Genomic DNA, 113,533 nt, shown 5'->3' with positions numbered 1-113,533 from the left:
TCGGCGCCCTGACCCTCACCCTCGCCACCGGCCTCGCCGGCTGCTCGGGCTCCGACGACGCCGCGAAGGGCACTCCGGGCGGCGCGGGCGCCAAGAAGGGCCAGGCCGCGGCCCCCCAGGCCGCCCCCCGGCTGATCGGCGACGGCTCGACCGCCTTCACCGGCGCCCAGCCCCGCCAGCCCGTCTGGCAGAAGCTCAAGCCCGGCGAGACCCCGCCGCAGTTCGTGGTCTTCTCGTGGGACGGCGCCGGCGAGGACAGCCAGAAGCTGTTCTCCCACTTCCGCGCGGTCGGCAAGAAGTACGACGCCACCATGACGTACTTCCTCAGCGGCGTGTACCTGCTGCCGGAGGAGAAGCGGGAGCTCTACGACCCGCCGCAGCACAGCCCCGGCCGCTCCGACATCGGCTTCAACGACGTCGAGGGCATCCGCGCCACCGTCCGCGAACTGCGCGCCGCGTGGCAGGAGGGCAACGAGATCGGCACCCACTTCAACGGCCACTTCTGCGGGAAGGAGGGCGGCGTCGGCAACTGGTCGGTCGAGGAGTGGAAGAGCGAGATCAACCAGGCCAAGTCCTTCGTCAAGAACTGGAAGACCAACGCCGGCCTGCGCTCCGAGCAGCCGCTGCCCTTCGACTACGAGAAGGAGCTCGTCGGCGCCCGCACCCCCTGCCTGGAGGGCCGGGACAACTTCGTCCGGGCGGCGGCGCAGATGGGCTTCCGCTACGACACCAGCGGTGTCAACGACCAGATCTGGCCCAAGAAGGACCTGGGCCTGTGGGACCTGTCGATGCAGCTCGTGCCCGTCCCCGGCCGCGCCTTCCAGACGCTCTCCATGGACTACAACTTCCTGGTGAACCAGTCGGGCACGACCCAGGGCGACCCCTCCCGCCACCGCTACTGGGGCGACCAGATGCGCGACGGTCTGGTGCAGGCCTTCGAGCGCTCCTACCGGGGCAACCGCGCGCCGCTGATCATCGGCAACCACTTCGAGTCCTGGAACGGCGGCACGTACATGCGGGCCGTCGAGGAGACCATCGCCACCGTCTGCGTGCAGAAGGACGTCAAGTGCGTCTCCTTCCGCCAGCTCGCCGACTGGCTCGACGCCCAGGACCCCGACGTCATCGCCAAGATGCGCACCCTGAAGGTCGGCGAGGCTCCGGCGGGCGGCTGGGAGACCTTCCTCGCCCCCCAGCCGGCCGCCCCGGCGGGCGCCCCGGCGAAGGGCGCCGGGCAGACCGAACGGCGCTGAGACCGGCCGCCGGCGCCAGGCGGGCCGCACGGCATTCGGCCCGGCCATCGGCGTCAGGCGGTCTGAACGGCACTGAGCCCGGCCATCGGCGTCAGGCGGGCTGAACGGCACCCAGCTCTTCGGCCAGCACGAAACCGGGGTCGACCTGCGCCGCCAGGTCGGCCCCGGTCTTGGCGTTGCCCCAGCTCTCCGCGTTGCGCAGGTGGAAGTGGACCATCTGGCGCGTGTAGCGCTCCCAGTCGCGGTGGGCGTACGAGTCGTCCGCCGCGTCCTGGAGGGCCTGGAGCGCCATGCGGTTCTCCGCCTCCAGGAGCTCGAAGCGGGGCGGGCGGCCCTTCTCCATCGCACGGACCCAGTCCGAGTGCCCCACCGTCACCAGTAGGTCCTCGCCGACCTCCTCGCGCAGGAAGTCGAGGTCGTCCCGGCCCTGCACCTTGTTGCCGACGACCTTGAGCGCCACCCCGAAGTCCCGCGCGTACTCCTTGTACTGGCGGTAGACCGAGACGCCCTTGCGGGTCGGCTCGGCGACCAGGAAGGTCATGTCGAAGCGGGTGAAGAGGCCCGACGCGAAGGAGTCCGAACCCGCCGTCATGTCGACGACCACGTACTCGTCGGCCCCGTCGACCAGGTGGTTGAGGCAGAGCTCCACCGCGCCGACCTTGGAGTGGTAGCAGGAGACCCCGAGGTCCGACTCGGTGAAGGGCCCGGTCGCCATCAGCCGGATCTCGCCGTCGTCCAGCGGGACCGGACGCGCGCACGCCTCGTACACCGGGTTGTCCTCGCGGACCCGCAGCAGCCGAGAACCCTCCCCGGGCGGCGTCGTCTTGATCATCGTGTCGGCGGAGACGATCCGCGGATTGCTGCCCCGCAGGTACTCCTTGATGAGCGGCAGATGCGCGCCCATCGCGGGCAGCGCGGCGGCCTCCGCCTCGGACAGGCCGAGCGCGGCGCCCAGGTGCTGGTTGATGTCGGCGTCGACGGCGACGACCGGCGCTTCGTTGGCGGCGAGGTGGCGGATGAAGAGCGAGGACAGCGTGGTCTTGCCGCTGCCGCCCTTCCCCACGAAAGCGATCTTCATGTTCACCTAGGGTAGCGGCACGATCGCGGGACGTGGTCAAGCTGCGTGAAGAAGACCACTCCATCGTGGGGCGGAGCCCCGAGGCGCGTAGCCTCCCTACTTATGAGTACGCACGCCTCTGACCCCTTGGCCGCCCTCGGCTCCCTGCCGGGCGTCGCCGAAGCGGTGGACTCCGTACGCAAGGCCGTCGACCGGGTCTACGGCCACCGCGTGATGCGTCGCCGCAGCAACGAGATCTCCTCCGAGGCGGCCCTGCGCGGCGCCCGCGGCTCGGCCGCCCTGTCCGGGGCCGACTGGGCCCTGGAAGAGGTCCGCCGGCGCACCGACTTCAGCGCCGACGCCGAGGCCCGCACCGTCGGCGCCGCCCTGCGCCTCGGCGCCGAGGCGGGGCAGCTGCTCTCCATCTGGCGCCAGTCGCCCCTGCGCGTGCTCGCCCGGCTGCACCTGGTCGCCGCCGGCGACGCGGGCCTGCCGGCCGGTGCCGGCTCCGGCGACTCCGTGGGCCGGCCCCGGCTGGACGGCGAAACGGTCGACGAACCGCTGATCGACGCCCCGCTGCCGACACCCGCCGATGTCGCGGGGCGGCTCGACGGCCTCGCCGAACTGATCGTCGCGGGCAGCGAGGCCCCGGCCCTCGTCACGGCCTCCGTGGTGCACGGCGAACTGCTCGCACTGCGCCCCTTCACCTCGTACAACGGCCTCGTCGCACGGGCGGCCGAGCGGATCGCGCTGGTCGGCAGCGGCCTCGACCCCAAGGCCATCTGCCCGGCCGAGGTCGGCCACGCGGAGCAGGGCCGGGCCGCGTACCTCGCCGCCTTCGAGGGCTACCTGTCGGGCACCCCGGAGGGCGTGGGTGCCTGGATCGCACACTGCGGGCGCTCGGTCGAACTGGGCGTCCGGGAGTCGACGGCCGTCTGCGAGGCCCTCCAGCGCGGCGCCGCCTGAGCCCGACCTCCGGGGACGACCCTCGCGCGGGGCACGAGGACGACCCTCGCGCGGGGCACGGCGGGCCCTCGTCGGGGGCCGTCCAGGGGGGCTTGGCCCTCGCGGACCGGCCGGGACCCCACTGCCCGGCCCGCGGTCCTCAGGGATGGATGGGGGCGGGGTCCTCAGGGGCCGACAGGGGCCTCATGGGTATGCGCCGACAGGGTCCGGAAACGGGTTGCGGCGGCACCAGTGCTGGTACCGCCGCTGGCACGTCCACCCAGTTACCAAGCGTCCTCGATATGTGCCCATCAGGCCGGGAACTTTGCCCGTGGCCTGGTGCGGCTGGCCCGTAATCGACGGGTCGACGTCGCGTGGGTGCCCGGTTTCAGTGCTAGGTCCGTGGGGCCTTCATGCTCAACAGGTGATCCTCTCGGATGTCCTCGGTCTCGCGGGCCTGATTCCTTTCTACTCCTGTCCGGGTGGAAGCGAAAGTGGTGGCTCCACTTCTCTGCCGATTGCTCAAATTCGGGCAAAGTCCTCGGCGAGGCTATGGGCGAGGGCTGCCTGGCGACGTCGCGCCGCGTACCAGACGAGTCCGGCTCCGACGGCAGCCGCTCCGACCGCCGCCGCGGCGACGAGCGTGGGGCGGGGCGGCATCCGGAATTCGGGCAGCCGCTGCTTGAGGCGCACCGGCTTGTCGAAGGCCAGAACCGGCCAGTCCCGGGCCACGGCCTCGCGGCGCAGCGTCCGGTCGGGATTGACCACGTACGGGTGGCCGACGGCCTCCAGCATGGGGATGTCGGTCGCCGAATCGCTGTACGCGTAGCACCGCGAGAGGTCGTAGCCCTCCGACTCCGCGAGCTCCCGCACCGCCTCCGCCTTCGTCGGCCCGTAGGCGTAGTACTCGACCTCCCCGGTGAAGCATCCGTCCTCGCCGACCACCATCCGGGTGGCGACGACCCGGTCGGCGCCGAGCATCTCGCCGATCGGCTCGACCACCTCGGCCCCGGAGGTCGAGACGATCACGACGTCGCGGCCGGCGGCGTGGTGATCCTCGATGAGGGAGGCGGCCTCGTCGTAGATGATCGGGTCGATCAGATCGTGGAGGGTCTCGGCGACGAGCTCCTTCACCTGGGCGACGTTCCAGCCTTTGCAGAGCGCGGAAAGATATTCACGCATCCGCTCCATCTGGTCGTGATCGGCTCCGCCCGCCAGGAAGACGAACTGGATGTAGGCCGTCCGCAGGGCGGCGCGGCGGCTGATCAGCCCGCCCCTGTAGAAGGACTTGCTGAAGGTCAGCGTCGAAGACTTCGCAATGACCGTCTTGTCCAGGTCAAAGAAGGCGGCTGTGCGCGGCAAGGAGTGGTTTTCCACGAGCCAGAGCATAGGTGCCCGCCATTCGGCGTACGCTGGGGCGCGTGGGTTTGCCTGAGAAGGCTCTCGGGTACACCATGGAAGTCACGGATCGTTCGCGACCGTGCTAACCCGGTCCGGCTCCTCCCCCCCCGAGTCGGCCGGAGAGACGACCCCCGCTCTCCCCCCCGGCGGGGGTCGTCGCATGTCCGGAGCCGTTTCGGCCCTGCGTGCCATCGCTTGCTCCCTTCCTTCCGTTCATCGGTCACGAGTCGACCGAGGCCCCGCCCGGCTCTCGATTCATCACTCACCGTAATCGGCGGACTGCGTTCCGGACAGACCTCGAAGGAGTGGCGAAGTTATTCACAGCCCCTCGCTTATCCACAGTTTTTCGGCAAGATCGGCACGATTTCCAGGACGGCCCCACGGTGATTCCTGTCGCGGAGTTCGCGGCCGACAAGAATCACGAGAGGGGTGTGCGCCGTGGAGACATCCAGGACATCCGGGGCCAGGGGTACGGCACGCGGAGCGGAGCCGGACGGGGCGGGAGCGGACGGTCCGCGTCGGACCGGACCGCTGATCGTCACCGAGGACATCGGGCTGCTCGACGACCTCCTGCGGCTGTGCGCCGCCGCCGGAGTCGAGCCCGAGGTGTACCACCGGGTGCCGGAGCGGCGCGCGAGCTGGACCGACCCGCCGCTCGTCCTGATCGGCGACGACGTCGCCGCCCACTGCCGGGGAGCGGTGCGCCGGCCCGGGACCCTCCTCGTCGGCCGTGACCGGGACGATCCGGGACTGTGGCGACTGGCGGTCGAGATCGGCGCGGAGAGCGTCCTGGGCCTCCCGGGTGCCGAGAGCCTCCTCGTCGACCGCCTCGCCGACGCGGCCGAGGGAGCGGACGGAGCGGCGCTGACGGTCGGCGTCGTCGGCGGCCGAGGGGGCGCGGGGGCCTCCACCCTGGCCTGCGGTCTCGCGCTGGCCGCCGCGCGGGCCGGGCGCCGCACGCTGCTCGTCGACGGCGACCCGCTCGGCGGAGGGCTCGACGTGCTGCTCGGCGGCGAGCGCGAGGAAGGTAGGCGATGGCCGGACTTCGCCGCCTCCAAGGGCCGTCTGGCCGGCGGCGCCCTGGAGGAGTCCCTGCCGTCGGTGCGCGGCGTCCGGGTGCTCAGCTGGGGCAGGGACGCGGCGGCGCCGGTGCCGCCCGAGGCCGTGCGGTCCGTGCTCGCCGCCGCGCGCCGCCGGGGCGGGGCCGTCGTGGTCGACCTGCCGCGCGGGATCGACCCGTCGGCCACCGAGGCCCTGGCCCAGCTCGATCTCGGACTGCTGGTCGTGCCGGGAGAGTTGAGGGCCGTCGCGGCCGCCCACCGGATGGTCTCGGCGATCGGCCCGGTCGTGCGCGATCTGCGCGCCGTGGTCCGCGGTCCGTACGCGGCGGGGCTCGACGAGCGGTGGGTCGCCGACGCGTTGAGGCTTCCGCTCGTCGGTGAACTCCCCTACGACCCGGGGATCGTGGCCGACCAGGACGCGGGGGTGCCGCCGGGCGCCGAGCCCCGAGGACCCCTCGGACGGTTCTGCGCCGCCTTCTGGGAGCGCGCCGGCGGTGCGGTGTGACCGGGCAGGGGCTCGTGGCCCGGGCCGAGGGTGGTGCCGCGGGCGGCGGGACGGGGCTCCTCGACGCCGTGCGGCAGCGGCTCGCGGCGAGCGGGGCCGAGCCCACCCCGGCACGGGTGGCGGCGGCGCTGCGAGCCCAGGGGAGGCTCCTCGGCGACGCGGAAGTACTCGGCGCAGCCGAGGAGTTGAGGTGCGAGCTGATCGGCACCGGCCCGCTGGAGCCGCTGCTCGCGGACCCGGCGGTCACCGACGTCCTCGTCTCCGCGCCCGACCAGGTGTGGGTGGACCGGGGCACCGGTCTCGAGCGGGCTCCGGTGGCCTTCCCCGACGCCGCCGCGGTCCGACGTCTCGCTCAGCGGCTCGCGGCGGTGGCCGGGCGCCGTCTCGACGACGCCCGACCGTGGGTCGACGCCCGGCTCCCCGACGGCACCCGGATGCACGCGGTCCTGCCACCGGTCGCGGTCGGCTCGACCTGCCTGTCGCTGCGGGTGGTCCGCCCGCGCGCCTTCTCCCTGGAGGAGCTGGTCGCGGCGGGCACCGTGCCGCCGGACGGCGTCCCGATCCTGCGGGCCCTGATCGACGCCCGCGTGTCGTACCTCGTCAGCGGCGGCACCGGGACGGGCAAGACCACGCTCCTCGCCTCGCTCCTGGGGCTCGTGGGGGAGCGGGAGCGGATCGTGCTCGCCGAGGACTCGGCGGAGCTGCGGCCGGACCATCCGCACGTGGTGCGCCTGGAGGCGAGGCCGGCCAACCAGGAGGGTGCCGGGCTCGTGACCCTGCGGGACCTGGTCCGCCAGGCGCTGCGGATGCGCCCCGACCGGCTGGTGGTCGGCGAGGTCAGAGGCGGCGAGGCGGTGGACCTGCTCGCCGCTCTCAACACGGGCCATGAAGGCGGCTGTGGAACGGTCCATGCCAATACGGCCGCGGACGTCCCGGCGCGGCTCGAAGCCCTGGGGACGGCGGCCGGGCTCGACCGGGCCGCCCTGCACAGCCAGCTGGGGGCGGGCCTGTCGGTCGTGCTGCACGTCGTGCGGGACCGGGACGGGCGGCGGCGGATCGCCGAGGCGCACGTCCTGGAGCGGGACCGGGACGGCCTGGTGCGGACGGTGCCGGCGCTGCGGTGGGGCGCGACCGGGTTCGAGCGGGAGCGGGGCTGGGAGCGGCTGAGGTCGCTGATCGGAGGGGGATCGCGGTGACGGGCGAAATGGTGCCGGTACGGAGCGCGGCCCACGGAGCGGCGGCCCTCTGCGCGGTGCTCGCCCTGTGGTGGGCGGCCGAGCGGCGGCGCGGTGCGGGCCGGGTGCGGACGGTGCTCACGGGCGGGGTGCCGGGGGAGCGCGGCGACCGGGCGTGGCCTGCGGCGGCCGCGCGGTGGCGGGCCGCGCTGCGGGGACGGCGCGCGTGGTTGTGCCTGCCGGCGGCGGGAGCTCTCGCCCTCCTCGGCGAGTCACCGCTGCCGCTGGTGGCGGGGGCGCTGGCGGTGCCTCTGGTGGGGCGGCGGCTGCGGGCCGCGGAGCGCAGGAAGGAACGCGAGGCGCGGGCCGAGCGGGTGGTGGCCCTGTGCGGGGCGGTCGTCGGCGAGTTGAGGGCCGGATGGCAGCCCGCGCAGGCGCTGTCCTTCGCGGCCCGGGAGACGGGCGCGCTCGGCGCCGCGGAGGCGCCGGTGCTGGCTGCGGCCCGGTTCGGCGGGGACGTGCCGGAGGCGCTGCGGCGGGCGGCCCGGCAGGACGGCGCCGACGGGCTCGCGGGCATGGCGGCCTGCTGGCAGGTGGCCGTGGACGGAGGTGCGGGCCTGGCAGCCGGGCTCGACCGGCTGGAGGCCGCCCTCCGGGACCACCGCGAGCAGCGCGAGCGACTGCGGGCCGAACTGGCCGGTGCCTGGGCAACGGTGACGGTCCTCGCCCTGCTCCCGGCGGCCGGCCTCGCCCTCGGTGCCGCCCTGGGCGCCGACCCGCTGCGGGTGCTGCTGCGCACACCGGCCGGCCTGGGCTGCCTGGCCGTGGGCGGTGCGTTGGAGGCGGCCGGACTGTGGTGGGCCGCGCGGATCGTACGGGGAGGGGAACGGTCGTGATCGGAGAAGCGGTCGACCACGTGCCGGACGGCGTTCGAGCGGTGGGCCTCCCGCTCCTGGCCGCGGTCCTGTGCGCACAGGGCGCCATGGAAGTGCTGCGCGGGCTGCGGGCGCGCCGGACGCGGCGACGGGCGGGGACCCTCCTCGCGCGCCCGGAACCGCGCCCCCGGAAGGCCCGGAGCGGGTTGCCGCCGTGGGCGTGGCCCTGGCTGGTGCCCCTGGTGGGCGTCGGTATCGGCTGGGTGCTGTTCGGCGGGGCCGGCGGCCTGGGTGCCGGGGCCCTGGTGGCCGTCGGAGTGAGGTGGAGGGCGGCGCGACGCCCCCTGCCCCCGTCGGCCGACGAGGGGGAGATGGTGCGCCACCTTCCGCTGGCCGCCGATCTGCTGGCGGCCTGCGCCGCCTCCGGAGCGGGACCCGGCGAGGCGGCGGAGGCGGTGGGCCGGTCGTTGGGCGGTCCGCTCGGCGAGCGTCTGGCCCGCACGGCCGCCGAGCTGCGGCTCGGCGGCGAACCGGCCGAGGTGTGGGGGAGGTTCGGCGCGATACCGGGCGCCGAAGGGCTGGCCCGCTGCATGGAGCGGGCCGGTTCCTCGGGAGCGCCGGCGGCGGAGGCCGTCGCCCGGCACGCGACCGCCCTGCGCGCCACCCGCGCCCGCGCGGCGGCGGCCGGAGCCCGCCGGGCGCAGGTGCTGATCAGCGCCCCCGTGGGGCTCTGCTTCCTGCCCGCCTTCCTGGCGGTGGGCGTGGCTCCGGTGGTGATCGGCCTCGCGGCGGGACTGCTGGACGGATGAACGCGACAACACGACGAGACACGGCACGACGAGAGATGACGGGGTACGGCGACATGACGCATCACGGCGAGGCACGGCAGGACGAGGCGGGGCGCAGCGGGGAGGTCGGTGTGGCGCTCAAGGAGCGGCTGTGTGGCTGGTGGCGGGTGCGGCGGACGGCAGCGCGCCGCGACGAGGGGATGACCACCTCCGAGTACGCGGTGGGAACGATCGCCGCGGCGGCGTTCGCCGCCGTGCTCTACAAGATCGTGACCAGTGGGGCGGTCTCGGGGGCGCTGGAGTCGGTGATCGGGAAGGCCCTCGATGCGCCGTTCTGACCGGGGGTTCGTGACCGTGGAGGCGGCGATGGTCCTGCCCGTCCTCGCGCTGTTCACGGTGACGCTGCTCTGGGCGCTGGCCGCGGCCGCCGCACAGATCCGGTGCGTGGACGCGGCACGGGCGGGGGCGAGGGCGGCGGCCCGTTCGGAGCCGGTGGCCTCCGCCGAGGCGGTCGCCCGTGCCGCCGCGCCCGAGGGCGCCCGGGTGTCGGTGGCGAGGGAGGGCGAGCTGTGGCGGGTGACGGTGGAGGCGGCGGCCCCGGGTCCGCGGGGCATGGGAGTCACCCTGAGAGCCGGGGCGGCGGCCCTCGCGGAGGACACGGCGGGCGGGGGAGTCCCATGACGGCCGCCGAGCACCGCGGCGCCCCCGCTCGCGCCCGGCCGGGGCACGGGAACGCCGACCGGAGAGCGGCCCAGCGGCCGGACGGCCGGCCGCCTCAGCCGGCTGACAGGCGGCCGCCTCAGCCGCCGGACAAGCGGTCGGCCCAGCTGTTGGCGGAACGCCGGCCAGGCCGGGGCACGGCACTGCCGGGACGGCTCTTGGCTCGGGGCCCGGGTCTGCCGGGGCGGCTCTCACGCCAGGGCGCTGGTTCGTCCGGGTGGTGGTCGGCCCGGGATGCGGGAGCTCCGGGGGATCGTGGGGCGGCGACGGTGTGGGCCGCGTTCGCGGCGTGTGCCTTGTGCGTGGTGTTCGGGGTGGCGCTCGCGCTCGGGCAGGCGGTGGCGGCCAGGCACCGGGCCGGCGGGGCCGCCGACCTGGCCGCCCTCGCCGCCGCCGACCGGGCCCTGTGGGGCGAGGCCGAGGCGTGCGCCGCCGCCTCGCGGGTGGCCGTCGCGCAGGGCGCCGAGCTGGCGCGGTGCGCGGTGCGGGGCGGGGTCGCGGACGTGACCGCCCGGGTCGTGCGCGGCCCGTACCGGCCGGAGGTCAGGTCGCGGGCGGGTCCTCCGGGGCCTCCCTCAGGAGTTCCGTGAGGAGGCGGACCGCGCCGCGCTTGTGGAGCGGATCGTTGCCGTTGCCGCACTTCGGGGACTGGATGCAGGAGGGGCAGCCCGCCTCGCACTCGCAGGAGGCGATGGCCTCCCGGGTGGCCGCGAGCCAGGCGCGGGCGGTGTGGAAGGCGCGCTCGGCGAAGCCCGCGCCGCCCGGATGCCCGTCGTACACGAAGACGGTGGGCAGCAGGGTGTCGGGATGGAGCGGTACGGAGACGCCGCCGATGTCCCAGCGGTCGCAGGTGGCGAAGAGCGGCAGCATGCCGATGGAGGCGTGCTCGGCGGCGTGCAGGGCGCCGCCGAGGATCTCCGGACCGATCCGGGCGGCGTCGAGTTGGTCCTCGGTGACCGTCCACCACACGGCCCGGGTGCGCAGGGTGCGGGGCGGCAGGTCGAGCTTGGTCTCGCCGAGCACCTCGCCGGTGATCAGACGGCGCCGGAGGAAGGAGACCACCTGGTTGGTGACCTCGACGGAGCCGTAGCAGAGGCGGCCGGCTCCCCAGGGGACCTCGGTGTCGGTTTCGAGGACGGTGATGGAGGTGGTGTCGCGGGCGGTGGTGGAGTACGGGGGGACGGCCTCCTCGACGAGGGCCACGGAGTCCTTGAGGTCGAGCTCCCGCACCAGGTAGGTGCGGCCCTGGTGGAGGTGGACGGCGCCCTCGTGGACGGCGGTGTGGGAGGCGGCCTCGTCGACGGTGCCGAGGAGGCGGCCGGTGCCGGCCTCCACGATCCTGACGGGGCTGCCGCCGCCGCCCCGGATGTCGGTGAGGTCGGCGGCCCGCTCGCGGCGGGTCCAGTACCAGCCGGTGGGGCGGCGGCGCAGCAGGCCTGCCCCTTCCAGCTGGGGCAGCAGGCCGGGCACGGCCGGGCCGAAGAGGGCCAGGTCCGGTTCGGTCAGCGGGAGCTCCGCGGCGGCGGCGCACAGGTGGGGGGCGAGGACGTAGGGGTTGTCGGGGTCCAGGACGGTCGTCTCGACCGGCTGCTCGAAGATCGCCTCGGGGTGGTGGACGAGGAAGGTGTCCAGCGGATCGTCCCGGGCGACCATGATCGCGAGGGCGCCCTCGCCGGAGCGGCCGGCGCGGCCCGCCTGCTGCCACAGGGAGGCCCGGGTGCCCGGGTAGCCGGCGATCAGGACGGCGTCCAGGCCGGAGACGTCCACGCCCAGCTCCAGGGCGGTCGTGGCGGCCAGGCCGAGGAGCTCGCCGGAGTGCAGGGCCCCCTCCAGGGCGCGGCGCTCCTCGGGAAGGTAGCCGCCCCGGTAGGCGGCGACGCGGCGGGCGAGCGCGCGATCGGTCTCGGCCAGCCGCTCCTGGGCGATCACCGAGATCAGCTCGGCGCCGCGCCGGGAGCGGACGAAGGCGACCGAGCGGACGCCCTGCCGGGTCAGGTCGGTCAGCAGGTCCGCGGTCTCGGCGGTGGCGGTGCGGCGCACGGGCGCGCCGCGCTCGCCGTGCAGCTCGGTCAGCGGCGGCTCCCAGAGGGCGAAGACCAGCTCGCCGCGCGGGGAGGCGTCGTCGGAGACCTCGGTGACCGGCAGGCCGGTGAGGCGGCCGGCGGCCCGGGCGGGTTCGGCGGCGGTGGCCGAGGCGAGCAGGAAGACCGGTTCGGAGCCGTACCGGGCGCAGACGCGGCGCAGTCGGCGCAGCACCTGGGCGACGTGGGAGCCGAAGACGCCCCGGTAGGTGTGGCACTCGTCGATCACGACGTAGCGCAGGGAGCGCAGGAAGGAGGACCACCTGGGGTGGGAGGGGAGGACGCCCCGGTGCAGCATGTCGGGGTTGGTCAGCACGTAGTTCGCGTACTGCCGGACCCACTCGCGCTCCTCGACCGGCGTGTCGCCGTCGTAGACGGCGGGGCGGATCCGGTTGCCGAGCGGGGCGGCCAGCTCCCGCACGGCGCGCCGCTGGTCGGCCGCGAGGGCCTTGGTGGGCGCGAGGTAGAGGGCGGTGGTGCCGCGGCCGTTCGGGGCCTCCGAGCCGTCCAGGAGGGTGCTGAGGACCGGGGCGAGGTAGGCGAGCGACTTGCCCGAGGCGGTGCCCGTGGCGATCACCACGGACTCGCCGTCCAGGGCGTGCTCGGCGGCCTCCGCCTGGTGGGCCCAGGGGTGCTCGATCCCGGCCTCCTGAATCGCCGCGATCACCTCCGGACGGATGCGGTGCGGCCAGACGGCATGGCGGCCCTCCCGGGCGGGCATGTGCTCCGTATGAGTGATGCGCGCGGCCCGGCTCTCGCCCGAGGAGAGCCGGTCGAGGACCATGCCGGGAGAGGGGCGGTTGCCCGTTTCCCCGGCCGGACGACGGGGGCGGTGATTCTTGGCCATCGGCACCGAGTGTGTCACTGCCATGACGGACAATGCTTCCAAGGCGTCGTGCATGGCTGCTGGTAAGTGATTGAATGCCATCGCGGCTGGCGATCCGTTCCTCGGCTCCGCCCCGGAGACCCGGGGGGACGATCGCCCGATAGCAAGGTGCTGGAGGATCCGTGGACCTGTCCCTGTCGACTCGCAATGTGTCCGGCGCTGGTGGTGACCGTACGGTCGTCGAGGTCGGTGGCGAGATTGATGTGTATACCGCGCCCAAGCTGCGCGAGCAGTTGGTCGAGTTGGTGAACGACGGCAGCTACCACCTGGTCGTCGACATGGAGGGCGTGGACTTCCTCGACTCCACCGGCCTCGGTGTGCTCGTCGGCGGCCTGAAGCGCGTTCGCGCGCACGAGGGCTCGCTGCGCCTGGTCTGCAACCAGGAGCGCATTCTGAAGATTTTCCGGATCACGGGTCTCACCAAGGTGTTCCCGATCCACACCTCGGTCGACGAGGCCGTCAACGCCGTCGACTGAGCCCAGGGGGTTCGCATGGCCACCGTTGAACTCCGCTTCAGCGCTCAGCCGGAGCACGTCCGCACGGCCCGCCTGGTGGCGGCCGCGGTCGCGCGCCGGGCGGGTGTGGACGAGGCGGTCCTCGACGAGGTGCGTCTCGCTGTGGGTGAGGCCTGTTCCCGTGCGGTCGGGCTGCATCGCAGCAACGACGTCACGACCCCCATTCGGGTCGTCCTGACCGAGGAGGAGAAGACGTTCTCCATCGAGGTCGGCGACGAGGTGCCGGGTGCGGGGGTGGCGGCGGCCGATGCCGTCGGTGTCCCCGGCGCGCGGGCCGCGGCTCCGGCCGAGGACTTCGACGACGCCGACGGCGAGGACGAGATGGGGCTCGCGGTGATCCGCGGGCTCGTCGACGACGTGGAGGTGAGCGCCGGCGAGGACGGCGGCACCATCCGGATGACGTGGCCGGTGAACTCGGCGGACGTCCTGTCCTGACCCGTGCACTGGGTGGGCCCCGTCCGCGCACGTGGGGCTGCCCCCGCGTGCGTGGTGGAGCCCCGCCCGTGCACGGGGGGGCGACCCTTACACCTGGGGGTCCGGCCCGCACACGTAGTGAGGGAAGAGGCCCTGCGCCGCAGGGCCTCTTCCCTTGTGCCGGGAACTTTTCAGGTGCCCTGCGCTGGGCGTCCTCGCCCACGAATTGGTGCATCCCGGTATATACCGGCTTGTCTCCCTATGATCCGTCCTCATGTACCCCACAACCCTCTCCGCGGCGGTGCTCACGAGCGGGAACCGGACGATCGTGGTCGTCGTCGCGGCCATCGCCCTCGCCGCACTGGTCGTCGCGCGGCTCCTCGTCCGCCAGGTGCTCGCGGCCGGTGAGGGCACCGAGAGGATGAAGGAGATCGCCGCCGCCGTGCAGGAGGGGGCCAACGCCTACCTCGCGCGGCAGCTGCGGACCCTCGCCGTCTTCGCGGCCGCCGTGTTCTTCCTGCTGATGCTGCTGCCGGCCGACAACTGGTCGCAGCGTGCCGGACGTTCCCTGTTCTTCCTGGTCGGGGCGCTCTTCTCGGCGGTCACCGGATACCTCGGCATGCGGCTCGCCGTACGGGCCAACGTGCGGGTCGCCGCCGCGGCCAGGGAGGCCACCCCGGCGCCGGGCGAACCCGAGAGGGACCTGAACGAGGTCGCGCACCGGGCCATGCGGATCGCGTTCCGTACGGGCGGGGTCGTCGGCATGTGCACGGTCGGCCTCGGACTGCTCGGAGCCGCCTGCGTCGTCCTCGTCTACGCAGCCGACGCGCCCAAGGTCCTGGAGGGATTCGGACTCGGCGCCGCGCTCATCGCCATGTTCATGCGAGTGGGCGGCGGGATCTTCACCAAGGCCGCCGACGTCGGCGCCGACCTCGTCGGCAAGGTCGAGCAGGGCATCCCCGAAGACGACCCGCGCAACGCCGCCACCATCGCCGACAACGTGGGCGACAACGTCGGCGACTGCGCCGGCATGGCGGCCGACCTCTTCGAGTCGTACGCCGTGACCCTGGTCGCCGCGCTCATCCTCGGCAAGGCGGCCTTCGGCGACCACGGCCTCGCGTTCCCCCTGATGGTGCCGGCGATCGGCGTGATCACCGCCGTGATCGGCATCCTCACGGTCGCGCCGCGGCGCGCCGACCGCGGCGGGATGAGCGCGATCAACCGCGGATTCCTGGTCTCGGCGGTCATCTCGCTGGTGGGCGTCGCCGTCGCGGCCTTCGTGTACCTGCCGTCCTCGTACGCCGAGCTCGAAGGCGTCACCGAGCGGGGCATCCGCGACCACGGCGGCGACCCGCGGGTCCTCGCCCTGGTCGCGGTCGCCCTCGGCATCGTCCTCGCCGCGCTCATCCAGCAGCTCACCGGCTACTTCACCGAGACCGGCCGGCGGCCGGTCAGGGACGTCGGCAAGTCCTCGCTCACCGGTCCCGCGACCGTCGTCCTCGCCGGTGTGGCGCTCGGCATGGAGTCCGCCGTCTACACGGCCCTGCTGATCGGGCTCACGGTCTACGGGGCGTTCCTGCTCGGCGGCGCCTCGATCATGCTGGCACTGTTCGCGGTGGCCCTCGCCGGGACGGGGCTGCTCACCACCGTCGGGGTGATCGTCGCCATGGACACCTTCGGCCCGGTCGCCGACAACGCCCAGGGCATCGCGGAGATGTCCGGGGACGTCACGGGCGCGGGCGCGCAGGTCCTCACCGACCTGGACGCCGTCGGCAACACCACGAAGGCCATCACCAAGGGCATCGCCATCGCCACCGCCGTCCTGGCGGCCTCGGCGCTCTTCGGCTCGTACCGGGACGCCATCGCGACCTCGGTCGCCGACGTCGGGGAGTTCGGGGTGAAGGCCGGTGAGGTGACGCTCTCGATGGACATCTCGCAGCCCAACAACCTCTTCGGTCTGATCCTCGGCGCGGCGGTCGTCTTCCTCTTCTCGGGGCTCGCGATCAACGCGGTGTCCCGCTCGGCCGGTTCGGTCGTGTACGAGGTGCGGCGGCAGTTCCGCGAGCACCCCGGGATCATGGACTTCACCGAGAAGCCGGAGTACGGGCGGGTCGTCGACATCTGCACCAAGGACGCGCTGCGCGAACTCGCCACGCCCGGCCTGCTCGCCGTGATGGCTCCGATCGCGGTCGGCTTCGCGCTCGGGGTCGGCGCGCTCGGCGCGTACCTCGCCGGGGCGATCGGGGCGGGCGCGCTGATGGCGGTCTTCCTCGCCAACTCCGGTGGTGCCTGGGACAACGCGAAGAAGCTGGTCGAGGACGGGAACCACGGCGGCAAGGGCAGCGAGGCGCACGAGGCGACCGTCATCGGGGACACGGTCGGCGATCCGTTCAAGGACACGGCGGGCCCGGCGATCAACCCGCTCCTGAAGGTGATGAACCTGGTCGCGCTGCTGATCGCCCCGGCGGTCGTGCGGTTCAGTTACGGCGGCGACGCGAGCGTCGGGCTGCGGGCGGCGGTCGCGGCGGTCGCGCTCTTCGTCGTGGTCGGTGCGGTCCGGGCCTCCAAGAAGCGTTCGGTGGCGATGTCCTGACGTGGCGTCCGTCTCATTACCGGGGGTTTCCGGGGTGGCCGGGATGCTTATCCCTTGGTTCAAAAGGCTTCAATAGGGGATGAATCCGTCGCACGAAAGGTGGAAGTAGCCCGTTCGGCGTGTATGTTCCGGGGCCGAGAGCCTTGGAAGGGACCGATCCGTTGAACAAGAAGCTTGCGGCCGCACTGTCCGGCGGCGCGGTACTGGTGCTCGCGCTGACCGGTTGCAGCGACGACAAGGGCGACAAGGTGGGTGACTGGGCGAAGACGTTCTGCGACCAGGCCAAGCCCCAGATCCAGAAGCGGGCCGACGCCCACCAGATCATCATCTCGACCGCTGCCGACAGCAAGCCGGCCGAGATCCAGGCCGCCGACTCGAAGGCCTTCCAGGACATCGCGAACGCCGACCGGGCCCTCGCCAAGGCCGTCGAGGCCGCCGGAGCCCCGCCCGTCGAGAACGGCGAGAAGATCCAGCAGGACGCGATCAAGGAGCTCAACGCCACCGCCTTGGCCTACGAGGGACTCAAGAAGCAGGTCGACGCGCTGGACCCGACGAACCAGCAGAAGTTCGCGGACGGTCTCCAGGGCGTCGCCGACGGCCTGACGAAGATCGAGAAGATGGACCAGAACGCCCTGTCCAAGCTGGAGGACGGCGAGCTGGGCCAGGCGATGGCCAAGCAGCCCGGCTGCCAGAAGCCCACGGCCTCGGTCCCGCCGAAGACCTCCGCCTCCCCGAACGCCGGCGCCACCTCCGACTCGGACTCCGGTTCCACGAGCCCGACCGAGAAGGCGTCCGCCACGCCGACCGAGAAGGCGTCCGCCACGCCGACCAAGAAGGCCACGGCCACCAAGAGCGAGTAGGGGAACCGAGGGCCGATCGGCCCGGCGGCGGCGATCGGTCGCACGCCGCCGGGTCGGCCGCCCGGATGTCGGCGGCGGCCGTCACAATGGAGCGGTGAGTACGACCAGCCTGCCTCCCCGCCTCCCGGTGCCCGCGCACGCCGCCCGTCTGCGCGAGGCTCTGCTCGCCGCCGACTTCACCGCCGACGGACTGCTCGACCTGCTCGGCGCCCCGGCCTACGCGGCCCTCGCCCGCAGCGAGACCGTGCCCGCCCTGCGCGCCACCCGCGGCGACTCCCCGCTGGAGACCCTCGTCCGGCTCTTCCTGCTCCAGGAGCCCGTCCCGGCCGACCGTGCCGCCGCCGCGCTCCCGCTGGAGGAGGCCCTCGCCGACGGCTGGCTGGTCCGCGAGGACGGCACCGTGCTCGCCACGGTCGACGTCCGGCCGTACGGCGGACCGGACGGCGAGGACTGGTTCATCGTCTCCGACCTGGGCTGTGCCGTGGGCGGCGCCGGGGGCATCGGGAAGAAGGACGAGGGCGTCGTCCTCGGCGTCGGGGGCGCCTCCACCACCCTCGCCGGCATCACGGTCCGTACGCCGGTCTCCGCCGCGCTCGACCTCGGCACCGGCTCCGGCATCCAGGCGCTGCACGCCGCCCAGCACGCCACCCTGGTCACCGCCACCGACCTCAACCCGCGCGCCCTGGACTTCACCCGGCTCACGCTCGCCCTCTCCGGGGCCCGGGAGGCCGAGCTGCTGACCGGCTCGCTCTTCGAGCCCGTCGACGGCGACACGTACGACCTGATCGTCTCCAACCCGCCGTTCGTGATCTCCCCCGGAGCCGGGCTCACCTACCGGGACGGCGGAATGAGCGGCGACGACCTGTGCCGCACGCTCGTGCAGCAGGCCGGGGAGCGGCTCAACGACGGCGGGTACGCCCAGTTCCTCGCCAACTGGCAGCACGTCGAGGGCGAGGAGTGGCAGGAGCGGCTGCGGTCCTGGGTGCCACGCGGCTGCGACGCCTGGATCGTGCAGCGCGAGGTCCAGGACATCACCCAGTACACCGAGCTGTGGCTGCGGGACAGCGGCGACCACCGCGGCGACCCGGAGGCCTACCGGGCGGCGTACGACCGCTGGCTCGACGAGTTCGAGGCGAGCAAGACCCGCGCGGTCGGCTTCGGCTGGATCACGATCCGGCGCAACGAGGCCGTGGCCTCCGGCGCGGTCGAGCCCTCGATCGTCATCGAGGAGTGGCCGCACCCCGTCGAGCAGCCCCTCGGCCCCACCGTCCGCGCCCACTTCGAGCGCCAGGACTACCTGCGCGACCATGACGACGCCGCGCTCCTGGCCGACCGGTTCACGCTCGCGCCCGAGGTGGTGCAGGAGCAGGTCGGGCTGCCGGGCGCCGAGGACCCGGAGCACGTGGTGCTCCGGCAGAACCGCGGCATGCGCCGGGCCACCAAGGTCGACCACGTCGGCGCCGGGTTCGCCGGCGTGTGCGACGGCACGCTCAGCGCCGGCCGCATCCTCGACGCGATCGGACAGCTGATGGGCGAGGACCCGGTCATGCTGCGGGACCGCACCCCGCAGGCGATCCGGCTGCTCGTCGAGGAGGGCTTCCTGATCCCCGGACCCCTGCTGCCGGGGGCGGAGCCGTCCGGGACCGGAGGGAGCGGCGCTTGATACGGATCGAGCTGGACGAGACCTCGCTCGGGGCGACCCGGATCGCGATCAGCCCGCTCCGCGACACGTTCTGCGCGATGCACCTCGCGCTGCCGCACCGGCACCCCTCCTGGCCGTACCAGGAGTGGGTCGGGCGGGCGCGCGAGGTGTGGCGCGAGGACGACCGGCTCCGCCCCCTGTGGCAGCTGTTCGGGGTGGGCCGGCGCGAGACCTCCGACTTCCTGCTGCCCCGGCCGTTCGGCACGGTGCACGTCCACGAGGAGCTCGCCGCGCTGCGGGCCACCGACCCGGGGTTCGTCCGCGAACAGGCGGCCGTCTGCTACCCCGGCATGGAGGACGCGCCCTTCCTGCAGCCGTACCTGAGGGACCCGGAGGCCGCCTGCGCGGCGCTCGCCGACGCGTACGCCGCCTTCTGGGAAGGCGCGATCGAGCCGTACTGGCCGACGATGCGCCGGCTCGTCGAGGACGAAGTGCTCGTCCGGGCCAGGACGTTCGCGACGGAGGGCGTCGACGCGCTCTTCGCGGGCCTGGAGGCCCGGGGGCGCTGGCAGCCCCCCGTACTCGAACTGACCAAGTACATCGACGCCGAGTACGCCCCCGGGGAGCGGCGGCTCGTCCTCGTGCCCCTGGTCTTCGCCGAGGGCTGCCGGCTCTACTCCACGGACGACCCCGAGGTCTTCGCGCTCAGCTTCCAGGCCCGGGGTGCCGCCGCCCTGCGCGAGCAGGCCGAGCCCGTCGCCGAGGACCGGCTCGGGCTGCTGCTCGGCCGGGGCCGGGCCGCGGTCCTGCGCGAACTGGGCGGACCCCTGACCACGGCCGGGCTCGCCGACCGGCTCGGCCTCGCCCCCAGCACGGTCTCCGAGCACCTGTCGGTGCTCGCCGAAGCCGGTGTCGTGACCCGCCACCGCGTCGGGCGCTCCGTGTACTACCAGCTGACGGACACGGGCCGTTCACTGCTCGCGCTGCTCGCCGGAGAGGACGTCCTCGCGGCCGCGGCCTGAGGAGGCGAAGGGCGCGGTGCGACGATTCGGGGCCTCCCGAATCGATGGCCCGGCCCTCCCGCCGGCTCCTACCGTCCGGCGCATGCTCGCAATCGAGGCGGACGCGCTGCGCCGCACCTACACCAGCAGGACCGGGTGGCCGAGGTCCCGCCGGGCCGAGACCGAGGCCGTGCGCGGAGTCACCTTCGAGGTGGCGCCGGGGGAGCTGTTCGGCCTGCTCGGGCCCAACGGCGCCGGCAAGACCACCACCATCAAGATGCTCAACACCCTGCTGCTGCCGACCTCCGGCACGGCCCGGGTGTTCGGCCACGACGTGGCCCGCGACCCCGTCGCCGTACGCCGCAGGATCGGATACGTCTTCGGCGGCGACCGGGGCCTGTACGACCGGCTGTCCGCCCTCGACAACCTCCGCTACTTCGCCGAGCTGTACGGCGTCGCCGCCCGCGACCAGAAGCGGCGCATCGCCGAACTCCTCGACCTCGTCGGCCTGGTGGGACGCGAGAGGGAACGCGTCGAGGGGTACTCGCGCGGCATGCGCCAGCGCCTCCACATCGCCCGCGGGCTGCTCCACCGCCCCGACGTCCTCTTCCTCGACGAACCGTCCATCGGCGTCGATCCCGTCGCCGCCCGCGACCTGCGCCGCACGGTCGCCGACCTGGCCTCCGCCGGCACCACCGTCCTCCTCACCACCCACTACATGGCCGAGGCCGACGAGCTCTGCGACCGGATCGCCGTCATCGCGGGCGGCCGCATCCGCGCCCTCGGCACCCCCGGCAGCCTCAAGTCCCTCGTACGGGAAAGGGACGTGCTGGAGATCGAGGCGTACGGCGTGGACGAGGAGCGGCTCGACCGGGTGCGGCGCGTGCCCGGGGTGCGGGGGGTGTCGGCCGAGGACCGGGGCGCCCTGCAGACGGTCACCGTGCAGATCGGACGCGGCGCCTCCGACCTGCACGGGCCCGTCCTCGCCGCACTCGACGGCGTACGGATCGGCCGGGTCACGAGCCGCGAACCGTCCCTCGAGGACGCCTACATCGCGATCGTGGAGGAGACGGCCGGCGCCGGGACCGAAGCCGTGGGGGAGACGGCCGGCGCCGGGACCGAAGCCGTGGGGGAGACGGCCGGCGCCGGGACCGAAGCCGTGGAGGCCGCCGCATGAGGCGCCTCCCGCGACTGATCCTCGTCGGGGTGCGCACCCACGTCTCGTACATGTCGCGCTCTCCGATCGAGATCACCTTCGCCGTCCTCGTCCCGCTCGTCTACGCCACCCTCGCCGTCTATCTGTTCCGCGCCGCCGGAGACCCCGACCGGCTGCTCACCGCCTCGGTCGGGGCCGGGCTCATGGGCATCTGGGGCTCGGTCCTCTTCGGCTCGGGCGGCGCCGTGCAGAACCAGCGCTGGCTCGGCACCCTGGAGACCCTGGTCGTCGCCCCCACCCCGCTGGCGCTCGTGCTCCTCCCCATCACCCTCGCGACCGCCGTCATCGGCACGTACGCGATGGGCGCGACCGTCCTGTGGGGCGTGCTGCTCTTCGACGTGCCGCTCGACTTCGCGCACCCGCTGCTCTTCCCCGTCGCCGTCCCGGTGTGCGTCCTCGCCCTCGGCATGACGGGACTGCTGCTCGCCGCCACCTTCGTCCTTCTCCGCAACGCCAACGCCCTTGCCAACCCGCTCGACACCCCCGTCTGGCTGCTGTCCGGGCTGCTCGTGCCCGTCACCGTGCTGCCCGCCTGGACCCGCCCGATCTCCTGGGCGCTGCCCACGACCTGGGGCGCGCGGGCCGTGCACGCGGCGACCTCCGGCGGGGACGTGACCACCCCGCTGCTCACCGCCCTCGCGCTCGGCGCCGGATACGCCCTCGCCGCCGTCCTCGTCCTCGGACGGGTGGAACGCCGGGCACGCGCCGCCGCCACCCTCGCCCTCACCTGAAAGGCCATCAGTGATGTTCCGTTTCCTCGGCACGGCGCGGCTCGTCGTCGTCGGCGGGGCGATCTCCTACCGGGCGCTCTTCAACTGGACCACCCCGCCGATGTTCATCGGAACGCTGCTGGTCGGACCCCTTCTCCAGGTTTTCTTCTTCGTCTTCCTGGGCAGGGAACTGGGTGTCGCCGACGATCGTTTCCACCTCGTGGGCAACGCCGTCCTCGCAGCTTCCGCCTCCTGCGTGTACGGCGGCACGATGGCCGTCTCCAACGAGCGGCGGTACGGCACCCTCGGGGCCGTCCTGCTCTCCCCCCGCCACAGGGTCCCGCTGTGGATCGGGCGAGCCCTCCCGTACGTCCTCAACGGACTGCTCGTCAGCGCCTTCGCGCTCACCGCAGCCGCCCTCGTCCTCGGGCTGCCCGTGCCCGCCGGGGCACTGCCGGGGCTCGGTCTGGTGCTGCTCGTCGCGGCGGGCGCCTGCTCGGCCTTCGGGCTCGCGCTCGGGGCGCTCGGGCTGCGCTTCCGTGACGTGTTCCTGGTGTCGAACGTGGCCTGCTCCGGGCTGCTGCTCCTGACCGGTGCCGCCGTGCCCCGGGAGACGCTGCCGGAGTGGATGCGGGCCGCCGGCGAGCTGCTGCCGCTCACGCACGCGGCGGACGCGGCACGGGGGCTGACCGCGGGTGCCGGTCTGGACGGCCACCTGCTCGGGGCCGAGCTCGCGGTCGGCGCCGGGTGGGCGCTGCTCGCCGTCGTCCTCCTCGCCGTCTTCGAGCGGGGGAGCCGACGCCGGGCCACGCTCGACGTGATGTGACGCAAGAGGCACGCCCGAGGCGGTGTGACGGGAGAGGCACGCCCGAGGTGATGTGACGAGAGAGGCACGCCCGAGGCGGTGTGGCGGGAGAGGCACGCTCGAGGTGATGTGACGAGAAAGGAAGGAGAAGGGCCCCCGGAGCGGATCGCTACCGGCCATCTTCGTGAACCCGTGCGAGCCCGGCCCGCTCCGTTCACCCGGAGTTCGCGCCTTCGATGCCCAGGGGTGTCAGCCTCGGCCGCGAGAGGCGAACACCGCACGTGAACGGAACGGGGTACGGGCATGGAGAGCGGGCCGGCGATCTTCGCGGGAGCGGCGTTCACGCTGTTCGGAGGCGCGCTGCTGCTGTGGACCACCGTGCGGTCGCTGCACCGCGAGCCCGTGGCGTACGGGGTCCCCCCGCGCACCGCCGTCGCGCTGACGAGCCTCGCCGGCGCCGCCTTCCTCCTCCTCGGCGTCTGGTGCTTCGGCCGGCTCTGAGCCCGGCTCCGGACCACGTCAGGGATCCGGTGAGGGTTCCGCCTCCGGTTTGTTTCCGATCTCCCCGAGATGTCCCCCGCCCCGCCGGTCCGGGAGTCCGGGCGGCAGGAATGCCAGGACTCGGGTTACCGTTCGAGTGGCCGTTGCGGGCTTTTGCCGTTTGACACGGGGGCGGGTTGTACCGTCACACTCCGCAGCGACGGGAGCGTCACCGTCCGTGCGCTGCCGTGCGTGCCAGTGCCGCACGTGCCAGAGAGCGTCGATCCGGAGAGAAGAGCGAAGTTGTCCCCGACCAGCGAGACCGCACACGGCGGCCGCCGACTCGTCATCGTCGAGTCGCCTGCCAAGGCGAAGACGATCAAGGGCTACCTCGGCCCCGGCTACGTCGTCGAGGCGAGCGTCGGGCACATCCGCGACCTCCCCTCCGGCGCCGCCGAGGTGCCGGAGAAGTACACCGGCGAGGTGCGCCGTCTCGGCGTCGACGTCGAGCACGACTTCCAGCCCATCTACGTCGTCAACGCCGACAAGAAGGCGCAGGTCAGGAAGCTCAAGGAGCTCCTCGCCGAGTCCGACGAGCTCTTCCTCGCCACCGATGAGGACCGCGAGGGCGAGGCCATCGCGTGGCACCTCCAGGAAGTCCTGAAGCCCAAGGTCCCGGTCCACCGGATGGTCTTCCACGAGATCACCAAGGACGCGATCCGCGAGGCCGTCGCCAACCCGCGCGAGCTGAACCAGCGCATGGTCGACGCCCAGGAGACCCGCCGCATCCTCGACCGGCTGTACGGCTACGAGGTCTCGCCGGTCCTGTGGAAGAAGGTCATGCCGCGGCTGTCCGCCGGCCGCGTGCAGTCCGTCGCCACCCGTCTCGTCGTCGAGCGGGAGCGCGAGCGCATCGCCTTCCGCTCCGCCGAGTACTGGGACCTCACCGGCACCTTCGGCACCGGCCGCACCGGTGACGCCTCCGACCCGTCCTCCCTGGTCGCGCGCCTCGCGACGGTCGACGGCAAGCGCGTCGCGCAGGGCCGCGACTTCGGCGCCGACGGTCGGCTGAAGACCGCGAACGTGCTCCACCTCGACGAGGAGAAGGCGCGGGCGCTGGCCGCCGCGCTCGCCGACACGGCGTTCTCGGTGCGCTCGGTCGAGTCGAAGCCGTACCGCCGCTCCCCGTACGCCCCCTTCCGGACCACCACCCTCCAGCAGGAGGCGAGCCGCAAGCTGGGCTTCGGTGCGAAGGCGACCATGCAGGTGGCGCAGAAGCTGTACGAGAACGGCTTCATCACCTACATGCGCACGGACTCCACGATCCTCTCCGACACCGCCGTGGCGGCGGCCCGGGCGCAGGTCACGCAGCTGTACGGCGCCGACTACCTGCCGGAGAAGCCGCGCGTCTACGCGGGCAAGGTGAAGAACGCGCAGGAGGCGCACGAGGCGATCCGGCCTTCGGGTGATCGTTTCCGCACTCCTGCGGAGACCGGTCTCACCGGCGACCAGTTCAAGCTGTACGAGCTGATCTGGAAGCGGACCGTCGCCTCCCAGATGAAGGACGCGACCGGCAACTCGGTCACCGTGAAGATCGGCGGCACCGCCGCCGACGGCCGCGACGCCGAGTTCAGCGCCTCCGGCAAGACGATCACCTTCCACGGCTTCATGAAGGCGTACGTGGAAGGGGCCGACGACCCGAACGCGGAGCTCGACGACCGCGAGCGGCGCCTGCCGCAGGTCGCCGAGGGCGACGCGCTGACCGCCGAGGAGATCACGGCGGACGGCCACGCGACCAAGCCGCCGGCCCGCTACACCGAGGCCTCCCTGGTCAAGGAGCTGGAAGAGCGCGAGATCGGCCGCCCGTCGACGTACGCCTCGATCATCGGCACCATCCTCGACCGCGGCTACGTCTTCAAGAAGGGCACGGCGCTCGTCCCGTCCTTCCTCAGCTTCGCCGTCGTCAACCTCCTGGAGAAGCACTTCGGGCGGCTCGTCGACTACGACTTCACCGCCAAGATGGAGGACGACCTCGACCGCATCGCGCGCGGCGAGGCCCAGGCCGTGCCGTGGCTGAAGCGCTTCTACTTCGGCGAGGGCGAGTCCGGCGGCACGGGCGGCGCGGCGGAGGCCGGGAACGGCGACGGCGACCACCTCGGCGGCCTCAAGGAGCTCGTCACCGACCTCGGTGCGATCGACGCGCGCGAGATCTCCTCCTTCCCCGTCGGCAACGGCATCGTGCTCCGCGTCGGCCGCTACGGCCCGTACGTCGAGCGCGGCGAGAAGGAGCAGGAGGGCCACCAGCGGGCCGACGTGCCCGACGACCTCGCGCCCGACGAGCTGACCGTCGAGCACGCCGAGGAGCTGCTCGCCAAGCCGAGCGGCGACTTCGAGCTCGGTACGGACCCGGTCAGCGGCCACCAGATCGTCGCCAAGGACGGCCGCTACGGCCCGTACGTGACGGAGATCCTGCCCGAGGGCACCCCGAAGACCGGCAAGAACGCGGTGAAGCCGCGCACGGCCTCCCTCTTCAAGTCGATGTCCCTGGACACCGTCACCCTGGAGGACGCGCTCCGGCTGATGTCCCTCCCGCGGATCGTCGGCACGGACGCCGAGGGCGTCGAGATCACCGCGCAGAACGGCCGCTACGGCCCGTACCTGAAGAAGGGCACGGACTCGCGGTCGCTCACCGACGAGGAGCAGCTCTTCACGATCACCCTCGAAGAGGCGCTCGCGATCTACGCCCAGCCGAAGCAGCGGGGCCGGGCCGCGGCCAAGCCGCCGCTGAAGGAGCTGGGCACCGACCCGGTCAGCGAGAAGCCCGTGGTCGTCAAGGACGGGCGCTTCGGCCCGTACGTGACGGACGGCGAGACCAACGCCACCCTGCGCACCGGCGACAGCGTGGAGACGATCACGCCGGAGCGCGGCTACGAGCTGCTCGCCGAGAAGCGGGCCAAGGGACCGGCGAAGAAGGCCGCCAAGAAGGCACCGGCGAAGAAGACCGCGGCGAAGAAGACGGCCACGAAGACGGCGGCGAAGAAGACCACCGCCGTCAAGAAGACGGCCGCGAAGAAGACCACGACGGCGAAGAAGACGACCGCTGCCAAGAAGACGGCGGCGGCCAAGCCGGAGTAGTCCCCGAAGGGGTGCGTGGGAGGGCGGGAGCGGTGCTCCCGCCCTCCCACGTTTGTTCGGGCGCGGGCCGCGGGGAGCAAGGCCGTCCGGATAGGGTGGACGGATGACGCGAGCAGAGCAGCCAGACCGCCTGGGCGATTCCGACGCCGCACTCGTCGCGGATTCCCGGGAGCGCGCCGTACGCGCCCTCTTGCGCCATCAGCCGCTGCGCCGGCTGTGGGGCGCCCACCTGGTCGGCAGCACCGGCGACGCCCTCGCCCTCCTCGTCCTGGTCCTCCTCGGCTACCAGGCGGCCGTCGCCGAAGGGGCGCTCGGGGGCGGCTACCGGGGGGCCGCGTTCGCCGTGGCCGCCGTCGTCGGCGCCCGCCTGCTGGCCTCGGTCCTCTTCGGGGCCGTCCTCCTCGGACCGCTGACCGCGCTCACCGGGCCCGGTGGCCCGCTCGACCGGCGCTGGACCATGATCGGCGCCGACGGGGTGCGGATCGCGCTCCTCGTCATCGCCCCGCTGTGGATCGACTGGACCCCCGGCAGCGCCCTCTGGTACCTGCTCGGCACCGTCTTCGTCACCGGCGCGGCCGAGCGGCTCTGGACCGTCGGCCGCGAGGGCGCCGCCCCCGCGCTGCTGCCCGCCCCGCCCCTGGAGGGCGCCGCCGTACGGCCGCTGCCCGACCACCTCGGCGCACTGCGCCGGCTGTCCCAGCGCACCGGTTTCCTCGCCGTCCCCGCCGCGGCCGCCGTGCTGCTGGTCGCCACCCTCGTCGGGAACCTGCTCGGCGCCGGGATCGACTGGTTCACGCTGCACCAGGCGGCCCTCGGCTCGTACGTCTCCGCCGGGCTGTTCGCCGCCTCCGTCACCGTCCTGTACGCGATGGCGCTGCCCGGCGGGGAGACGCCCCGGCCCCGCTCGCCCCTTGAGGGCCTGCGCCGGCCGGCCCCGAAGGCCGGCGAGGGCGAGGGCAAGGGCCGCACCGGCGCCCTGCCGCTGCTCGTCCTCGCCTCCGCCACCGTCGCCGGGGCGATCGCCGCGGCCGCGTCCCTCGCCGTGCTCCACGCCTACGACCTGGGCGGCGGGCCCGTCACGTACGCCCTCCTGATCCTGGCGCTCAGCGGCGCCACCGCCGTCGGCATCCGCACCGCGGGCTCCGTCCTGCCGGTCCTGTCCCGGCGCCGGCTGCTCGCCCTCGCCGTCACCGTCACCGGCGTCGCCCTGATCGCGATGGGCCTGGTGCCGGACACGGCGACCGTGCTGTTCCTCGCCGTCCTCGCCGGGTACGCGGCCGGGGTCGCCGCCAACACCGGCCACACCCTGATCGACCAGGAGACCGAGGAGCCCCGCCGGGCCCGGACCACCGAGCACCTCCAGGCCACCGCACGCGTCGCCATGGGCCTCGGCGCGCTCGCCGCCCCGCTGCTCGCCGCCGCGATCGGGCCGCACCGGCTCGCCTCCGGGGAGTTCGTCTTCGCGCACGGCGGCGCCGCCTTCACGCTCGTCCTCGTCGGCGCCCTGCTGCTGCCGGTCGCCGCGCTCGTCCTCGCGAAGACCGACGACCGGGCGGGCGTCCCGCTCCGCCGCGACCTGCGCGACGCGCTGCGCGGCTCCGACCCGGTCCAGGCGCCCTCCCCGACCGGTTTCTTCATCGCCCTGGAGGGCGGCGACGGTGCCGGGAAGTCCACGCAGGTCCAGGCGCTCGCCGAGTGGATCCGCGCCAAGGGCCACGAGGTCGTCGTCACCCGCGAGCCGGGAGCCACGCCGATCGGCAAGCGGCTCCGCTCGATCCTCCTCGACGTGTCGTCGGCGGGTCTCTCGAACCGCGCCGAGGCCCTGCTGTACGCGGCCGACCGCGCCGAGCACGTCGACTCCCTGGTCCGCCCGGCCCTGGAGCGGGGCGCGGTCGTCCTCTCCGACCGGTACATCGACTCGTCCGTGGCCTACCAGGGCGCGGGCCGCGACCTGTCCCCCACGGAGATCGCCCGCATCTCGCGCTGGGCGACCGACGGTCTCGTGCCGCACCTGACGGTGGTTCTCGACGTCTCCCCGGAGACCGCGCGGGAACGGTTCACCGAGGCGCCCGACCGGCTCGAGTCCGAGCCGCCGGAGTTCCACGCGCGCGTACGGGCCGGTTTCCTGGCCCTCGCGGCCGCCGATCCCAGCCGCTACCTCGTCGTCGACGCCGGCCAGGAGCCCGAGGCCGTCACCACCGTCGTACGCCACCGGCTCGACCGGATGCTGCCGCTCTCCGAGGCCGAGGTGAAGGCCGCGGAGGAGGCCCGCCGGAAGGCCGAGGAGGAGGCCCGGCGCCTGGCGGAGGAAGAGGCCGCCCGCAAGGCCGAGGAGGAGCGCCTGGAGCGCGAGCGGCAGGAGCAGCTCGCCAAGCTCCGCGCCGAGGAGGAGGAGCGCAAGCGGCGCGAGGAGGAGGAGGCGCGCCGTCTGGAGGCCGAACGGCAGGCGGAGGAGGCCCGCCGCAGGGCCGAAGAGGCCAGGCTCGCCGCCGAGGAGGAGCGCCGGCGTCTCGCGGCCGAGGAGAAGGCCCGCCAGGAGGAGCAGGAGCGGCTCCGCAAGGAGGCCGAGGAGGAGGCCCGGCTGCGGGCCGAGGCCGAGGCGCGCCGCCTGGAGAAGCAGCGCAAGGCCGAGGAGGCCCTGCTCCGCGCCGAGGAGGCCCGCCGGATGGCGGAGGCCGCCGCGGCCGCGAAGGCCGCGGAGGAGGCGGCGGCGAAGGCCGCGGCGGAGAGGCTGGCCGCCGAGGCCGCTGCGAAGGCCGCCGCGGAGCGGGCGGCCGCCGAGCGCGCCGCGGCGGAGCTGGCCGCCGCCGAACGGGCCGAGGCGGCGAAGGCCGCCCGCGAGAAGGCCGCCCGCGAGCGGGAGGCCGCGGAGAAGGCCGCCGCCGAGCGGACGGCCGCGGCGGAGCGGGCCGCTCGTGAGGCCCGTACCGCCGGTATGTCCGCGAACGAGGTCACCGTGCCCACGCCGATCGTGAAGCCGGACGCGCCGACCGTCTCGCCGGACGAGGTCACCGTGGAGACGCCGATCGTGAAGCCGGGGACGGCCGAGCGGCCGGAGGCGGAGACCGCGGTCCTGCCGCAGATCCGGGACCCGCGGGCCGCCGACGAGACCGCGGTGCTGCCCCCCGTGCGGGACCCGCGGGCCGCCGACGAGACCGCCGTGCTGCCCCCCGTACGGGAGACCAGGGCGTCCGACCCCGCCGACCGGGTGCCGCAGGGCATCTTCCGCGACGAGCGGGACGAGCCGCACGGGGCCAACGACCGGACCCGGGAGCTGCCCCAGCTCGACGAGAACGGCCGGCCGCGCCGCCGCTCCGACTGGGCGGAGGAGACCCCGCTCGACGATCTGCCGACCCTCGCGGACGAGCTGTTCGGCCCGCACGAGGACGAGGACGAGGGCCCCCGCCGCCGTCGCTGAACCCGGTGGGGGTGGAGCTGGCTCCACCCCCACTACGGCGGCCAGCTCCATACCCCCGTGACCTGCGCTTTCCTAGCGTTGCGGGCATGACGACGACAGCAGTGACGGAGAACGGCGCCGCCCTCGCCCTGACCGGGGTGAGCCGCACGTACGGAGGCGGGACGCCCGCGCTCGACGGGGTCGACCTGGTCGTGCCGCGCGGGCGTTTCGTGGCCGTGATGGGCCGGTCGGGCTCCGGCAAGTCCACGCTGCTGCGCTGTGCGGCCGGGCTCGAGCGGCCGACGGCCGGGCGGGTACGGATCGGGGGCACCGACCTCGCCACCCTGAAGGCGGCCGGTCTGACCCGGCTCCGTCGGGACCGGATCGGCTTCGTGTTCCAGTCGCTCAACCTCGTCTCCGCCCTGAACGTGCGGGAGAACGTCACCCTGCCGCTGCTCCTCGCCGGGGCCCGCGAAGGCCGGGCGCTCGACGCCCGCGCCCTGGCCGGCCTCGACGCCGTGGGGCTCGCCGACCGGGCCGAGGACCGGCCCGAGAGCCTCTCCGGCGGCCAGCGGCAGCGGGTGGCGATCGCCCGCGCCCTGGTCAACGAGCCCGAGGTCGTCTTCGCCGACGAGCCGACCGCCGCCCTCGACCCGGTCACGGCGGCCGGGGTCCTCGCCCTGCTGCGGCGCGCGGTCGACGAGCGGGGACGCACGGTCGTCCTCGTCACCCACGACCCGGTGGCCGCCACCTGGGCGGACGAGGCCGTGTTCCTGGACCGGGGCCGGATCGCCGGCCGCCTCGACCACCCGGACGAGGCGGGCGTACGAGAGGCGCTCGGCGCCCGCGCCGCGGCCGGCCGTCACCTGGCGGTGGCGCGATGAGCCGCGTCGGGAACCCCGCCGTGCGGCTGCTCGCCGCCCGGTCGCTGCGGGCCCACCGCAAGGCGTGGACCGCCGTGTTCGCGGCCGTCGCCGTCACCGCCGCGCTGCTCGGCACCCTGGCCCTCGCCCTCGGCTCCGTCGGACTGGGCCACGCGCGCGTGGAGCGGTACGCCGCCGCGCCCGTCGTCGTCGCCGGCGACCAGGAGGTCCGCTGGACGGCCGAGCCGTGGGGCAGCGAGCCGAGGACCGAGACGGCGGGCCTGACCGAGCGCGTACGGATCCCCGCCGCCACCGTCGACGTCCTGCGGGCCGTGCCGGGGGTACGCGAAGCGGTGCCGGACGACACGTTCGTCGTACGGGAGCGGTCGGGGAGCGCCGCACCGACCGCCGCACCGGGGCACGGGTCCGGGGCCGGCACCGGGACCGGGCTCGGCAGCGGGTCCGGCCGCGGCACCGGCCCCGGCCACGGCACCGGTCTCGGCCATGGGGCCGGCACCGACAACGGAACCGGCCTCGGCACCGGAACCGGCCACGGCACCGGCACGCGCGTGTACACCGGGCGTTCCTGGGAGGCGGCTCGGCTCGCCCCGTACCGGCTGATCGACGGGCGGGAGCCCCGGCGGGCCGGGGAGACCGTCGTCGGTGCCGGTCTCGGCGCCGCCGTCGGGGACACCGTGACCGGCCGCCGGGTCGTCGGCGTCGCCGACGGACCGGCCGTGCTCTACGTCACGGCGGGGGAGGCGCGGCGGCTCGCCGGGCACCCCGGTGCCGTCGACGCGGTCGGAGTCCTCGCCGAGCCCGGCGTACCCGTGGACGCCCTCCACGCACGCGTACGGGCCGCCCTGGACGCCGCCGGGCTCAAGGACACCGCGGCGGGGCAGCCGCTCCGGGCGCTGACCGGGGACGGCCGGGGCGCCGCCGAGCACCTCGGCGCGCCGCCCGCCCGCACGGAGCTCCTCCAGCTCCTCGCGGCCGTCTCGGGGACCGTCCTCCTGGTCGCGGTCCTCGTCCTCGCCTCGCTCGTCGCGCAGGCCCTCCAGCAGCGCGTCGCCGAGCGGGAGCTGCTGCTCGCGGTCGGCGCGACGCCCCGGCAGGTGCGGGGCGCGGCAGGCCGGGAGGTGACCCGGGTGGCGGGTGCGGCGGCGCTGCTCGGCGCGCTCGCGTCCGCACCGGTGTTCCTGGCGCTGTGGTCGGCCCTGCGGGCCCGTACCGGCGTCGTACCGGAAGGTCTCGAACTCCCCGCCCCGCCGTGGCTGTTCGCCGCCGTCCTCGTGGTCGCCGCCCTCGTGGCGGGCACCACCCGGCTGGTCGTCCTCTTCGCGGCCCGTCGGCCGGGCCGCCCGGGGAAGGGCGGCGCCCGCCGGGTCGCCGGGCTCGCGCTGCTCGTGCTCGGCGTGGGCTCGGCCGGTACGGCCACGCTCCAGGGCGGCGACGCGGCCGCCGCGGCCGCCGGCGCGGCCACGGTGACGCTGGTCGCCGGGTGCGCGCTGCTCGGGCCGTGGATCGCGCGGGCCGCGATGACGTTCCTGGACCGGCCGTTCCGGTGGTTCGGCAAAGCGCCCGGACGGCTCACGGCCGCCGGTGCCGCCGCGCACTCGCGCCGGCTCGGGGCCGCGCTCGTCCCCGTCGTCCTCGTCACCTCCTTCGCCCTCGTGCAGCTCTCGGCCGGCGCCACCGTGGAACGGGCCGCCGCCGCGCAGGCGCGGGCCGCGACCACCGCCGACCTCGCCTTCACCGGCACCACGGCGGAGCGGGTGCGCGAGCTCCCGGGCGTGGACGCGGCCACGGACGTGCTGCGCTCGTCCGTGGTCCTGGCCCGCACGGAGGCCGGAACGCCGCGCCTCGACCGGCTCCCGGTCCTCGGCGTGGACGCCGACGGTCTGGCGGGCACGCTCGACCCCGGCGTCGTCGCGGGCGACCTGGCCGGACTCGCCGCCGCGGGCACGGTCGCGGTCGGCGCGGACACGGCCGAGTCCCTCGGGGCGAAGCCCGGTTCGACGGTGGAGCTGCGGCTCGGCGACGGGACGCCGAAGCGGCTGCGGGTGGTCGCGGTGTACGAACGCTCGCTCGCCCTCGGCGAGTTCCTCCTGCCGAAGGCCGAACTGGCCCCGCACATGAGCGATCCGTACCCCGCGCGCGTACTGGCGGCGGGCGCCGCGGGCGCCTCCCCCGTCGCCCCCGAGGCGGTGACGCCCCCGGGGGCCGAGCTGAACGGGATCGTCTCCGGCGGGATCGTCGCGGCGATCGGCGGGCTCACGGTCCTCTCCGTCCTGAGCACCCTCGCCCTGATCGGCGCCGGGCGCCGCGGCGAACTGGAACTGCTCCGCCAGGTCGGCGCCTCGGCGGGCCAGCTGCGCCGGATGCTCGGCCTGGAGGCGGGCTTCCTGACCGCGACGGGCCTCCTCGTCGGGCTCGTGGTGGGCGCGCTGCCGCTGACCGCCTTCGCCTGGGCGTTCACCGGAGGCCTGCCGTACCTGCCGCCCGCGCAGGCGGGCACGATCGCGGGCGTCGTCCTCGTCACGGTCGTCGCGGGCGTGTTCCTGCCGACCGCCCGGGCGGCCTCCGCCCGGGCGGCCTCCGCCCGGACGGCCTCCGGCCGCTGAGGAGGACGCCTCCTAGGCGTTGAGGTACGCGAGGACGGCGAGGACCCGGCGGTGGCCGCCGCTGTCGCTCGGCGGCAGGCCGAGCTTCAGGAAGACGTTCCCGATGTGCTTGTGCACGGCCCGCTCGGTGACCACCATCGAGCGGGCGATCGTGCCGTTGTCGTGGCCCTGCGCCATCAGCCCCAGGACCTCGCGCTCGCGGGGCGTGAGGGAGTCCAGGGGGTCGTCGCGGCGGCGGGCCATCAGTTCGGTGACGACCTCCGGGTCCAGGGCCGTGCCGCCGGCCGCGACCCGTTCCAGGGCGTCCAGGAACTCGTCGACCCGGCCCACCCGGTCCTTCAGGAGGTAGCCGACGCCCTGCGCGCCGCCGCCCAGGAGCTCGGCCGCGTACGTCTCCTCCACGTACTGGGAGAGCACGAGCACCGGCAGCTCCGGAAGCCGCTCGCGGGCCGCGAGCGCCGCCCGCAGCCCCTCGTCGCGGAAGCCGGGAGGCAGCCGCACGTCGAGGACGGCGACGTCCGGCCGGTGCTCCAGGAGCAGCGGCAGGATCTCGGGGCCGGTGGCCGCGACCCCGGCGACCTCGTGGCCGGACGAGGTCAGCAGCAGCACCAGGCCCTCCCTGAGGAGGGCGTTGTCCTCGGCGATCACCACACGCACGGAAGCTCCACTTCGATCACGGTCGGGCCCCCCACGGGGCTGGTCAACCGTACGGTGCCGTCGAGCGCGGCGACCCGGCGCCGCATGCCCGTCAGACCGGAGCCGCCGCTCTCGCCCGCCTCGGCCCCGCCGCGCCCCTCGTCCCGCACGCGCACGCGCAGGGCGGCCGGTTCACGGGACAGGGAGACGGAGGCACGGTCGGCACCGCTGTGCTTGGCGGCGTTCGTGAGCGCCTCGGCGACCACGAAGTACGCGGCGGCCTCCACGGCGGCCGGGGCGCGGGGGCCGTCCCGGTCGTGGTCGCCGAGGCCGGTCACCGAGACCGCCGCCTCCAGACCGCTGCTCGCCGCTAGGGCCCGTACCGCTCCGGTCAGGCCGCGGTCGGTGAGGATCGGCGGGTGGATGCCGCGCACCACGTGCCGCAGCTCGGCCAGCGCCTCCTCGGCCTGCGTCTGGGCGTCGTCCAGGAGCCTGCGGGCGGTCGCGGGATCGGAGTCGTACGCGCGCCGGGCGAGCCCGATCCGCATGGACAGCGCCACCAGACGGGCCTGCGCGCCGTCGTGGAGGTCGCGCTCGATCCGGCGCAGCTCGGCGCCGTGCGCGGCGACCGCGCCCGCCCGGGTGGCCGTGAGCTGCTCGATCCGGGCGGCGAGGGCGGCGTCCCGGGCGGCCGACGGGCCCGGCGTGAGCAGCGCGCGCGACCAGTCCGCCGCCAGACCGGCGAGGCGGCCGATCAGCGGCAGGGCCACCGGCCGCCGCCCCGCGAGACCGGTCCCCACGCCGTCGACCAGCAGCGCGGGAACCCAGAGGATCAGCGAGAGGTACCAGAGCACCAGGCCGTAGAGCAGCTGCGCGGCGGCCCACACCAGGTCCTGCCGGGTGCCCGGGTCGCCGACCGCGGTCCGCACGCGCGCGGGGAGGGGCCCTTCGAGCGGCAGGTACGCCTCGGGTACGGGCGTCCCGGTCCACGCGGCCGTCCGGCGCCGCTCCCGGCCGGCGAGCCGGCGCAGCAGCAGCACGCTCTCGGGGAGCACGCCGGCGCCGATGACCGTGAGGGTGACGACGGAGGTGAAGAGGGCGACGCCCGCCATCAGGCAGCAGAGGAGGGAGATCGCGGCCCCGATCGTGAGGTGGAGTCCCGCCCGGGCCGCTTCCTTGATCGCCTCGCGCATGGAGCCAGGGTAGGCGGCGGCTCCGGGGGAGGCGGTGGAGCGGGCTACACCATCGCTCCGGGAGTGGGTACGGCTGTGCGCGGAAGCGGCGGAGACCAGGATCGAAGAGCCGCCGGGAACGCCCCGGCGGGCCACCCCGAACCCACTCCACGGAGGCACCCCATGCGCGCCCTTCTCTGGCTGCTGCTCGTCGCGAGCGTCCTGGCCAACGTCTTCATAGGCACCTTCGCCGACTGGGCCGACGGCCCCCGGATCGCCGGGAGCCTGGGCACCGGAGCCGTCCTGCTCGGCTCCGCCGCCGGCCTGTGGCTGACCCGCCCCCGCGCCGGGGCCTGAGGCGGAGGTCCTCCACAGGCCGACCGGAGCTGTCAGAGCGCTGCCCCACAATGGAGGGCGTACCTGAGGAGGGGCAGACATGGCCGTATGGGACGACCTGGTCGGACAGACCCGGGTCGAGGAGCAGCTCGCCGCAGCCGCGCGCGACGCCGACGCGCTCGTCACCGCCCACGCCGCCGACGAGCCGGCCCCCGAGACGTCCAAGATGACGCACGCCTGGCTCTTCACCGGCCCTCCCGGCTCGGGGCGGGCGACCGCGGCGCGCGCCTTCGCCGCCGCGCTGCAGTGCGTGAGCCCCGACCGCGCGCTCGGCGGGGCCCCGGGCTGCGGCTTCTGCGACGGCTGCCACACGACCCTCGTCGGGACGCACGCGGACGTCGAGATCGTCCGTACGGACCTGCTGTCCATCGGCGTGAAGGAGACCCGCGACCTCGTCCGGCGCGCCCAGCTCTCCCCGGCGGGCGGCCGCTGGCAGGTCATCGTCCTGGAGGACGCCGACCGGCTCACCGAGGGCGCGGGGAACGTGCTCCTGAAGGCCGTCGAGGAGCCCGCGCCGCGCACGGTCTGGCTGCTCTGCGCGCCCTCCCTGGAGGACGTGCTGCCCACGATCCGCTCCCGCTGCCGCCACCTGACCCTGCGCACCCCGCCGGTGGAGGCCGTCGCCGACGTGCTCGTGCGGCGCGACGGCATCGAGCCGGAGGTGGCGCAGGCCGCCGCCCGCGCCACCCAGGGGCACATCGACCGGGCACGGCGGCTCGCCACCGACGAGCGGGCCCGCGCGCGCCGGTCCGTCGTCCTGAAGCTGCCTCTGCGGGTCGACGACGTCGGCGGCTGCCTCAAGGCGGCGCAGGAGCTGGTCGACGCGGCCGCGGAGGACGCGAAGCAGCTCGCGGAGGAGATCGACGTCAAGGAGACCGAGGAGCTGAAGGCGGCCCTCGGCGCGGCGCAGGGCGGGCGGATGCCGCGCGGCACGGCCGGGGCGATGAAGGAGCTGGAGGAGCGGCAGAAGCGGCGCAGGACGCGGACGCAGCGCGACAGCCTGGACCTCGCGCTCACCGACCTGACCGGCTTCTACCGCGACGTCCTGGCCCTCCAGCTCCGCTCCCGCACGGCGCTGGCCAACACGGACGTGCGGGACGCGCTGGAGCGGATCGCCCGCGACACCACCCCGGAGCGGACCCTGCGCCGCATCGAGGCGGTCCTCGCCTGCCGCAAGGCCCTCGACCGGAACGTGGCACCGCTGCTCGCGGTGGAGGCGATGACGATGGCCCTGCGCGGCTAGGGCGCGTCCTCCGTATTCCAGGCCCCCGAGCCCGGCGGGTTCCGAAGGGCAGGCCCTGGGCCCGTCCCTTCCGGTTCCGGAGAGGGCCCGGCCCGTGCCAAGGGCGATTGGACACGATCCGTACCGGTACGGATACGCTCCAGGGATGGACTCCAGGCGCTTGCTCCGTACGTCCGCCACGGCCCTCGCGGCCGCCGGGCTGATCCTCTCCGGCTGCTCGGGCGGGAGCGACGCCGCCGCGCCCCGGACGGCCGCGCCGGCGCCCTCCTCCGCGACCCAGGCGCCGAAGCTGAAGAAGTACTACGAGCAGAAGCTGAAGTGGCGCGACTGCGGCGTCGAGGGCTTCCAGTGCGCCACCCTGCGCGCCCCGCTCGACTACGCGAAGCCGGACGGGGAGGAGATCGAGCTCGCGGTCTCCCGGGTCCGGGCCACCGGCCCCGGCAAGCGGCTCGGCTCGCTCCTGGTCAACCCGGGCGGGCCCGGCGGCTCCGCCGTCGGCTACCTCCAGGGGTACGCGGGCATCGGCTACCCGGCGCCCGTCCGCGCCCGCTACGACATGGTGGCCGTCGACCCGCGCGGCGTGGCCCGCAGCGAGCCCGTCGAGTGCCTGACGGGCCCGCAGATGGACGCGTACACCCAGGTCGACCAGACGCCCGACGACACGGCGGAGATCAACGCGCTCAGCGCGGCCTTCAAGGACTTCGCGGCTGGCTGCGAGAAGAAGTCCGGGAAGGTCCTGCCGCACGTCTCCACCGTCGAGGCGGCCCGCGACATGGACGTCCTGCGGGCGGCGCTCGGCGACGGGAAGCTCACCTACGTGGGGGCCTCGTACGGCACCTTCCTCGGCGCCACCTACGCCGAGCTGTTCCCCGACCGGGTCGGCCGTCTCGTCCTCGACGGGGCGATGGACCCCTCGCTCTCCGCGCTCGACCTCAACCGGGACCAGACCGGCGGCTTCGAGACCTCCTTCCGCGCCTTCGCCGCCGACTGCGTCCGCAAGCCGGACTGCCCCCTGGGCACCGAGTCCGTCGCGGCGGCCGGGGAGGCGATGAAGAAGTTCTTCCGCGACGTGGACGCCAAGCCCGTGCACACGGGTGAGGACCGGGAGCTCGGCGAGTCCCTCGCCACCACGGGCGTGATCGCCGCCATGTACGACGAGGGCGCCTGGCCCCAGCTGCGCGAGGCCCTCACCCGGGCGATGGGCGGCGAGGGCTCCGGGCTGCTCGCGCTGGCCGACGGCTACTACGAGCGCGAGACGGACGGCACGTACGCCAACCTCATGTTCGCCAACGCCGCCGTGAACTGCCTGGACGTGCCCCCCGCCTACCGGGACACCGCGGCCGTCGAGAAGGCCGTCCCGTCCTTCGAGAAGGCCTCCCCGGTCTTCGGCGAGGGCCTCGCCTGGGCGGCCCTCAACTGCACCTACTGGCCCACCCCGCCCACCGGCCGACCGCACCGCATCACCGCCGAGGGCGCCGCCCCGATCCTCGTCGTCGGCACCACCCGCGACCCGGCCACCCCGTACCGCTGGGCCCGGTCCCTGGCCGGCCAGCTCTCCTCCGGCACCCTGCTGACCTACGAGGGCGACGGCCACACCGCCTACGGCCGGGGCAGCGACTGCATCGACACCGCGATCAACACCTACCTCCTGGAGGGCACCCCTCCGGCCGACGGAAAGCGCTGCTCGTAGGCCTGGTCCGGGGGTGGTCGGAGCACCTCCGGAAACTGTGTAGACTTGGCGACGCTGCTGCACCACGATGTGTCTGCACGGCGCGCCGCCTTAGCTCAGTTGGCCAGAGCAACGCACTCGTAATGCGTAGGTCTCGGGTTCGAATCCCGAAGGCGGCTCAGAGGAAGGCCAGGTCGGACAGTGTCCGACCTGGCCTTTTCTGTTCCCCGGAAGTCTGTTGTCCGGAGGCCCGGAAGCTCGGAAGTCCGGGCCCTGAAGACCCGGTCGCCCAAGGGCGGGCGACCGGGCGGACGGGTCAGTCGGTGAGGCCCGGCCGGTCGAAGGTGGCCGGGACCGGGAGGGTCGACCAGTGGGAGAAGGGCCAGGCGACCACGACGGCGCGGCCCACGACGTCCGTCACGGGCACCATGCCGCCCCGCGGGTCGGCCTGGTGGTAGCGGGAGTCCTGCGAGCTCTGCCGGTGGTCGCCCATCACCCAGAGGTGGCCGGCGGGGACCGTGACCTCGAACTGGCCCTCCGGGTCCGTGCTGCAGGCCGTGTTCCCCGCGAAGACGTACGGCTCGGTCAGGGCCTTGCCGTTGACCTTCAGCGGTCCCTCGCCCTTGCACTCGACCGTGTCGCCGGCCACGCCGATGACCCGCTTGATCAGGTGCTGCTCCCCGGCCGCCGGCATCAGCCCGACGAAGCCCAGGGCCTTCTGCACCGTCGTGGGCTGCTTCACCGGCCGTCCCACCAGCCAGTCGCCGGGGTCGCGGAAGACCACGACCTCGCCCCTGCCGGGTTCCGAGCCGAACCAGGGGGTGAGCTTGTCGACCAGGACCCGGTCGTCGACCTGCAGGGTGTTCTGCATCGAGCCCGAGGGGATCAGGAACGCCTGGAGCAGGAACGTCTTGATCAGGAAGGCCAGGACGAGCGCGATCCCGGCGAGGAACGGCAGCTCGATCCAGAAGGGGCGGCGCCGTTTCGGGGCGCGGCCGGACGCCGGGGCGTCCTCGTCCGGAGTGCCTCCCTCCGGGCCCGCCCCGTCGGATCGCTCCCCGGTCGCCAAGTCGCTCATGTCCACCCCGACTTCGTCGTGTCTGTGTCGTCTGCACGGACCCTATGCCCCGGCGGTGCACGGACGGTGGCCACGAGCCGCTCTTCACCACGTACGGGTGACCCGGAGGCTCCTCAAGGGCTCGGCTGCTCGCGGTCCTGCTGGGCCAGGAGGTAGCCGGCCTGGAAGCGGCTCTCGGCGCCGAGGGCGGCCATCACGTCGGCGACGTGACGGCGGCAGCTGCGGACCGACAGGCCCAGGCGGCGGGCGATCGCCGCGTCCGTCAGGCCCTCGGTGAGCAGGCGGACGATGGTCTGCTTCAGCTCGTCGGAGATGTCCATGATGGTCTGCCGGTCCCACTCCGTCTCGAACGGCAGGGCCTCCAGCCACAGCCGCTCGTACGCGCCCACCATGAACGCGACCACGTGCGGCTCGCGGACCAGGACCGCCGCGTGCGGGTCGTCCGGGACCGGTATGACCGCCGTCGAGCGGTCGAAGACGAGCATCCGCGGGAACTCGTCGTCCAGGGTGCGGACCTGGGCGCCGAGCCGGCCCACCCGCTCCACGTAGGCGCAGGTGCCCGAGGAGAAGCGGGCGGTGTGCTGGTAGAGGACGCGCATCCGGACGCCGCGGCGCAGGAGTTCCTCGTCGCGGGCCACCGCCTCCTCCAGGACCTCGGCGCGCCGGCCGCCGCCCGGCTGCGCCGTCATGACCTCGCGCTCGCAGGTCCGGCCCAGTTCGGTGATGGCCTCCCGCACCGCGCGGAGGTCGGTGAGCAGCTCCACGTACTCCGCCTGCCGCAGGTGCGTCAGCCGGAGCAGGTGGGACTCGTAGAGCGGCATGAAGGCCATCAGCTGCTCGCGGGTGCGCTCCATGTGCTGGCGGCGGGCGCGCATCTCGCGCTCCAGCGGGCCCAGGGTGCGCTGGACGGCCTCGTCCGGTGCCACCGGGAGCACCGCCCGCTCGGGGGTGCGGCGCAGCAGGCCCATGTCGAGGAGGGCCGAGACGGCCGACTCCACCCGGGCGAGCGGCAGTTCCAGTTCCTCCGCGAGGTCGGCGGGGTGCGCCGGCGGGTGTGCCGGGTCCCGGGCCAGGAGGCAGGCGTAGACCCGGGTCAGGGGGTCCTCGGGGTCCTCGGAGGGCGGCGCGGGGAGCGCCGCCCCCGCCGCGCCGATCGCTGCCAGGGCGGTGGGCTGCGGGGTCGGCCCGCCGGGTTCCGGGGCCGGTCCGGCGGATGCCGTTTCCGCCGGTGCGGTGGATTCCGGGGTTCCGTCGTCGTCTTGGACCCGCAGCATGTCTGGTATCGCCACCTTTTCCCCCGTTTGCGACAGCGTCCTCTTGCTGCCATGCAGCCTAATGAGCCATGCGGTCGGCCCCATAGTCATGCCGCTCTGGATACGTTCGTATCACCGCCCACAAGGTCAAAGCGCATCAAGCTCGCACAGCCTGCGAAGCGCGCAAACCCCCACGGACAACCACGACTTGCCCCTCACCGAAGCGGAAAGAGAGCACACGACATGAAGCGGCGGATCCGCACCACCCTCCTCACCACCCTGGTCGTCGGCCTCGCGGGCCTCGCCACCGTCACCGCCGACGCCGTCGCCGGCGGCACCGGCACGAACGACACCGGCTGGGGCGCGGCCGTCCCCACCGGCACGTACGACACCGGCTGGGGCGCGCCCGCCGCCGGCACCGGCACGAACGACACCGGCTGGGGGTGACCCGGATGACCCTGCTCGACTGCACCCTGCGCACCGGCGGACGGCTCACCGGCGGATCCGTGCCCCCCGCGCTGGCCGCCGACTACCTCGCGGTCTGCGCGCGGCTCGGCATCGACGTCATCGAGCTGGGCGACGTGCACGACCCTGCCGACCGCTCCGCCCCGCCCGGCGCGCTGCTGCCGGTCCCGCTCCCCGAGCGCTACGGCCCCCGCTTCTCCGTCCTCCTCGACACCGCGGACCTGCCCGCCACGGACGCCGCCGCCACGGCCTCCGCCGGGCGGATCGCCGACACCCTGGCGACGGGACCCGTCTCCGTCGGCCTCGTCCGCCTCGCCGTCCGGTACGACCGGGTGGCCCGCGCCGCCGCCCCGCTGCACCGCCTGCGGGAAGCCGGCTTCGGCGTCTGCCTCTTCCTCACCGACATCGACCTCGCCTCCTACCCGGAACTCGACCGCTGCCTCGGCGAGAGCGCCGCACTCGGCCCGCTCGACGCCGTGTTCCTCGTCGACTCCCTCGGCTCGCTCCGCCCCGAGCGCGTCATCGAACTCGTCCAGTCCACCCGCGCCGCCGTGTCCGCCCCCGTCGGCATCCACGCCCACGACAACCAGGGCTTCGCCCTGCACAACACCGTCGTCGCCGGGAGCGCCGGCGCCACCTGGCAGGACGCCGCCGTGCACGGGATCGGTCCGGGCGCCGGTCTGACCCGGACCGAGCAACTGCTCGCCCTCCTCGGCGCCACACCCACCGACCTCGCGCCCCTCCTCGCGCTCATCGCCGCCCATGTCGCGCCGCTCAAGCAGCGGTACGGATGGGGGGCCGGGCCCCGCCAGGTCATGGCCGGCCTCGCCCGCATCCCGGTCGCGTCGGTGACGGGACTCGACCCCCGGTAGCCACCGCGACGCCGACCACCGCGCCCCTCGCCACAGCCGCCGCCCCGCAGCCTTCGCCCCGCAGCCTTCGCCCCCACAGGTCCCGCCGCGTCCGGGGCCCGCCCGACCGCGCCCACCCGCCCGGCCCTGCCCAGACCGCGCCCGCACCGACCGCGCCCGCCGTCCCAGGAGACCCCCGTGCCCTTCACCTCGCCCATCCTGCCGCCCGGAGAACCGGCCCTCGCCCCCACTCCGTACCGCGACCTTCCCCCGAAGACCGGAGCCGCCCCCATGGCCGACCGCCGCTTCCGCATCGACCGCAGTGCCGCCACCGAGGAGTTCGGCCTCGCCTGCCAGCGGATCATCCCCTGGCCGGGCGGGGACGCCGAGCCGCCCGTCGGCGCCATGGCCTGCTTCCTGAAGCCCGGCGGGGACTCGGACCCCGACTGCCACAACCAGGACGAGGTCATGATCATCCTCGGTGGCACCGGGAGCGTGACCCTCGACGGGCGCCTGGAGCCCCCGTTCCGCGCCGGCGACATCGTCGTGCTGCCCCGCAACCAGGAGCACGTCGTCCACAACACCGGCGACACCGAGCTGAGCTGGCTCTCCCTCTACTGGCCGCTGCGCGAGCCCGCCATCCGTACCGACGACGAGGAGGTCGCCGCATGAGCGCCGACGTGTCCACCCACTGGATCACCGCCACCCCGCCCACCCCCAACGGCGACCTCCACATCGGTCACCTCGCCGGGCCCTACCTCGCCGGCGACGTCCTGCGCCGCTTCCTCGCCGCCGAGGGCACCGGTCCCGTCCGCTACACCACCGGCCTCGACGACCACCAGAGCTACGTGCCCGTCCGCGGCCTCAACGACGGCGGACGCAAGGGCGAGGAGGTCGCCGACGGCTACGGCGCCTCCATCGAGTCCGTGTGGCGGCGGGCCGGCGCCGACTTCGACGCGATCGTCCGCCCGCGCCGCGACGTCGGCTACCAGTCGGCCGTCCAGGAGTTCTTCGGCCGCCTGTACGACGCCGGGCACATCGTCGCCCGCACGCGCCCCCTGCCGTACTGCACCGGCTGCGAGCGCTGGCTGTACGAGGCCTACCTCAAGGGCGACTGCCCGCACTGCGGCTCCGGCTCCAACGGCAACGCCTGCGAGCCCTGCGGCCGCCCCAACGACTGCGCCGACCTCGCGAACCCCGTCTGCACCGGCTGCGGCGCCACCCCCGAACTCCGGGACTGCGAGCGGCTCTACTTCCCCCTCGCCCCCTGGGAGGAGCAGCTCACCGCATTCTGGGAGCAGGTCGACATGCCGCCGCACCTGCGCTCCCTCTGCGAGCGGATGCGGGCCGAAGGACTCCCCGAGATCGCCGTCAGCCACCCCTCCGAGTGGGGCGTGCCGGTGCCCGTCGAGGGCTTCACGGAGCAGCGGATCTACGTCTGGTTCGAGATGGCCCCCGGCTACCTCCTGGAGTGGACCGGCGCCGGCGAGACCGGACCCGCGCCCGCCCCCGTCCAGTTCTTCGGCTTCGACAACGGCTACTTCCACGCCCTGCTGTTCCCCGCCGCCTTCCGGGCGTACGACCCCGGGATCGCGCTGCCGCGGGCCTTCGTCGTCAACGAGTTCTACCGGCTCGAAGGGCTCAAGTTCTCCACCAGCAGGCGCCACGCCATCTGGGCGCACGAGGAGCTCGCCCGGACGAGCGCGGACGTCCTGCGCTACCACGTCCTGTCGGACCGCCCCAACGGCCGCCAGACCAGCTTCAGTTCCGCCGCCCTGGAGATCAGCCGCAGCCGGCTCGCCGAGCACTGGGACGGCTGGCTCGGCCGGCTGCTCACCGCCGTCGCCGAGTCCGGTGGCGCCGCCCCCGCCGAGGCGCCCCGGGGCCCGGCGTGGGAGCGGCTGCGCGCCCGGCTCACCGAGACCGTCGGGCAGCTGCGCGAGGCGTACGGGGCGGAGATCGGCGGCTACGACGCGCGGCGCGCGATCGCACTGCTCGACGAAGCGGTCTGCCTCGCCGAGGACTTCGGGTACGTGAACGGCTTCGAGGCCGAGCGTCCGGACGGCGCCGCCGCCCACCGCTCCGCGCTCTCCGCGCAGCTCGCCGTCGCCGCCGCCCTGTCCGCCTGGGCCGCGCCCGCCCTCCCGTACGGCTCCGCCCGCCTCGCCGCCCTCCTCGGCCTCGCGCCCCGGCCGCGCCGGGTGGACGCGGCGGCCCTCGCACCGCTCCCCCCGGGGACGCCGGTGGCGGCCTGGCCCGGGGCGGTCTTCAGTGCCTGAGGCCCAGACGGAGCAGCTGCCGCGCGGCGCCGTCGTCGGGCCCTTCTCGGGGCCCCGGGCCGCCTGGGGCGAACACCTGGAGCGGGCGGCCGAGCGGTACGGAACGGCCGTGAACTGGGAGCTGTACGACGACCGCGGCGAGGCCGAGACGGCCCGGCAGATCGCCGGGGCGATCGTCGCCGAAGGCCGGCACGCCCTGGTCGTCGGGCACTTCAACAGCGCCGGTGCGGCGGCGGCCCTCCCCGTCTACCGGGCGGCCGGGCTCCCCGTCCTCCTCCCGCTGGCCACCACGCCCGGCCTCCTCGCCGACGGCGCGGGCACCCTCCTGCGCTGGTGCCCGGACGACCGCGCCCAGGCGGTCGGCCTGCTCGCCGCCGTACGGGACGCGGGGCACACCAGGGTCGCCGTCACGCACGACGGCAGCGCGTACGGGGAGCGGCTCGCCCTGCTCGTACGGGACGCCTCGGCGGCCGCGCGGCCCGCCGTCCCGTCGGGGGCCGTGGTCTCCGACGGCAGCGGGCCGGCGACGGGCGCCGTGCCGGTGCCGGCGGTCCTCGCCGATCCCTCCCCCGACGTCCTCGAAGGGCCCGAAGCGCGGGACGCCGCCGCGCTCGTCGTCTGCGGGACCCACGTCGGGGCCGCGCGGGTGGGCCGGGAGTGGCGGGCGGCCGGCTTCGAGGGCGCGTTCTGGTTCACCGACGACTGCGCGGTGGACGAGTTCGCGGCCCTGCTCGGGTCGCCTGCCGGTGCCGCTTTCGTGGCCCGGATGCGCGGCGGGCCCGAAGCCCACGTGGACGCGGCCTTCGCCGCCGCCACCGCCGCGCTCGCCGAGGACCCGGAACGCACCGGACGCACCCTCCTCGCCGCCGTACGGGCCCACGCCGACCGGGGGTTCACCGCGCTCGGGGAGCCCGAGCCCGGGAGCGTGGGATGGGACTTCGTGCCCGTTCCCGCCGCGCCCGCGCCCGTGTCCGTGGCCGGGGACCGCACCCGCGCCTCCGGCCGGCACGGGCGGGCCTACGACGTCATCGTCGTCGGCGCCGGGGTCGTCGGCGCGGCCACCGCCTCCGTCCTCGCCCGGCACGGCGCACGGGTCGCGCTCGTCGCCCCCATGGACGGGCGCCAGGACCACGCCACCGCCTGGTCCGGCGGGCTCGTCCGGTCCTTCGAGGCCGACCCGTACCTGCGGGGCCTCGCCCTCCGCAGCCACCACCTCGCCTGGGGGCCCGCCGCGCTCGCGCCGGGGCCGTACGGCTTCATGACCACCGGGTCGCTCGTCCTCTGCGGCGACGCCGACCTGGAACAGGCCGAGAAGGGCGTCGCCGAGCTCAACGGCGCCGGGGTACCGGCGGAGCTGCTGGATCCGGACGTGCTCGGGGCCCGCTTCCCCGGGCTCTCCGTCGACGGCGTCACCGCCGCCGTCTGGGAGCCCGAGGCCGGATACGCCGACCCGCCCCGCACCGCGCGCGTCTACCGCGACCGCGCCCTCGCCCACGGGGCCCGGCTGCTGCCCGCCCGGGTGCGCGAACTGGACGCGCCCCCCGGATCCGACCGGGTCCGCGTCCTCCTCGAACCGGGCGGGCCCGTCGAGGCCCTCGCCGTCGTCCTCGCGGCCGGCGGCGGCACCGGGGAGATCGCCGGACACCGGCTCAGCGGCGCGGACGCCGGACGCACCAAGAGCATCCGGTACGGCTTCTTCCACCACCCCGCCACCGCCGGCCTGCCGACCGTCGTCGACATGGTCAGCGGCGTCTGGGGGCGGCCCCAGCTCACCGGGGAGGCGGCCGGCGGCTACATGGCCGGACGGCCCGTCGACGAATGGGACGTACCTCCGGGCGGCGAGGCCACGCTGACCGACGAGCACGTGGCGTACATACGCCAGGGTGCGGCCGCGCGGTGGCCCTGGCTCGCCGACCCCGCCACCCGCTTCCTCGGCGGACGCCAGGGCGTCGACCTCTACACGCCGCACTCGCGTCCCCACCTCGGCCGCGAACGGCCCGACAGCCGGATCGTCCTCGCGACGGGCTGGTCGGGGGCGGGCTTCAAGACGGCGCCGGCGGCGGCGGAACTCGCGGCGGCGGAGGCACTGGACGTACTGGGCCACCCCTGAGGCCCCACCCCCGCGGGCCGGCGCCCCCGCCCCACTGCGCGACGCGCCCTGCGGGACGGTGCCCCCGCGCCCCACTCACGCGGGCCGCGCCCGGCTGGGCGGTGCCCCTCCGCCACCCGCCGTGGGGGCAATCGTCCCGCTGGGCGGGACGGGTGGGCACACGGGACGGCGCCCTTCGCGGCGCCTCCGCGTTCCGCGCCTGGACCCGCACCACAAGGGGCGGCGCACGTCCGGTGCGGGTCCAGGCCCAGGAGCCTCGGGCGCCGGCAAGGGCGCCGTTCCGTTGTGCCCACCCGTTCCGCCCCTTGCGGAACGCCTGCCCACAACGGGGGCGCGAGGGGTGGGCGCCGCCCCGGCGGAACGACCGCCCACCACGGGAGCAACGCCCCGGCGGAACGACCCCCACGACTCACTCGGAGGTGACACCATGACCGACCTGCTGCAGCGGCCCGACGCCGCCCCCCGCACCACCCCCCGCCCCGCCCTCGGCGTGCGCGCTCTCGTCGTGTTCTACGTCAGCAGCCTCGTCGGGACCGGCATCCTTCTGGTGCCGGGGCTGACCGAGCGGCAGGCCGGGCCCGCCGCGCTGCTCGCATGGCTGGCGCTGGCCCTCAGCTCGTACCCCTTCGCCCGTTTCTTCGCGGAGATGTCGGCCTGGCGCCCCGACGCCTCCGGGCTCGCCGCGATGGTGGAGGCCGGGTTCGGCCGCCGCCCGGGGCGGGCGGCGGCGCTGCTGCTCGTCGCCACGTACGTCATCGGGAATCCGGTGATGGGCATCGTCTCCGCCCGGTGCCTGCTCGGGCTGCTCGGCCAGCCCGACGGGCCCGTGTACCCGATCGCGATCGGCTTCATGGCGCTGTCCGCCGCGTTCACGCTGCTCGGGCTCACGGCCGGCGCCCGCGTGCAGACCGCGGCCCTGCTCGTGCTGCTGCTGGGTCTCGGCGGCGCCGTGGTGCTCGCGGTGCCGCGCTTCGACGCGGGGGAGTACACGCCGTTCCTCACGCACGGCTGGGGCGGCGTCGGCATCGCCGTCGTCACCGCCTTCTTCTCCTTCCTCGGCTGGGAGAACGTCTCCACCCTCGCCGAGCAGGTCGACGACCCCGCCCGCAGCTACCGGCGGGCGATCCGCTGGGCGGTGCCCATCGTCGGGCTGCTCTACGCGGCGGTGACGGCCGCCTACCTGGCGGTCCCCGGCGACGAGCCCGTCGTCATCACCGCCCTCCTCGGCGCCTCGTTCGGCGACGGCGGTGCGATCGCCGGCGACCTCCTGGCCCTCGGCCTCGCGGTGGTCGCCACCAACGCCTGGGTGCTCGGCGCCACCCGGGTCGTCCGGGCCGCCGCCCGCGAGCGGATCCTGCCGCGCGCCCTGGGCGACCGCCCGGTGCGGGCGACCGTCGCGCTGGCCCTCGCCTACGCGGCCGTCCTCGGCGCCCTGACCGTCACCGGGACCGGCGAGGAGCTGGTGCTCGTCGTCACCAGCAGCGCCTTCCTGCTGCTGTACGTGGCCGCCGCCGCTGCCGCCCTGCGGGCGCGCGGCACCGGCCGCGCCCTGCGCGCGACGGCCGTCGTGACCCTGCTGATCGCGGCCGTCTTCCTCTCCTTCGCCGGTACGGGACTGCTGCTCGCCCTGTTCCTCGCCGCCGGCTGCGCCGCCCTCGCCGGCCGCACGCCCACCTCCTGAACCCCTCGCTACCGAAAGGCACTTCGCCATGAACGAGACCGTGAACGAGATCGTGAACGAGACCACCCCCGTCTACGACGTCGTCGGTGTCGGCTTCGGGCCCGCCAACCTCGCCCTCGCGATCGCGATCGAGGAGTACAACGAGCAGGCCGCGCCCGATGACCGGCTCACGGCCGTCTTCCTGGAGAAGCAGCCGAACTTCGGCTGGCACCGGGGCATGCTGATCCCGGACGCCACCATGCAGGTCTCGTTCCTCAAGGACCTTGCCACGATGCGCAATCCGCGCAGCCGCTTCGGCTTCGTGCCGTACCTCCACGACCGGGGCCGCCTCGTCGACTTCATCAACCACAAGGTGCTGTTCCCGACCCGAGAGGAGTTCCACGACTACCTCCAGTGGGCCGCCGACGGCGTGGACCACATGGTCCGCTACGGCCTAGAGGTCACCGGGATCCGGCCCGCGGGGACCTCGGGACCCGTCGTCGAGGTCGACGTCGCCGCCTTCGGAGAGGCGGAGGCCGTCACGTACCGGGCGCGGAACCTCGTCGTCGGCACCGGCCTCGTGCCCCGGCTCCCCGAGGGCGTCGAGTCCTCCGAACGCCTCTGGCACAGCAGCGAGTTCCTGCACCGGCTCGCCGCCCTGCCCACCGGGAACCCGCGTCGCTTCGTCGTCGCCGGAGCCGGCCAGAGCGCCGCCGAGATCGCCGACCACCTGCACCGGACGTACGAGGGGGCCGAGGTCGTCGCCGTCCACACGCGGTACGGCTACAGCCCGGCCGACGACAGCCCGTACGCGAACCGGATCTTCGACCCGGAGGCCGTCGACCTCTACCACGGTGCCGAGCCGTCCGTCCGCCGCACGCTCATGGACTACCACCGCAACACCAACTACGGCGTCGTCGACATGGACCTCATCGAGGAGCTCTACCGCCGCTCGTACCAGGAGAAGGTGCGCGGCGAGCAGCGGCTGCGGATCCTCGGCGTCACCCGGCTCACCGAGGTCGAGGAGGGCCCCGACGGCGTCCGCGTCCAGGTGCGGAACCTGGCGACGGGCGAGACGGGGACGATGGACGCGGACGCCGTCGTCTACGCCACCGGCTACTCCGAGCCCGACCCGGCCCGGCTGCTCGGAGAGCTCGACGCCGCCTGCGCGCGCGACGAGGACGGCCGGCTGCGGGTGCGCCGCGACTACCGGGTGCAGACGGCGCCCGCGGTGGAGGCCGGGATCTACCTGATGGGCGGCACCGAGCACTCGCACGGCATCACGGCCAACCTGCTGTCGATGGCCGCCGTCCGGGCCGGCGAGATCTGCGACTCCCTGGCCGCGCGCCGCCGTTCCGACAGGCGGGCGCCGGTGGCGGTGACCGGCTGATCCCCCGTACAACACCTACACCCGCACTTCGACGAGAGGGCACCATGAGCACCACCATCCCCACGGAGGCCGACGACGAGCTGTCCGTCACCGAGCGGACCCGGCTGCGCCGGATGCGTCACAAGGGGAGCCACCGACGGGCCGACCTGGACGCCGTGCTCGCCGCGGGCTTCCTCTGCCACCTCGGCGTCACCGTCGACGGCACGACGATGGTGGTGCCCACCGCGTACGGGGTGGACGGCGACCGGCTCTACCTCCACGGTTCGGTCGCCAGCCGCAGTCTGGTCCAGGCCCCCGACACCACCGTCTGCGTCACGGTCACCCACGTCGACGGCCTCGTCCTCGCCCGCTCCGTCTTCGAGCACGGGGTCAACTACCGCTGCGCGATGATCTACGGCGTTCCCGAGATCGTCACCGACCCGGAGGAGAAGCTCCGCGGACTGCGGGCCCTGACCGAGCAGAGCTCGCCGGGCCAGTGGGAGTACGCGCGGCAGCCGAGCCGCAAGGAGCTGGCGGCGACCGCGGTGCTGGCGCTCGACCTCACCGAGGCCTCGGTGAAGACCGCCGGCGGCCCGCCGGACGACGGCGACTCCGAGGACGCGGCGCTCGGACTGTGGGCGGGGGTGCTCCCGGTGGTGACCACCTTCGGCGAGCCGGTCACCGACCCGGTCCTCCCGGCGGACTTCGCCCCGCCGGCCCACATCGCCTCGCGCGCGGGCCGAGTCCTGGGCGGCGCCCCCGCGGACGCCGCCCAGGTGTAGCACCGGCCGCACCCGGAACGAGCCGGTCCGGAGCGGACCCGGGCCGGGCCGGACCCAGCCGTGCAGGACCGGAGCCGGGCCCACCCGGAACGAGCCGGACAGGAGTGGAACCGGCCCCGGCCGGACAGGACCCGAGCCGGACCAAGCCCAGCCGCGCGCGGCTGGGCTTTCCTGCGTCCGGGTCCGCCTCCGGGCTCGTGCCCGGGCGGCCGGCGCAGTGGTCACGCGTCCGGGATCAGTCGCCGTGTCCGGTGCCTCCGCTGCCGAAGCCACCGCTGGAGATGCCGCCCCACTTGCGCTTCTCCTCGGACGGCGGATCGGGCGAGGTCTCCGTGCCGGACGTGCCGCCGTTCTTGAGCTGGTAGGGCATGAGCCGGTGCTCGCCGTCGGTCTGCGGCATCTCGGCCGGCCTGCGGTACTCGGACATCTCGCCGGGGAGCGCCCCGGTGTCGGGCCGGTGCGGCTGCTCGTCCGGCTTCGGAGGTTCGGGTTCGCGGGTGCGGACCCTGAATCCGAACCAGAAGGCCGTGATGAGGACGGCCACCAGAACGAGACCGCCGAGGACCTGTCCCAGACCTGACTGCCAGACTCCAGCGGCCAGGTTCTCTGCTGCGCTGAGAGTGTTCATACCAACAGGATTACCCGATTCCGCTTGGTCGGATACGTCCAGCGGCCATCCTCTGGGAATCTCCCGCGAATTCTCCGATTCCGCTGAAACATTTCCGCGCCCCCATCGCGTCAATGAGGTGTACGGCGACCACACCACGTGACCGCGAGGGAAAGGAGGGGCATGAGAAAGTCCCGCGCGGACGAGTTCCAGGAGTTCGCCTCCGCACGCACGGGTCACCTGTTCCGCTCGGCATGCCTGCTGACCAGCGGCGACACGCATCTCGCCGAAGACCTCACCCAGGAGACGCTCGGCCGGATGTACGCCCTCTGGGGCCGCATGACCCGGATCGGGAACCCCGCCGCGTACGCCCAGACCGTGCTCGTCCGCACGTTCCTCAGCCACCAGCGGCGCCGCTCGGCCACCGAGCGCCCCCTCGGGGAGCTGCCCGACCGCGCCCCCGAGCACGGCGAGGACCCGGCGCTGCGAATCGCGCTGCTCGACGCGCTGGCCGCGCTCGCGCCGAAGGACCGGGCGGTCGTGGTGCTGCGCTACTGGGAGGACCGCAGCATCGAGGAGACCGCCGAATCCCTGCACGTCAGCTCCGCCGCGGTACGCACCCGCTCGGTGCGCGCGCTCGCGAAGCTGCGGGAACGGCTCGGCGGCAGCATCGCCGAATTCGCCACCCGCTGAACACGACACGGCACAGCTCTCGGTACTTCCCACCCACGGAGTGCTTCCCATCCACTGACCGGAGACGGTGATCTCGGCATGCCCCAGAACGAAGGACCCCAGCACGACGGAGCCCCGCACGAGCGCTTCGAGGAGGAGCTCGGCGCGCTCCTGCGCAGCACCGGTGACGGTTTCGGCGCCGACGACCGGCGCGAGCTGGTCGCGGGCGGGCTCCGGCGCGGCCGCCGCCGCCTGGTGCGCCGCCGCCTCGCGGTGACCGGCGGCGTCGTCGCGCTCGCCGCCGTCGGCATCGGCGGCGTGTACGGCGGCTCGCTGCTCGGCCCCGCCGGGCAGGCGACGACGGCCTCCGTGGCGGCGCCCCCGCAGCCCGGCCGGACCGGCGGCACCGGCAAGGAACCCCCCCAGGCACAGATCCCGGTGAAGGACATCGCCGCCGTCCTCAAGGCCCACACCCCGGCCGGGCAGTGGCAGTTCGACGACCTGGACGGCAAGGGCCAGTCCGTCACCGGCGTCTACGACGACGGCCACGGCAAGGCGGGCGTCAGCGTCGGCCTCTACCGGGCCGGCGGGACCGCCGAGTCCGGCACGGGTCAGGTCACGTGCCCCGACAAGACCCTCGTCCCCTTCGACTCCTGCACCAGCGAGCGGCTGCCCGGCGGCGGCCGGCTCATGGTCCTCCAGGGGTACGTGTACCCCGACAAGCGCGAGGAGACCAAGAACTGGCGGGCGGTCCTGCTCACCAAGGACGGGATCCTGATCGACGCGAGCGAGTACAACGCGACCGCCGAGAAGGGCTCCCCGATCAGCCGGGAGAACCCGCCCTTCAGCCCCGCCCAGCTGAAGGCCCTCGTCACGGCCGAGGCCTGGCGGCCGCTGACCGACCGGCTGCCCCGGTTCCCGAAGCAGCCCGGCAAGGGCGAGGACCGGTTGCCCGCCGTGCCGAGCGCGGCCGCCGTCCAGGCCACCCTGCGCTCCCTCCTGCCCGCCGGCGTCACCGTGAAGTCCCACGGCGGCGGGGACGGCCACGGCTACGTCGTCATCGACGACGGCAAGGGCGCGAGCCTCGTCGGCGTCGACGTCCAGCCCATCCGCGACAAGGCCGTCGCCGAGCTCTTCACCGGAGCCGGCGTCGTCACCCTGCCCGACGGCACCAAGGTCAGGTCCACCCAGCAGCCCGGTGAGAAGGGCGGTGCCGGGGTCGTCTGGTGGAGCGTCGACACCCTGACCCCGAAGGGCTTCCGGGTCGCCGTCTCCGCCTTCAACTCGGGCGCGCAGCACGAGGCCGCCACGCGCGCCGAGCCCGCGCTGACGATGGAGCAGCTGAAGGCGATCGCGCTGAGCCCGAAGTGGCAGAAGCTGCCGCTGAAGTAGGAAGGCCGGGACGGGCACCGGCGGTGGTACGGGGCCGGGGGGCCGCACCACCGCCGTCCCGTCCGGCCTACTTCGCGTCCGCGTACCGCTCGACCGTCGCCGTCGTGAACGGGAACCGGACCGGCGTCTCCCCGAACGCGATCCGCCCGGCCTCGTCCCCGGCCGCCCGGATCGCCTCCGTCACCGCCCCCGCCTCCTCGGCCGGACAGTGCACGATCACCTCGTCGTGCTGGAAGAACACCAGCTCCGCCCGCATCCCGGAGAGCGAGCGCCGCAGTGCCGCCAGCATCAGCAGCGCCCAGTCGGCGGCACTGCCCTGCACGACGAAGTTACGGGTGAACCGGCCGCGCGCCCGCGCGTTCCCCGAGGCGTACCCGGGGACGAACTCGCCGCCCTCCCGCTCCGGTTCGCCGGCGTCCTGCGGGAGCCCGGCCTCCTCGTCGTCGCCCGAGCCGACCGCCCGCGGGCTGGTCCGGCCCAGCCAGGTCCGCACGAGCCGACCCTCCTCACCCGCCTTCGCCGCCTCGTCGACATAGGCCACCGCGCGCGGGAAACGGCGCCGCAGCGCCGCCAGGTTCTTCAGGCCGTCGCCGCTCGTCTGCCCGTAGATCGCGCCGAGCAGCGCGATCTTGGCGTGGTCGCGGTCACCGGAGAAGGCGCGGTCGGAGAGCCGGGTGTAGAGGTCGTCGGGGTACCCCGCGACCTCCATCAGCCCCGGGTCGCGGGAGATCGCGGCCAGGACGCGCGGCTCCATCTGGTCGGCGTCGGCCACCACGAGCCGCCAGCCCTCGTCGGCGACCACCGCCCGCCGGATCACCTTCGGGATCTGCAGGGCCCCGCCGCCGTTCGTCGTCCAGCGTCCGCTGACCGTGCCGCCCGGCAGGTACTCCGGCCGGAAGCGGCCGTCCCGCACCCAGTCGGCCAGCCACGACCAGCCGTGCGCCGTCCAGATCCGGTACAGCTTCTTGTACGCCAGGAGGGGCTCCACCGCCGGGTGGTCCAGCTCGGCGAGCTCCCAGCGGCGCGTGGACCTGATCCGGATCCCGGCCTGCGCGAAGGCCTTGACCACGTCCGCCGGCAGATCCGGCCGGACGCGGCGGCCGAACGCCGCCGACACCTCGTCCGCGAGCTCCGCCAGGCGGCGCGGCTCGCCCCCGCCCGCGTACCGCTCGCCGAGCAGCTCGCCCAGCAGCTCCCGGTGCACGTCCGCCCGCCACGGCAGCCCGGCCCGGTGCATCTCGGCGGCCACCAGCATCCCCGCCGACTCGGCGGCGGTGAGCAGCCGCATCCGACCGGGGTGCTCGGCCCGATCATGACGGCGCAGCTGCTCCGCGTAGACCGCGAGGAGGCCGTCGAAGGGCACGGAGACGTTGGGGCGCGGCTCGAAGAGCGAGTCCTGCGAACCGGGCTCGGCGGCGCGCTGCGGCGGATCGGGCGGTACGGGGGCGTTGCGCAGGCGCGCCCAGGCGGCCGCCGCGGAGCGCGGCTCGCCGAGCCGGCCCTCGTGGCCCAGGAGGAGCTGCTCGGCGTCCTCGACGTCGTAGCACCGCTCGACGCGGACGCCGGCGGCGAGGAGCCGCGGATAGACCTCGGCCGTCGACCGCCACACCCAGCGGGCCACCTCGGGCCGTGTCCGCACGGCCGCCACCAGGTCCGGCTCGCGCCGCACCGGGCCGGCGGGCAGCCCGTCCTGCCCGAGGGGCACGAGCAGTGCTCCGTCCCCTTCGGCCTCGGCGGCCAGCGCCCACCTCTCGCTCATGCGCGCGAGTCTGACACCCCCCACTGACAACCCCCCGCAAACGGGACCGACGCCCCCGCCGCGTGCGGCCCGCGCCCGGCGGGACGGGTGGGCACACGGGACGGCGCCCTTCAGCGGCGCCTCCGCGTTCCGTGCCTGGACCCGCACCAGGTGTGAGCTGTGCACGGGGTGCGGGTTCAGGCCCAGGAGCCTCGGGCGCCGGCAAGGGCGCCGTTCCGTTGTGCCCACCCGTTCCGCCCCGGCGGAACGCCTGCCCACAACGGGGTGGGCGGCTCGTGGCGGGTGGGTCAGGCCGCCGCGTGGAAGAGGGCCGCCGCCTCGCCCCGCGAGTCGACCCCCAGCTTGTTCAGGATGTTCGCGACGTGGAACTTCACCGTCGACTCACTGATGTGCAGCTCCTCCGCGATGCGCCGGTTCCGGTGCCCGAGCGCCAGGTGCCGCAGCACCTCCACCTCCCGCCCGCCGAGCCCGGTCAGCGGGTGGGCCGCCTCGACCGGGGCCTCCGGGGTCGCCAGCGGGATCACCGCCGTGATCGTCGTGCCCCAGCCGGGGACCGCGTCCATGTCGAGCCGCCCGCCGAGCACGTCGAGCCGGTCCCGGATCGTTCCGGCGCCCAGGTCGCAGGGGGCGAGCGCGCCGGCGCCGTCGTCCCGCACCGAGGCCCGCAGCTCGTGCTCGGTGAGCTGCCAGCCGACGTGGACGCGCTGGACGGAGTCCTGTTCCAGGACGATCAGGAGCAGGGACCGGACGATGGCCCGCGCGCTGTGGGCGACGTCCGCCGCGAGCGAGCGCGTCGAGTCGGGCGCGCCCAGTTCGAGCCGGACCCTGCTGTGCCGGAGCATCGGCCGGAGCTCGCCGGCGAGCCGCTCGAAGGCTTCCTGCGCGGGTTCCTCCGCGAGCGCCCGGTCCCGCCGCTGTTCGGCCCGCATCTCGATCAGCGCGGAGGCGGCCAGGTCGGTGGCGGTGGCCCGGGCGGTCCTGTCGTCGAGGGCCCGGCTGCGCAGCACCCCGAGGACGCCGGAGAGCGCGGCCGCGTGCGCGCCGGTGAGTTCGGCGATGACCCGGGCCCGGGTGTCGGCGGCGGCCCGTGAGCGGGCGAGCGCGCCCGGCACGGCCTCGGTCGCGAAGCGGTCGAAGTGTCCGGTGACCAGGTCCCACAGCGCCTGGGCGACGGTGAGCGCGGCCGCGTCGGCGGGGGCGGCGCCGTCCTCCCGTACGAGCACGAGGACCGCCCCGCGCCGGGTCGCGTGACTGGTGACGGCGACGATCTCGCGCTCGCGGCCGCCGATGGTCGCGCGCCCCTGCCAGGGGGCGCCGGGGACGCCGGTCGCGAGCAGCGGGGTCAGTTCGGCGGCGGTCATCAGTTCCGTACCGCCGAGCGCCTTGAAGGGGGAGTGGGCGCAGTGGGTGGAGAGTTCGGCCGCGTCGACGTGCGGGACGAGCGGGGCGAGGGCGGCCGAGACCTTGGGGAGGACCTCCCCGAGCGGCTGCCGGATGATCTCGTACGCGGTGGTCAGCGTGGACGCGTCCATGCGGTTCAGCCTAGTGCGGGGCGGTCAGGTGACGGCCCGTCTTTCGGCCAGGTGCGACTGGCCGTTGGGCGGGCGGGGACGGGGTGCCCGGCGGCGCAGTCTTGGGGCGTCGAAGACCGAACGGGCAGCAGTGGAGGCTGAGATGGAAGCGATCGTGTACGAGGAGTTCGGCGGCCCCGAGGTGCTGCGCCACGAGACCGGCGTCGCCGTGCCGGAGCCGGGCCCCGGCGAGGTCCGGGTGAAGGTGGCGGCGGCCGGGCTCAACCCGGTGGACTGGAAGCGGCGTCGCGGCTGGGTCGAGGCGTTCTATCCGACCACCTTCCCCGCCGTCCCCGGCCTGGAGTTCGCCGGCACCGTCGACGCGCTCGGCGAGGGCGTCAGCGGGCTGGCCGTCGGCGACGAGGTCCTCGGCTGGACGAAGACCGGCGCCTACGCCGAGTACGCCATCGCCGGCACCGTCGCCCCCAAGCCCGCCGGGCTCTCCTGGGAGGCCGCCGCGAGTCTGCCGGTGGCCGGCGAGACCGCCCAGCGCGTCCTGGACCTGCTCCGGGTGCGGGAGGGCGAGACGCTGTTCCTGCACGGCGCGGCCGGCGTCGTCGGCTCGGTGGCCGTCCAGCTCGCGGTCGCGGCCGGGATCACGGTGATCGGCAGCGCATCGGAGGCCAACCACGCCTACCTGCGCGAACTCGGCGCGATCCCCGTCACGTACGGGGACGGCCTGGCCGACCGGGTCCGCGCCGCCGCCCCGCAGGGCGTCGACGCCGTCTTCGACGCGGCCGGGCACGGCGTGCTGCCGGTCGCCGTCGAGCTGCTGGGCGGCGGCGACGCGGCGAAGGAGCGGATCGTGACGATCGCGGCGACGGACGCGGAGGAGCACGGCATCGTCTTCTCCGGCGTCACGGGCGACCCGGACGACGTACGGCGCGGGCTCACCGCCCAGGCCCGCCTGGCGGCGGAGGGCGCGCTCAGGGTCCGCCTGGCCGAGACGCTGCCGCTGAAGGAGGCGGCCCGTGCCCAGGAATCGAGCGAGTCGGGTCATGTACAGGGCAAGATCGTCCTGATCCCGTAGTGGTGCGAGGAAGGCGATGCCGATGTACGCGATGTCCCTGGGCGACGACGGCGCGGAGCTGCGCCCGCTCGAACCGTGGCAGGCCGGGGAGTTCCTCGCGCACATGGACCGGGGACGGGAGTTCATCGGCGCGCGCAACGGCCTCCCCGACGTGGTGACGGACCTGGAGTCGAGCCGGGCGTTCCTCCGGCTGTACGCGGAGAAGGCGGCGACCGACACGGGCCGGATCCACGGCATCTGGTTCGACGGCACGCTCGTCGGCGCGGTGATCCTCCGGAAGCTCGACGTCGAGAACTCCTGTGCCGAGGCCGGCTGCTGGCTGGAGCCGGCGGGCACCGGGAAGGGGCTGGTGACCCGGGCGGCGCGAGCGCTCATCGACTGGGCGATCCGGGTGCGGGGCGTCCACCGGGTGGAGTGGGTGGTGTCCTCCGACAACGAGCCGAGCGTCGCGGTGGCGCGGCGGCTGGGCATGACGCGGGACGGGGTCCTGAGGGAGAGCCACCCGTACCGGGGGGCCCGGCACGACGAGGAGATCTGGTCGGTCCTCGCCCCGGACTGGCACCCCTGGCCGCCCCCGGCGCCCCGCCCGTTGTAGGCAGCCGTTCCGCCGGGGCGGTGCCCACCCCTCGCGCCCCCGTTGTGGGCGGTCGTTCCGCCGGGGCGGTGCCCACCCGTGCCCCCGTTGTGGGCAGTCGTTCCGTTGGGGCGGAACGGGTGGGCACAACGGAACGGCGCCCCTTGCCGGCGCCCGAGGCTCATGTGCCTGAACCCGCACCCCGTGCACAGCTCCCCGGTGGTGCGGGTCCGGGCGCGGAAGGCGGAGGCCCCGCTGAAGGGCGCCGTCCCGTGTGCCCGCCCTCCCCCAAGCTCTCGGCTCCGCTCGAGCAGGGGGCCCCCTTGCCCCCGCGGGACGACTGCCCACACGGCAGGTGGGCCGGGGCACCGCCCCGCCGGGCGCGGCCCGCACGGCGTCCGAGGTGTCCGTCCGCCCGCACGGGGGTGGGGCGGGTGGGCACCGGCCCGCCGGGCGTGGGCTCCAGGCGGCGGGTGGCGGGGGCGCCGCCCCGCAGGTGGTGTCCGGGCGGGGCAGGGCGGTGACCCGGCTCCGACCCCGGTCACCGCCCCGTCGTCCCACCATGGCCGCTCAGCGCGTGAGGCGCCACGCGGGAAGCGCCGCCGCGCCGACCGCGACCGTCGCGCAGGTGCCCGCCGCCGCGCCGACCACCGTCCACGGCAGGGCCAGGGCCACGGGCGCCGAGAGGGCCGCGAGGCCCGCTCCCAGGGCGCCCAGGACGACCGCCGTCACCACCAGGCCGAGCGCCGCGCCGATGGCGACGGCGAGCGCCGCCTCGCCCGTCACGACCCGCAGGATCTGGCTGCGGGTGGCCCCGGCGAGCCGCAGCGAGGCCAGTTCCCCGCCCCGTACCGAGGTCGCCATCAGCAGGGTGTTGGCGAGGCCGATCACCGTGTAGGCGAGGGCGATGCCGAGGACCAGGATCATGCCGAGCCGGTTCTGCGGGCTGCCGCCCGCCGTGCGCGGCGGGGCCGTGCGGACGGTCCCGCCGCTCGCCTCCAGGGCCCGGACCGTCGCCGCCCCGCCCCCGCGCGCGTCGATGCGGTCGAGGGCGGCGCCCGGCGCGTTCGCCCGGGTGACGTAGGGGCCGTTGTCGCCGGTGCCGAGCGCGAGGACGGCCGCCACCCGGAGCCGTACCGGTCCGCTCCCGTCCGCCCGCCACACGTCCACCGTCTCGCCGACCCGGTGCCGCTCGAACTCCTCGTTGACGACGATCGACCGGTCGTCCAGGTCCCGCAGGTCCCCGGCGACCACCGGCAGCCGGGCGAGCTCCGCGAACGCGGCCGGGTCGGCGACCGCCCGCGCCCCGTACTTCACGACGGCCTCGGCCCCGTCCCGTACGAAGACGGAGGTCGCCCCGGTGGGGGACACCACGGCCCCGGGCGGTGCCGCCACCGGCCTCAAGTCCTCGCCCCCCGCCACGTACTGAGCGGCCGTCTGCTGCCGCGACTCCGCCTCCTTCGCGCGCGTGACGCTCGTCGCCGAGCCGAACAGCGTCCCGGCGAGCGCCACGGTCACGAGGACGGGCGCGGCGACGGCGGCGGTGCGGCGGACGGCGGCCGCGCTGTTCTCCCGCACGAGCGTCCCCACCGCGCCGCGTGACCGCAGCAGCCGGGCCGCCGGCCGGACGAGGAGCGGGGAGAGCAGGGCGACGCCGGTGATCAGGAGCATCGGGAGGGTCGTGTACGTCTTCCGCTTGAGCAGCGCGGACGGCTCGGCGGCGCAGGTCTGGACGAGGAGCCCGAGTCCGGCCAGGAGCAGGAGCGTGCCGAGGACGGCCCGGCCGAGGGGCAGGGCGTCGGCGTCGACGTCCGCTTCGCGCAGCGCGGCCGTCGGGCCGACCTTCCCGGCCCGCCGGGACGCGGCGACGGCCCCGGTGAGGGCGACGGTCACGCCGGTCCAGAAGGCCGCGTGGAAGGGCCAGGAGGCTCCGCCGGTCGTGAACCACGCGGGCGCGAGGCCGCCGTCGACCAGGGTCCGGGCGAGGAGGGGCGCGCCGAGGGCGCCGAGCGCGCACCCGGCGGCGGAGGCGAGCACGCCGAGCGCCGCCGCCTCGGCGAGGAGGAGCCGCCGGATCTGGCCGGGGGTGGCCCCCGCGGTCCGGAGGAGTCCGAATTCGCGCCGCCGCAGCGCGACGGCGAAGGCGAAGGTGGAGGCGACGACGAAGACGGAGACGAAGGCGGTGACGCCGCCGGAGGTGCCGAGGAGGGCGTTGAGGGCGACGAGCGCGCGGGCGTCCCGCTCGGGGTCGGGGTCGGCCAGCCCGCGCTCGCTCCCGGTGAGGACCCGGGCGCGGTCGCCGACGAGCGCCCGGACCTCGGCGGCGGGGGCGTCGACGCCGACGGCGTCGGGACCGCCGGAGGTGGTGACGGTCCAGCGGGCGCGGAGTTCGCGGAGCACTTCTCCGTCCACAGCTTGTGGACGGTCGAGCCGCCGCTCCACGGACACGGTGTCGGGCCCGCGCCGCACGTCGAGTGTCAGCCGGTCCCGGCCCTGGACGACGACGGGGGAGGACGCGAACCGCTGGGGGGAACGTTCGGGCGCGTGAAAGGTGGCGGAGAGGCCGAGCCCCATGGTGGCGAGCAGCCCGACACCGAGCGCGAGCGCGACGAACCCGCCGAGGAAGGAGGCCCAGCGGACGCGGAGCCCGGAGAGGACGACGGTCAGCACGACGGCCCCCCGACCGGGGCGCCGGCACCGGCCGGGCGGCCGTGACCGTGGACGGTGAGGGTGTCCGGGTGCCCGGCGGGGGCGAGGTCGGGGCCGCCGGGGAAGGGCAGCGCGTAGCCGTAGAAGGGGCCGACGGTCTGGGCGGGGGTCGGGAGCGCGGTGCTGGGCGTGCCGGTCATCGGCCTTCCTCGATCCAGGTCGCGGCGGGCCCGTCGAGGACGATGTCCCAGCGGTAGCCGAGGGCGTGTTCGGGGGTGGTGAGGTCGTGGTCGTAGGCGGCGACGAGCCGGGCGCGGGCGGCGTCGTCGGTGACCGACTGGAGGATCGGGTCGTAGGCGAAGAGCGGGTCGCCGGGGAAGTACATCTGGGTGACGAGCCGCTGGGTGAAGGCGCTGCCGAAGAGGGAGAAGTGGATGTGCGCGGGGCGCCAGGCGTTGGTGTGGTTGCGCCAGGGGTAGGCGCCGGGACGGATCGTGGTGAAGCGGTACGTGCCCCGGTCGTCCGTCAGGCAGCGGCCGGCGCCGGTGAAGTGGGGGTCGAGCGGGGCCGGGTGCTGGTCGAGCCGGTGGGCGTAGCGTCCGGCGGCGTTGGCCTGCCAGACCTCGACGAGCTGGCCGCGGACGGGACGGCCGGCCCGGTCGAGGACGCGCCCGGTGACGGTGATCCGCTCGCCGAGGGGTTCGCCGGTGCCGCCGCGGGTGAGGTCGGCGTCGAGGGCGGTGACGTCGGTGGCTCCGAAGACCGGTCCGGAGAGTTCGACGGCCTCGGGGTCGCGCACGGCGACCAGCGGCTGCCGGGGGTGGCGCAGCGCGCTGCTGCGGTAGGGCGGGTAGTCGCGGGCGGGGTGGTGCCGGGTCTCGCCGGCGCGGAGGTACTCCTCGCGCCGGGCGTCGATCTCCTTCGAGACGTCCTGCTGGGTCGGGATCATGCTGCGGTTTCCACCTTCACGGGGGCCGCCGTCAGGCGGACGATGTCCTGGGGGGTGACGCCGGGGGCGGTCTCGACGAGCCGGAGTCCGTCCTCGGTGACGTCGAGGACGCCGAGGTCGGTGATGATCCGGTCGACGCAGGTGCGGCCGGTGAGCGGCAGGGAGCACTCCTCGACGAGCTTGGGGGTGCCGTCCTTGGCGGTGTGCTCCGTGAGGACGATGACCCGGCGGGCTCCGTGGACGAGGTCCATGGCGCCGCCCATGCCCTTGACCATGCGGCCGGGGATCGTCCAGTTGGCGAGGTCGCCGCGGGCGGAGACCTGCATGGCGCCGAGGATCGCCGTGTCGATGTGGCCGCCGCGGATCATGCCGAAGGAGAGCGCGGAGTCGAAGAACGCGGCGCCGGGCAGGACGGTGACCGTCTCCTTGCCCGCGTTGATCAGGTCGGGGTCGACCTCGTCCTCGTACGGGTAGGGGCCGGTGCCGAGGAGCCCGTTCTCGGAGTGGAGGACGACGTCGACGCCGTCGGGGAGGAAGTTCGGCACGCGGGTGGGCAGTCCGATGCCGAGGTTGACGTACGAACCGTCCGTCAGCTCGCGGGCGGCACGGGCCGCCATCTCGTCCCTGGTCCAGCTCATCGGGTGCGTACCGTCCTTCGTTCGATGCCCTTGTCGGCGGCCTGGGCGGGGGTGAGGGCCAGCACCCGCTGGACGAAGACGCCCGGTAGGTGGACCTGGTCGGGGTCGAGGCCGCCGGGTTCGACGAGCTCTTCCACCTCGGCGATGGTGATGCGGCCGGCCATGGCGGCGAGCGGGTTGAAGTTGCGGGCGGCGCGGGCGAAGACGAGGTTGCCGTGCCGGTCGCCGCGGGCCGCGCGGACGAGCGCGAAGTCGGTGGTGATGCCGTGCTCGAGGACGTACGGACGTCCGTCGTACTCGCGGACCTCCTTGGGCGGGGAGGCGACGGCGACCGTGCCGTCGGCCGCGTACCGCCAGGGCAGTCCGCCCTCGCCGACCTGGGTTCCGGTCCCGGCGGGGGTGAAGAAGGCGGGGATGCCGCAGCCGCCGGCGCGGAGCCGTTCGGCCAGGGTGCCCTGGGGGGTGAGTTCCAGTTCGAGCTCGCCGCCGAGGTAGCGGCGGGCGAACTCCTTGTTGTCACCGATGTAGGAGCCGGTGACGCGGCTGATGCGGCCGGCCGCGAGGAGGACGCCCAGGCCTCCGCCGTCGACGCCGCAGTTGTTGGAGACGACGGAGAGGTCCCCGGGGCCGTGGGCGTGCAGGGCGCGGATGAGCACGTCCGGTACGCCGCTCAGTCCGAAGCCTCCGACGGCGAGCGAGGCGCCGTCCTCGATGTCCGCCACCGCTTCGGCGGCACTGGCGACCACTTTGTCCATGTAACGACCCGTTTCACTCGGGATTGACGCTGCGCGTGTTCGCCTGCTGAACTTGAGTTCAGAATTTTGGCGGGGGTGAGTGTCCATCCGCGCCACGGGCCATGTCAACGGCGCGGGTACGGTTTCCCCGCGCCGTCTCCCGGTGCCGCTCCACCCACCACCCACGAGGAGTCCGGACGATGCCGCAGCCGATCGAGGCCCCGGACGCACCCGACCGGCCGGCCGCGGCCGACGGAGGGGGCGCACCCGCCGGACCGGCCGCGGCCGAGGCACAGGGCGCGCCCGGCGTATCGACCGCCCCCGAAGCGCCGGGCGCACCCGACGAGCTGGTCGGGCCGCTCGAACGCGGGCTCGCCGTGCTCCGCGTCATGGCCGCGGGCCCCGAGGTCCGGCACCGCCCCGGCGACCTCGCCCGGACGACCGGGCTCGCCCGCTCCACCGTCGACCGGGTCGCGACGACCCTCGTCCGCCTCGGCGTCCTCAGGGCCGAGGGCCGCGACCTGCTGCTCGCGCCCGGAGCCGCCGAGCTCGGCAACGCCTATCTGGCCTCCTGCGGACTGCCGGAGCTCCTCGGACCGCATGCCGTCGCCCTCGCCGACGCGCTCGACGAGTCGGTGTCCGTGGCCGTCCCGGACGGCGACGGCGTCCGCTTCCTCGCCCAGGCCACCCGCCGCCGGGCGATGGCGATCTCCTTCCGGACCGGGGACCTCCTGCCGGCCGAACGCTGCGCGCCCGGCGCCCTGTTCGCCGCGGCCTGGGACGCGGCGGACCTCGACCGGTGGCGGGACCGGCGCGCGAAGGACCCCCTGGACGCCGGCTTCCCCTCCGTGCCGCCGCGGCCGGCCGGGACGGCCCCCGCCCCCGAGGAGGTCGAGGCGGAGTTCCTCGACCGGGTGCGGGAGGCCCGCGAGTCCGGACTCGCCGTGGACGACCAGCTGATCGAGCCGGGTCTGCTCGCCGTCGCGCTGCCGGTGCGGGGACCGGACGGCACGGCGGTCTGCGCGGTCAGCGTCGTCAGCCACACCAGCCGGCACAGCGCCGCGTCCCTCGCGGCGCAGGCCCTGCCGCCGCTCCGCCGCGCGGTCACGGCGATGGAGGCCGCGCTGGCGGCGGCACCCGCCCCCGCCGAACCGGCGCCCGCGCCGACGGCTTCGGCGCCCACGCTCAAGGAAGAGCTCGGCTCGGGCTTCCTCCAGTCGCTCGCGCGCGGCCTCGACGTCCTGCGCGCCTTCGGTTCCGTCCGGGGGCCCGTCCGGCTCGCCGAACTCGCCCGGCTGACCGGGCTGCCCCGCGCGACCGCCCGCCGGTCGCTGATCACCCTGCGCCATCTGGGATACGTACGGGAGGAGCCGGACGGTTTCCTCGTCCTCCCCCGGGTCCTGGAGCTCGGCTACGCCCGGCTCTCCGGCCTGACCCTGCCGGAGATCGCCACCCCGCACCTCGTCGCCCTCGTGCTGCGGATCCACGAGTCGGCGTCCGTCGCCGTGCTCGACGGGGACGACATCCGGTACGTCGCCCGGGTCGCCGGCACCCGCATCATGCACATCGACATCACGGTGGGCACCCGGCTCCCCGCGTACGCGACCTCCATGGGCCGCGTCCTGCTCGGGGCGCTGCCCGCGGCGGAGCGCGCCGCGCGGCTCGGCCGGATCACGCCGGAGGCGCTCACCCCGCGCACGGTGACGACCCACGAGGGGCTCGACGAGGCCGTGGCGGCGACCGCGGCACGCGGCTACGGGTGGGTGGAGCAGGAGTTGGAGGAGGGGCTCCGCTCGCTGGCGGTGGCGGTCACGGACGGTGCGGGCCGGGCGGTCGCCGCGGTCAACGTGGCCCTGCACGCGGGCCGGGCCACCCCGGAGGAGAGCCTCGCCGCCCTGCTGCCGCCGCTGCGCGAGACGGCCGCGCTGATCAGCGCGGACCTGGCCGCGGTGGGCCGCTTCTCCCCGGTCACGACGGGCTGACGGGCCGACGGGCGCGCCGCCCCACGGGCTCCCGGCGGCGGCGCGCCCCCTCCGCCCGCGGGACGAAGGGGGCGCCGACGGTCGCGCGAAGCGCTACCGCGACCCGGCGGCCACGGCGACGATCGCCCGCACCTGGGCGATGATGTCGAGCCGGTTCCGTACGAACTCGGCGTCGGTGACCGTGCCCGTCGCCGGGTCGGTGTTGCCCGGGCCGAACTGGAGGACCGGCGTGTGCACATGGCCGCCGGGCAGGTCCGCCAGGCCGAGGCGGTCGCGCAGCAGGGTGGCCCGGTAGGCGATCTCGTTGGACAGGTAGTTCCCGCCGCCGCCCGCCCGGGCCGCGGAGCCGGGCGTCGGCCCGTCGGGGCGGACCACGGGCGTGACCGCCCCGGCCGGCAGCTCGGTCACCGAGGTGTTGTCGTAGACCGGGAAACGGCCGGTGGACGCCGCCGTGATCGCCGCGTGCGGAAGGGTCGTCGACGTCCACTGCGGCTGCGTGGCCGGGTCGGCGACGGGCACGGTCCCGGTGCGCGACAGGTTCTCGTTGTCGGGGAAGCCGCCGCGCCAGGCCCCGTTGGTCCGCTCGATGTCGAAGCGGCCGGGCCGGCCCTGGCTCACCGTGGTGAAGAGGTCCACCTCCGGCAGGTGCGGGCGCAGCGTCCGCTCGACCGTTCCGTCGGCGAAGTCCTGCCAGCGGACGGGGAAGACGGCCGTCTCGACCCGGGCGAGGGAGCCGTCGGAGGTCCGCAGCCAGGTGCCGTCCAGGGCGAGCGCCGCGGCCCCGGACGGGTTGCTGATCCGGGTGTCCCGGTCGAGCGTGAACGGGTCGAAGCCGGTCAGCAGGATCCGCTTCACGCCCTTCCCGGCCGGGTGGCGGATCGAGTCCTGGCCGCGCGAGGAGCGTTCGAGCCGGTCGAGCAGCCGGGTCCGGCCCTCCTCGGTGATCGTGAAACCCGGCTGCCAGGAGCGGAGTTCGCGGGTGAGCGCGAGGCGCGACCAGTACAGCGGCCGGTCGTCGTCCCGCGAAAGGGTGCCGCCCGCGTCGCCCCGGCCCTGCGCCCGGTCCACGGCCCGTCGCCAGAGCCCCGATCCGTAACGGCCGACCGTCCTCTCGGCCGCGGCGAAGGAGTCGGAGGCGGCGAGGGCCTCGGCGAACTCCGGTGCCAGGGAGTCGAATCCGCTGCTCCGCAGGATCTCCCGGGGTGCGGCCCGGTCGAGCCGGGCCTCCTCGACGGAGACGGCGGCCGTCCCGGCCGCCGGGGCGGGCGGGGTCGCCAGGGCCAGGGAGGCGGCGGCGAGGGGGAGGGCGAGTGCGCTGCGTATGGAGAGCACGTGGGTCCTTTCGCGCGGACGTGTCGCTTCGTCAGAAGTCTCTCCGCACAAGGCGACTCGCGCCACGGTGCCCTCACCGGTCCCGCATCCGGTCCGCGCCGCGGAGCCCCCGCGAGCCCCGCATCCGGTCCGCGCCGCGGCGCCCCCCCCCAGGCCCTTCCCCCGGTCTCAGGACCTCGGGTCAACCGTCCGCCGGACGCAGCGCCGCCACCGCCCCGAGCAGGAGTTCCAGGGCGAACGGGTAGCCGCTGTCGCGCATGTCGGCGGCGAGCAGGGGGAAGGTCGCGGCGATGTTCGGATGGGTGTCGGGCGACAGCCTGCCGTAGACCGCGTGCCAGACCTCCGCCTCCTTCTCCCGGGCGGCGGGCGGCAGGGCGAGCGCGGCGGCGTCCTGGGCCGCGAAGGCGAGGGCCTGGTCGACGAAGGCGTGGTAGATCCGCACGGCGAGGGCGTCCGGGAAGCCGGCCGAGCGCAGGACGCCGAGGATCCGCTCGACGGCCCGGGTCTCGTACGGCCGGCCGGTGGTGCGGTGGGCCGCGAGGGCCGCCGCCTGCGGGTAGGCCTGGTAGCAGCCGTGGATGCGGAGGCCCAGCTCACGCAGGTCCGTTCGCCAGTCGCCGGTGGCCGTCCAGCCTTCCTGCGCGCGGCCGATGATCTCGTCCGCCACGGCGAGGAGCAGGGCGTCCGTGTTCCGGAAGTAGCGGTACAGGGCCGTGGGGTCGGCGCCGAGCGCGGCGCCCAGCCTCCGTACCGAGAGGGCTTCCGCGCCGTGCTGCGCGATCAGGCGCAGCGCGGTCTCGACGATGAGCCGCTCCGAGAGGACGGCGCCCTGCTTGGTGGGGCGGCGGCGCTGCCGCCTGCTTTCGGGGACCACGCGTTCGGACATGGCCGGACCTTACGTCAACACCATTGACGTGTAAACGGCCCGCCCGCTTGCATGGCGCCCATCCAACCGACACCACCTGTTCTGGAGCGCCCATGACCACGGCCGATCTGGTCTTCACCCGCGGGCCCGTCTTCACGGCCGACCCGGCCCGCACCCGGGCGACCTCGCTCGCCGTCGTCGGCGAGCGGATCGCGGCGGTCGGCCACGACGAGGTGCGGGACCTCGTCGGGCCCGGCACGGAGGTCGTGGACCTGACGGGGAAGCTGCTGCTGCCCGGGTTCCAGGACGCCCACGTCCACGCCGTCTCCGGCGGCAAGGAGCTGGCCGAGTGCGACCTCACCGGCACGGTCGGCGTCGCCGACTACCTGGAGCGGATCCGGGAGTACGCCGACGCCCGTCCGGAGCACGCCTGGATCACCGGCGGCGGCTGGTCGATGGAGAGCTTCGAGGGCGGACTGCCCACCCGGCAGCTGCTCGACTCCGTCGTCCCCGACCGGCCGGTCCTGCTGTCGAACCGGGACCACCACGGCGCCTGGGCCAACTCCCGCGCCCTCGAACTCGCGGGACTCACCGCCGCCACTCCCGATCCGGCCGACGGACGGATCGAGCGGGAGGCGGACGGCTCCCCCAGCGGCATGCTCCAGGAGGGCGCGATCGGGCTCGTGGCCGGGCTGGTGCCGCCGACGACCGCCGAGGAGCGTCTCGCCGGCCTGCTGCGCGCCCAGAAGCTGCTGCACTCGCTCGGCATCACGGCCTGGCAGGACGCGCTGCTCGGCTCCTTCGGCGGCATGACCGACCCGTCGGAGGCGTATCTGACGGCCGCCGGCGACGGTTCGCTGACCGCCCGGGTGACCGGGGCGCTCTGGTGGGACCGGGAGCGGGGCTCCGAGCAGATACCCGAACTGGTCGCCCGTCGCGAGAAGTTCACCCTCGGCCGGTTCCGCGCCGGCTCCGTGAAGATCATGCAGGACGGCATCGCGGAGAACTTCACCGCCGCCATGACCGCCCCGTACCTGGACGGCTGCGGCTGCGCCACCGCCAACAGCGGGTTGAGCTTCGTCGATCCCGGGGCGCTGCGCGGGTACGTGACCGAGCTCGACGCCCTCGACTTCCAGGTCCACTTCCACGCCCTGGGCGACCGGGCCGTGCGCGAGGCCCTGGACGCGCTGGAGGCCGCGATCGCCGCGAACGGGCGGCGCGGCAACCGCCATCACCTCGCGCACCTCCAGGTCGTCCACCCCGACGACCTGGCCCGGTTCGCGCGGCTCGGCGCCATCGCCAACATCCAGCCGCTGTGGGCGGCGCACGAGCCGCAGATGGACGAGCTGACGATTCCCTTCCTGGGTCCCGAACGCGCCGCCTGGCAGTACCCGTTCGGCGATCTGGTGCGGGCCGGGGCCACCCTCGCCGCCGGCAGCGACTGGCCGGTCAGCAGCCCGGACCCGATCGCGGGCATCCACGTCGCCGTGAACCGCCGCGACCCCGAGGCCGCCGACGGCCGGGTCTTCTACCCCGAGCAGCGCCTCGACCTCACCACGGCGCTCGCCGCCTACACGGCGGGCACCGCGCACGTGAACGGCCTCGACGACACCGGCAGCCTGCGCCCCGGCCACCTCGCCGACCTGGTCGTCCTGGACCGGGACATCCTCACCGGGCCGCCGGAGGAGATCGCCGAGGCCCGGGTGGAGCGGACCTACGTCGGCGGACGGTTGGTGCACGCGGTCTGACCGGACCTACGAAGAAGGCCTGACCGATGAGGCCCGCACGTCGAGGCGCGTCTCCACGAGCGTCCCGGTGGGCTCCCGGCGGCCGTGCTCCAGGACCGCGACGAGGTGCTCGACGCCGGCCTCCGCGATCGCCTCGGGCCGCAGGCTCAGGGTGGTCACCGGCGGGTCGGTGAGCAGGGCCGTGGCGTCCTCGCTGACCAGGACGACCAGCAGGTCGTCCGGGACCGCGTACCCGTGGCGGCGCGCCGCCTCCAGAACGAGGGGCGGACTCGCCTCCGCGACCACGAGCAGGGCGTCGGGGCGCTCCCGCCCGTCGGCGGTCAGCGCGGCCTCGACGCCGCGCACGACCGGCGCGTCGCCGGGTTCCCCGACCCGCACCACCCGCTCCGGCAGGCCGTGGGCGGCGCACCACTCGCGGTGTGCGGCGTACACCTCGGCGTGGAAGCGGGTGGTGCTGTCCGGCACCACCACGACCGGCCGCCTGGCCCCCTGTTCGTGGAGGTGGTCGAGGGCCACGCGGACGGCGCCGGCCGCGTCGACGTCCACCCAGTAGGCGCCCGGGAGCCCCTCGACGGAGCGGTCCGTGAAGACGGGGATGCCGGCCGCCAGGAGGCCTTCGACGACCGGGTCGTCGGCGACGGGGTCGGCGACGACCACCGCGTCGAGGGACAGGTCGGCCCACTCGCTCTGCAGGGAGCCGGCGGGCAGCAGCACCACGGCGTAGCCGCGGCGCAGCGCGGTGGCCGCGGTGACGCCGGTCAGCCGGGCGAAGTACGGCGACTCGAGAAAGGTGGCCCAGGGAGTGGCGGCGAACTCGCCGACCACGTATCCGATCAACCGGGCCCGTCCCGCGCGCAGATGGCGTGCGGTGGCGTTGGGCCGGTAGCCCATTCTGCGCGCGGTCTCGCGGGCCTTCTCCCGCACCTCGGGGGAGAGCCTGCCGGTGCCGTTGAGCGCCGCGGAGACGGTCGTCTTGGACAGGCCCGCCTCGCGGGCGACATCGACGAGGCGGACGCGCGGGGTGGGCGGCGAGGGCTGCCCGCCGTGCCGTGAAGCTTCGGTCATGGGGGTGATGCTGCCACCCCCGTGACCCTTGCAAAACCGTTCCCGCAAAGTCGGGTGAAGGTCTTGTGCGGGAACGTTCCCGCACCAATACTCGCTCCATCCCCCCGAGCCCGTCACTACACCCGTAAAGGGGTGGGTCCCCATGCGCATGCCCAGAGCCATCGCGCTTCTCGCCTGTACCGCCGCGCTCGCGGCCACCACCGGCGCCTGTTCCGGCGCCACGACCCCGCCCGCGGCCGACGGCGGCACGAACTTCGAGGTCAGCCCCACCTCGCCGCCCGCGCAGGGCCCGCTGGACTCCTTCACCTGGTCCCTGTACGCCGAGCCGTACACCCTCGACTACGCCCTCGCGTACGACTACCCGCCGAACACCGTCCTCGCCAACGTGTGCGAGCAGCTGCTGCGGGTCACCCCCGACATGAAGATCGTGCCCGGCCTCGCCGTGAAGTGGTCGCGGCCCGACCCGCGCACCCTCGTCTACACCCTGCGTCCCGGGGTGAAGTTCCACGACGGCACCACCATGACCGCCGACGACGTCGTCGCCTCCCTCGAGCGTCAGATGGACCCGGAGACCGGGTCCCCCTGGGGCTCCTCCTTCAAGACCGTCGACGCCGTCGAGAAGACCGGTCCGCTGGAGGTGACGATCCGCCTCGGCAAGGAGGACGTCCTCTTCTCCGAGCTGATGGCCGCCTCCCCCGGCACCGTCGTCAGCGCCGCCTCGCTGGCGGAGGAGGGCAAGGACTACGGCACCCCCCAGGGCAAGCTGAACTGCACCGGTCCTTACGCCCTCGACAGCTGGGCCCAGGGCGACAGCATCACCCTCAAGAAGCACGCCGCCTACTGGGACAAGTCGCTCACGCCCAAGTCCGAGAAGGTGAAGTTCACCTTCGTCGAAGACGCCGCGGCCCGCTCCAACGCCCTCCTGTCCGGCACGGCGGACGGCGGCTACATGGTCCCGTCCACCTCCTTCGCCCAGCTGAGGGCCGGCGGCAAGGGTTCGCTCCTCTTCGGCCCCAACACCGGCGCCGCGAACCTCGCGGTCCTCGACTTCCACGGCGTGCTCGGGAACCTCAAGGTCCGCAGGGCCCTGTCGATGGCACTCGACCGGAAGAACATCGTCAAGGCCGCGGCCGGCGGCGTCGGCGTCCCCGCCAAGGCCCCCGCCGCGCGCGGCGCCTGGGCGCTGGCCCCGGAGAAGACGGCGCAGCTCTACGACACGCTGCCCGAGCCCGTGTACGACGCCGAGGCGGCGAAGAAGCTCGTGCAGGAGGCGCACGCGAGCGGCCGGACGCTCACCCTCGCCACCAGCACCCTCGCGCCCGAGATCAGCGTCGTCGCGAACGCCGTCCAGGCGGCGGGCCGTCAGATCGGCCTGAACGTCGTGCTGAAGCCGGTCTCGCCCGACGCGTACAGCAGCATCTTCGTCGACCCGGACTCGCGCGAGGGCCTCGACCTCGTCATCACCAACGGCTACGACAACACGCCCGACCCGCTGGAGTTCTACCAGTACCTGCGCACCGGCGACTTCGGGAACTACGGCCGCTGGTCGAACGCCGAGTTCGACGTCGCCTTCGACAAGGCGAACTCCGAGCCCGACCCGGCCAAGCGCGCCGAACTCACGGCGAAGCTCCAGAAGATCGCGCTCGACGAGCTGCCCGTCATCCCCGTGTACGAGGCGCCCTACTCGGTCTTCCTCGGCAAGCGGATCACCGGTGCCCCGACCGGCATCGCCCAGCTCTACTACCCGTGGGCCGCGACGATCGGGGCCGCGAAGCGATGACGCGCTACCTCGTCGGACGGCTCCTCGGCCTGGCGGCGGTGCTGTTCGTGACCTCCCTCGTGGTCTTCGGCTCCGTCCACCTGGCCCCCGGCGACCCGGTGTCGTTCCTGCTGCACGGCCGCCCCGCGACCCCCGAGGCCGTGGCGGCCCTGCGGGCGGAGCACCACCTCGACGACCCGCTGGTCACCCAGTACGCGAAGTGGCTCGGCTCCGTGCTGAGCGGCGACTTCGGCCGCTCCGCCCAGTACCACCAGGACGTGGCCCCGCTCATCGGCTCGCGCCTCACCGGCACCGCCCTGCTCGTCGGCTGTGCCGCCGTGCTCGTCGCGGTGCTCGGGGTGACCGCCGGCATCCTCGCCGCCCTGCGCCCCGGCCTGACGGACCGGCTGGTGCTCATCGGCACCGGCGTCGCCACCGCCACGCCCCCGTTCGTGACGGCCATCGCGCTCGTCTCGCTCTTCTCCGTCCGGCTCGGCTGGTTCCCGGGGCCGGGCGGCGGCACCCCGGCGGACCTCTCCGAGCGGCTGTACCAGCTGACGCTGCCGGCCTTCGCCCTGGCGCTGTCCTTCGCGGGGCTCCTCGCCCGGGTGACCCGCTCGGCGATGCTCGACGAACTGGGGCGCGAGCACGTCGAGGTGGCGCGCGCCCGGGGCGTCGCGGGCCGGTCCGTGGTCCGCCGGCACGTGCTGCGGAACGCGCTCGGGCCCGTCGTCACCGTCGGCGGCACGATGCTCGCCGGCCTCCTCGTCAGCACCTCGATCGTCGAGACCGCCTTCGACGTCCCCGGGCTCGGCTCGCTGCTCGTGCAGTCCGTCACCGCCAAGGACTTCGCGGTCGTGCAGGCGGTCACGCTGCTCAGCGTCGCGGCCTTCGTCCTCGTCAACCTCGTCGTCGACCTGCTCGCCCCGCTCATCGACCCCCGTCTCTCCCTCGGGGAAGGCTCCTCATGACCTCCACCACCTCCGCGGTGCCGTACCGCAGGCCCGGGCTGCGCGCCCTGCGCCCGTTCGGTCAGGGACCGCTCTTCGCGGTCTCGGTCGCGGTGCTCGCCGCGCTCGTCCTGGTCGCCCTGCTCGCGCCCGCCCTCGCCCCGTACGATCCCGAGGCGCTCGACCTGTCGGCGAGTCTCGTCGGCACCACCGGCGACCACCTGCTCGGCACGGACCAGTCGGGCCGGGACGTCCTGTCCCGGCTGCTCCACGGCGCCCGCACCGGACTGCTCGGACCGCTGCTCGTCGTCGGCGTGTCCACCCTGCTCGGCACCCTCCTCGGCGTGGTGGCGGCCTGGCGCGGCGGCTGGGTGGACACGGTGCTCTCCCGGTCCATGGACCTCGTCTTCGCGATTCCCGGTCTGCTGCTCGCGATCCTGCTCGTGTCGGTCGTCGGCGAGGGACTCACCGCACCCGTGATCGCCATGTCCGTCGCCTACACCCCGTACGTGGGCCGGCTCGTACGGGGCATCGCGCGGCAGGAGAAGGCCCGGCCGTACATCGAGGCGTACCGGGTGCAGGGCTGGTCCGGCTGGACCGTCTGCGCGCGCCATCTCCTGCCGAACATCGCGCCGACGGTCTTCGCCCAGTCCGCGATGAACTTCGGGTACGCGCTGATGGACCTGGCGGCCCTGTCCTTCCTCGGCTTCGGGGTGCAGCCGCCGGCCGCCGACTGGGGCGCCATGATCAACGAGGGGCAGGCGGCCGTCCTGCAGGGGGCGATGCTGCCGGCCCTCGCGCCCTCCGCGTGCATCGTGCTCGCCGTGGTGGCGTTCGGCATCGTCGGCGAGGGGCTCGCCGACCGGATCGCGAAGCGGGAGCGGTGAACACGATGGGTACGGAGTCGAAAGCGCCGGTCCTGGAGATCGAGGGCCTCGGCGTCCGCCTGGCCGGCGACCGGGCCGCCCGGCCGGTCCTGGACGGGGTGAGCCTGACGGTCCGGGCCGGGGAGACGGTCGGGCTGGTCGGCGAGTCCGGCTCCGGCAAGTCCGTGGCCTGCCGCAGCGTCCTCGGTCTGCTGCCCGCCGGCGCCCGCACCGACGGGGAGGTCCGGGTCGCCGGGCGGAACGTCCTCACGATGAACCGCGCGGAACTGACCGCGCTGCGCGCCCGGCAGGTCTCCATGGTCTTCCAGGACCCGCGCGCCTCCGTCAACCCGCTGCGGCGGGTGGGCGACTTCCTCACCGAGGGACTGCGCGCGGCCGGGACGCCCGCCGCCGAGGCGACCGCCCGCGCCGAGGAACTCCTCGACGCGGTCGGCATCCGCGACCCGCGCGGCGCCCTGCGCCGCCGTCCGCACCAGTTCTCCGGCGGCATGCTCCAGCGGGTCGTCATCGCGGCGGCCCTGGCGAGCGAGCCGGCCCTCCTCGTCGCCGACGAGCCGACCACCGCCCTCGACGTCACCACGCAGGCCGAGGTCGTCTCGATCCTGGCCCGGCTGCGGGCCGAACGGGGCACGGGCATGCTGTTCGTCACCCACGACCTCGAACTGGCCGCCGCCGTCTGCGACCGGGTGTACGTCATGTACGCGGGCCGGATCGTGGAGACCCGGTCGACGGACGAGCTGTTCGACTCGCCGCGCCACCCGTACACGGCGGGCCTGCTGGCCTGCACCCCGCGTCTCGAAGCGGGCGCGCCGGCTCCCCGGCCCATCCCGGGACGGCCCGTCTCCCTCGCGGAGGCGCCGCCCGGCTGCTCCTTCACCGCGCGCTGCGCCCACGCGCTGCCGCGCTGCGCCGAGGAGAAGCCCGTGCTCGTACGCCACGGGGACGGGCTCGCCGCCTGCCACCGCGCCGAAGAAGGGATCACGCTGTGACCGTCGTGTTCGAGGAGGGGCTGGTCGTCGAGGGCCTGCGCAAGCGGTACGGGGACCACGCGGCGGTCGACGGCGTGTCCTTCGCGCTCGCGCCCGGGTCCTGCCTCGCCCTCGTCGGGGAGTCCGGCAGCGGCAAGACGACCACGGTCCGGATGCTCGTGGGCCTGGAGCGCCCGGACGGCGGCACGGTCCGCCTCGACGGCCGGGACCGCTCCACCCGGGCCCGGGGCCGGGCCGAGCGGCTCGCCAGGGCACGCGAGATCCAGATGGTCTTCCAGGACCCGTACCTCTCGCTCGATCCCCGGGTGCCCGTCTCGGGCTGTCTGGACGAGGTGCTGCGCCTCCACACCGGCCTCGACGGGGACGGGCGCCGGGCCCGGGTCGCCGAGCTCCTCGACCAGGTCGGTCTCGGCGCCCGCGAGGCCTCGGCCCTCCCCCGGGGCCTCTCCGGCGGGCAGCGTCAGCGCGTGGCGATCGCGCGCGCCCTCGCCGTGGAGCCCAGGGTGCTCGTCCTCGACGAGGCGGTCGCCGCGCTCGACGTGTCGATCCAGGCGCAGATCCTCGAACTCCTCGGCGCGATCCGCCGCGAGTCGGGCATCGGCTACCTGTTCGTCACCCACGACCTGGCCGTGGTCCGGCACGTCGCGGACGAGGTCCTGGTGCTGAGGTCCGGCCGGGTCGTGGAGACGGGCCCGACCGCACGCGTCCTGGAGGCGCCTGAGCACCCGTACACGCGGCTCCTGCTGGACTCCGTCCCCCGACGCGGGCGGCGGCCGGCGGGACGGTGACGCACGGGCGGGGCTCTCCTCCCGCCCGGAAGGTGACGCGCGGGCCGGGGGCTCCCCCTCCCCCCCGGCCCGCGCGGGTCAGTCCCGCAGGCGGGCGAGGACCGCGCGCACGGAGCGCTCCAGGACCGCTCGGGACTCGTCGGTGGGATCGACCAGTTCGAAGCCGTGGTGGGCGTGCGGTGCGTCGACGACCTCGACGTCGGCCCCGCGCTTCTCGGCGGCGGCGAGGAACCGCTCGACGGTCGCCGCGATGACCTCGTGTTCCAGACCGGCACGGGTCAGGACGACCGGCGGTCCGTCCGCCGTCCCCACGGTGTCCACCGGACGGAAGCGGGATTCGACCGTCTCCCAGCCGGGCAGCGGCGCCAGGGCGGGATAGTTCGCCGCCACGCAGCGCAGCCACGGCGGGGGCGCGGCCAGCCAGTCCGCCGCGAGGAGCCCGCCGGTGGAGAAGAACCAGAGCGCGATCCGGTCCCCGTCGACGCGCGGGTCGGCGCGGACCTGCCCGACGGCGTCGGCGAGGTCCTGGGCGGCCCGCGGGTAGTCGGCGAGGCCGTGGAGCCGGAGGTCCACCGTGACGCCGACGACGCCCGCGCCCGCCGCGTAGCGGCCGTACCCCAGGAAGAACGGCATGTCCCGCGGGGTGGGCCGCCGGTCGGGCTCGACGGGGCCGCCGTGGACGAAGACGACCGCCGGGCGGGGCCCGTCGGCGTCCGGGAGGTGGAGGTCGACCCGTCCGACGCGCTCGCGCGGCCGCTCGGGCACGTCGACGAGGAAGGGCAGGAGGTGGGAGGGCTGTTCGTGGCCGTTCTCGGGAGCCGTCACCCGGTGGCCCTCGCCGGCGGCCGCGCGGAGCAGCACCCCGGCCAGCTCACCGGCCGCGGAGAGCATCGGCCAGTGGCCGGTGGGGAGTTCGAAGAAGCGGAACCGGTCCTCGGTCAGCGCCCGGAACTGGGGCGGGCCCGAGGCCACCGCCATCTCGACCAGGGCGATGCTCTGTCCGTTGGCGGCGCACAGGACGCCGGTGGTCGGCAGGGCGTCCACGGCGCCGGTCAGGCGGAGCGGCTCGGTGAGGGTGCGGGCCGGCTGGGGGGCGGCCTCGCGCTCCAGGCGGGCGAGGGCGTCGGCGGGGATCCCCTCGACGCTGCCCCACCGCGGCCAGGTGCCCGGCGCGGGCGGCGGGACCGCCGCGTCGGGTCGCCCGGAGAGCAGCTCGCGGACTCCGGGGTCGGGTACGGAACGCACGGCGGGCTCGCCGCCCTGCGGGGGTCCCGTGTCCACGGAGACGATCCGGGCGACGCGTCCGGGCCGCCGGTCGGCGGCGCCGAACACCGGGTACAGGCCGTAGCCGTGCCCGACGAGGACCACCTCGGCCGCCGTGATCCCGTCGAGCAGCCGGACGAGCTCCCCGACGTGCGTCTCCAGGCCGGTCTCCGGACCGGCCTCGGCGCGCCGGTCCCCCGTCCCGGTCAGGGTCACCGGATGCGCCTCCGCTCCCGCCTCCCGCAGCCGGGCGGCGGTCTCCTCCCACACCCAGCCACCGGTGAAGGCGTCCGACACCAGCACGAAAGCCGTCATGACCGTCTCCTCGTCACTCCTCGGGGATGTCTCGCGGTCACGCTAGGAACTCCCCCTGCGGGAGATTCAAGTCCGCCGGTCGGGAGCCGCGCGACAGAATGGACGGGCCGGAGATCACCGGTTCCCGCCGAAGGAGGTTCACCCCGTGTCGTCCGACGGCCTGTGGAGCATCGGGGAGCTGGCCGCGCGGGCGGGTGTCACCGTCAAGACCGTGCGGTTCTACTCCGACCGCGGTCTGCTGCCCGAGGCGGCCCGCAGCTCCGGCGGTCATCGCAGGTACGGGGCCGAGGCGCTCGACCGGCTGCGGTTCATCCGGTCGCTGCGCTCCCTCGACCTGCCGGTGCCCGAGGTGGAGCGGGTCCTCGAGGGGGACGGGGCCGACGCGGTCCTCGAGGAGGCCGTCGCGGGCCGGTTGAGGGACGTCGGCTCCCAACTGGTGGCGCTGCGCTGGAAGGAGGCCTCCCTGCGGCTGCTCCAGGAGTGCGCCGCAGGCGAACGCGCGGAGCGGCTGCGGCTCCTCGGTGCGCTGCCCGCCCCGCCGGACACGGACGCCCTGGTCCGGTTCTGGCGGCGGGCCCTGCCGGTGCGGCTGCCGGGGCGGGTGGTGGCCTCGGTCCTCGACGCGGTGGTGCCGCGGCCCCCGGAGGAGCCGGACGCCGAGCAGGTGCTCGCGTTCGCGCGGCTGCACGCGTTCGTCACCGACCCGCGCCTCGAACGGCCGGAGTTCCGGCCCGCGCCGCCGCTGCCGGACGGCGAGTACCGTCCGGTCGTGCTCTACGAGGGTCTCGCCGAGGCGTACGGGCTGGCCTCCGCCGAGTTGCGGGCCGGGCGGGCGCCGCAGGACGGCGGGGCCCTGGACTGCTTCGTCTCCGCCTACGCCCGGGCGCGCGGGGAGGCGGACACGCCGGACTTCCGGCGCCGGCTCGTCGGGCTGCTCGCCCTGGACGACAGCCCCGTGCTCCCCCGGTACTGGAAGCTGGCCGCCGGCCTGTTCGCCCCGGACGAGCCGGTCCTCGGCATGCTGCACCACCACCTCTCGGTGGCCCTCCGGGGCCAGGTCCACGGTCCGGCCGCCTGATCCCTCCCACATGGTGGGCGGCCGGCTGTCCACGTACTGGGCGCCGGGGTGGCGGATCTCGCCGTCTTCCCGCCGTCGTCGCAGGTCAGAGACGTACGGAAGGGGTGTCAGGTGGCGCAATACTGCGGCAACACCATCGGGGCCGGTCCGCCGCTACGTTCCGTCCCATGCCCGCCGAACCCGCTCCCGCCGCCCGCCCCGTCGCCGCCGCCCGCCGTCGGCGACTGAGGGCCGACCGGGCGCGGCAGCTCGCCGACCTGCTGCGCCACCAGATCCTGGCGGGCGGCTTCCCCGGTGGGGTCCTCCCTCTGGAGGACGTGATCGCGGCCGACTACCGGGCCAGTCGCAACACCGTCCGGCAGGCGCTCGACCTGCTGCGCGGCGAGCAGCTGGTCGACCGGCAGCCGGGGGTCGGGACGGTGGTGGTCTGCGAGAAGTACCCGCACGGTCTCGACCGGCTCCAGGGCCTCGCCGAGACCCTGCACGAGCACGGCAGGGTCACCAACGAGGTCCGGACGATGGGCCCGGTCGGAGCCCCGGGGCCGGTGGCCCACCGGCTGGGCCTGCCCGAACACGCGGACGTGCTCTGCGTCGAGCGGCTGCGCCGCCTGAACGGACTGCCGCTCTCGCTCGACCTGTCGTACCTCCCGATGGACATCGGGGGCGAGCTCCTCGGCTGCGACCTCGAGAACACGGACGTGTTCCGGCTCCTGGAGCAGCTGACCGGCGGTCCGCTCGGGCACGCCGAGATCACCCTGGAGGCCGTCAACGCCGACGCGCACTCCGCCGCCGTCCTCCAGGCGCCGCGCGGCGCCGCCGTCCTGATGCTGGAGCGGCTGACCCGTCTGCCCGACGGGCGGCCGGTGGACCTGGAGTTCATCCGGTTCCGCGGCGACCGCATCACCATGAGCGGCGTGCTCCGCCGCTCCCTCTGACCTCCCCCCCGCCTCCCCGTACACCCCTTTCCCGGAGACAGCCATGCCTGTGGTCCCCCAGCGCGGTGACGTGCCCGTCACCATCGACGAGTCGAAGTGCATCGACGGCTGCACGCTGTGCGTCGACATGTGTCCGCTCGACTCGCTCGCGATCCGCGAGGAGGACGGCAAGGCGTACATGCACGTGGACGAGTGCTGGTACTGCGGCCCGTGCGCGGCCCGCTGTCCCACCGGCGCGGTGACCGTCAACATGCCCTACCTCCTCCGGTGAAAGGCCGAACTCCCATGCGCGTACGAAGACTCGCCCTGTCCCTCCCGCTCGCCCTGCTCCTTCCGCTCGCCACCGCCTGCGGCGGCGGAGCCGGCGCCTCTGCGGACGGGAAGACGGTCACCGTGACCGTCGGCTACCAGTCGAAGACCATCAACACCGTCACCGCCGGCACGCTGCTGCGCTCCCTGGGCTACTTCGAGGAGGAGCTCACGGCGCGCGGCAGGAAGGACGGCGTCAGCTACCGAGTCGTCTGGCAGGACTACGCGACCGGCGCTCCGATCACCGCCCAGATGACGGCGGGGAAGATCGACATCGGCTCGATGGGCGACTTCCCGCTGCTGATCAACGCGGCGCGCGGCAAGCAGCTCAAGGAGCCGACGCGGCTCGTCGCGGTGACCGGGTACAACCTGCGCGGCGGTCTCAACACCGTGGTCACCTCCCCCGGTTCGCCGCTGCGGACGCTGAAGGACCTCAAGGGCCGCAAGGTGTCCACGAGCGTCGGTTCGGCCGCCGACGGCACGCTCGTCCGTGCCCTGCGGCGGGCCGGGATCGACCCGGCGAAGGACGTCGACAAGGTCAACCACCAGCCGAGCGTGGGTGCTTCGGCCCTGGCGGCGGGCACCGTCGACGCGCTCTCCCAGTTCGTCGCCTGGCCCGGTCTGCTCGCCTTCCAGGGCCGGGCGACGGCGCTGTACGACGGGGCCGAGCTGAACCTGCCGACCTTCCACGGGGTCACCGTCCGCGAGCGGTTCGCGAAGCAGCGGCCGGAGGTCCTCGACGCGTTCCTGCGGGCGCAGCGGCGGGCCACGGACGAGTTGCGCCGCCGTCCGGTGGCGTCCGCCGAGTCGGTCGCGAAGGAGACGGGGCTGCCCGCCGAGGTGGTCTACCTCTACAACGGCGCCCAGGGCATCGCCACCTTCGACCCGGCGCTCCGCCCCGAGCTGGTCGCCGCGCTCAAGGAGGACGTGCCGGTCCTGGCGGAGGCCGGTCTGGTGAAGGACGTCGACGTGGACGCCTTCGTCGACGCGGCCCCGCTGCGGCGGGCGGTCCCGGGGGCCCCGTACCCGAAGGCGGTCGCCGCCAAGTCCGAGCTCTGGCTGAAGGGCCAGGGGTCGACCCGCACCTTCGACAGCCCCGGGGCGCTCCTCAAGGCCGTCAAGGGGGCGCAGGTCCGGGCCGCCTACGTGCCGGACGCGGTGACCGGGACGCTCTGGTTCGCGGACCGCGCGGTGTGGGTCCGGGACGGCGGCCAGTGGCGCGCCTTCGTGACCCGGGAGGGCGCGGAGCGGTACGTCACGGGCCACGCGGGCTCCCGGATCGTCGGGTACGCGGACGCCGTGAGGCTCGCGTCATGAGCCGGCGCCGCCACCTGGTCCGGGTGGCCTCTCCGCTCGCGGCACTCGGCGTCTGGCAGCTGCTGACCTCCCTGGACGTCAGTCTGTGGCTGCGGTTCGAGCAGTTCCCCACGGTCGTCGAGGTGGCCTCCGCGCTCGCCGACCGGATCGGCACCGAGGCGTACTGGCAGGACCTCGGCCACAGTCTGCGCCGGATCGCGCTGGGCTTCCTGCTCGCGGCCGTCCTCGGGGTGGCCACCGGGACGGCCGTCGCCCGGTCGAGGTGGGCCGCGGACGTCCTGGGGCCGCTGGTGGAGATCGTGCGGCCGGTGCCGGCCATCGCCCTGGTGCCGGTCGCGATCCTGCTGCTGCCCACCAACGAGCAGGGCATCGTCTTCATCACCTGCGCCGCCGCGTTCTTCCCCGTCCTCGTGTCGACCCGGCACGCGGTGCGGGCCCTGGACCCGGCGTGGGAGGAGGCCGTGCTCACGATGGGCGGGGGCCGGGCCCGGGTGCTGTTCTCGGTGGTCCTGCCGGGTGCCCTGCCGGGCGTCTTCGGCGGTCTCTCGGTGGGCATCGGGGTCGCGTGGATCTGTGTGATCTCGGCGGAGATGATCTCCGGCGAGTACGGGGTGGGCTACCGCACCTGGCAGGACTACACGGTCGTCGACTACCCCGGGGTCTTCGTCGGCATGGCCACCATCGGCGTCCTGGGCCGGCTCACCTCCACGGCGGTCGAGGCGCTCGGCCGGCGGGTCACCGCCTGGCTGCCGGGCGCCGCGGGGGGCGGCGCGGCCGGCCCGGCCCGTTCGGCGGACTCCGCGTCGGCGCCCCCGCACCGTGCGGACCCGGCCTCCCCGGCGGGGGCCACGAGCCCCGGGCCCGAGTCCCTCGCGGGCCCCGCCCCGGACGCCCCGGCGGACTCCGCCGTCCTGCCCGTACCCGAGAAGGAGCCGGTCACATGACCACCGTGAGCCCGCCCGTCACCGCCGTGCCGGCCGGCGCGGAACTCGTCCTGCACGACGTCCGGCTCGGTCACCCGGACGGCACCGCCGTGTCCGGTCCCGTCGGACTGCGGATCGCGCCCGGTGAACTCCTCACCGTGGTCGGCCCCTCCGGCTGCGGGAAGACGACCCTGCTGCGGACGCTCGCCGGGCTGCTGCCCCCGCTGGAGGGGCGGGTCACCCAGGACGGGGAGCCGGTCCGGCGGCCCGGCGCCGACCGGGCGCTCGTCTTCCAGCACGACGCCCTGCTGCCCTGGCGGTCGGTCCGGGCCAATGTGGAGCTGCCGCTCGCGATCCGCCGCGTCCCGCGCGCCGAGCGGCGCCGCTCGGCGGAGGAGTGGCTGGAGCGGGTCGGACTCGCCGGGCACGCGCACAAGCTGCCGGGCCGGCTGTCCGGCGGGCAGCGGCAGCGCGTCCAGCTGGCCCGGGCGCTCGCCGGGCGGCCGCGGGCGGTCCTGATGGACGAGCCGTTCGGCGCGCTCGACGCGACGACCCGCGCCGGGATGCAGGACCTGCTCGTGGAGATCCTGCGCGGCACCGGCGCGACCGTCGTCTTCGTCACCCACGACGTGGACGAGGCCCTCCATCTCGGCGACCGGGTCGTCCTGTTCGCGTCCGGCGAGGTCCTGGACGTGCCGCACCCGCGCTCGCGGGACGCCCGGGACGCGCCCGCCACCGCGGCGCTGCGCCGCCGCGTCCTCGACTCGCTCTGATCCCCCGCCCCTCTGCGGGCCCCCCGAGAAAGGCATCCCGTGGACACCCCCCTGACCGTTCCCGACCTCGCCGACGCGACCGAGCTCTCCTGCGACGTGCTCGTGATCGGCGGCGGCACCGCCGGCACGATGGCGGCGCTGACCGCCGCCGAGCGCGGGGCGGACGTCCTGCTCCTGGAGAAGGCTCACGTCCGCCACTCCGGCGCCCTGGCCATGGGCATGGACGGCGTCAACAACGCCGTGGTGCCCGGCCGGGCCGAACCCGACGACTACGTCGCCGAGATCACCCGGGCGAACGACGGCCTCGTCGACCAGTCCACCGTCCGCCGGACGGCGACCCGCGGCTTCGCGATGGTCCGGCGGCTGGAGTCGTACGGGGTGAAGTTCGAGAAGGACGAGCACGGGGAGTACGCGGTCCGGCAGGTGCACCGGTCCGGCTCGTACGTGCTGCCGATGCCCGAGGGCAAGGACGTGAAGAAGGTCCTCTACCGGCAGCTGCGGCGGCGCGAGATGCGGGAGCGGATCCGGATCGAGAACCGGGTCATGCCGGTCCGGGTGCTCACCCACCCGGAGGACGGGCGTGCCGTCGGCGCGGCCGGGTTCCACACCCGCACCGGGGAGTTCGTCGTCGTCCGCGCGGGGGCCGTGGTCCTGGCCACCGGCCCCTGCGGGCGGCTCGGCCTGCCCGCCTCCGGCTATCTGTACGGGACGTACGAGAACCCGACGAACGCCGGTGACGGCTACGCCATGGCGTACCACGCGGGCGCGGCGCTCACCGGGATCGAGTGCTTCCAGATCAACCCGCTGATCAAGGACTACAACGGGCCGGCCTGCGCCTACGTCGCCAATCCCTTCGGCGGGTACCAGGTGAACCGGCACGGCGAGCGGTTCGTCGAGTCGGACTACTGGTCGGGGCAGATGATGGCCGAGTTCGCGGCCGAACTCGCCTCGGACCGGGGTCCGGTGTACCTGAAGCTGAGCCATCTCCCCGAGGAGACCATCGGCGCCGTCGAGTCGATCCTGCACACCACGGAGCGGCCCACCCGGGGCACCTTCCACGAGAACCGGGGGCACGACTACCGGACCCACGACATCGAGATGCACATCTCGGAGATCGGTCTGTGCGGCGGGCACTCGGCCTCCGGGGTGCGGGTGGACGACCGTGCCCGCACGACCGTGCCCCGGCTGTACGCGGCCGGGGACCTGGCCTCCGTACCGCACAACTACATGATCGGCGCGTTCGTCTTCGGCGACCTGGCGGGCGAGGACGCCTCCCGGTACCGGGCGTACGAGGGCGAGCTGGACCGGGAGCAGCTCGCGGCCGCCCACGAGCTCGTCTACCGGCCGCTGCGGAACCCCGACGGTCCGCCGCAGCCCCAGGTCGAGTACAAGCTGCGCCGGTTCGTCAACGACTACGTGGCGCCGCCGAAGACGGGGGCGAAGCTCTCCCTGGCCGTGGAGGCCTTCGACCGGATGTCGGCGGAGATCGCCGGGATGGGCGCGCGCACGGCGCACGAGCTCATGCGCTGCGCGGAGGTGTCGTTCATCCGGGACTGCGCCGAGATGGCGGCGCGGGCCTCGCTCGCCCGGACGGAGTCGCGGTGGGGCCTCTACCACGAGCGGCTCGACCACCCCGAGCGGGACGACACGGGCTGGCTGCACCACCTCGACCTGCGCAAGTCCCCTTCCGGGGCGATGGAGTTCACGGCCCGGCCGGTCGAGCCGTACGTCGTCCCGGTGCCGGAGTTCTCGCCGCCCGGCGGTCCCGAGCGGCTCCTGGGCGAGGTGGCGCTCGTGCCGGTGGCCACGGCCGGAGCGCGGGACGCGGTCCCGGCGGCGCCGGCCCCCCGGCCTGCGGCCGTCGACGCGCCGGCCGGGGTCCCCGCGACCGCGCCGCCGCATCCCCGGCTGCTGGGGCTGCTCTCGCTCGTCGAGGACTCCCCCGACCTGGACGCGCTCGGTCCGTACCTGGCCGACGCCGATCCGGCGGTGCGGGCCGCCGCGGTCACGGCGCTCGGGGAGACCGCGCCGGCCGGGGCCGGTCCGGTGCTCGCCGGCCGGCTGCGGGACGAGGCGGCGCCGGTCCGGGCCGCGGCCGCGGCGGCGCTGCGGGAGCTGGTCGAGGTGCTGCCCGCCGAGCCGGCGCTCGCGGAGGGCCTCAGGGAGGCCCTGGGCGTGCCCGATCCGGCCGTGCGGGCCGCCGCGCTCGACGTCCTGCGGGCGCTGCGGCTGGGGGCCGCCGGGCTGTACGCGGGCGCGCTCGCCGATCCTTCCGTGGAGGTGCGCGTCCAGGCCGTACGGGCCCTGGTGTCGGTGGACGCGGCCGGGGAGCTCGCGCGGGCCGCGGCCGACCCGGCGCGTGAGGTCCGGGTCGCGGTGGCCCGTGGTCTGGCGGCGGTGCGGGCCCCCGCGCCGGAGCCGCTGGCGCCGCTGCTGGACGACCCCGATCCACTGGTCAGGGGCGCCGCCCTCGCCGCCCTGGCGGGCACCGGCTGCCCGCCGGCGTACGCGGCGGGGGCGGGGGCGGCGCTCGGCGACCGTGCCTGGCAGGTGCGGTCCGGGGCGGCGACCGCGCTCCGGGCGGCGCCGCCCGGTCTCGCCGTCCCGGCGCTCGCGGGGGCGCTCGCCGATCCGAACGCGGACGTGCGCAAGGCCGCCGTCCTGTCGCTCCTCGCCCACCGGGCCGAACCGGCGGCCCGCGCCGCGCTCGCCGGGGCGGCCGACGACGCGGACGCCGACGTCCGCGCGTATGCCGCCCGCGCGGCCCGCTGACCCGTTCGGGGTACCGGGGCGGGGTGATCGGCGGCACGCGGGTGAGTGCGCGCTTGCGGGGCAGTCGCGCGGGGAAGGGGCGCACGGACTCAGGACGACGAGGAGGTGGTGCCGGTGTCGGGGCCGACGACCGGGGAGGCGATGGGAGCACCGTGCTGGCTGCATCTGTCCGCACGTGATCTGGAGACGGCGAAGCGCTTCTACGGGGCGGTGCTCGGGTGGACGTTCCGTCGGGGCGCGCTCGGCGACGACGTGCACGTGGTGGGTGAGCGGGACGGGGTGCCGGTGGCCGGGATCGCGGCGGTGGCCGCCGAGCCGGGGGTGCCGGTGGCCTGGACGGTGTTCTTCGCCGTCGACGACGCCGACGCGGCGGTGGCGCGGATCCGGGAGCGCGGCGGCACGGTCGGCGTGGGGCCGCTGGCGTACCCGATGCGGGGCCGTGCGGCGATCGCGACCGATCTGGAGGGTGCGGCCTTCGGGGTGTGGGAGGGGCGGCTGGTCTCGCGCTGGCACGTCGGCGAGCGGCGGGCCCCGGCCTGGGTGGAGCTGCACACCCGTGACGCGTTCGAGGCCGCCGTGTTCTACGGCGGGGTGCTCCGCTGGGCGGACGGCAGTCCCGGTTGCTGCGAGGTGTCGTACGAGCACGACCAGGTGGTGCTGCGGCGGGGCGGCGAGGCCGTGGCCCGGCTCGACAGCGGTCCGGTCGAATCCGCCTCGCCCCGGCCGCAGTCGAGGCCGCGCTGGCTGGTCCGGTTCCGGGTGCGCGATCTGGCGGCGGCCCGGGAGGCGGTCGTGGCGCACGGCGGGGCGGTGGTGCCGGGGAGCGAGTGGGCCGACGCGGGGCCGTCGGACGCCGGCGACGAGCGGGGGGTGACGGTCCGGGACCCGGACGGGGCGCTGTTCACGCTGGAGGAGGAGGGAGAAGAGGGGGAAGCCGAGGACGCGTGATCCACGGCTCTCCGTTCGGAGGTTTCCGTGTGCGCCGTGGATGATCCTGAAATCTTCGTTTTCGACGCGGACGGCCGCCTCCGGGTCGCCGCGATGAGCGGCGGCGTGCACTGCCACGTCCCCGACCGCACCCTGATCGGACGGCTGAACGTCCCGGAGGCGGTCGCCGACATCTCCTGGGGCGGCGCCAAGCTCAACCGCCTCTTCATCGCCGCCGAGACCAGCCCGCGCCCGGTTGTCATGAGCGCCACGGGCGCCCACCCGTCCGGCCCCGGCCGCCGGCCCCGGGCGGGGCCGGCGGCCTGAGGCACTGCCCGCCGCACGCCGGTCCACCCGGTGCGGGCCGCGCGGTCTCAGGCGGTGCCGGCCCGCGAGGCCGTGCGCGGGCCGGCACCGGGCTCGGTGCCCCGGGCGTCCCCGGTGGCCGGCGTGGCGGACCCCGTGGGGATCAGCGCGGCGACGACCGCCGCCGCGAGGCCGACACCGCAGCCGATCAGCATCGCGACGCGGAAGCCGTCCTCGGAGGGGAGCGTGTGGCCGCCGAGGGTGGTGGTCAGCTGGGCGAGGACGACGCCGACGACCGCGGCCGAGGCGGAGGTGCCGATGGAGCGCATCAGCGTGTTGAAGCTGTTGGCCGAAGCGGTCTCCTCCTGCGGCACCGCGCCCATGATGAGCGCCGGCATGGCCCCGTAGGCGAGTCCGACGCCGGTGTTGCAGATGAGGGTCACGGTGAGCAGGCCCCAGGTGGAACCCATCAGGGCGAGGGAGGAGCCGTACCCGGCGGAGATGACGAGCGCGCCGACCGAGAGCGTGACCTTGGGACCGCGGGCGGCCGAGAGCTCGGCGCCCAGTGGCGCCAGGACCATCATCATCAGGCCCGCCGGGGCCATCCAGAGCCCCATGGCCATCATCGACTGTCCGAGGCCGTACCCGGTCGCCTCGGGCAGCTGGAACAGCTGGGGGACGACCAGCGACTGCGCGTACATGGCGAAGCCGACCAGGACCGACGCCGCGTTGGTCGTCAGGACCACCGGGCGGGCGGTGACGCGCAGGTCGACGAGCGGGTCGGGGGTGCGCAGCTCCCAGGCGCCCCAGGCGAACAGGACGACGGCCGCGGCGGCGAACAGGCCGAGGGTGGTGCCGCTGCCCCAGCCCCAGGTCGCGCCCTTGGACACGGCGAGCAGCAGGGCGACGAGCCCGACGCCGAGGCCGAGGGCGCCCGGCAGGTCGAAGCGGCCGGGGGCGGCGGCGCGCCGTCCGGCGGGGACGACGCGCCAGGTCAGGGCGCCGACCAGGACGCTCAGTCCGGCGGCGACCCAGAAGAGCACGCGCCAGCTGGCGTTCTCGGCGACGGCGGCCGAGAAGGGCAGGCCGAGGGCGCCGCCGACGCCCATGGAGGCGCTCATCAGGGCGATGGAGCCGCCGAGCCTCTCGGGCGGCAGGATGTCGCGGAGCAGGCTGATGCCGAGGGGGACGACGCCCATGCCGAGGCCCTGGAGTCCGCGTCCGACGATCATCGGGACGACGGAGGAGGCGAGCGCGCAGACGACCGAGCCGGTGACGAGCGGGATCACGGAGGCGAGCAGGACGCGCCGCTTGCCGAGGGTGTCGCCGAGCCGGCCGGCCACGGGGGTGGCGACGGCTCCGGCGAGGAGGGTGGCGGTGATCACCCAGGAGGCGTCGGAGGCGGTGGTGCCGAGCAGCCCGGGGAGGTCGCCGATGAGCGGCACCACCAGGGTCTGCATGAGGGCGGCGACGATGCCGGCCAGGGCGAGGACGCCGACGACGCCGCCGGGGCGGGCCTCGGGCTTGGAGCCGTCCACGGGTTCTTCCTCGTGCTTTCTTCGGTTTTCGCGAGCAGGTATGTGCATGATGCACATCGATTGCAGTACGCACAAGTTGTGTATGCTGCACATACTCTCGGGACAGGGGAGAATGCCCCCATGGAGAAGCCCACCCACCTGGTCGAGTTCGAGAGCATGCTGCTCGGACGGCACGCCCACCTGTACGGGCCCCGCTCCCGGGCGGCCGGCGGCCACCTCGACCGCAGCGCGTACGTCCTCCTCACCCGCATCCGGATGCACGGGCCGATGTCCATCGGGCAGCTCAGCGAGGCCTTCGGCCTCGACGCCTCCACCCTCAACCGGCAGACCGCCGCGATGCTGCGCGCCGGGGTCGTGGAGCGCATCCCGGATCCGGACGGCGGCATCGCCCGCAAGTTCCGCATCACGGAGGAGGGCGAGCGCCGCCTGGACGCCGACCGGGCCTCGAACGTCGAGGGCCTGGAGCGGGTGATGGAGGACTGGTCACCCGAGGACGTGGCCCGCTTCGCCGCCTACCTCGAACGCTTCAACCGGAACATCGAGCGGCTCGAAGGGCGCCCCTGGCCGCGCCCCTGAGGCCTCCCCAGACCCTGACGCCTCCCCAGACCCTGCCGCCGAACCCCCGCCCGCCCCGCGACGCCACGCACGCACCTGACGCAGCGGGTCCGCCCTTCGGGCGACGGGAGTTCGACGACGGGGCCCGGCCTCTTTCAAGCGCCCCGCCGCACCGCGGCCCGCCGGTCCGCCGGCGCCGGGGCGGTGTCGACGGGCGCCACGTTCTCCGCGCTCCCCCTCCCCACCGGACCGGCGCGGCCGGGGCGGCGAGTCCGAGCAGGAACGCCTGCCCTCCGTCCAGGACGCGCAGGGATGCGGGCGGCCTCACCGGGACCGCTCGACGTCGATCACACGGGCCACCGCACCGAGCGTGGAGACCGCTTCGGTCAGAAGTCTTTACCTGTCGGCCCGGCGGCGGTAACTTCCCGGCGACGCAAGGAGTTTCAGAAACTTTCCGATCGAGTTTCCAACGGTGTCGATCCCCGCCCCCCTCCACCGGCCCGTACGGAACGCCCTCCGCCTGGAGAATCAGATGAGCCGCACCCGCACACCGCTGCCCGCGCGCCCGGTGGCCGTCCTTGCCGTGGCCGCCGGCCTGCTCGGCCTGCTCGCCGCCCCACCCGGCACCCCCTCGCCCCGCACCGCCCCGGCGGCGGCCGTCGCGGAGAACACCGCGACCGTCTTCTACTGGACGAAGACGAAGAACTGGGCCGCCTACAACCTCCATTACGCCCCCGACGGCGGCTCCTGGACCACGGTCCCCGGCGTCGCCATGGAGCCCGCCTGCACGGACTGGGTGAAGAAGACCGTGAGCCTCGGCGCCGCCGCCGGGCTCCAGGCCACCTTCAACAACGGCACCGGCACCTGGGACAACAACGGCGGCAGGAACTACGCCCTGGGGACCGGGAGCATCACCGTCAAGGACGGGGTCGTCGCCCACTCCGACCCCTGCGCGGACACCACGCCCGCCCCCGCCGCGAAGGCGACGGTCTACTACTCCACCGAGTCGCTCGGCTGGTCCACCGCCAACATCCACTACCAGCCCGCGGGCGGCGCCTGGACCGCCGTCCCCGGCGTCGGCATGCAGGCCGCCTGCGCGGGCTGGTGGAAGCGGGAGGTCGACCTCGGGACGGCCACCTCCCTCAAAGCCGCCTTCAACAACGGCAACGGCACCTGGGACAACAACGGCGGCTCCGACTACACGATCGGCACGGGCGTCTCCACCGTGCGGAACCGGGTGGTGACGGCGAACGCGACCGACCCCTGCGCCGCCACCCCGCCCGACACCCGGGCCCCGACCGCCCCGACCCGGCTGACCGCCGCCGCCGACGGCGTCTCCGTGCTGCTCGCCTGGGACCCCGCCACCGACGACCGGGGCGTGACGAAGTACCAGGTCACCCGTACCGGAGGCAGCGGCGGCACGGTCGTGACCGACGTCGGCTCCACCGTGTACTCCGACACCGGCCTCGCCGAACGGACCGCTTACACCTACACGGTGAAGGCCGTGGACGCCGCGGGGAACGTCTCCGCCGCCTCCGCCCCCGCGACCGCCACCACCGGCGACGAGCCGGCCACGCCCGCGACCGGGAAGCCGCTCGGCACCGACCCGCGCAAGGACCCGATCTACTTCGTCCTCACCGCCCGTTTCAACGACGGCGACCCGACGAACGACCGGGGCGGCAGCCAGCACGCCAAGTCGGGCAACGCGGCCAACGGCGACCCCATGTTCCGGGGCGACTTCAAGGGCCTCATCCAGAAGCTGGACTACGTCAAGGGCCTCGGGTTCTCGGCGATCTGGGTCACCCCGGTGGTCCTCAACCGCTCGGACTACGACTACCACGGCTACCACGGCTGGGACTTCTACAAGGTCGATCCGCGCCTGGAGTCCGCCGGCGCCTCCTACCAGGACCTGATCGACGCCGCCCACGCCAAGGGCATGAAGATCTACCAGGACGTCGTCTACAACCACTCCTCCCGCTGGGGCGCCAAGGGCCTCTTCGTCCCCACCGTGTACGGCGTGCGGGACAGCCAGTGGAGCTGGTACTACGACGAGAAGCAGCCCGGCTTCGAGTACGACGGCCTGACGATCGACCCGAAGACCGGCAAGTCGTACTACAACGGCGACCTGTGGTCGACGGCCGAGCCCGCCGGCAACACCTGCGTCAACTGGGGCAGGCCGACCGGCGGCAAGAGCGCCGAGGGGTACACGGTCTACAACTGCCAGTGGCCGAGCCCCACGTCGGGCATGTTCCCGAAGGCGCTCTACCACCAGTGCTGGATCGGCAACTGGGAGGGCGAGGACTCGCGTTCCTGCTGGCTGCACGAGGACCTGGCGGACTTCGACACGGAGAACGCGACCGTCCAGAACTACCTGATCGGCGCGTATAACAAGTACATCGACATGGGGGTCGACGGCTTCCGCGTCGACACCGCCGTGCACATCCCGCGCACCACCTGGAACCGCCGCTTCCTCCCCGCGATCCAGGAGCGGGTCATCCAGCGGCACGGCGCCGAGGCGGCGAAGAACTTCTTCGTCTTCGGCGAGGTCGCGGCCTTCGTCAACGACAAGTGGAACCGCGGCTCGGTGAACCACTCCGCGCAGTTCTTCACCTGGAAGGAGCGCAAGGAGTACGACGCCGACGACGCCAGGGCGGCGCTGGAGATGTACGACTACGAGCAGCAGCAGGGCACCGCCAACCAGCCCACGTCCACGAACGCCTTCCTGAACGGGAACAGCTACCACACCCCCGACCACAGCCGCTTCTCCGGCATGAACGTCATCGACATGCGCATGCACATGAACTTCGGTGACGCGTACAACGCCTTCTCCAACGGCAAGGACTCGGACGACAGTTACAACGACGCCACGTACAACGTCGTCTACGTCGACAGCCACGACTACGGTCCCAACAAGTCGAGCGAGCGGTACACGGGCGGCACCGACGCCTGGGCCGAGAACATGTCCCTGATGTGGACCTTCCGCGGCATCCCGACGCTGTACTACGGCTCCGAGATCGAGTTCCAGAAGGGGAAGAAGATCGACTGCGGGCCGACCTGCCCGCTCGCCGACACCGGCCGCGCCTACTTCGGCGACCACGTCGCCGGATCCGTCACGGCCTCCGACTTCTCCCAGGTCTCCTCGGCCTCCGGGGCCGTGGCCACCACGCTCCAGCAGCCCCTCGTCCGGCACGTGCAGCGGCTCAACCAGATCCGCCGCGCCGTCCCCGCGCTCCAGACGGGCCAGTACTCCACCGAGGGCGTCTCGGGCGGCATGGCCTTCAAGCGCCGCTACACCAGCGGGGCCACGGACAGCTTCGCCCTGGTCACCGTCTCGGGCGGCGCCGCCTTCTCCGGCGTCCCGAACGGCACGTACACCGACGCGGTCACCGGCGACGTCCGCACCGTCACGAACGGCACCCTCTCGATCGCCGCGCCCGGCAAGGGCAACCTCCGGGTGTACGTCCTGAACGGTCCCGGCAAGATCGGCACGGCTGGTCCGTACCTGAAGTAGCGCGTCCCGGGAAGGGGGCGGAGAAACGGAAAACCGCCCCCTTTCCGTCATGTTCAAGTCAAGATTTTGTTACACGAACGGGCTTGTCGGACAGAAGACTTCCTTCCGCCCCGTTTGTCTGCGATCTTGCGTCCACCCCACACATCACAGGGCCCGGCCGGCGCCACCCGCGCCACCGGGTCATCGGAGGACGCATTGTTTTCCCACATATCCGGCCGCATGAGACTCTCGGCCCTCGCGCTCGGCACGTCCCTGGCGCTCGGCACGACCGTCGGCATCGCGCAGGCCGCCCCGCTGGACAACGAGCCCCTCGCGGTCCGTTCGGCCGGCCCGGCCGCCGCTCCCGCGATCGCCGCGGCGCCCGCCGCCTGGGCCGCGGGCACCCGCGCCTACCTGGTCATCACGACCCCGGGCGACACCACCGCCGTCCGCACCGCCATCGCGAACAACGGCGGCTCGGTCTTCGCCTCGTACGACGCGATCGGCGTGATCGTCGCGCACTCGGCCTCCGCCTCCTTCGCCACCACGATGCGCGGCGTCTCCGGCGTCCAGAAGGTCGGCGCGACCCGCACCTCCGACGTGCCCGCCGACGCCTACAACCCGGCGCTCCCGGCCAACCCCTCGCAGGCCGCCGCGCCCACGACGGAGCCGGTCCGTTCGGACATGACCCAGATCAAGGCCGACCAGGCCTGGGCCGTCAACAAGGGCTCCGCCACGGTCAAGGTCGGCATCCTGGACACCGGCGTGGACGACCAGCACCAGGACCTGGCGCCGAACTTCAACGCCGCCGACTCGGTCTCCTGCGCCTACGGCAAGACGGACACCCGCGTCGGCGCCTGGCGCGACGTCGACCAGCACGGCACCCACGTCGCCGGCACGGTCGCGGCCGCCAAGAACGGCAAGGGCGCCATCGGCGTCGCGCCGGGCGTGAAGATCTCCTCGGTGCGCATCGCCGAGCCCGGCACCACGCTGTTCTTCGCGGAGAACACCATCTGCGGCCTCGTGTGGGCCGGTGACCACGGCTTCAAGGTCACCAACAACAGCTACTACACGGACCCGTGGCAGTTCAACTGCCCCGACAACCTGGACCAGGCGGCCATCCTGGAGGGCGTGGGCCGCGCCCAGGCGTACGCCGAGAGCAAGGGCTCCCTCCAGGTCGCGGCGGCCGGCAACTCCAACGTCGACCTGGCCAACAAGACCACCGACTCGTCGAGCCCGAACGACTCGACGCCGGTGACCCGGACCATCACGAACGCCTGCCTCGACATCCCGGCCGAGCTGCCGGGCGTGGTCACGGTCTCGGCGAACGGCACCAGCGGCACCTCCAAGGCCTCGTTCTCCAACTACGGCCGTGACGTCATCGAGGTCTCGGCCCCCGGCGAGTCCGTCTACAGCACCGTCCCCGGCGGCAAGTACGCCTCGCTGAGCGGCACTTCGATGGCCTCCCCGCACGTCGCCGGCGTGGCCGCGCTGCTGGCCAGCGCCAACCCGGCGTACACCCCGGCGGACATCCGGGCGAAGCTCGGCGAGCAGGCCACCGACCTGGCCTGCCCCTCGGACGCCCGCTGCACCGGCACCACCACGAAGAACAGCTTCTTCGGCGAGGGCCGCGTCGACGCCCTGAAGGCCGTCGGCGGCTCCACCCCGCCGCCCGGGGCGTACTTCGAGAACCTCACGGACTACGCGATCGCGGACAACTCCACGGTCGAGAGCCCGATCACGGTCAGCGGCGTGACGGGCAACGCGCCGGCCGGCCTCAAGGTGGGCGTCGACATCAAGCACACCTACATCGGTGACCTGAAGGTCGACCTGGTGGCCCCGGACGGCACCGTGTACACGCTGCACAACCGGACCGGCAGCGGCACGGACAACATCGCCCAGACGTACACGGTCGACGCCTCGGCGGAGGTCGCCAACGGTGTCTGGAAGCTGCGCGTGAACGACAACGCGAACCAGGACACGGGCAGGATCGACGCCTGGAACCTGACCTTCTAGTACATACCGACCCGGGAACGGGGCCGGAGCCGCGACGGCTCCGGCCCCGTTCGCGTACCCGCGGTAACTCCCGTGGAAAGAAAGTCGCACCGAGGGGTAGGCCTCCCCCGGGCCCTTGCTATACGTTCCGTCTAACAAGCTTGCTAGACGCGACGTCTAACAAGTGCCCGAGCCGCTCGAGCGACCCCGAGGAGCCGCACCATGGCAAGCAGCACCGTCCGCCCCGACAACGAAGACCACGACGTCGCCGCGCGGCTGCTCCTGTCGGCCGCGAAGCTCTCCTACGACCCCGCCGCCGAGGTCGACTGGGACACCCCCCTCGACAAGGACTTCCACGGCCAGAGCCCGGAGTGGAACAGCCTCTACGGGACCGCCTACTGGAACGAGATGAGCGAGGAGCAGCGCAAGGAGCTGACCCGTCAGGAGTCCGCCTCGGTGGCCAGCACCGGCATCTGGTTCGAGATGATCCTCCAGCAGATGGTGCTGCGCGACATGTACGCCAAGGACCCCACCGACCCCCGGTTCCAGTGGGCCCTCACCGAGATCGCCGACGAGTGCCGCCACTCCATCATGTTCGCCCGGGGCGCCCAGAAGCTCGGCGCCCCCGCCTACCGGCCCAGGCGGGCGGTGCTCGAACTCGGCAGGGCCTTCAAGACCGTCGGCTTCGGCGAGGCCGCCTACGCCGGCATCCTCGTCGCCGAGGAGGTCCTCGACGTCATGCAGCGCGACTGGATGCGCGACGAGCGGGTCGTCCCCTTCGTCCGCACGATCAACAACATCCACGTCGTCGAGGAGTCCCGGCACATGAAGTTCGCCCGGGACGAGACGCGCCGCCGACTGGCCCACGCCGGCCGGGCCCGCCGCAACTTCCACGCCCTGGTCGTCGCCATCGCCGCGTACTACATCGTCACCAGCCTGGTCAGCCCCGACGTCTACGCGAAGGCGGGCCTCGACCCGGTGCGCGCCCGGCGCGAGGCCGCCGCCAACGAGCACTACAAGGCGCAGATGCGCGCCAGCTGTGCCGGCCTCATGGAGTTCCTGGCCTCGGCCCGCCTGCTGACCCGGCCCGCGCTCTTCTTCTACAAGCGTGCGAACCTCATCTGACCCCCTCCCCCGGATCCGAGCTGAGCCGACGACATGACCTACGCCATCACCCAGACCTGTTGCAACGACGCCACCTGTGTCGCCGTGTGCCCGGTCAACTGCATCCACCCGACGCCGGACGAGCCGGACTTCGGCACCACGGAGATGCTCTACATCGACCCGAAGAGCTGCATCGACTGCGGGGCCTGCGCCGACGCCTGCCCCGTCGACGCGATCTTCCCGGCCGACCGGCTCACCGAGCGGCTGCGGGAGTACGAGGGGATCAACGCCGCCTACTACGCGGAACGCGAGCCCGCGCCGGTCCTCGCCTCGCCGACCTTCCACAGCTGGGGCGAGCCGGTCTTCGACCGCTCGATCCCCGCCGACTTCGCCCCGATCCGCGTCGCGATCGTCGGCACGGGACCGGCCGGCATGTACGCCGCCGAGGACCTCCTCCTGCACACCAACGCCGAGGTGACGCTGATCGACCGGCTGCCCGTCGCCGGCGGCCTGGTCCGGTACGGCGTGGCACCGGACCACCCGACGACCAGGGGGGCCGGGGAGGCCTTCGCCCGCTTCCACTCCCACCCCCGGGTCCGCATGCGGCTCGGCGTCGAGATCGGCACGGACATCACCCCCGAGGAGCTCGCCGCGCACCACGACGCGGTGGTCTACGCGGTGGGCGCGCCCTCCGGCCGGCGGCTCGGCATCCCCGGCGAGGACCTGCCGGGCAGCGTCTCGGCGACCTCCGTCGTCTCCTGGTACAACGCGCATCCGGAGACCGGCGCGGACGCAGTCGGGCTCTCCGCCGAGCGGGTCGTCGTGGTCGGCAACGGCAACGTGGCGCTCGACGTCGCCCGCGTCCTCGTCACGGACCCCGACGCCCTCGCCCGTACGGACATCGCCGACCACGCGCTGGCCGCCCTGCGGGACGCACGGGTCCGCGAGGTGGTGCTCCTGGGCCGCCGGGGCCCCGAGCACGCCGCGTACACCACCTCCGAACTGCTCGCCCTGAAGCACCTGCCCGGGGTCGACCTGGTCGTCGACGACCGCGACCCGCGCACCGGCGCGGCGATCGACGCGGCCTCGCCCGGCTCGAAGGCCGCGCTCCTGCAGGGCGTGGACCGGGAGGCGGTGGACTGGACGCGGTCCCCGGCGCGGGGCAGGCGCCGGATCGTGCTGCGCTTCCACACCGCCCCGGTCGAGGCCCTCGGCACCGACGGCGTGCGGGCGGTCCGGGTGACGGAGGAGGGAGAGCCGTCCGGTGCGGAGATCGCGGCCGGGCTCCTCGTACGGGCCGTCGGCTACCGCGGCGTACCGCTCGCGGGGCTGCCGTTCGACGAGACGACCGGCACCGTGCCGCACGAGGCCGGACGGGTCGCGGGACTGCCCGGCAGCTATGTCGTCGGCTGGATCAAGCGCGGGCCCTCCGGGGGCATCGGGGCCAACCGGGCCTGCGCCGAGGAGACGGTCGGGACGCTGCTCGCGGACGCGGTCGCCGGGGTGCTGCCGAAGCCGACGGGCACCTCCCGGGAGTTCCGCCGCCTCGCGCGGAGCCGCAGCGGACGGGGGCTCGTCGACGCGCGCGGGCTCGCCTCCATCGACCGGGCCGAGCGGGCGCGGGGCCGGGACGCGGGGCGTCCGCGGGTCAAGCTCGCCACGGTGCCGGAGCTCGTCGCGGCGGCGCGGGGCAGCCGGCTGCGGCTGCGGGGCTGAGGGCTTCCGCGTTCCTCGGATCCGGCCCGGGACGGCGGGCCGGTGCGGAGCGGGTCGTCCGGGTCAGACGGAGACCGGGGCGCCCAGCGCCTGGCGGAGCACGATCGCGTTCAGCCGCACCGCGAAGGGCACGACGTCGGTCAGGTCGAGCGCGAGGGCCTCGGCCTTCGGCAGCTCGACGGTCACGTCGACGCAGAAGGCCAGGGCGTACATGTGGCCCCCGGTCTCCTCGTCCTGGAGGGCGAAGAACAGGTCCCGGTAGAAGCGGGTGCGGTCCCCGGACTCCTCGTAGAAGGAGAGTCCGGGCTGCCCCTCCTGCGCGGCGAGTCCGGTGAAGGCCTGGACGAGCTCCCGCTCGACCGTGGCCCAGAAGCCGGCCTCCGCGCACTCCGGCGGCAGCGCCTGGCGGACGGCCTCCTTGAGGGAGAGGACCATGACGAGGACGGGGGCGTGCTCCTGGAGCCCCCAGCCCCGGACCATCTTCACCACGTCGCTGTCCGGAACGGCCGAGGCCGCCCGGTGGATCGCCTCGAAGTCGAAGTTGACGGTCGCCGGGGCGATCGCCTCCTGGAACACCCGGTCGATGGACCGGGCCTGCGCGAGGTGGTCCGGTGCCACCTCGACGACGGTCCTGAAACTGGCGGCCAAAGCTCCTCCTGGATGATCTCGGTGACCGATTCGATGATCGATTCGGTGATCAGGAGGGGTCAGTATGCCGAGGTGCCGGAGGCGGGGCGCCGGGCGTCCGCCGTGCGGACGGTTCAGCCGCGGCCGCGGCGCGGCTTCCCGCTCCGGCCGGTGCCTCCGCCGCCCTTGCGGGACGCCGGGGGGCGGCCGGCGGTGCGGGAGCCGCCGGCCGGCTTCCCGGACCTCGCCGGCTTCGCGGCCTTCTGCTGCCTGGGCTGCTTCTGGCCCTTCTTCTCCTCGGCGCGGCGGCCCCGTGTGCTGTTCACGGTGCGGCCGCGCACGATGCCGATGAACTCCTCCACCAGGTCGGGCGCCTCGTCCCCCGCCGGCCACGACAGGGCCACCCGCGACTGCGGGACGCCGACGAGGGTCCGGTAGGTGAGGTCCTTGCGGTGGTGCAGCCGGGCCAGCGACTGCGGGACGGCGAGCACGCCGACGCCCGCGGCGACCAGTTCGATCGCGTCGGCCGTCGTGGCCGGGCGCTCCATGGCGGGGCGGCCGGGCGGCCGTTCCCAGCCGAGGGTGTCGTCGAGGGGGTGCAGGACGAGCTCGTCGGCGAGGTCCTCGGCCGACACCTCCTCCACGGCCGCGAACAGGTGGTCCTTGGGGACGACGACGACCGTCGTCTCCGTGTAGAGCGGGATCGCGCTGAGGTCGTCCCGGTCGACGGGCAGCCGGACGATGCCCGCGTCCGCGGCGCCCTCCCGGATCGCGCCGAAGGCCTCGGCGGGGGTCACGGAGAGGAGCGTCAGGGGTACGTCGGGCAGGCGCTCGTTCCAGATCCGCACCCACTTCGCGGGGGTCGCTCCCGGCACGTAGGCGAGCCGGAAGGAGGGGGAAGGGGAAGCGGAGGAAGAGAGGGGGTCCGAGGAGGAAGCGTCCGTGCCTGTCACCCCGCCAGGTTACCGGTAGCCGCCGTGGTCGGAGCTCGCCCGCATGCTCGATACCCTTGACTCCATGACGTCGCACCAGAACACCCAGACGATGAAGCCCGCGACCGCGGCGAAGAAGCTGGGTGTGTACCTCGAGGCCACCCCCGCAGAGTTCCAGGAGGGTGTCGTCTCGCGCACCGAGCTGAACGAGCTCCAGGCCAACCCGCCGGCCTGGCTCCAGGAACTGCGCAAGAACGGTCCGCACCCCCGCCCGGTGGTCGCGTCGAAGCTGGGCGTCTCCATCTCCGGTCTCGCGCGCGGCGGCATCACCGAGCCGCTGACCACCGAGCAGATCGACGCGCTCAAGCAGGAGTCCCCCGAGTGGCTCCGGAAGGAGCGGGCCACCCAGGCGGAGGTCCGCAAGGAGACCATCCGCATCAAGGAGCGCAACGAGGAGCGGGCGCGCCGGCAGCAGGGCGCCTGACCGGCTCCCCGTCCGCCTGTCCGATCGGCCCCCGGCACGCCTGATCGTCCCGCCACGCCGGTCCGTACCGAAGCGCTTCGGTACGGACCGGCGTGGCGTTTCTCCGGGCGCGGGAGGCATCCCCCCATGAGTGACGCCAGCACCGCGTACGAGCCGCCGGTCGTCGTCGGCGTGGACGGGTCCGAGCACAGTCTCCGGGCCCTGGAGTGGGCGCTGAGCGCCGCGGAGGGCCTGGGCGCGCCGCTGGTGGTGGCCCATGTGCGCTCGGACGCGCTCCAGCTCGGTGCCGCCCGTATCGCCTCCCTGGGCACGGCTCCGGAGCTTCCCGACACGGTCGCGCGGGCCGTACGGACGGTGGTCGAGGAGCGGGGGCACCGCGTGCCGGTGCGGTACGACTCGCTGGACGGGTCCGTGACGGACGCCCTGCCGGCGGCGGCGCGGGGGGCGCGGCTGCTCGTGACCGGTTCCCGGGGGCACGGCGGTTTCGCGAGCCTGCTCCTCGGCTCGACCAGCCGGACGCTGGCCATGACGGCTCCCTGCCCGCTGGTGGTCGTCCCGCACGAGGCGCGCGCCGCCGCGCTCGCGGACGACGCCGGGGCCGGGCGGGTGCTGCTGGGCCTGCACACGGAGGAGACCCCGGACGAGGCGGTGGAGTTCGCCTTCGAGGCGGCCCACCACCGGGGCGTGCCGCTGGAGGCGGTGACGGCGTTCCGGCTGCCCCCGCCGCAGGGCGCGCTCCTTCCGGCGCCTTCTCCCGCGCTCCAGGTGCCGCCGCCGCTGCCCCTCGCGGACGAGGTGGAGGAGACGGAGGAGCTGGTGAAGGAGGCGGAGCGGGAGCAGGAGGAGCGGCTGCGGCCGTTCGCGGCGCGGTGGCCGGGGGTGGAGCTGGTCCCGGTGGCGGTGCCGGGGGACGCGGCGGGCCGGCTCGTGGAGGGGTCGCGGGACGCGGGCCTGGTGGTGGTGGGGCGGCACCACCGGCACCGCTTCGGCTCGCTGCTCATCGGTTCCGTGGCCCATGCGGTGCTGCATCACGCGCACTGTCCGGTGGCGGTGGTGCCGCCGGAGGCCGCGGGGTCCTGGACATGACAGTCCCCGGCGGTCCTGATCGGTCGCGTGGGCGTCGGCCGTCGCCGACCGCTCCGTGCCCGATGGGCCCCGCCGGGGGCCTGGCCAGAGCCTGGATCAGGGTCACGCGGGCCTTCGGACGTCTCCGTCGGCGGGTGCGGCTCTCTCCGGTTGTCCGGTGTAAGAACGAGTCTCCTCCCTTTTCCGCCCGTTTCAAGAGGTTTGCGGTTTTTTCTTGTGTGTCGGTGACGCCTGGTAGACAGGGCCCATGACGACCGCAGATCACGCCGCCACCGCCCGCCGCAACACCGAGCCGCCGTCCGCCGGAGCCTCGCTCGGCGCGGGGGTCGTGGTGACCGACGGGGCCGGGCGGGTCCTCCTGGGCCTGGACCGTTCCGGGGTGTGGGAACTGCCGGGCGGCAAGGTCGGACCGGGCGAGTCGATCGAGGAGGCGGCGGTGCGCGAGCTGGCCGAGGAGACGACGCTGCTCGCCGACGCCGCCGACGTGGAGGTCGTCGGGCTGCTCCTGGACACGGTGACCTCGACGCGGCTGACCCGGATGACCGCGGCCACCGTGGTGCGCGGCTTCCGGGGCGTGCCCGCCGTGGCCGAGCCGGACAAGATCGAGCGCTGGGAGTGGACGGACCCCGACCGCCTGCCGGAGGCCCTGTTCCTGCCGTCGGCGCAGGTGCTCAGGGTGTGGCGGCCCGGGCTCCCGATCCCCGACGGCCCGTTCCACCGCTACGGCCTGAGCCGGCTGCCCGACTGAAGCCGGCGCTCCCGGTGCGTCACCGCGCGAGGCCCGGCGACCGTGGCTAGCGTGACACAGGAACACATCATCGAATCCGAAGTGGGAGTCACCGTCATGGCCGCACGACCTGAAGGCACACCGGTCTGGACCGACGCGATGTACACCGACGTCGAGGGCGCCAAGACGTTCTACGGCGATGTGCTCGGCTGGACCTTCGGCGAGGCCTCCACGGAATACGGCAACTACACGCAGGCGTACAAGAACGGCAAGGCGGTCGCGGCCGTCGTCCCGCCGATGCCGGGACAGGACGGGGAGCCGCGCTCGGCCTGGTGTCTGTACTTCGCCTCGCCGGACGTCGCGGCGACGGCGGAGAGGATCCGGGGTGCGGGCGGCACCGTCCTGATGGAGCCGATGCGGGTCGGCGACTTCGGTTCCATGTGCATCGCCCAGGACCCGGCGGGCGTCGCGTTCGGCGTCTGGCAGCCCGGTGCGCACGAGGGCTTCGAGCGGGAGGGCGAGCCCGGCTCGTACGCCTGGGCCGAGGTCTTCACCCGGGAGCCCTCGAAGTCCGACGCCTTCTTCACCGAGGTCTTCGGCTACGGCTCCAAGAAGATCAAGGACGAGCACATGGACTACCGGGTCTTCGACGTCGGTGGCGAGCGGCCGGTGCTCGGCCGGATGGTGATGTCGGACGAGGACTTCCCGCCGGAGATCCCCTCGTACATCCAGGTCTACTTCGCCGTCGACAACTGCGACCTGGCCGTCGACCGGGCCGTGGCGCTCAAGGGGCAGAAGGTGTTCGGGCCGATGGACAGCCCGTTCGGCCGGTTCGCGGCGATCGTGGACCCGCAGGGTGCCGCCTTCGCCGTGATCGACCAGAAGACGACCGTCGGGGACCTGCCCGAGTTCGAGTGAGCGGTGCGGCGCGGCGCCACGGGGCGCCGCGCCGCCGTGCGTCAGGCGGTGTCGCGGACGGCGACGATGCCGTTGAAGACCCCCACGTACGCGGTGCCGTCGGGGCCGATGGTGATCGGCGCCCAGTTGTTGTCGTAGGCGAGGCCGGTGCCGGTGAAGCGGGAGAAGGCGCGCCGCCCGGTGCGGAAGTCGACCGCCGTGAGGTACCAGGCGTCGATGCCCCAGGCGTTGGGGCGCTTCTCGTAGAAGTAGAGCAGTCCGTTGGCGGTGGAGAGCTTCGGGACCGTGGAGGGCGAGCGGACGTCGCTCTCCCAGACGGTGTCGCAGCCGCTGCCGTCGGCGCGGACGTCGATCCGGGTCGCGCCGCCGACGACGCTGCGGCCGAACAGGAGCGTACCGGGGTTCTCGTAGCCGTAGTTGTTCTCGACGACGAGGCTGTCACCCCAGCTGATCAGGGAGTTGTCGGTGGTGGAGGCGCCGGGGCCGAAGACGGGCACCTTGCAGACGAGCCGCTCGCCGGCGGGCACGTCGGCGCCCCTGCGGTAGACGAGGACGTTCATGCGGTCGTCGGCGTTGTCGGTGATGGCGACGTACCGGCCCCGGGTGCCGAAGAGGTCGGGGGTGGTGCCCGAACCCTGGTTCACCGAGCCGGGCTTGGTGCCGGTCCCCCGGTCGTACGTCTCGCGCCACTGGACGCGGGGGACGCCGTCGGCGTCGGCGCGGAAGGCGTACAGGGCGTGGTCGGTGACGATGGAGACGCCGTCCTCGGCGACGGAGAAGGAGTTCTGGATCTCCTCGCCGTCGAGCCGGATCACGCGCAGGGCTCCCGTCGCGGGGTCTACGGTGCCGACGCGGCCGAGGCGGGTCACCCACCAGATGCGGCCGTCCCAGTCCGGCATGACGGAGGTGACGGGGTCGCAGGCGCCGCTGGGGAAGAGGTTGGTCCAGGTGACGCAGTCGTGCGGCACGAGGGAGGTGAGGTCCCAGTCGTCCTCGACGGTGAACTCCCAGGCGCCGTCGGCGTTCTGGCGGTGGGCGACGCGCAGGACGTGCTGCCGGGAGTCGGCGAGGACGACCCGGTCCCGGTCGTCGAGGTAGAAGTAGGCGCCGCCGGAGGTGTCCTTGAAGATCTTCTCGAAGTCGAGGCGGGTGATGGCCTCGACGGTGGAGGAGCGCTGCGGCAGCTGGTACTCGGCGAGGGTGTCCAGGGTGCGCGGGTCGAGCAGCTTCAGGAGGAATCCGCTGAAGGTGCCGCAGACGGTGACGAGGCGGCCGCCGGCGTCGAAGGTGACGGTGGCGCACTCGCCGCCGACGGCGGCGATCTTCTCGCTGTCGACCCGCGGGTCGCGCCCGAGCGGCCCGGACCAGGGGTGGGTGCCGCTGCCGGCGCCGTCGGCGTGCATGCCGCTGCGGCCGTTGGGGGCGAGGTACGGGTGCTGGGGCGGCGCCTCGCCGGGCACGGGCCGCGCGGTGGCGGGGGCGCCCTCGTAGGGGGCGACGAGACGGTGACCGGGGGCGAGGGGTATCTCCTCGGCTTGGGCGACGGGCGCGGAGCCCGCCAGAAGGGTCGCCGCGAGCGCGGCGACCAGCGCGAGCGCGCGTGCTCGGCTGCGGGGCGGTGGGGTGGTCAAGGCGGCTCCTCGGGTCCTGACGTGTGTCGCGCCGGCGGCCGACGCTAGGACCGAGTCCGTGAAATGTACATGGAACTGCCCTGTGTTTCATGGGCGGTTCACAACAGTTCACGGGAGTTCACGGAGCCGTGACGATCACGGCCTGAGGCTGGAGACCACGTTGGCGGTGGCTGCCACGCCGTTGTGGATGGTGGGCGCCATGCTGGTGCCGGCGAGGAAGAAACCGAGCAGGGCGCAGACCAGTGCGTGCGTGACCTTCAGACCGCCGTTGCGCAGGAAGATCACGGTCAGCACCAGCAGTAGCACCACGACAGAAATGGAAACGGCCATCGCTCTCACGTCCCTCCGTCGCCGCACCGGAATTGCGGCGTTCGGCGGACAGTGTGGCGGAACGCACGGTCCGTCCGGGCGTATGGCGGGGCGTCCATACGGGTGAGATTCGGTCAGGGGGCGGTGACCGGGCGGTCCTACCGCCCGACCGCGCGGCCGCACCGGCGGTGCCGCGGCCGCCGCACCGCGGGCGGGTCGGGCGGTCATCGTGTCCGCACCCCTCCCGGGGACCGGTTCGACGGTGCGTGGAGGGGTGCGGACACGGGGCCTCACTCGGGCGCGGGCAGATCCGTCAGAGCCGCGATCGCGTCCTGGTGGCGGCCCGCCGAACCCAGCGCGATCTGGTCGGACTTGGCCCGCTTCAGCGCCAGGTGCGCCGGGTGTTCCCAGGTCATCCCGATCCCGCCGTGCAGCTGCACGCACTCCTCCGCGGCGCGGACCGCGACCTTGGAGCAGTAGGCCTGGGCCACCGCCACGGTCAGCGGGGCGTCCGGGGCGCCGGTGGCGAGGGCGTCGGCGGCGGCGCGGGCCGCGGCCCTGGCCCCGACGAGGTCCAGCCAGAGCTGGGCCATGCGGTGCTTCAGGGCCTGGAAGGAGCCCACGGGCCGGTTGAACTGGTGACGCTCGCGGGTGTGCCGGACGGTCTCCTCCAGACACCACTCGGTGAGCCCGAGCTGCTCGGAGGCGAGCAGCCCCGATCCGGCGAGGAGTCCGCGCCGGACGGCCGCGCGGGCGGTCTCGCCGTCGGCGAGCCGGGTGCCCCCGGCGTCTCCGGCGTCGACGACCGCCAGGGGTCGGGTGAGGTCGAGCGGGGTCAGCGGGGTGACGACGGCACCGGCGGCCGGGACCGCGTACAGCCCGTCGGGGCGCGGGACGAGGAACACGTCGGCGGCGGCCGCGTCGGCGACCCCGCGCACCGGCCCTCCCGAGGTGTCCGGCGCCGGATGCGGCGCGGTCGAGAACGGTACGGCCAGGACCGCGACGCGCTCGCCGGAGGCGAGCGAGGCGAGCAGCTCGGCCGCGGGGCCGCCCTGCCCCGCGAGGCCGAGCAGCGTCTCCGTGGCCACCACCGCGCTCGTGAGGTACGGCAGCGGCGTCACCGCGCGGCCCAGCTCCTCCAGGACCACCGCGGCCTCGCGGTGGCTCGCGCCCTGGCCGCCGAGCTCCTCGGGGACGAGCAGTCCGGCGGCACCGATGTCGCCCGCGAGGGACTTCCAGAGGCCGGGGACGTACGGGTCGTCCGTCTCGATCCGGTCGAGCAGGGTCCGATGACCCGCCCGGTCGGCGAGCAGGGCGCGGACGGCGGCCCGCAGGTCGTCCTCGGTCTCGGAGTACAGCAGGTCGAGCGCTTGCGTCGGTGAGGTCATCGGGCGAGGTCCTTCCAGGCGACGTCCTTGTCGTTGCGGGGCTCCGGCGGCAGGCCGAGGACCCGCTCGGCGACGATGTTGAGGAGCACCTCGCTGGTCCCGCCCTCGATCGAGTTGCCCTTGGAGCGCAGATAGCGGTATCCGGCGTCCCGGCCGGTGAAGTCGACGAGTTCGGGGCGGCGCATCTCCCACTCGCCGTACAACAGGCCCTCGTCGCCGAGGAGTTCGACCTCCAGGCCGCTGATGGCCTGGTTGAGGCGGGCGAAGCCGAGCTTCATCGCGCTGCCCTCGGGTCCGGGTTGTCCGGCGACGAGCTGCTGGCGGAGGCGTTCGCCGGTGAGCCGGGCGACCTCGGCGTCGACCCAGAGGTCGAGGAGGCGCCGGTGCAGCTCGTGGGTGCGCAGCTCGGGGCGCTCGCGCCAGGTCGCGGCGAGCTTCCCGATCATTCCGCCCTCGCGTGGGATGCGGGCGCCGCCGATGGAGACCCGCTCGTTCATCAGGGTGGTCTGGGCGACCCGCCAGCCGTCGCCGGCCTCGCCGAGGCGGTGGGCGTCGGGGATGCGGACGCCGGTGAGGAAGACCTCGTTGAACTCGGCCTCGCCGGTGATCTGGCGCAGCGGCCGGACCTCCACCCCGGGGTCGGTCATGTCGCAGACGAAGTAGGTGATGCCCCGGTGCTTGGGGGCGTCCGGGTCGGTGCGGGCGATGAGGATGGCCCAGCGGGCGATGTGGGCGCTGGAGGTCCACACCTTCTGTCCGTCGACCACCCAGTCCTCGCCGTCGCGTACGGCGCGGGTGCCGAGCGCGGCGAGGTCGGAGCCGGCGCCGGGCTCGCTGAAGAGCTGGCACCAGACCTCCTCGCCGACCCAGAGGGGCCGCAGGAAGCGCTTCTTGACCTCTTCGGAGCCGTACTGGAGCAGGGTGGGGGCGGCCATGCCGAGGCCGATGCCGATCCGGCGCGGGTCGTTGTCGGGGGCGCCCGCGGCGGCGAGTTCGGCGTCGACGACGGCCTGGAGCGCGCGGGGCGCGTCGAGCCCGCCGAGGCCGACGGGGTAGTGCACCCAGGCGAGCCCGGCGTCGAAGCGGGCCTTCAGGAAGTCGGTGCGGTCGGTCGTGGCGGGCGGGTGCTCGGCGAGCAACCGCCGCGTGCGGGAGCGGAGTTCCTCGGCGTCGGTCATGCGTGGGCTCCTTCCGGGAGGACGACCAGGCGGCCGGTGGTGGTGCCGTCGGCGACGCGCTGGACGGCGTCCGCCGCGGCCGCGAAGGGGACGCGTTCGCCGATGAGCGGCTTGACGATCCCCTTCGCCGCGTAGGCGGTCAGGGTCTCGTGGCAGCGGCCGATGGAGGCCGGGTCCTTCGCCGCGTACAGCCCCCAGTGGAGGCCGAGGATCGAGTAGTTCTTCACCAGCGCGTGGTTGAGGGCGGGGGCGGGGACGTCGCCGCTCGCGAAGCCGACGATCACGATCCGGCCCTCGAAGGCGACGCACTTGGCGGACTGCCGGTAGGCCTCGCCGCCGACCGGGTCGTAGATCACGTCGGCGCCCCGGCCGCCGGTCGCGGCCTTGACGGCGGCGACGACGTCCTCGGAGCGGCGGTCGATCACCAGGTCGCAGCCGAGGGCGCGGGCGACGGCCGCCTTCTCCGGGCCGCCGACGACGCCGATGACGGTGGCGCCGGCCGCCTTGCCGAGCTGGACGGCGGCGCTGCCGACGCCGCCCGCCGCCGCGTGGACGAGGAGGGTCTCGCCCTCCTGCAGGGCGGCGCGGCGGTGCAGGCCGAACCAGCCGGTCTGGTAGCCGATGTGCAGTGCGGCGGCCTCCGCGTCGTCGAGCGCCTCCGGGGCGGGCAGGAGCCCGGCGGCGTCGGCGAGGACGTACTCGGCGAAGCCGCCGTGCGGAAGGGCGGCGGTCGTGATGACCCGGCGCCCGTCCTCGGTCTCGGCGCAGACCTCGACGCCGGGGGTGAAGGGCAGCGGGGGCCGCACCTGGTAGTGGCCGCGGCAGAGCAGCGCGTCGGGGAAGTTGACGTTCGCCGCGCGGACCCTGAGGAGGACCTGGCCGTCTCCGGGCGCGGGCGGTTCCACCTCTTCGCGGCGCATCACCGCGCGCGGTTCGCCGTTCTCGTACACACGCCATGCCTGCATCCGGAATGCCTCCTCCGTACCGAGCGGTCGGTGGCATACTAAGCGGTCGCTTGTCTCGGGGGAACCGGTCAGCCGGACTTCTTGGGGCGCGCCCGGACGTGCATGCGCTCCCCCTGCGGCCCGAACAGGCTCAGGAACTCCACCGGACCGTCGGCCGTCGGCCCGAACCAGTGCGGGACGCGCGTGTCGAACTCGGCCGCCTCACCGGCGGTCAGCACCACGTCGTGCTCGCCCAGGACGAGCCGGAGCCTCCCGGAGAGCACGTACAGCCACTCGTACCCCTCGTGCACCCGGGGCTCCGGCGCCTCGTGCGCCTTCTCCTGGATCACCTTGTACGCCTGGAGCCCGCCGGGCTGCCGGGTCAGGGGGTACATCGTCCGTCCGTGGCGCACGATGGGCTTGGCCTTGACCCGGGGGTCGCCCACCGGCGGGGCCCCGACCAGCTCGTCCAGGGGGACCTGGTGGGCGCGGGCGAGCGGCAGGAGCAGTTCGAGGCTGGGCTTGCGCTGTCCGGATTCCAGCCGGGACAGGGTGCTCACGGAGATGCCGGTGGCGGCGGAGAGCTCGGCGAGCGTCACCCCGCGGTCACGGCGGACACGGCGGAGCCGGGGGCCGACCTCGGTCAGCACGGCGTCGATGCGGTCGTCTTCGGTCATGGCGTCAGTCTTGCAGAAACGGCAAGGATTCTTGCCGCACGTTCACCGACGGAGCCACTCTCCCCCCATGAACGAGAACACTCCTCCCCTCTCAGGCACGTACGACGCGGTGGTGATCGGCGGCGGCGCGGCCGGACTGAGCGCGGCGCTCATCATGGGCCGCTCACGGCTGCGCGTCCTGGTCGTCGACGCGGGTGAACCCCGCAACGCCCCGGCCGCCCACATGCACGGGGTCCTCTCCCGCGACGGAGCGAGCCCCGCCGACTACCTGGCGGCCGGCCGCCGCGAACTCGCCGCGTACGGCGTGGTCGTGCGGGACGGTCGGGTGAGCGGCGCGGCACGGGACGGCGACGACGGCTTCCGCGTGTCCCTGGCGGACGGCACGCGCGTGCGCGCGCGGCGGCTCGTGGTGACCACCGGGCTCGTCGACGAGCTGCCCGAGATCGACGGCGTGGCGGAGCGCTGGGGCCGGGACGTGGTGCACTGCCCGTACTGCCACGGCTGGGAGGTCCGCGACCTGCCGTTCGGGGTGATCGCCCACCCCGACATGCCCGCACACCAGGCACTGATGGTCTCGCGGTGGTCCAGGGACGTGACGCTCTTCCTGCACACGGCCGGCGAGCTCTCCGCCCGGGACGCCGCGCTGCTCGACGCGGCCGGGGTCGAGGTCGTGACCGGCGAGGTCGCCGGGCTCGCCGTCGAGGAGGACCGGCTGACCGGCGTCCGGCTCTCCGACGGGCGGTTCGTCCCGCGCTCGGTGGTCTTCGTCGGGGCGCGGCGCCTCTCCGCCCGGGACGCGGTGCTCAGGGAGCTGGGCGCGGAGCTGCGCGAGACCCCGTTCGGGGAGTTCGTCGCGGTCGACGAGACGGGCCGGACGAGCGTCCCCGGCGTCTGGGCGGCCGGGAACGTCACGGGCCCGCAGGAACAGGTGGTCAACGCGGTGAGCCGCGGCTACCGGGCGGGCGTGGCGATCGGCAACGAGCTGCTGCTCGCCGATCTCGAAGCGGCGGCGGCCCGTCGGCCGGCCGGATGAAAGAGGGCGATTGCGGCTGCGCCGCGCGGGGCCGCAGGTGAGGATCGGCCTTGGTGACCACATTCGGCCACGGACGACACAAGGACGGGACACCTCCATGCTCGGTACGCAGTTCACCAAGGGCTCCCCCAACTGGATCGACCTCGGCAGCCCCGACACCGAGGCCGCCGCCGCGTTCTACGGCTCCGTCTTCGGCTGGGAGTTCCGTTCGGCGGGCCCGGACGCCGGCGGCTACGGCTTCTTCCAGCAGGGCGGCGCCACGGTCGGCGCGCTCGGGCCGCTCGACGGGGACGCGCGCAGCGCCTGGACGGTGTACTTCCAGACCCCGGACGCGGACGCCACCCAGAAGGCCGCCGAGGCCGCGGGCGGCCGTGTGCGCGTCGAGGCCTTCGACGTCATGGACGCGGGCCGCATGGCCTGCCTCACCGACCCGGCCGGCGCCGAGTTCGCCGTCTGGCAGCCGGGCAGGGTGCGGGGCCTGGAGCGGACCTCCTCCGCCAACACCCTCCTCTGGGCCGAACTGCACGTCCCCGACCCGGAGTCCACGCTCGACTTCTACCGGACCCTGTTCGACTGGCGCTGGTCGGAGATGGACGCACCCGGCATGACCTACCGCGTCGTCTCCACCGCCGAGGGGGACCAGGAGGAGGCCTCCTTCGGCGGAGTGGCGGAGGCCCAGGAAGGGATGACGCCCACCTGGATCCCGTACTTCGCGGTCGAGGACGTCGACGCCATCGCCCTCTCGACCCAGGGCAACGGCGGCTCGGTCCTGATGCCCGCCGCCGACATTCCCGGCGTCGGCCGCATCGCCTGGCTCGCCGACCCCTTCGACGCGATCTTCGCGGTGCTGAAGCCCGCGCCGAGGGGGTGACCGGTCGGCCCTCGCCTCAGCGGCTGCGCGCGCAGCCGCTGAGCACCGAGCAACAGGGCGTCCCAGCCGGCCGGTCCGGGCACGGTCAGCAGCTCGGCGAGTACCTGGTCCCCTGGTGGACGAGGAGCAGGGTCTGTTTGACCGGCGTCAGGCGGACCTCGGACCAGATGTGGCTCCGGATGCGGTCGGCACCGTGCCGGAACTGCAGGCCCCGACCGGTCAGGCGCAGCGCGAAGCGGCTCTCCTCCAACGGCCTGCCCGGCCGTCCGTCCACCACGGGAGGGCGGACGGCGTACTCGCCCGGCAGGACCTCTCCCGATTCGAGTGCTGCGTCACGGGCTCCGGTCACCCGCCCGACCGTCCTGCCCCCGTGGAACGGACGAGCCCCCAAGGGGCCCTATCGGCCGAAGAGTTCGAACGTCACCGCCGGCCGGTCGCCGAAGCGGGCCGAGGCTCGGGACGTCGCCGTGGTCAGGAAGGTGCGGACGTACTCCTCGGGGTCCTCGTCCGTCAGGGCCTCGATGTAGGCGCGGTGGCAGAGGAGGGAGCGGACCGCCCGGTCCAGGCCCGGGGTCGCGTCGACCGCGTGGGTCGGCGTGCTGGAGGCGGCGACCGCGACCCAGCGGACGCCGTTCCAGGGCTCCAGGCCCTCCTCGGTCAGTTCGGGGAAGATCCAGCGGTTCCCCGCGTCGGCGGCCGCGTCCAGCGTGGCGCGGCCGACGGCCAGGTGGTCCGGGGTGTTCCAGGGCGCGCCCGGGCCCCCGCCCCAGGTGTCCCGGTGGTTGAGGGTGATCACGAGCTCCGGGCGGTGGCGGCGGATCGCGGCCGCGATGTCGCGGCGCAGGCCGAGCCCGTACTCGATCACGCCGTCGCGGTGGTCGAGGAACTCGACGGTGTCCACGCCGACGACGGCGGCGCTGTCCCGCTGCTCCCGCTCGCGGAGCGGCCCGCAGACGTCGGGGGCGAGGGTGTCGATGCCGGCCTCGCCCCGGGTCGCGAGGACGTACGCGACCTCCTTCCCCCGGTCCGTCCAGGCGGCGACCGCCGCCGCGCAGCCGTACTCCAGGTCGTCGGGGTGGGCGACGACGCACAGCGCGCGCTGCCAGTCGCCGGGCATCTCCAGAAGGTCCGTGGCATCCGTGTCGATCATGAGCGCAGGATACGGGTCGCGTCCGACACCGTGGGGCGGAACGCTCCGGCGAGGATCACCGACCGTGAAACGTGGCGCGGGCGGTCCGGGTTGAGGCCGCGCCGGGCCGCGAGGGCGACCGCGAGCCGCTGGGCGCGGACGAGGGCCGCGACCGGATCGATCGCGTCGGCGGCGAACAGGGCGCCGGTGGACTCCACTTCGTCCCGGAGGCCGGCCGGGGCCGGGCCGAGGCAGCAGACCAGGCTCGCCCGGTCGCTGATGCTGATCGGACCGTGGCGGTACTCCATCGCCGCGTACGACTCCGTCCAGGCACGGGCCACTTCGCGCAGCTTGAGCGCCGCCTCGTCGGCGAGCCCGACGGTCCAGCCTGTGCCGAGGAAGGTGAACTGACCGCGCCGCTCCCAGGCGGCGGGCAACTGCTCGTACAGGACGAGTTCGGCGTCGGCGATCGCCGGTCCGAGGTCCACCCCGAGCCCGGCGCGCAGGAGTTGGAGGGCGGTGGTGGCGAACCGGGTCTGGACGACGGAGCGTTCGTCGGCGAAGCCCAGGTCGACGATCCGGTCGGCGAGGCGCCCGGCGGGGCTGTCGGGGACCCCGGTGACGACGAGCGCCGGGACGCGGCCGGCGGCGCGGGCGAGCAGGTCCACGACCTCCGTGGTGGTGCCGGAGCGGGTGAGGGCGACGATCCGGTCGTAGCCGCGGCCGAGCGGGGTCGCGTCGGAGGCGGGGAACGCGTCGGTCTCCCCCGCGCCGAGGGACTCCCGCAAGGCCGCGTAGGCGCGGGCGATGAAGTACGAGGTGCCGCAGCCGACGACCGCCACGCGCTCGCCGCGGGCCGGCAGCAGGCCGGTGTCGCGGTCGGCGATCTCGGCGGCGCGGCGCCAGCAGTCGGGCTGGCCGGCGATCTCCGCGCTGACGTGGGTGCTCATGGTCCGGGTCCTCTCCTCGCAGGGGCCCTCACGGGTCCGGACCGAGTTGTATCCGCACGCGGACGGAGCACACCATGAGCAATTCGCGCTCATTGCTTGGACTTTTCACACGGCTCCCCGGGTCCGTCCGCCGCAGGAGGCCCGGACCACGAGGCGCGGTCTCAGCTGCACCTGGTGGAGCGGGGCCGCGTCGCCCTCGGCGAGCCGCCGGAGCAGGATCTGCGCGGCGAGGCGGCCGAGCTGGTACTTGGGGGGCGAGACGGCCGTCAGCGGGGTCTCGGCGACATCGGCGAACTCGTTGTCGTAGCTGATCAGGGCGAGCTCCTCGGGCACCCGGAGCCCGGCGCGGCGGGCCGCTCCGAGCAGCAGGGCGGCCTCCCGGTCGCCGAAGCAGAGCGCGGCGGTCACCCCGGCGGAACGCAGCGCGGCGAGCGCCCGGTCGGCGCGGTCCGGGTCCCAGCGGGCCATCACGTCCCGCTCGTACGCCGGGGCGGCGGGCAGGCCGAGGTCGGTGAGCGCGCGGGCGAAGCCGGACTCGATGGGCGCGGTGGTGGGCGCGTCGGTGCGGGCGACGAGCCCGAGCCGCTCGTGGCCGAGGGCGCGCAGGTGGCGCACGGCGTCGTAGGCGCCGCCCTCGTGGTCGGTGCAGACGTGCTCGGTGGGGTCGCCCGGACCGTGGGCGGCGAGCCGGCGTTCGACGAGGACGGCGGGGACGGGCAGGGCGAGGAGCTCCTCGGCGCGCCGGCCCGGGTCGGTCGCGGTGTGCAGGCTGGGGACGAGGAGGAGCCCGTGGACCCCGGCGGAGAGGAGCCGTTCGACGGCGGCGTCCTCCTCGGCGGGGTCGTAGTGCGAGCAGGCGAGGACGAGCCGGGCGCCGGCCGCCGCGAGTTCCTTCTCGATGCCCTGCAGGACGCGGGGGTAGTAGAAGGCGGTGTCGGGGACGAGGACGCCGACGATCCGGCGGTCGGCCCGGTCCCGCTCGGGCCGGTGGGCGGAGAAGGTGCCCGCGCCCTGGCGCCGTTCGACGAGGCCGAGGGCGACGAGGTCCTCGTAGGCGCGGCGGACGGTGGTGACGGAAAGACCCGTCTCGGTGGCGAGGGCCCGCTCGGTGGGGAGCTTGCTGCCGGGGGGCCAGGTGCCGTCGAGGATGCCCCGCCGCAGTTCCGCCATGAGGGCCCGGAACTTCAGCTCCCGGCCGGAGGCCGGTGTCTCGCGTGCCGCCATCCGGCCCCCTCGTGCCGCGGGCCGGGCGCGCCCCGGCCCGCCCGCGTCCGACGTCGTGCGTCATTGCTGATCGATTGCGCGCCGAATCCTATGCCGCTCCGCCGGGACCGTCCGGTCAGATCTCGTCCCGGGCGAGGGCGAGGAGCCGGTCGAGGACGCGCGGCCCGCCGGCGCGCACCCCGTCGTGCTCGAACTCGTCGGTCACCCAGGTCCGCAGGCCGCGCACGGCGCGCGCGGTCTCCAGGGAGTGCGCGGTGTCGACGTACATGTCGTCGTGGTAGACGGCGGCCGCCACCGGGACCCGGTTGGCGGCGAGGCGCTCGGGGTCGTACAGCGGGGTCCAGTCGGTGCGCGCGGCGAGCAGTTCGGCGGTCTCGCGGAGCGGGCGCAGGGCGGGGTCGGTGGTGAAGTGCCAGGGGTGGACGGTCTCGCCGGTGAAGAGCAACGGTGCGCCCTCGGCGAGCGCCGTGCGGGCGTCGAACTCGGGGTGTTCGGCGCGGACGCGCTCGGCGGCCCAGTCGGTGGGGCCCCGGCCCTGGGCGTAGATGGCCTCGTGGAGCACGGCGTACAGCGGGTGTCCGGCGTACGAGAGGTGCGCCTGGACCTGCTCCAGGAAGGCGTCGGAGAGCTCGTGCCCGCCCGGGGTGGGCACGAAGGCGCCTTCCAGGAGCAGATGGAGCTGGTGGGTGCCCTCGCCGGAGCCGAGGAGGATGCCGAGGGACTGGAAGGCCTCGACGGTGAGGAGGCCGCCGCCGGGGAGGGTGACCTCCCGGTCGAGGAGGTGGGCGGCGATCGCACGGGCCCGTTCGGCGTCCTGGGGGTAGCGGGCGAAGTGGGCCTCGTTCTTCCGCCGGACGCGGGGGTACGCGGCGCGGTAGACCTCGTCGGCGGTGGCGTCGAGGGAGGGCAGGCCGCCGGTGACGAGGACGGTGTCCAGGCCCTCGGGTGCGGTGGAGAGGTAGTGGGTGGCGCAGAAGCCGCCGAAGCTCTGGCCGAGGACGGTCCAGGGGGCGCCGCCGGTGAGGCGGCGCCGGATCAGCTCGCAGTCCTTGACGATGGAGTCGGCGCGGAAGTGGGCCAGGTAGTCCGCCTGCTCGGCCGGACCGCCGCGCAGCGGCAGGGTCTGACGGTTGGCGGGGGTGGAGCGGCCGGTGCCGCGCTGATCGAGGAGGAGGACGCGGAACTCCTTCACGGCGCGGCCGAGCCA

General features: G+C 74.4%; 97 protein-coding genes, 1 tRNA gene and 1 pseudogene (1 of these 99 cut by a window edge). 66 read left to right on the top strand and 33 right to left on the bottom strand.

What is annotated here, in order from left to right; translation table 11 throughout:
- Nucleotides 1-1,250 carry the 3' portion of a hypothetical protein gene (locus tag K7G60_RS01645; RefSeq protein WP_225798947.1) on the top strand. 49 nt of this gene lie to the left of the window's left edge, so the window shows 1,250 of its 1,299 coding nt (coding positions 50-1,299); its start codon lies beyond the left edge, outside the window; it ends in the stop codon at nucleotides 1,248-1,250.
- Between the two features lie 91 nt (nucleotides 1,251-1,341).
- Here the strand turns inward: K7G60_RS01645 and K7G60_RS01640 are convergent, their stop codons facing one another.
- On the bottom strand, nucleotides 1,342-2,328 hold the full coding sequence (locus tag K7G60_RS01640) for an ATP-binding protein (protein ID WP_225798946.1): 987 nt from the start codon (nucleotides 2,326-2,328) through the stop codon (nucleotides 1,342-1,344).
- Between the two features lie 102 nt (nucleotides 2,329-2,430).
- On the opposite strand from K7G60_RS01640, the gene K7G60_RS01635 reads away from it, so the two are divergent.
- Nucleotides 2,431-3,273 carry an oxidoreductase gene (locus K7G60_RS01635; protein WP_225798945.1) on the top strand — a complete coding sequence of 281 codons (843 nt, stop codon included), beginning with the start codon at nucleotides 2,431-2,433 and terminating at the stop codon, nucleotides 3,271-3,273.
- Between the two features lie 501 nt (nucleotides 3,274-3,774).
- Here the strand turns inward: K7G60_RS01635 and K7G60_RS01630 are convergent.
- Nucleotides 3,775-4,641: an HAD family phosphatase gene (locus K7G60_RS01630; RefSeq protein WP_225798944.1), complete on the bottom strand. Its 867-nt coding sequence runs from the start codon at nucleotides 4,639-4,641 to the stop codon at nucleotides 3,775-3,777.
- Between the two features lie 450 nt (nucleotides 4,642-5,091).
- Between K7G60_RS01630 and ssd the strand changes: the two genes are divergently transcribed.
- The 7 genes from ssd (at nucleotide 5,092) to K7G60_RS01595 (ending at nucleotide 10,367) form a co-directional block, all read left to right on the top strand.
- Nucleotides 5,092-6,219: a septum site-determining protein Ssd gene (gene ssd / locus K7G60_RS01625; protein ID WP_374115561.1), complete on the top strand. Its 1,128-nt coding sequence runs from the start codon at nucleotides 5,092-5,094 to the stop codon at nucleotides 6,217-6,219.
- The gene (locus K7G60_RS01620; RefSeq protein ID WP_225798943.1) at nucleotides 6,216-7,415 is read left to right on the top strand and encodes a TadA family conjugal transfer-associated ATPase; all 1,200 of its coding nucleotides are present in this window, start codon (nucleotides 6,216-6,218) and stop codon (nucleotides 7,413-7,415) included. Before ssd ends, K7G60_RS01620 begins: the two co-directional genes overlap by 4 nt.
- An 8-nt stretch (nucleotides 7,416-7,423) precedes the next feature.
- Nucleotides 7,424-8,290, top strand: a complete 867-nt coding sequence (locus K7G60_RS01615; RefSeq protein ID WP_225799023.1) for a type II secretion system F family protein — start codon at nucleotides 7,424-7,426, stop codon at nucleotides 8,288-8,290.
- A complete protein-coding gene (locus K7G60_RS01610; RefSeq protein WP_374115560.1) occupies nucleotides 8,287-9,078 on the top strand; it encodes a type II secretion system F family protein in 792 nt (263 codons plus the stop codon). The genes K7G60_RS01615 and K7G60_RS01610 overlap by 4 nt, the downstream gene beginning before the upstream one ends.
- 53 nt (nucleotides 9,079-9,131) lie before the next feature.
- Entirely contained in the window at nucleotides 9,132-9,395 is a 264-nt protein-coding gene (locus tag K7G60_RS01605; protein WP_225798942.1) for a DUF4244 domain-containing protein, read from the top strand.
- Entirely contained in the window at nucleotides 9,382-9,738 is a 357-nt protein-coding gene (locus tag K7G60_RS01600; protein WP_225798941.1) for a TadE family type IV pilus minor pilin, read from the top strand. Before K7G60_RS01605 ends, K7G60_RS01600 begins: the two co-directional genes overlap by 14 nt.
- Before the next feature lie 308 nt (nucleotides 9,739-10,046).
- Complete coding sequence (locus tag K7G60_RS01595; RefSeq protein ID WP_225798940.1) at nucleotides 10,047-10,367, top strand: Rv3654c family TadE-like protein; 321 nt, start codon at nucleotides 10,047-10,049, stop codon at nucleotides 10,365-10,367.
- Here K7G60_RS01595 and K7G60_RS01590 read toward each other — a convergent pair.
- Entirely contained in the window at nucleotides 10,321-12,786 is a 2,466-nt protein-coding gene (locus K7G60_RS01590; protein ID WP_225798939.1) for a DEAD/DEAH box helicase, read from the bottom strand. The genes K7G60_RS01595 and K7G60_RS01590 overlap by 47 nt on opposite strands.
- An 80-nt stretch (nucleotides 12,787-12,866) precedes the next feature.
- Between K7G60_RS01590 and K7G60_RS01585 the strand changes: the two genes are divergently transcribed.
- The 14 genes from K7G60_RS01585 to K7G60_RS01520 all read left to right on the top strand — a co-directional run bounded on the left by K7G60_RS01585 (nucleotide 12,867) and on the right by K7G60_RS01520 (nucleotide 32,999).
- Entirely contained in the window at nucleotides 12,867-13,220 is a 354-nt protein-coding gene (locus K7G60_RS01585) for an STAS domain-containing protein (protein WP_015034520.1), read from the top strand.
- Between the two features lie 15 nt (nucleotides 13,221-13,235).
- The gene (locus tag K7G60_RS01580; RefSeq protein WP_225798938.1) at nucleotides 13,236-13,694 is read left to right on the top strand and encodes an ATP-binding protein; all 459 of its coding nucleotides are present in this window, start codon (nucleotides 13,236-13,238) and stop codon (nucleotides 13,692-13,694) included.
- Nucleotides 13,695-13,947: 253 nt separating this feature from the next.
- The gene (locus K7G60_RS01575) at nucleotides 13,948-16,266 is read left to right on the top strand and encodes a sodium-translocating pyrophosphatase (protein ID WP_225798937.1); all 2,319 of its coding nucleotides are present in this window, start codon (nucleotides 13,948-13,950) and stop codon (nucleotides 16,264-16,266) included.
- 161 nt (nucleotides 16,267-16,427) lie between these two features.
- Nucleotides 16,428-17,126, top strand: a complete 699-nt coding sequence (locus K7G60_RS01570; RefSeq protein WP_225798936.1) for a small secreted protein — start codon at nucleotides 16,428-16,430, stop codon at nucleotides 17,124-17,126.
- 94 nt (nucleotides 17,127-17,220) lie between these two features.
- Complete coding sequence (locus tag K7G60_RS01565; protein WP_225798935.1) at nucleotides 17,221-18,789, top strand: methyltransferase; 1,569 nt, start codon at nucleotides 17,221-17,223, stop codon at nucleotides 18,787-18,789.
- Nucleotides 18,786-19,790 carry a helix-turn-helix domain-containing protein gene (locus K7G60_RS01560; RefSeq protein ID WP_225798934.1) on the top strand — a complete coding sequence of 335 codons (1,005 nt, stop codon included), beginning with the start codon at nucleotides 18,786-18,788 and terminating at the stop codon, nucleotides 19,788-19,790. Before K7G60_RS01565 ends, K7G60_RS01560 begins: the two co-directional genes overlap by 4 nt.
- An 82-nt stretch (nucleotides 19,791-19,872) precedes the next feature.
- Nucleotides 19,873-20,946 carry an ABC transporter ATP-binding protein gene (locus K7G60_RS01555; protein ID WP_225798933.1) on the top strand — a complete coding sequence of 358 codons (1,074 nt, stop codon included), beginning with the start codon at nucleotides 19,873-19,875 and terminating at the stop codon, nucleotides 20,944-20,946.
- Nucleotides 20,943-21,716 (top strand): ABC transporter permease, encoded by a 774-nt coding sequence (locus K7G60_RS01550; protein WP_225798932.1) that lies wholly within the window; start codon nucleotides 20,943-20,945, stop codon nucleotides 21,714-21,716. The genes K7G60_RS01555 and K7G60_RS01550 overlap by 4 nt, the downstream gene beginning before the upstream one ends.
- A gap of 13 nt (nucleotides 21,717-21,729) precedes the next feature.
- Complete coding sequence (locus tag K7G60_RS01545) at nucleotides 21,730-22,521, top strand: ABC transporter permease (RefSeq protein WP_225798931.1); 792 nt, start codon at nucleotides 21,730-21,732, stop codon at nucleotides 22,519-22,521.
- A gap of 282 nt (nucleotides 22,522-22,803) precedes the next feature.
- A complete protein-coding gene (locus K7G60_RS01540; protein WP_225798930.1) occupies nucleotides 22,804-23,001 on the top strand; it encodes a hypothetical protein in 198 nt (65 codons plus the stop codon).
- A 282-nt stretch (nucleotides 23,002-23,283) separates the two neighbouring features.
- Nucleotides 23,284-26,115, top strand: a complete 2,832-nt coding sequence (gene topA, locus K7G60_RS01535; RefSeq protein ID WP_225798929.1) for a type I DNA topoisomerase — start codon at nucleotides 23,284-23,286, stop codon at nucleotides 26,113-26,115.
- 103 nt (nucleotides 26,116-26,218) lie between these two features.
- Nucleotides 26,219-29,533 carry a dTMP kinase gene (tmk, locus tag K7G60_RS01530; protein ID WP_225798928.1) on the top strand — a complete coding sequence of 1,105 codons (3,315 nt, stop codon included), beginning with the start codon at nucleotides 26,219-26,221 and terminating at the stop codon, nucleotides 29,531-29,533.
- Between the two features lie 86 nt (nucleotides 29,534-29,619).
- Nucleotides 29,620-30,396, top strand: coding sequence for an ABC transporter ATP-binding protein (locus K7G60_RS01525; RefSeq protein ID WP_225798927.1), 777 nt, complete (start codon nucleotides 29,620-29,622; stop codon nucleotides 30,394-30,396).
- Complete coding sequence (locus K7G60_RS01520) at nucleotides 30,393-32,999, top strand: ABC transporter permease (RefSeq protein ID WP_225798926.1); 2,607 nt, start codon at nucleotides 30,393-30,395, stop codon at nucleotides 32,997-32,999. The genes K7G60_RS01525 and K7G60_RS01520 overlap by 4 nt, the downstream gene beginning before the upstream one ends.
- 12 nt (nucleotides 33,000-33,011) lie before the next feature.
- Here K7G60_RS01520 and K7G60_RS01515 read toward each other — a convergent pair whose 3' ends face one another.
- Nucleotides 33,012-33,656: a response regulator transcription factor gene (locus K7G60_RS01515; RefSeq protein ID WP_225798925.1), complete on the bottom strand. Its 645-nt coding sequence runs from the start codon at nucleotides 33,654-33,656 to the stop codon at nucleotides 33,012-33,014.
- Complete coding sequence (locus K7G60_RS01510; protein ID WP_225798924.1) at nucleotides 33,644-34,828, bottom strand: histidine kinase; 1,185 nt, start codon at nucleotides 34,826-34,828, stop codon at nucleotides 33,644-33,646. Before K7G60_RS01510 ends, K7G60_RS01515 begins: the two co-directional genes overlap by 13 nt.
- 162 nt (nucleotides 34,829-34,990) lie before the next feature.
- Between K7G60_RS01510 and K7G60_RS01505 the strand changes: the two genes are divergently transcribed.
- The 4 genes from K7G60_RS01505 to K7G60_RS01490 all read left to right on the top strand — a co-directional run bounded on the left by K7G60_RS01505 (nucleotide 34,991) and on the right by K7G60_RS01490 (nucleotide 38,294).
- Complete coding sequence (locus tag K7G60_RS01505) at nucleotides 34,991-35,164, top strand: hypothetical protein (protein ID WP_225798923.1); 174 nt, start codon at nucleotides 34,991-34,993, stop codon at nucleotides 35,162-35,164.
- Nucleotides 35,165-35,243: 79 nt separating this feature from the next.
- Nucleotides 35,244-36,446 carry a DNA polymerase III subunit delta' gene (locus K7G60_RS01500; protein WP_225798922.1) on the top strand — a complete coding sequence of 401 codons (1,203 nt, stop codon included), beginning with the start codon at nucleotides 35,244-35,246 and terminating at the stop codon, nucleotides 36,444-36,446.
- 145 nt (nucleotides 36,447-36,591) lie between these two features.
- On the top strand, nucleotides 36,592-38,136 hold the full coding sequence (locus tag K7G60_RS01495; protein WP_225798921.1) for an alpha/beta hydrolase: 1,545 nt from the start codon (nucleotides 36,592-36,594) through the stop codon (nucleotides 38,134-38,136).
- Nucleotides 38,137-38,220: 84 nt separating this feature from the next.
- A tRNA-Thr gene (locus K7G60_RS01490) sits at nucleotides 38,221-38,294 on the top strand.
- 137 nt (nucleotides 38,295-38,431) lie between these two features.
- Here K7G60_RS01490 and lepB read toward each other — a convergent pair.
- Together lepB and K7G60_RS38745 are read right to left on the bottom strand one after the other, a co-directional pair.
- Entirely contained in the window at nucleotides 38,432-39,193 is a 762-nt protein-coding gene (lepB, locus tag K7G60_RS01485) for a signal peptidase I (protein ID WP_225798920.1), read from the bottom strand.
- A 113-nt stretch (nucleotides 39,194-39,306) separates the two neighbouring features.
- Entirely contained in the window at nucleotides 39,307-40,467 is a 1,161-nt protein-coding gene (locus tag K7G60_RS38745; protein ID WP_263985368.1) for a LuxR family transcriptional regulator, read from the bottom strand.
- 222 nt (nucleotides 40,468-40,689) lie between these two features.
- On the opposite strand from K7G60_RS38745, the gene K7G60_RS01475 reads away from it, so the two are divergent.
- From K7G60_RS01475 to K7G60_RS01440, 8 genes are all read left to right on the top strand, one after another.
- Nucleotides 40,690-40,893, top strand: coding sequence for a hypothetical protein (locus K7G60_RS01475; protein ID WP_225798919.1), 204 nt, complete (start codon nucleotides 40,690-40,692; stop codon nucleotides 40,891-40,893).
- Nucleotides 40,894-40,898: 5 nt separating this feature from the next.
- Nucleotides 40,899-41,783, top strand: a complete 885-nt coding sequence (locus tag K7G60_RS01470) for a hypothetical protein (RefSeq protein WP_225798918.1) — start codon at nucleotides 40,899-40,901, stop codon at nucleotides 41,781-41,783.
- A gap of 177 nt (nucleotides 41,784-41,960) precedes the next feature.
- A complete protein-coding gene (locus tag K7G60_RS39105; protein WP_225798917.1) occupies nucleotides 41,961-42,434 on the top strand; it encodes a cupin domain-containing protein in 474 nt (157 codons plus the stop codon).
- Nucleotides 42,431-44,041, top strand: a complete 1,611-nt coding sequence (locus K7G60_RS01460; protein WP_225798916.1) for a class I tRNA ligase family protein — start codon at nucleotides 42,431-42,433, stop codon at nucleotides 44,039-44,041. Before K7G60_RS39105 ends, K7G60_RS01460 begins: the two co-directional genes overlap by 4 nt.
- Nucleotides 44,034-46,151, top strand: coding sequence for an FAD-dependent oxidoreductase (locus K7G60_RS01455; protein WP_225798915.1), 2,118 nt, complete (start codon nucleotides 44,034-44,036; stop codon nucleotides 46,149-46,151). Before K7G60_RS01460 ends, K7G60_RS01455 begins: the two co-directional genes overlap by 8 nt.
- A gap of 427 nt (nucleotides 46,152-46,578) precedes the next feature.
- The gene (locus K7G60_RS01450) at nucleotides 46,579-47,832 is read left to right on the top strand and encodes an APC family permease (RefSeq protein ID WP_225798914.1); all 1,254 of its coding nucleotides are present in this window, start codon (nucleotides 46,579-46,581) and stop codon (nucleotides 47,830-47,832) included.
- A 28-nt stretch (nucleotides 47,833-47,860) separates the two neighbouring features.
- Nucleotides 47,861-49,201: a lysine N(6)-hydroxylase/L-ornithine N(5)-oxygenase family protein gene (locus K7G60_RS01445; protein ID WP_225798913.1), complete on the top strand. Its 1,341-nt coding sequence runs from the start codon at nucleotides 47,861-47,863 to the stop codon at nucleotides 49,199-49,201.
- Between the two features lie 44 nt (nucleotides 49,202-49,245).
- Entirely contained in the window at nucleotides 49,246-49,962 is a 717-nt protein-coding gene (locus K7G60_RS01440) for a pyridoxamine 5'-phosphate oxidase family protein (RefSeq protein WP_225798912.1), read from the top strand.
- Nucleotides 49,963-50,197: 235 nt separating this feature from the next.
- On the opposite strand, the gene K7G60_RS01435 is transcribed toward K7G60_RS01440, so the two are convergent.
- The gene (locus K7G60_RS01435; RefSeq protein ID WP_225798911.1) at nucleotides 50,198-50,590 is read right to left on the bottom strand and encodes a DUF6479 family protein; all 393 of its coding nucleotides are present in this window, start codon (nucleotides 50,588-50,590) and stop codon (nucleotides 50,198-50,200) included.
- A 162-nt stretch (nucleotides 50,591-50,752) separates the two neighbouring features.
- Here K7G60_RS01435 and K7G60_RS01430 point away from each other — a divergent pair, with 162 nt between their 5' ends.
- Nucleotides 50,753-51,262, top strand: coding sequence for a SigE family RNA polymerase sigma factor (locus K7G60_RS01430; protein WP_225798910.1), 510 nt, complete (start codon nucleotides 50,753-50,755; stop codon nucleotides 51,260-51,262).
- Between the two features lie 78 nt (nucleotides 51,263-51,340).
- The gene (locus K7G60_RS01425; protein WP_225798909.1) at nucleotides 51,341-52,633 is read left to right on the top strand and encodes a hypothetical protein; all 1,293 of its coding nucleotides are present in this window, start codon (nucleotides 51,341-51,343) and stop codon (nucleotides 52,631-52,633) included.
- A 67-nt stretch (nucleotides 52,634-52,700) separates the two neighbouring features.
- Here K7G60_RS01425 and K7G60_RS01420 read toward each other — a convergent pair whose 3' ends face one another.
- A complete protein-coding gene (locus tag K7G60_RS01420) occupies nucleotides 52,701-54,392 on the bottom strand; it encodes a bifunctional 3'-5' exonuclease/DNA polymerase (RefSeq protein WP_225798908.1) in 1,692 nt (563 codons plus the stop codon).
- Between the two features lie 287 nt (nucleotides 54,393-54,679).
- Nucleotides 54,680-55,924, bottom strand: a complete 1,245-nt coding sequence (locus tag K7G60_RS39100; protein ID WP_308079901.1) for a LuxR C-terminal-related transcriptional regulator — start codon at nucleotides 55,922-55,924, stop codon at nucleotides 54,680-54,682.
- A gap of 142 nt (nucleotides 55,925-56,066) precedes the next feature.
- Here K7G60_RS39100 and K7G60_RS01410 point away from each other — a divergent pair, with 142 nt between their 5' ends.
- Both K7G60_RS01410 and K7G60_RS01405 read left to right on the top strand, forming a co-directional pair.
- Entirely contained in the window at nucleotides 56,067-56,993 is a 927-nt protein-coding gene (locus K7G60_RS01410; protein WP_225798907.1) for an NADP-dependent oxidoreductase, read from the top strand.
- A gap of 22 nt (nucleotides 56,994-57,015) precedes the next feature.
- Entirely contained in the window at nucleotides 57,016-57,588 is a 573-nt protein-coding gene (locus K7G60_RS01405; RefSeq protein WP_225799020.1) for a GNAT family N-acetyltransferase, read from the top strand.
- A gap of 549 nt (nucleotides 57,589-58,137) precedes the next feature.
- Here K7G60_RS01405 and K7G60_RS01400 read toward each other — a convergent pair.
- The 5 genes and pseudogenes from K7G60_RS01400 to K7G60_RS01380 all read right to left on the bottom strand — a co-directional run bounded on the left by K7G60_RS01400 (nucleotide 58,138) and on the right by K7G60_RS01380 (nucleotide 62,558).
- The gene (locus K7G60_RS01400) at nucleotides 58,138-60,237 is read right to left on the bottom strand and encodes an FtsX-like permease family protein (protein WP_225798906.1); all 2,100 of its coding nucleotides are present in this window, start codon (nucleotides 60,235-60,237) and stop codon (nucleotides 58,138-58,140) included.
- A 32-nt stretch (nucleotides 60,238-60,269) separates the two neighbouring features.
- Nucleotides 60,270-60,416, bottom strand: a pseudogene (locus K7G60_RS01395) (protocatechuate 3,4-dioxygenase subunit alpha); the annotation flags it as partial.
- Entirely contained in the window at nucleotides 60,413-61,165 is a 753-nt protein-coding gene (pcaH, locus tag K7G60_RS01390) for a protocatechuate 3,4-dioxygenase subunit beta (protein WP_225798905.1), read from the bottom strand. The gene pcaH and the pseudogene K7G60_RS01395, both read right to left, overlap by 4 nt.
- Nucleotides 61,162-61,803, bottom strand: a complete 642-nt coding sequence (locus K7G60_RS01385; RefSeq protein ID WP_225798904.1) for a CoA transferase subunit B — start codon at nucleotides 61,801-61,803, stop codon at nucleotides 61,162-61,164. The genes pcaH and K7G60_RS01385 overlap by 4 nt, the downstream gene beginning before the upstream one ends.
- Complete coding sequence (locus tag K7G60_RS01380; protein ID WP_225798903.1) at nucleotides 61,800-62,558, bottom strand: CoA transferase subunit A; 759 nt, start codon at nucleotides 62,556-62,558, stop codon at nucleotides 61,800-61,802. Before K7G60_RS01380 ends, K7G60_RS01385 begins: the two co-directional genes overlap by 4 nt.
- Nucleotides 62,559-62,737: 179 nt before the next feature.
- On the opposite strand from K7G60_RS01380, the gene K7G60_RS01375 reads away from it, so the two are divergent.
- On the top strand, nucleotides 62,738-64,519 hold the full coding sequence (locus K7G60_RS01375) for an IclR family transcriptional regulator C-terminal domain-containing protein (protein WP_225798902.1): 1,782 nt from the start codon (nucleotides 62,738-62,740) through the stop codon (nucleotides 64,517-64,519).
- 93 nt (nucleotides 64,520-64,612) lie between these two features.
- Here K7G60_RS01375 and K7G60_RS01370 read toward each other — a convergent pair whose 3' ends face one another.
- Nucleotides 64,613-65,851 carry a pyroglutamyl peptidase gene (locus K7G60_RS01370; protein WP_225798901.1) on the bottom strand — a complete coding sequence of 413 codons (1,239 nt, stop codon included), beginning with the start codon at nucleotides 65,849-65,851 and terminating at the stop codon, nucleotides 64,613-64,615.
- Nucleotides 65,852-66,032: 181 nt separating this feature from the next.
- Nucleotides 66,033-66,737 (bottom strand): TetR/AcrR family transcriptional regulator, encoded by a 705-nt coding sequence (locus tag K7G60_RS01365; protein ID WP_225798900.1) that lies wholly within the window; start codon nucleotides 66,735-66,737, stop codon nucleotides 66,033-66,035.
- A gap of 92 nt (nucleotides 66,738-66,829) precedes the next feature.
- Between K7G60_RS01365 and K7G60_RS01360 the strand changes: the two genes are divergently transcribed.
- Nucleotides 66,830-68,464, top strand: coding sequence for an amidohydrolase (locus tag K7G60_RS01360; protein WP_225798899.1), 1,635 nt, complete (start codon nucleotides 66,830-66,832; stop codon nucleotides 68,462-68,464).
- Between the two features lie 6 nt (nucleotides 68,465-68,470).
- On the opposite strand, the gene K7G60_RS01355 is transcribed toward K7G60_RS01360, so the two are convergent.
- Nucleotides 68,471-69,529 (bottom strand): LacI family DNA-binding transcriptional regulator, encoded by a 1,059-nt coding sequence (locus K7G60_RS01355; protein ID WP_225798898.1) that lies wholly within the window; start codon nucleotides 69,527-69,529, stop codon nucleotides 68,471-68,473.
- A gap of 142 nt (nucleotides 69,530-69,671) precedes the next feature.
- On the opposite strand from K7G60_RS01355, the gene K7G60_RS01350 reads away from it, so the two are divergent.
- Genes K7G60_RS01350 through K7G60_RS01330 form a run of 5 tightly spaced genes read left to right on the top strand, consistent with a single transcriptional unit; the run spans nucleotide 69,672 to nucleotide 74,902 of the window.
- Nucleotides 69,672-71,309: an ABC transporter substrate-binding protein gene (locus K7G60_RS01350; protein WP_225798897.1), complete on the top strand. Its 1,638-nt coding sequence runs from the start codon at nucleotides 69,672-69,674 to the stop codon at nucleotides 71,307-71,309.
- Nucleotides 71,306-72,259, top strand: coding sequence for an ABC transporter permease (locus K7G60_RS01345; protein ID WP_225798896.1), 954 nt, complete (start codon nucleotides 71,306-71,308; stop codon nucleotides 72,257-72,259). The genes K7G60_RS01350 and K7G60_RS01345 overlap by 4 nt, the downstream gene beginning before the upstream one ends.
- The gene (locus tag K7G60_RS01340) at nucleotides 72,256-73,125 is read left to right on the top strand and encodes an ABC transporter permease (protein WP_225798895.1); all 870 of its coding nucleotides are present in this window, start codon (nucleotides 72,256-72,258) and stop codon (nucleotides 73,123-73,125) included. The genes K7G60_RS01345 and K7G60_RS01340 overlap by 4 nt, the downstream gene beginning before the upstream one ends.
- Nucleotides 73,126-73,130: 5 nt before the next feature.
- Nucleotides 73,131-74,114 (top strand): ABC transporter ATP-binding protein, encoded by a 984-nt coding sequence (locus K7G60_RS01335; RefSeq protein WP_225798894.1) that lies wholly within the window; start codon nucleotides 73,131-73,133, stop codon nucleotides 74,112-74,114.
- A 5-nt stretch (nucleotides 74,115-74,119) separates the two neighbouring features.
- Nucleotides 74,120-74,902 carry an ABC transporter ATP-binding protein gene (locus K7G60_RS01330; protein ID WP_225799019.1) on the top strand — a complete coding sequence of 261 codons (783 nt, stop codon included), beginning with the start codon at nucleotides 74,120-74,122 and terminating at the stop codon, nucleotides 74,900-74,902.
- A gap of 78 nt (nucleotides 74,903-74,980) precedes the next feature.
- On the opposite strand, the gene K7G60_RS01325 is transcribed toward K7G60_RS01330, so the two are convergent.
- Nucleotides 74,981-76,480, bottom strand: coding sequence for a dienelactone hydrolase family protein (locus tag K7G60_RS01325; protein WP_225798893.1), 1,500 nt, complete (start codon nucleotides 76,478-76,480; stop codon nucleotides 74,981-74,983).
- A gap of 145 nt (nucleotides 76,481-76,625) precedes the next feature.
- Between K7G60_RS01325 and K7G60_RS01320 the strand changes: the two genes are divergently transcribed.
- The 9 genes from K7G60_RS01320 to K7G60_RS01280 all read left to right on the top strand — a co-directional run bounded on the left by K7G60_RS01320 (nucleotide 76,626) and on the right by K7G60_RS01280 (nucleotide 85,841).
- Complete coding sequence (locus K7G60_RS01320) at nucleotides 76,626-77,558, top strand: MerR family transcriptional regulator (protein ID WP_225798892.1); 933 nt, start codon at nucleotides 76,626-76,628, stop codon at nucleotides 77,556-77,558.
- Between the two features lie 167 nt (nucleotides 77,559-77,725).
- Nucleotides 77,726-78,493 carry a GntR family transcriptional regulator gene (locus K7G60_RS01315; protein WP_225798891.1) on the top strand — a complete coding sequence of 256 codons (768 nt, stop codon included), beginning with the start codon at nucleotides 77,726-77,728 and terminating at the stop codon, nucleotides 78,491-78,493.
- 43 nt (nucleotides 78,494-78,536) lie between these two features.
- Nucleotides 78,537-78,764, top strand: a complete 228-nt coding sequence (locus K7G60_RS01310) for a ferredoxin family protein (protein ID WP_030689518.1) — start codon at nucleotides 78,537-78,539, stop codon at nucleotides 78,762-78,764.
- A 14-nt stretch (nucleotides 78,765-78,778) separates the two neighbouring features.
- Nucleotides 78,779-80,119 carry an ABC transporter substrate-binding protein gene (locus tag K7G60_RS01305; protein WP_225798890.1) on the top strand — a complete coding sequence of 447 codons (1,341 nt, stop codon included), beginning with the start codon at nucleotides 78,779-78,781 and terminating at the stop codon, nucleotides 80,117-80,119.
- Nucleotides 80,116-81,063 carry an ABC transporter permease gene (locus tag K7G60_RS01300; RefSeq protein WP_225798889.1) on the top strand — a complete coding sequence of 316 codons (948 nt, stop codon included), beginning with the start codon at nucleotides 80,116-80,118 and terminating at the stop codon, nucleotides 81,061-81,063. Before K7G60_RS01305 ends, K7G60_RS01300 begins: the two co-directional genes overlap by 4 nt.
- Complete coding sequence (locus tag K7G60_RS01295) at nucleotides 81,060-81,815, top strand: ABC transporter ATP-binding protein (RefSeq protein ID WP_225798888.1); 756 nt, start codon at nucleotides 81,060-81,062, stop codon at nucleotides 81,813-81,815. The genes K7G60_RS01300 and K7G60_RS01295 overlap by 4 nt, the downstream gene beginning before the upstream one ends.
- 39 nt (nucleotides 81,816-81,854) lie before the next feature.
- Entirely contained in the window at nucleotides 81,855-84,587 is a 2,733-nt protein-coding gene (locus tag K7G60_RS01290) for a fumarate reductase/succinate dehydrogenase flavoprotein subunit (protein ID WP_225798887.1), read from the top strand.
- A gap of 141 nt (nucleotides 84,588-84,728) precedes the next feature.
- Complete coding sequence (locus tag K7G60_RS01285; protein ID WP_225798886.1) at nucleotides 84,729-85,535, top strand: VOC family protein; 807 nt, start codon at nucleotides 84,729-84,731, stop codon at nucleotides 85,533-85,535.
- 36 nt (nucleotides 85,536-85,571) lie between these two features.
- A complete protein-coding gene (locus tag K7G60_RS01280; protein ID WP_374115559.1) occupies nucleotides 85,572-85,841 on the top strand; it encodes a hypothetical protein in 270 nt (89 codons plus the stop codon).
- A 47-nt stretch (nucleotides 85,842-85,888) separates the two neighbouring features.
- Here K7G60_RS01280 and K7G60_RS01275 read toward each other — a convergent pair whose 3' ends face one another.
- The gene (locus tag K7G60_RS01275; RefSeq protein ID WP_225798885.1) at nucleotides 85,889-87,358 is read right to left on the bottom strand and encodes an MFS transporter; all 1,470 of its coding nucleotides are present in this window, start codon (nucleotides 87,356-87,358) and stop codon (nucleotides 85,889-85,891) included.
- 120 nt (nucleotides 87,359-87,478) lie between these two features.
- On the opposite strand from K7G60_RS01275, the gene K7G60_RS01270 reads away from it, so the two are divergent.
- The 5 genes from K7G60_RS01270 (at nucleotide 87,479) to K7G60_RS01250 (ending at nucleotide 96,218) form a co-directional block, all read left to right on the top strand.
- Nucleotides 87,479-87,934, top strand: a complete 456-nt coding sequence (locus K7G60_RS01270; protein ID WP_225798884.1) for a MarR family winged helix-turn-helix transcriptional regulator — start codon at nucleotides 87,479-87,481, stop codon at nucleotides 87,932-87,934.
- 511 nt (nucleotides 87,935-88,445) lie between these two features.
- Complete coding sequence (locus tag K7G60_RS01265) at nucleotides 88,446-91,424, top strand: carbohydrate binding domain-containing protein (protein ID WP_225798883.1); 2,979 nt, start codon at nucleotides 88,446-88,448, stop codon at nucleotides 91,422-91,424.
- Between the two features lie 219 nt (nucleotides 91,425-91,643).
- Nucleotides 91,644-93,419 carry a S8 family serine peptidase gene (locus tag K7G60_RS01260; protein ID WP_225798882.1) on the top strand — a complete coding sequence of 592 codons (1,776 nt, stop codon included), beginning with the start codon at nucleotides 91,644-91,646 and terminating at the stop codon, nucleotides 93,417-93,419.
- A gap of 201 nt (nucleotides 93,420-93,620) precedes the next feature.
- A complete protein-coding gene (locus tag K7G60_RS01255; RefSeq protein ID WP_225798881.1) occupies nucleotides 93,621-94,523 on the top strand; it encodes a diiron oxygenase in 903 nt (300 codons plus the stop codon).
- 33 nt (nucleotides 94,524-94,556) lie between these two features.
- Nucleotides 94,557-96,218, top strand: a complete 1,662-nt coding sequence (locus K7G60_RS01250) for an FAD-dependent oxidoreductase (RefSeq protein WP_225798880.1) — start codon at nucleotides 94,557-94,559, stop codon at nucleotides 96,216-96,218.
- 63 nt (nucleotides 96,219-96,281) lie between these two features.
- Here the strand turns inward: K7G60_RS01250 and K7G60_RS01245 are convergent, their stop codons facing one another.
- The gene (locus K7G60_RS01245) at nucleotides 96,282-96,866 is read right to left on the bottom strand and encodes a Type-2Aa cytolytic delta-endotoxin (RefSeq protein WP_225798879.1); all 585 of its coding nucleotides are present in this window, start codon (nucleotides 96,864-96,866) and stop codon (nucleotides 96,282-96,284) included.
- A gap of 113 nt (nucleotides 96,867-96,979) precedes the next feature.
- Entirely contained in the window at nucleotides 96,980-97,798 is an 819-nt protein-coding gene (locus K7G60_RS01240; protein WP_225798878.1) for a LysR family transcriptional regulator substrate-binding protein, read from the bottom strand.
- A 64-nt stretch (nucleotides 97,799-97,862) separates the two neighbouring features.
- Between K7G60_RS01240 and K7G60_RS01235 the strand changes: the two genes are divergently transcribed.
- From K7G60_RS01235 to K7G60_RS01220, 4 genes are all read left to right on the top strand, one after another.
- Complete coding sequence (locus K7G60_RS01235; RefSeq protein WP_225798877.1) at nucleotides 97,863-98,261, top strand: DUF5997 family protein; 399 nt, start codon at nucleotides 97,863-97,865, stop codon at nucleotides 98,259-98,261.
- A gap of 126 nt (nucleotides 98,262-98,387) precedes the next feature.
- Nucleotides 98,388-99,347, top strand: a complete 960-nt coding sequence (locus K7G60_RS01230) for a universal stress protein (RefSeq protein WP_225798876.1) — start codon at nucleotides 98,388-98,390, stop codon at nucleotides 99,345-99,347.
- A 247-nt stretch (nucleotides 99,348-99,594) separates the two neighbouring features.
- Nucleotides 99,595-100,095 carry an NUDIX hydrolase gene (locus K7G60_RS01225; protein ID WP_225798875.1) on the top strand — a complete coding sequence of 167 codons (501 nt, stop codon included), beginning with the start codon at nucleotides 99,595-99,597 and terminating at the stop codon, nucleotides 100,093-100,095.
- 96 nt (nucleotides 100,096-100,191) lie between these two features.
- Nucleotides 100,192-100,992, top strand: coding sequence for a VOC family protein (locus K7G60_RS01220; RefSeq protein WP_225798874.1), 801 nt, complete (start codon nucleotides 100,192-100,194; stop codon nucleotides 100,990-100,992).
- Nucleotides 100,993-101,033: 41 nt separating this feature from the next.
- Here K7G60_RS01220 and K7G60_RS01215 read toward each other — a convergent pair whose 3' ends face one another.
- From K7G60_RS01215 to K7G60_RS01190, 6 genes are all read right to left on the bottom strand, one after another.
- Nucleotides 101,034-102,623 (bottom strand): hypothetical protein, encoded by a 1,590-nt coding sequence (locus tag K7G60_RS01215; protein ID WP_225798873.1) that lies wholly within the window; start codon nucleotides 102,621-102,623, stop codon nucleotides 101,034-101,036.
- 135 nt (nucleotides 102,624-102,758) lie between these two features.
- Nucleotides 102,759-102,953 (bottom strand): hypothetical protein, encoded by a 195-nt coding sequence (locus K7G60_RS01210; protein WP_225798872.1) that lies wholly within the window; start codon nucleotides 102,951-102,953, stop codon nucleotides 102,759-102,761.
- Between the two features lie 269 nt (nucleotides 102,954-103,222).
- A complete protein-coding gene (locus K7G60_RS01205) occupies nucleotides 103,223-104,320 on the bottom strand; it encodes an acyl-CoA dehydrogenase family protein (protein ID WP_225798871.1) in 1,098 nt (365 codons plus the stop codon).
- On the bottom strand, nucleotides 104,317-105,498 hold the full coding sequence (locus tag K7G60_RS01200) for an acyl-CoA dehydrogenase family protein (RefSeq protein ID WP_225798870.1): 1,182 nt from the start codon (nucleotides 105,496-105,498) through the stop codon (nucleotides 104,317-104,319). Before K7G60_RS01200 ends, K7G60_RS01205 begins: the two co-directional genes overlap by 4 nt.
- Nucleotides 105,495-106,463, bottom strand: a complete 969-nt coding sequence (locus tag K7G60_RS01195) for an NADPH:quinone oxidoreductase family protein (protein WP_225798869.1) — start codon at nucleotides 106,461-106,463, stop codon at nucleotides 105,495-105,497. The genes K7G60_RS01200 and K7G60_RS01195 overlap by 4 nt, the downstream gene beginning before the upstream one ends.
- Before the next feature lie 68 nt (nucleotides 106,464-106,531).
- Entirely contained in the window at nucleotides 106,532-107,119 is a 588-nt protein-coding gene (locus tag K7G60_RS01190) for a helix-turn-helix domain-containing protein (RefSeq protein ID WP_225798868.1), read from the bottom strand.
- Between the two features lie 67 nt (nucleotides 107,120-107,186).
- Here K7G60_RS01190 and K7G60_RS01185 point away from each other — a divergent pair, with 67 nt between their 5' ends.
- On the top strand, nucleotides 107,187-108,152 hold the full coding sequence (locus tag K7G60_RS01185) for an NAD(P)/FAD-dependent oxidoreductase (protein WP_225798867.1): 966 nt from the start codon (nucleotides 107,187-107,189) through the stop codon (nucleotides 108,150-108,152).
- Between the two features lie 97 nt (nucleotides 108,153-108,249).
- Nucleotides 108,250-109,023, top strand: coding sequence for a VOC family protein (locus K7G60_RS01180; protein ID WP_225798866.1), 774 nt, complete (start codon nucleotides 108,250-108,252; stop codon nucleotides 109,021-109,023).
- An 85-nt stretch (nucleotides 109,024-109,108) separates the two neighbouring features.
- Here K7G60_RS01180 and K7G60_RS01175 read toward each other — a convergent pair whose 3' ends face one another.
- The 5 genes from K7G60_RS01175 to K7G60_RS01155 form a co-directional block, all read right to left on the bottom strand.
- Nucleotides 109,109-109,372 (bottom strand): hypothetical protein, encoded by a 264-nt coding sequence (locus tag K7G60_RS01175; protein ID WP_225798865.1) that lies wholly within the window; start codon nucleotides 109,370-109,372, stop codon nucleotides 109,109-109,111.
- Between the two features lie 48 nt (nucleotides 109,373-109,420).
- Nucleotides 109,421-110,173, bottom strand: a complete 753-nt coding sequence (locus K7G60_RS01170; protein WP_225798864.1) for a PIG-L deacetylase family protein — start codon at nucleotides 110,171-110,173, stop codon at nucleotides 109,421-109,423.
- Complete coding sequence (locus K7G60_RS01165; RefSeq protein ID WP_225798863.1) at nucleotides 110,170-111,102, bottom strand: SIS domain-containing protein; 933 nt, start codon at nucleotides 111,100-111,102, stop codon at nucleotides 110,170-110,172. The genes K7G60_RS01170 and K7G60_RS01165 overlap by 4 nt, the downstream gene beginning before the upstream one ends.
- A gap of 105 nt (nucleotides 111,103-111,207) precedes the next feature.
- Entirely contained in the window at nucleotides 111,208-112,326 is a 1,119-nt protein-coding gene (locus K7G60_RS01160) for a substrate-binding domain-containing protein (RefSeq protein WP_225798862.1), read from the bottom strand.
- 115 nt (nucleotides 112,327-112,441) lie between these two features.
- A partial coding sequence (locus tag K7G60_RS01155) for an alpha/beta fold hydrolase (RefSeq protein ID WP_225798861.1) occupies nucleotides 112,442-113,533 on the bottom strand: 1,092 nt, incomplete at its 5' end.

It is taken from the genome of Streptomyces sp. NK15101, from assembly GCF_020400725.1.
Lineage (GTDB): Bacteria > Actinomycetota > Actinomycetes > Streptomycetales > Streptomycetaceae > Streptomyces.
Note: the sequence above shows the minus strand (reverse complement) of the source record. Positions and strands in the feature narration are given on the sequence as shown.

Excerpts from the sequence above, each read along its gene's own strand:
- K7G60_RS01640 (WP_225798946.1), bottom strand. The coding sequence starts at position 2,328 with ATGAAGATCGCTTTCGTGGGGAAGGGCGGCAGCGGCAAGACCACGCTG.
- K7G60_RS01635 (WP_225798945.1), top strand. The coding sequence starts at position 2,431 with ATGAGTACGCACGCCTCTGACCCCTTGGCCGCCCTCGGCTCCCTGCCG.
- K7G60_RS01630 (WP_225798944.1), bottom strand. The coding sequence starts at position 4,641 with ATGCTCTGGCTCGTGGAAAACCACTCCTTGCCGCGCACAGCCGCCTTC.
- K7G60_RS01615 (WP_225799023.1), top strand. The coding sequence starts at position 7,424 with ATGGTGCCGGTACGGAGCGCGGCCCACGGAGCGGCGGCCCTCTGCGCG.
- K7G60_RS01605 (WP_225798942.1), top strand. The coding sequence starts at position 9,132 with ATGACGCATCACGGCGAGGCACGGCAGGACGAGGCGGGGCGCAGCGGG.
- K7G60_RS01600 (WP_225798941.1), top strand. The coding sequence starts at position 9,382 with ATGCGCCGTTCTGACCGGGGGTTCGTGACCGTGGAGGCGGCGATGGTC.
- K7G60_RS01590 (WP_225798939.1), bottom strand. The coding sequence starts at position 12,786 with ATGGCATTCAATCACTTACCAGCAGCCATGCACGACGCCTTGGAAGCA.
- K7G60_RS01580 (WP_225798938.1), top strand. The coding sequence starts at position 13,236 with ATGGCCACCGTTGAACTCCGCTTCAGCGCTCAGCCGGAGCACGTCCGC.
- K7G60_RS01575 (WP_225798937.1), top strand. The coding sequence starts at position 13,948 with ATGTACCCCACAACCCTCTCCGCGGCGGTGCTCACGAGCGGGAACCGG.
- K7G60_RS01555 (WP_225798933.1), top strand. The coding sequence starts at position 19,873 with ATGCTCGCAATCGAGGCGGACGCGCTGCGCCGCACCTACACCAGCAGG.
- K7G60_RS01550 (WP_225798932.1), top strand. The coding sequence starts at position 20,943 with ATGAGGCGCCTCCCGCGACTGATCCTCGTCGGGGTGCGCACCCACGTC.
- K7G60_RS01545 (WP_225798931.1), top strand. The coding sequence starts at position 21,730 with ATGTTCCGTTTCCTCGGCACGGCGCGGCTCGTCGTCGTCGGCGGGGCG.
- K7G60_RS01540 (WP_225798930.1), top strand. The coding sequence starts at position 22,804 with ATGGAGAGCGGGCCGGCGATCTTCGCGGGAGCGGCGTTCACGCTGTTC.
- tmk (WP_225798928.1), top strand. The coding sequence starts at position 26,219 with ATGACGCGAGCAGAGCAGCCAGACCGCCTGGGCGATTCCGACGCCGCA.
- K7G60_RS01525 (WP_225798927.1), top strand. The coding sequence starts at position 29,620 with ATGACGACGACAGCAGTGACGGAGAACGGCGCCGCCCTCGCCCTGACC.
- K7G60_RS01520 (WP_225798926.1), top strand. The coding sequence starts at position 30,393 with ATGAGCCGCGTCGGGAACCCCGCCGTGCGGCTGCTCGCCGCCCGGTCG.
- K7G60_RS01510 (WP_225798924.1), bottom strand. The coding sequence starts at position 34,828 with ATGCGCGAGGCGATCAAGGAAGCGGCCCGGGCGGGACTCCACCTCACG.
- K7G60_RS01505 (WP_225798923.1), top strand. The coding sequence starts at position 34,991 with ATGCGCGCCCTTCTCTGGCTGCTGCTCGTCGCGAGCGTCCTGGCCAAC.
- K7G60_RS01500 (WP_225798922.1), top strand. The coding sequence starts at position 35,244 with ATGGCCGTATGGGACGACCTGGTCGGACAGACCCGGGTCGAGGAGCAG.
- K7G60_RS01495 (WP_225798921.1), top strand. The coding sequence starts at position 36,592 with ATGGACTCCAGGCGCTTGCTCCGTACGTCCGCCACGGCCCTCGCGGCC.
- lepB (WP_225798920.1), bottom strand. The coding sequence starts at position 39,193 with ATGAGCGACTTGGCGACCGGGGAGCGATCCGACGGGGCGGGCCCGGAG.
- K7G60_RS38745 (WP_263985368.1), bottom strand. The coding sequence starts at position 40,467 with ATGCTGCGGGTCCAAGACGACGACGGAACCCCGGAATCCACCGCACCG.
- K7G60_RS01475 (WP_225798919.1), top strand. The coding sequence starts at position 40,690 with ATGAAGCGGCGGATCCGCACCACCCTCCTCACCACCCTGGTCGTCGGC.
- K7G60_RS01470 (WP_225798918.1), top strand. The coding sequence starts at position 40,899 with ATGACCCTGCTCGACTGCACCCTGCGCACCGGCGGACGGCTCACCGGC.
- K7G60_RS01460 (WP_225798916.1), top strand. The coding sequence starts at position 42,431 with ATGAGCGCCGACGTGTCCACCCACTGGATCACCGCCACCCCGCCCACC.
- K7G60_RS01450 (WP_225798914.1), top strand. The coding sequence starts at position 46,579 with ATGACCGACCTGCTGCAGCGGCCCGACGCCGCCCCCCGCACCACCCCC.
- K7G60_RS01445 (WP_225798913.1), top strand. The coding sequence starts at position 47,861 with ATGAACGAGACCGTGAACGAGATCGTGAACGAGACCACCCCCGTCTAC.
- K7G60_RS01440 (WP_225798912.1), top strand. The coding sequence starts at position 49,246 with ATGAGCACCACCATCCCCACGGAGGCCGACGACGAGCTGTCCGTCACC.
- K7G60_RS01435 (WP_225798911.1), bottom strand. The coding sequence starts at position 50,590 with ATGAACACTCTCAGCGCAGCAGAGAACCTGGCCGCTGGAGTCTGGCAG.
- K7G60_RS01430 (WP_225798910.1), top strand. The coding sequence starts at position 50,753 with ATGAGAAAGTCCCGCGCGGACGAGTTCCAGGAGTTCGCCTCCGCACGC.
- K7G60_RS01425 (WP_225798909.1), top strand. The coding sequence starts at position 51,341 with ATGCCCCAGAACGAAGGACCCCAGCACGACGGAGCCCCGCACGAGCGC.
- K7G60_RS01420 (WP_225798908.1), bottom strand. The coding sequence starts at position 54,392 with ATGAGCGAGAGGTGGGCGCTGGCCGCCGAGGCCGAAGGGGACGGAGCA.
- K7G60_RS39100 (WP_308079901.1), bottom strand. The coding sequence starts at position 55,924 with ATGGACGCGTCCACGCTGACCACCGCGTACGAGATCATCCGGCAGCCG.
- K7G60_RS01410 (WP_225798907.1), top strand. The coding sequence starts at position 56,067 with ATGGAAGCGATCGTGTACGAGGAGTTCGGCGGCCCCGAGGTGCTGCGC.
- K7G60_RS01405 (WP_225799020.1), top strand. The coding sequence starts at position 57,016 with ATGTACGCGATGTCCCTGGGCGACGACGGCGCGGAGCTGCGCCCGCTC.
- pcaH (WP_225798905.1), bottom strand. The coding sequence starts at position 61,165 with ATGATCCCGACCCAGCAGGACGTCTCGAAGGAGATCGACGCCCGGCGC.
- K7G60_RS01385 (WP_225798904.1), bottom strand. The coding sequence starts at position 61,803 with ATGAGCTGGACCAGGGACGAGATGGCGGCCCGTGCCGCCCGCGAGCTG.
- K7G60_RS01380 (WP_225798903.1), bottom strand. The coding sequence starts at position 62,558 with ATGGACAAAGTGGTCGCCAGTGCCGCCGAAGCGGTGGCGGACATCGAG.
- K7G60_RS01375 (WP_225798902.1), top strand. The coding sequence starts at position 62,738 with ATGCCGCAGCCGATCGAGGCCCCGGACGCACCCGACCGGCCGGCCGCG.
- K7G60_RS01365 (WP_225798900.1), bottom strand. The coding sequence starts at position 66,737 with ATGTCCGAACGCGTGGTCCCCGAAAGCAGGCGGCAGCGCCGCCGCCCC.
- K7G60_RS01360 (WP_225798899.1), top strand. The coding sequence starts at position 66,830 with ATGACCACGGCCGATCTGGTCTTCACCCGCGGGCCCGTCTTCACGGCC.
- K7G60_RS01355 (WP_225798898.1), bottom strand. The coding sequence starts at position 69,529 with ATGACCGAAGCTTCACGGCACGGCGGGCAGCCCTCGCCGCCCACCCCG.
- K7G60_RS01350 (WP_225798897.1), top strand. The coding sequence starts at position 69,672 with ATGCGCATGCCCAGAGCCATCGCGCTTCTCGCCTGTACCGCCGCGCTC.
- K7G60_RS01345 (WP_225798896.1), top strand. The coding sequence starts at position 71,306 with ATGACGCGCTACCTCGTCGGACGGCTCCTCGGCCTGGCGGCGGTGCTG.
- K7G60_RS01340 (WP_225798895.1), top strand. The coding sequence starts at position 72,256 with ATGACCTCCACCACCTCCGCGGTGCCGTACCGCAGGCCCGGGCTGCGC.
- K7G60_RS01335 (WP_225798894.1), top strand. The coding sequence starts at position 73,131 with ATGGGTACGGAGTCGAAAGCGCCGGTCCTGGAGATCGAGGGCCTCGGC.
- K7G60_RS01325 (WP_225798893.1), bottom strand. The coding sequence starts at position 76,480 with ATGACGGCTTTCGTGCTGGTGTCGGACGCCTTCACCGGTGGCTGGGTG.
- K7G60_RS01315 (WP_225798891.1), top strand. The coding sequence starts at position 77,726 with ATGCCCGCCGAACCCGCTCCCGCCGCCCGCCCCGTCGCCGCCGCCCGC.
- K7G60_RS01310 (WP_030689518.1), top strand. The coding sequence starts at position 78,537 with ATGCCTGTGGTCCCCCAGCGCGGTGACGTGCCCGTCACCATCGACGAG.
- K7G60_RS01305 (WP_225798890.1), top strand. The coding sequence starts at position 78,779 with ATGCGCGTACGAAGACTCGCCCTGTCCCTCCCGCTCGCCCTGCTCCTT.
- K7G60_RS01300 (WP_225798889.1), top strand. The coding sequence starts at position 80,116 with ATGAGCCGGCGCCGCCACCTGGTCCGGGTGGCCTCTCCGCTCGCGGCA.
- K7G60_RS01295 (WP_225798888.1), top strand. The coding sequence starts at position 81,060 with ATGACCACCGTGAGCCCGCCCGTCACCGCCGTGCCGGCCGGCGCGGAA.
- K7G60_RS01285 (WP_225798886.1), top strand. The coding sequence starts at position 84,729 with ATGGGAGCACCGTGCTGGCTGCATCTGTCCGCACGTGATCTGGAGACG.
- K7G60_RS01270 (WP_225798884.1), top strand. The coding sequence starts at position 87,479 with ATGGAGAAGCCCACCCACCTGGTCGAGTTCGAGAGCATGCTGCTCGGA.
- K7G60_RS01265 (WP_225798883.1), top strand. The coding sequence starts at position 88,446 with ATGAGCCGCACCCGCACACCGCTGCCCGCGCGCCCGGTGGCCGTCCTT.
- K7G60_RS01260 (WP_225798882.1), top strand. The coding sequence starts at position 91,644 with ATGAGACTCTCGGCCCTCGCGCTCGGCACGTCCCTGGCGCTCGGCACG.
- K7G60_RS01255 (WP_225798881.1), top strand. The coding sequence starts at position 93,621 with ATGGCAAGCAGCACCGTCCGCCCCGACAACGAAGACCACGACGTCGCC.
- K7G60_RS01250 (WP_225798880.1), top strand. The coding sequence starts at position 94,557 with ATGACCTACGCCATCACCCAGACCTGTTGCAACGACGCCACCTGTGTC.
- K7G60_RS01235 (WP_225798877.1), top strand. The coding sequence starts at position 97,863 with ATGACGTCGCACCAGAACACCCAGACGATGAAGCCCGCGACCGCGGCG.
- K7G60_RS01230 (WP_225798876.1), top strand. The coding sequence starts at position 98,388 with ATGAGTGACGCCAGCACCGCGTACGAGCCGCCGGTCGTCGTCGGCGTG.
- K7G60_RS01225 (WP_225798875.1), top strand. The coding sequence starts at position 99,595 with ATGACGACCGCAGATCACGCCGCCACCGCCCGCCGCAACACCGAGCCG.
- K7G60_RS01220 (WP_225798874.1), top strand. The coding sequence starts at position 100,192 with ATGGCCGCACGACCTGAAGGCACACCGGTCTGGACCGACGCGATGTAC.
- K7G60_RS01210 (WP_225798872.1), bottom strand. The coding sequence starts at position 102,953 with ATGGCCGTTTCCATTTCTGTCGTGGTGCTACTGCTGGTGCTGACCGTG.
- K7G60_RS01205 (WP_225798871.1), bottom strand. The coding sequence starts at position 104,320 with ATGACCTCACCGACGCAAGCGCTCGACCTGCTGTACTCCGAGACCGAG.
- K7G60_RS01200 (WP_225798870.1), bottom strand. The coding sequence starts at position 105,498 with ATGACCGACGCCGAGGAACTCCGCTCCCGCACGCGGCGGTTGCTCGCC.
- K7G60_RS01195 (WP_225798869.1), bottom strand. The coding sequence starts at position 106,463 with ATGCAGGCATGGCGTGTGTACGAGAACGGCGAACCGCGCGCGGTGATG.
- K7G60_RS01190 (WP_225798868.1), bottom strand. The coding sequence starts at position 107,119 with ATGACCGAAGACGACCGCATCGACGCCGTGCTGACCGAGGTCGGCCCC.
- K7G60_RS01185 (WP_225798867.1), top strand. The coding sequence starts at position 107,187 with ATGAACGAGAACACTCCTCCCCTCTCAGGCACGTACGACGCGGTGGTG.
- K7G60_RS01180 (WP_225798866.1), top strand. The coding sequence starts at position 108,250 with ATGCTCGGTACGCAGTTCACCAAGGGCTCCCCCAACTGGATCGACCTC.
- K7G60_RS01170 (WP_225798864.1), bottom strand. The coding sequence starts at position 110,173 with ATGATCGACACGGATGCCACGGACCTTCTGGAGATGCCCGGCGACTGG.
- K7G60_RS01165 (WP_225798863.1), bottom strand. The coding sequence starts at position 111,102 with ATGAGCACCCACGTCAGCGCGGAGATCGCCGGCCAGCCCGACTGCTGG.
- K7G60_RS01160 (WP_225798862.1), bottom strand. The coding sequence starts at position 112,326 with ATGGCGGCACGCGAGACACCGGCCTCCGGCCGGGAGCTGAAGTTCCGG.